The sequence below is a fragment of the Rhodococcus sp. 21391 genome (genome assembly GCF_016772255.1).
Lineage (GTDB): Bacteria > Actinomycetota > Actinomycetes > Mycobacteriales > Mycobacteriaceae > Rhodococcus_F > Rhodococcus_F opacus.
On record NZ_CP063782.1, the window covers coordinates 1150792 to 1266134 of the forward strand.

The 115343-nt window shown below is 65.7% G+C and carries 82 protein-coding genes and 6 pseudogenes (1 of these 88 running past the window's edge); 35 read left to right on the top strand and 53 right to left on the bottom strand.

Annotated elements, in window-relative coordinates; all coding sequences use genetic code 11:
- The 12 genes from GO592_RS40235 to GO592_RS40290 form a co-directional block, all read left to right on the top strand.
- Positions 1 to 3366 carry the 3' portion of a non-ribosomal peptide synthetase gene (locus GO592_RS40235; protein ID WP_007299326.1) on the top strand. Its footprint begins 6375 nt before the window's first position, so 3366 of the gene's 9741 nt are visible here — the last part of the coding sequence; the start codon falls outside the window, past its left edge; it ends in the stop codon at positions 3364 to 3366.
- Positions 3363 to 4973 (top strand): AMP-binding protein, encoded by a 1611-nt coding sequence (locus GO592_RS40240; RefSeq protein ID WP_082324985.1) that lies wholly within the window; start codon positions 3363 to 3365, stop codon positions 4971 to 4973. The genes GO592_RS40235 and GO592_RS40240 overlap by 4 nt, the downstream gene beginning before the upstream one ends.
- A gap of 169 nt (positions 4974 to 5142) precedes the next feature.
- The gene (locus tag GO592_RS40245; RefSeq protein WP_082324984.1) at positions 5143 to 6198 is read left to right on the top strand and encodes an acyltransferase; all 1056 of its coding nucleotides are present in this window, start codon (positions 5143 to 5145) and stop codon (positions 6196 to 6198) included.
- Positions 6195 to 7418 carry a hypothetical protein gene (locus GO592_RS40250; RefSeq protein ID WP_007299323.1) on the top strand — a complete coding sequence of 408 codons (1224 nt, stop codon included), beginning with the start codon at positions 6195 to 6197 and terminating at the stop codon, positions 7416 to 7418. Before GO592_RS40245 ends, GO592_RS40250 begins: the two co-directional genes overlap by 4 nt.
- The gene (locus tag GO592_RS40255) at positions 7415 to 9652 is read left to right on the top strand and encodes a prenyltransferase/squalene oxidase repeat-containing protein (protein WP_082324983.1); all 2238 of its coding nucleotides are present in this window, start codon (positions 7415 to 7417) and stop codon (positions 9650 to 9652) included. Before GO592_RS40250 ends, GO592_RS40255 begins: the two co-directional genes overlap by 4 nt.
- A 15-nt stretch (positions 9653 to 9667) precedes the next feature.
- Positions 9668 to 10099, top strand: a complete 432-nt coding sequence (locus GO592_RS40260) for an Ohr family peroxiredoxin (RefSeq protein WP_007299321.1) — start codon at positions 9668 to 9670, stop codon at positions 10097 to 10099.
- A 44-nt stretch (positions 10100 to 10143) separates the two neighbouring features.
- Positions 10144 to 11250 (top strand): LLM class flavin-dependent oxidoreductase, encoded by a 1107-nt coding sequence (locus GO592_RS40265; protein WP_039952279.1) that lies wholly within the window; start codon positions 10144 to 10146, stop codon positions 11248 to 11250.
- A gap of 128 nt (positions 11251 to 11378) precedes the next feature.
- Positions 11379 to 12908 carry an FAD-binding oxidoreductase gene (locus GO592_RS40270; RefSeq protein WP_202800418.1) on the top strand — a complete coding sequence of 510 codons (1530 nt, stop codon included), beginning with the start codon at positions 11379 to 11381 and terminating at the stop codon, positions 12906 to 12908.
- 586 nt (positions 12909 to 13494) lie between these two features.
- The gene (locus GO592_RS40275; protein ID WP_082324982.1) at positions 13495 to 14223 is read left to right on the top strand and encodes an SDR family oxidoreductase; all 729 of its coding nucleotides are present in this window, start codon (positions 13495 to 13497) and stop codon (positions 14221 to 14223) included.
- Positions 14220 to 15248 carry an aldo/keto reductase gene (locus GO592_RS40280; RefSeq protein WP_007299316.1) on the top strand — a complete coding sequence of 343 codons (1029 nt, stop codon included), beginning with the start codon at positions 14220 to 14222 and terminating at the stop codon, positions 15246 to 15248. Before GO592_RS40275 ends, GO592_RS40280 begins: the two co-directional genes overlap by 4 nt.
- A 315-nt stretch (positions 15249 to 15563) precedes the next feature.
- Positions 15564 to 16073 (top strand): hypothetical protein, encoded by a 510-nt coding sequence (locus tag GO592_RS40285; RefSeq protein ID WP_007299315.1) that lies wholly within the window; start codon positions 15564 to 15566, stop codon positions 16071 to 16073.
- Positions 16074 to 16431: 358 nt separating this feature from the next.
- Positions 16432 to 17085, top strand: coding sequence for a ScbR family autoregulator-binding transcription factor (locus GO592_RS40290; RefSeq protein ID WP_007299314.1), 654 nt, complete (start codon positions 16432 to 16434; stop codon positions 17083 to 17085).
- Positions 17086 to 17936: 851 nt separating this feature from the next.
- Here the strand turns inward: GO592_RS40290 and GO592_RS40295 are convergent.
- Complete coding sequence (locus tag GO592_RS40295) at positions 17937 to 18851, bottom strand: PGN_0703 family putative restriction endonuclease (protein ID WP_202715244.1); 915 nt, start codon at positions 18849 to 18851, stop codon at positions 17937 to 17939.
- Between the two features lie 238 nt (positions 18852 to 19089).
- Positions 19090 to 19353, bottom strand: a complete 264-nt coding sequence (locus GO592_RS40300; protein WP_157234302.1) for a hypothetical protein — start codon at positions 19351 to 19353, stop codon at positions 19090 to 19092.
- A gap of 104 nt (positions 19354 to 19457) precedes the next feature.
- Between GO592_RS40300 and GO592_RS40305 the strand changes: the two genes are divergently transcribed.
- Complete coding sequence (locus GO592_RS40305) at positions 19458 to 20366, top strand: DNA-methyltransferase (RefSeq protein WP_157234301.1); 909 nt, start codon at positions 19458 to 19460, stop codon at positions 20364 to 20366.
- A gap of 23 nt (positions 20367 to 20389) precedes the next feature.
- Entirely contained in the window at positions 20390 to 22150 is a 1761-nt protein-coding gene (locus GO592_RS40310) for an AAA family ATPase (protein ID WP_007299310.1), read from the top strand.
- Here GO592_RS40310 and GO592_RS40315 read toward each other — a convergent pair.
- A complete protein-coding gene (locus GO592_RS40315; protein WP_007299309.1) occupies positions 22147 to 23571 on the bottom strand; it encodes a hypothetical protein in 1425 nt (474 codons plus the stop codon). The genes GO592_RS40310 and GO592_RS40315 overlap by 4 nt on opposite strands.
- Positions 23572 to 23641: 70 nt before the next feature.
- On the opposite strand from GO592_RS40315, the gene GO592_RS40320 reads away from it, so the two are divergent.
- Entirely contained in the window at positions 23642 to 25459 is a 1818-nt protein-coding gene (locus tag GO592_RS40320) for an SIR2 family protein (RefSeq protein WP_007299308.1), read from the top strand.
- A gap of 185 nt (positions 25460 to 25644) precedes the next feature.
- Here the strand turns inward: GO592_RS40320 and GO592_RS40325 are convergent, their stop codons facing one another.
- Complete coding sequence (locus GO592_RS40325; RefSeq protein WP_202715245.1) at positions 25645 to 26541, bottom strand: hypothetical protein; 897 nt, start codon at positions 26539 to 26541, stop codon at positions 25645 to 25647.
- Positions 26542 to 26921: 380 nt separating this feature from the next.
- Between GO592_RS40325 and GO592_RS40330 the strand changes: the two genes are divergently transcribed.
- From GO592_RS40330 to GO592_RS40345, 4 genes and pseudogenes are all read left to right on the top strand, one after another.
- Positions 26922 to 27278 carry a PIN domain-containing protein gene (locus GO592_RS40330; protein ID WP_007299306.1) on the top strand — a complete coding sequence of 119 codons (357 nt, stop codon included), beginning with the start codon at positions 26922 to 26924 and terminating at the stop codon, positions 27276 to 27278.
- A gap of 13 nt (positions 27279 to 27291) precedes the next feature.
- Positions 27292 to 27465: pseudogene (locus GO592_RS40335) on the top strand (SDR family oxidoreductase); the annotation flags it as partial.
- A 28-nt stretch (positions 27466 to 27493) separates the two neighbouring features.
- Entirely contained in the window at positions 27494 to 27730 is a 237-nt protein-coding gene (locus GO592_RS40340; RefSeq protein WP_237720536.1) for a type II toxin-antitoxin system Phd/YefM family antitoxin, read from the top strand.
- Positions 27730 to 27948, top strand: coding sequence for a type II toxin-antitoxin system RelE family toxin (locus GO592_RS40345; RefSeq protein WP_007299304.1), 219 nt, complete (start codon positions 27730 to 27732; stop codon positions 27946 to 27948). The genes GO592_RS40340 and GO592_RS40345 overlap by 1 nt, the downstream gene beginning before the upstream one ends.
- Positions 27949 to 28130: 182 nt before the next feature.
- Here the strand turns inward: GO592_RS40345 and GO592_RS40350 are convergent, their stop codons facing one another.
- From GO592_RS40350 to GO592_RS40360, 3 genes are read right to left on the bottom strand one after another with little or no spacing between them, the layout of a single operon-like run.
- Complete coding sequence (locus GO592_RS40350; protein WP_007299303.1) at positions 28131 to 28343, bottom strand: hypothetical protein; 213 nt, start codon at positions 28341 to 28343, stop codon at positions 28131 to 28133.
- Between the two features lie 12 nt (positions 28344 to 28355).
- Entirely contained in the window at positions 28356 to 29453 is a 1098-nt protein-coding gene (locus GO592_RS40355; protein ID WP_007299302.1) for a hypothetical protein, read from the bottom strand.
- The gene (locus tag GO592_RS40360) at positions 29450 to 29701 is read right to left on the bottom strand and encodes a hypothetical protein (RefSeq protein WP_007299301.1); all 252 of its coding nucleotides are present in this window, start codon (positions 29699 to 29701) and stop codon (positions 29450 to 29452) included. The genes GO592_RS40355 and GO592_RS40360 overlap by 4 nt, the downstream gene beginning before the upstream one ends.
- A gap of 136 nt (positions 29702 to 29837) precedes the next feature.
- Between GO592_RS40360 and GO592_RS46780 the strand changes: the two are divergent.
- The 5 genes and pseudogenes from GO592_RS46780 to GO592_RS40385 all read left to right on the top strand — a co-directional run.
- Positions 29838 to 30784: pseudogene (locus GO592_RS46780) on the top strand (transposase); the annotation flags it as partial.
- A gap of 338 nt (positions 30785 to 31122) precedes the next feature.
- Positions 31123 to 33435 (top strand): hypothetical protein, encoded by a 2313-nt coding sequence (locus tag GO592_RS40370; RefSeq protein WP_063709738.1) that lies wholly within the window; start codon positions 31123 to 31125, stop codon positions 33433 to 33435.
- The gene (locus GO592_RS40375; protein WP_007299299.1) at positions 33419 to 34417 is read left to right on the top strand and encodes an NAD(P)/FAD-dependent oxidoreductase; all 999 of its coding nucleotides are present in this window, start codon (positions 33419 to 33421) and stop codon (positions 34415 to 34417) included. The genes GO592_RS40370 and GO592_RS40375 overlap by 17 nt, the downstream gene beginning before the upstream one ends.
- An 8-nt stretch (positions 34418 to 34425) precedes the next feature.
- On the top strand, positions 34426 to 35511 hold the full coding sequence (locus tag GO592_RS40380) for a cupredoxin domain-containing protein (protein ID WP_157234299.1): 1086 nt from the start codon (positions 34426 to 34428) through the stop codon (positions 35509 to 35511).
- A 521-nt stretch (positions 35512 to 36032) separates the two neighbouring features.
- Entirely contained in the window at positions 36033 to 36275 is a 243-nt protein-coding gene (locus GO592_RS40385) for a DUF6308 family protein (RefSeq protein WP_202715292.1), read from the top strand.
- A gap of 31 nt (positions 36276 to 36306) precedes the next feature.
- On the opposite strand, the gene GO592_RS40390 is transcribed toward GO592_RS40385, so the two are convergent.
- The 25 genes from GO592_RS40390 to GO592_RS40510 all read right to left on the bottom strand — a co-directional run bounded on the left by GO592_RS40390 (position 36307) and on the right by GO592_RS40510 (position 75421).
- Complete coding sequence (locus GO592_RS40390) at positions 36307 to 36831, bottom strand: ester cyclase (RefSeq protein ID WP_202715246.1); 525 nt, start codon at positions 36829 to 36831, stop codon at positions 36307 to 36309.
- An 826-nt stretch (positions 36832 to 37657) separates the two neighbouring features.
- Complete coding sequence (locus GO592_RS40395; RefSeq protein ID WP_157234257.1) at positions 37658 to 37795, bottom strand: hypothetical protein; 138 nt, start codon at positions 37793 to 37795, stop codon at positions 37658 to 37660.
- Positions 37796 to 39224: 1429 nt separating this feature from the next.
- Entirely contained in the window at positions 39225 to 41942 is a 2718-nt protein-coding gene (locus GO592_RS40400; RefSeq protein ID WP_007297904.1) for a P-loop NTPase fold protein, read from the bottom strand.
- 1863 nt (positions 41943 to 43805) lie between these two features.
- Complete coding sequence (locus GO592_RS40405; RefSeq protein WP_039951512.1) at positions 43806 to 44273, bottom strand: hypothetical protein; 468 nt, start codon at positions 44271 to 44273, stop codon at positions 43806 to 43808.
- 8 nt (positions 44274 to 44281) lie between these two features.
- Entirely contained in the window at positions 44282 to 51133 is a 6852-nt protein-coding gene (locus GO592_RS40410) for a hypothetical protein (protein ID WP_202715248.1), read from the bottom strand.
- Positions 51130 to 53154, bottom strand: a complete 2025-nt coding sequence (locus GO592_RS40415; protein ID WP_157234336.1) for an AAA family ATPase — start codon at positions 53152 to 53154, stop codon at positions 51130 to 51132. Before GO592_RS40415 ends, GO592_RS40410 begins: the two co-directional genes overlap by 4 nt.
- Positions 53112 to 54614, bottom strand: coding sequence for a hypothetical protein (locus GO592_RS40420; protein ID WP_007300276.1), 1503 nt, complete (start codon positions 54612 to 54614; stop codon positions 53112 to 53114). Before GO592_RS40420 ends, GO592_RS40415 begins: the two co-directional genes overlap by 43 nt.
- Positions 54615 to 54617: 3 nt before the next feature.
- Positions 54618 to 54821 (bottom strand): hypothetical protein, encoded by a 204-nt coding sequence (locus GO592_RS40425; protein WP_007300277.1) that lies wholly within the window; start codon positions 54819 to 54821, stop codon positions 54618 to 54620.
- Positions 54818 to 56857: a hypothetical protein gene (locus GO592_RS40430; protein WP_007300278.1), complete on the bottom strand. Its 2040-nt coding sequence runs from the start codon at positions 56855 to 56857 to the stop codon at positions 54818 to 54820. The genes GO592_RS40425 and GO592_RS40430 overlap by 4 nt, the downstream gene beginning before the upstream one ends.
- A complete protein-coding gene (locus GO592_RS40435; RefSeq protein WP_007300279.1) occupies positions 56854 to 58713 on the bottom strand; it encodes a hypothetical protein in 1860 nt (619 codons plus the stop codon). Before GO592_RS40435 ends, GO592_RS40430 begins: the two co-directional genes overlap by 4 nt.
- The gene (locus GO592_RS40440) at positions 58710 to 61121 is read right to left on the bottom strand and encodes a YncE family protein (RefSeq protein ID WP_007300280.1); all 2412 of its coding nucleotides are present in this window, start codon (positions 61119 to 61121) and stop codon (positions 58710 to 58712) included. Before GO592_RS40440 ends, GO592_RS40435 begins: the two co-directional genes overlap by 4 nt.
- Before the next feature lie 10 nt (positions 61122 to 61131).
- Positions 61132 to 62838: a phage tail protein gene (locus GO592_RS40445; RefSeq protein WP_007300281.1), complete on the bottom strand. Its 1707-nt coding sequence runs from the start codon at positions 62836 to 62838 to the stop codon at positions 61132 to 61134.
- Positions 62835 to 64826 (bottom strand): putative baseplate assembly protein, encoded by a 1992-nt coding sequence (locus GO592_RS40450; protein WP_007300282.1) that lies wholly within the window; start codon positions 64824 to 64826, stop codon positions 62835 to 62837. Before GO592_RS40450 ends, GO592_RS40445 begins: the two co-directional genes overlap by 4 nt.
- Positions 64823 to 65239: a GPW/gp25 family protein gene (locus GO592_RS40455; protein WP_007300283.1), complete on the bottom strand. Its 417-nt coding sequence runs from the start codon at positions 65237 to 65239 to the stop codon at positions 64823 to 64825. Before GO592_RS40455 ends, GO592_RS40450 begins: the two co-directional genes overlap by 4 nt.
- Complete coding sequence (locus GO592_RS40460) at positions 65232 to 65984, bottom strand: hypothetical protein (protein WP_007300284.1); 753 nt, start codon at positions 65982 to 65984, stop codon at positions 65232 to 65234. Before GO592_RS40460 ends, GO592_RS40455 begins: the two co-directional genes overlap by 8 nt.
- Positions 65985 to 65994: 10 nt before the next feature.
- Positions 65995 to 66558, bottom strand: coding sequence for a phage baseplate assembly protein V (locus GO592_RS40465; RefSeq protein WP_007300285.1), 564 nt, complete (start codon positions 66556 to 66558; stop codon positions 65995 to 65997).
- On the bottom strand, positions 66555 to 67742 hold the full coding sequence (locus GO592_RS40470; protein ID WP_007300286.1) for a phage late control D family protein: 1188 nt from the start codon (positions 67740 to 67742) through the stop codon (positions 66555 to 66557). Before GO592_RS40470 ends, GO592_RS40465 begins: the two co-directional genes overlap by 4 nt.
- Entirely contained in the window at positions 67742 to 68422 is a 681-nt protein-coding gene (locus GO592_RS40475; protein ID WP_007300287.1) for a CIS tube protein, read from the bottom strand. Before GO592_RS40475 ends, GO592_RS40470 begins: the two co-directional genes overlap by 1 nt.
- Positions 68422 to 68610 (bottom strand): hypothetical protein, encoded by a 189-nt coding sequence (locus tag GO592_RS40480; protein WP_007300288.1) that lies wholly within the window; start codon positions 68608 to 68610, stop codon positions 68422 to 68424. The genes GO592_RS40475 and GO592_RS40480 overlap by 1 nt, the downstream gene beginning before the upstream one ends.
- Positions 68610 to 69128, bottom strand: a complete 519-nt coding sequence (locus tag GO592_RS40485; RefSeq protein WP_007300289.1) for a phage tail protein — start codon at positions 69126 to 69128, stop codon at positions 68610 to 68612. The genes GO592_RS40480 and GO592_RS40485 overlap by 1 nt, the downstream gene beginning before the upstream one ends.
- Positions 69125 to 71191 (bottom strand): phage tail sheath family protein, encoded by a 2067-nt coding sequence (locus tag GO592_RS40490; protein WP_007300290.1) that lies wholly within the window; start codon positions 71189 to 71191, stop codon positions 69125 to 69127. Before GO592_RS40490 ends, GO592_RS40485 begins: the two co-directional genes overlap by 4 nt.
- A 3-nt stretch (positions 71192 to 71194) precedes the next feature.
- Entirely contained in the window at positions 71195 to 71638 is a 444-nt protein-coding gene (locus tag GO592_RS40495; RefSeq protein ID WP_007300291.1) for a phage tail protein, read from the bottom strand.
- Between the two features lie 40 nt (positions 71639 to 71678).
- On the bottom strand, positions 71679 to 73769 hold the full coding sequence (locus GO592_RS40500) for a phage tail sheath family protein (RefSeq protein WP_007300292.1): 2091 nt from the start codon (positions 73767 to 73769) through the stop codon (positions 71679 to 71681).
- 45 nt (positions 73770 to 73814) lie between these two features.
- Complete coding sequence (locus GO592_RS40505; RefSeq protein ID WP_007300293.1) at positions 73815 to 74825, bottom strand: hypothetical protein; 1011 nt, start codon at positions 74823 to 74825, stop codon at positions 73815 to 73817.
- Positions 74822 to 75421: a Pvc16 family protein gene (locus GO592_RS40510; RefSeq protein ID WP_007300294.1), complete on the bottom strand. Its 600-nt coding sequence runs from the start codon at positions 75419 to 75421 to the stop codon at positions 74822 to 74824. Before GO592_RS40510 ends, GO592_RS40505 begins: the two co-directional genes overlap by 4 nt.
- 573 nt (positions 75422 to 75994) lie before the next feature.
- On the opposite strand from GO592_RS40510, the gene GO592_RS40515 reads away from it, so the two are divergent.
- The 4 genes from GO592_RS40515 to GO592_RS40530 all read left to right on the top strand — a co-directional run bounded on the left by GO592_RS40515 (position 75995) and on the right by GO592_RS40530 (position 80759).
- On the top strand, positions 75995 to 76711 hold the full coding sequence (locus GO592_RS40515) for an AfsR/SARP family transcriptional regulator (RefSeq protein WP_007300295.1): 717 nt from the start codon (positions 75995 to 75997) through the stop codon (positions 76709 to 76711).
- Between the two features lie 1343 nt (positions 76712 to 78054).
- Positions 78055 to 78972, top strand: coding sequence for a 50S ribosomal protein L30 (rpmD, locus tag GO592_RS40520; protein ID WP_237720596.1), 918 nt, complete (start codon positions 78055 to 78057; stop codon positions 78970 to 78972).
- Between the two features lie 469 nt (positions 78973 to 79441).
- Positions 79442 to 79942 carry a hypothetical protein gene (locus GO592_RS40525; protein ID WP_157234337.1) on the top strand — a complete coding sequence of 167 codons (501 nt, stop codon included), beginning with the start codon at positions 79442 to 79444 and terminating at the stop codon, positions 79940 to 79942.
- Positions 79943 to 80147: 205 nt separating this feature from the next.
- Positions 80148 to 80759: a hypothetical protein gene (locus GO592_RS40530; protein WP_007300296.1), complete on the top strand. Its 612-nt coding sequence runs from the start codon at positions 80148 to 80150 to the stop codon at positions 80757 to 80759.
- 14 nt (positions 80760 to 80773) lie between these two features.
- Here the strand turns inward: GO592_RS40530 and GO592_RS40535 are convergent, their stop codons facing one another.
- Both GO592_RS40535 and GO592_RS40540 read right to left on the bottom strand, forming a co-directional pair.
- Positions 80774 to 81598: a hypothetical protein gene (locus GO592_RS40535; protein ID WP_157234338.1), complete on the bottom strand. Its 825-nt coding sequence runs from the start codon at positions 81596 to 81598 to the stop codon at positions 80774 to 80776.
- Between the two features lie 91 nt (positions 81599 to 81689).
- Entirely contained in the window at positions 81690 to 82847 is a 1158-nt protein-coding gene (locus GO592_RS40540) for an IS30 family transposase (protein WP_011596741.1), read from the bottom strand.
- 518 nt (positions 82848 to 83365) lie between these two features.
- Between GO592_RS40540 and GO592_RS40545 the strand changes: the two genes are divergently transcribed.
- The gene (locus GO592_RS40545; RefSeq protein ID WP_039951215.1) at positions 83366 to 83989 is read left to right on the top strand and encodes an Rv1733c family protein; all 624 of its coding nucleotides are present in this window, start codon (positions 83366 to 83368) and stop codon (positions 83987 to 83989) included.
- Between the two features lie 194 nt (positions 83990 to 84183).
- On the opposite strand, the pseudogene GO592_RS40550 reads toward GO592_RS40545, so the two are convergent.
- The 8 genes and pseudogenes from GO592_RS40550 to GO592_RS40585 form a co-directional block, all read right to left on the bottom strand.
- A pseudogene (locus tag GO592_RS40550) lies at positions 84184 to 86723 on the bottom strand (polynucleotide kinase-phosphatase).
- Positions 86716 to 88147, bottom strand: a pseudogene (locus GO592_RS40555) (3' terminal RNA ribose 2'-O-methyltransferase Hen1). Before GO592_RS40555 ends, GO592_RS40550 begins: the two co-directional pseudogenes overlap by 8 nt.
- Before the next feature lie 176 nt (positions 88148 to 88323).
- A complete protein-coding gene (locus tag GO592_RS40560; RefSeq protein WP_202715249.1) occupies positions 88324 to 88485 on the bottom strand; it encodes a hypothetical protein in 162 nt (53 codons plus the stop codon).
- A 32-nt stretch (positions 88486 to 88517) separates the two neighbouring features.
- The gene (locus GO592_RS40565; protein WP_039951203.1) at positions 88518 to 89834 is read right to left on the bottom strand and encodes a VWA domain-containing protein; all 1317 of its coding nucleotides are present in this window, start codon (positions 89832 to 89834) and stop codon (positions 88518 to 88520) included.
- Positions 89835 to 90022: 188 nt separating this feature from the next.
- Entirely contained in the window at positions 90023 to 90193 is a 171-nt protein-coding gene (locus GO592_RS40570; protein ID WP_007297266.1) for a hypothetical protein, read from the bottom strand.
- Positions 90194 to 90806: 613 nt separating this feature from the next.
- A complete protein-coding gene (locus GO592_RS40575) occupies positions 90807 to 91508 on the bottom strand; it encodes an RES family NAD+ phosphorylase (RefSeq protein ID WP_039951207.1) in 702 nt (233 codons plus the stop codon).
- Positions 91502 to 92116 (bottom strand): helix-turn-helix domain-containing protein, encoded by a 615-nt coding sequence (locus GO592_RS40580; RefSeq protein ID WP_039951209.1) that lies wholly within the window; start codon positions 92114 to 92116, stop codon positions 91502 to 91504. Before GO592_RS40580 ends, GO592_RS40575 begins: the two co-directional genes overlap by 7 nt.
- Before the next feature lie 598 nt (positions 92117 to 92714).
- Complete coding sequence (locus GO592_RS40585) at positions 92715 to 93353, bottom strand: isochorismatase family protein (protein ID WP_007297269.1); 639 nt, start codon at positions 93351 to 93353, stop codon at positions 92715 to 92717.
- A gap of 137 nt (positions 93354 to 93490) precedes the next feature.
- Between GO592_RS40585 and GO592_RS40590 the strand changes: the two genes are divergently transcribed.
- Positions 93491 to 94477, top strand: coding sequence for a GlxA family transcriptional regulator (locus GO592_RS40590; RefSeq protein WP_039951212.1), 987 nt, complete (start codon positions 93491 to 93493; stop codon positions 94475 to 94477).
- Positions 94478 to 95130: 653 nt separating this feature from the next.
- Positions 95131 to 95373 (top strand): hypothetical protein, encoded by a 243-nt coding sequence (locus tag GO592_RS40595; RefSeq protein ID WP_007297271.1) that lies wholly within the window; start codon positions 95131 to 95133, stop codon positions 95371 to 95373.
- Positions 95374 to 95485: 112 nt separating this feature from the next.
- On the opposite strand, the gene GO592_RS40600 is transcribed toward GO592_RS40595, so the two are convergent.
- The gene (locus GO592_RS40600) at positions 95486 to 95731 is read right to left on the bottom strand and encodes a hypothetical protein (protein ID WP_050998610.1); all 246 of its coding nucleotides are present in this window, start codon (positions 95729 to 95731) and stop codon (positions 95486 to 95488) included.
- A 349-nt stretch (positions 95732 to 96080) separates the two neighbouring features.
- Between GO592_RS40600 and GO592_RS40605 the strand changes: the two genes are divergently transcribed.
- Positions 96081 to 96824, top strand: coding sequence for a helix-turn-helix domain-containing protein (locus GO592_RS40605; RefSeq protein WP_007297273.1), 744 nt, complete (start codon positions 96081 to 96083; stop codon positions 96822 to 96824).
- Between the two features lie 214 nt (positions 96825 to 97038).
- Positions 97039 to 97527, top strand: a complete 489-nt coding sequence (locus tag GO592_RS40610) for an RES family NAD+ phosphorylase (protein WP_007297274.1) — start codon at positions 97039 to 97041, stop codon at positions 97525 to 97527.
- 291 nt (positions 97528 to 97818) lie between these two features.
- Here the strand turns inward: GO592_RS40610 and GO592_RS40615 are convergent, their stop codons facing one another.
- From GO592_RS40615 to GO592_RS45410, 4 genes are all read right to left on the bottom strand, one after another.
- Positions 97819 to 98514 (bottom strand): hypothetical protein, encoded by a 696-nt coding sequence (locus GO592_RS40615; protein ID WP_157234221.1) that lies wholly within the window; start codon positions 98512 to 98514, stop codon positions 97819 to 97821.
- A gap of 248 nt (positions 98515 to 98762) precedes the next feature.
- Positions 98763 to 99932, bottom strand: a complete 1170-nt coding sequence (locus GO592_RS40620; protein WP_007297277.1) for an Lsr2 family DNA-binding protein — start codon at positions 99930 to 99932, stop codon at positions 98763 to 98765.
- Positions 99933 to 100604: 672 nt separating this feature from the next.
- The gene (locus GO592_RS40625; RefSeq protein ID WP_007297278.1) at positions 100605 to 101129 is read right to left on the bottom strand and encodes an RES family NAD+ phosphorylase; all 525 of its coding nucleotides are present in this window, start codon (positions 101127 to 101129) and stop codon (positions 100605 to 100607) included.
- Between the two features lie 5 nt (positions 101130 to 101134).
- Complete coding sequence (locus GO592_RS45410) at positions 101135 to 102643, bottom strand: hypothetical protein (protein WP_237737264.1); 1509 nt, start codon at positions 102641 to 102643, stop codon at positions 101135 to 101137.
- 316 nt (positions 102644 to 102959) lie between these two features.
- On the opposite strand from GO592_RS45410, the pseudogene GO592_RS40640 reads away from it, so the two are divergent.
- A pseudogene (locus GO592_RS40640) lies at positions 102960 to 103604 on the top strand (IS1380 family transposase); the annotation flags it as partial.
- Between the two features lie 1034 nt (positions 103605 to 104638).
- Here GO592_RS40640 and GO592_RS40645 read toward each other — a convergent pair.
- Both GO592_RS40645 and GO592_RS40650 read right to left on the bottom strand, forming a co-directional pair.
- Entirely contained in the window at positions 104639 to 106060 is a 1422-nt protein-coding gene (locus tag GO592_RS40645) for an amidase (protein WP_105421023.1), read from the bottom strand.
- Between the two features lie 211 nt (positions 106061 to 106271).
- Entirely contained in the window at positions 106272 to 107735 is a 1464-nt protein-coding gene (locus GO592_RS40650; protein ID WP_202715250.1) for a purine-cytosine permease family protein, read from the bottom strand.
- Positions 107736 to 108090: 355 nt separating this feature from the next.
- On the opposite strand from GO592_RS40650, the gene GO592_RS46785 reads away from it, so the two are divergent.
- The gene (locus GO592_RS46785; protein ID WP_202715251.1) at positions 108091 to 108372 is read left to right on the top strand and encodes a hypothetical protein; all 282 of its coding nucleotides are present in this window, start codon (positions 108091 to 108093) and stop codon (positions 108370 to 108372) included.
- A 563-nt stretch (positions 108373 to 108935) separates the two neighbouring features.
- Here the strand turns inward: GO592_RS46785 and GO592_RS40660 are convergent.
- From GO592_RS40660 to GO592_RS40675, 4 genes and pseudogenes are all read right to left on the bottom strand, one after another.
- Entirely contained in the window at positions 108936 to 110282 is a 1347-nt protein-coding gene (locus tag GO592_RS40660) for an MFS transporter (protein ID WP_105421019.1), read from the bottom strand.
- Between the two features lie 23 nt (positions 110283 to 110305).
- A pseudogene (locus GO592_RS40665) lies at positions 110306 to 112034 on the bottom strand (dihydroxy-acid dehydratase domain-containing protein).
- Positions 112035 to 112405: 371 nt separating this feature from the next.
- Positions 112406 to 113797, bottom strand: coding sequence for an MFS transporter (locus tag GO592_RS40670; protein ID WP_105421015.1), 1392 nt, complete (start codon positions 113795 to 113797; stop codon positions 112406 to 112408).
- 377 nt (positions 113798 to 114174) lie between these two features.
- The gene (locus tag GO592_RS40675) at positions 114175 to 115194 is read right to left on the bottom strand and encodes a LacI family DNA-binding transcriptional regulator (protein WP_337952690.1); all 1020 of its coding nucleotides are present in this window, start codon (positions 115192 to 115194) and stop codon (positions 114175 to 114177) included.
- Positions 115195 to 115343 lie beyond the last annotated feature (149 nt).

Below are 115343 nucleotides of genomic sequence, written 5' to 3' on the forward strand. Positions count from 1 at the left end.
AACACCGTTCCCATCAGGGTGCAATGGACGCAGACGGACACCGTGTCAGATCTGCTGGCCCGACTTCAAGAGCACCAAGCTGAGCTCATGGAGCACCAGCACATGGGGCTCTCGGAAATTCAACGCGAACTCGGTGTCGCGGAACTGTTCGACGTCTGCACGGTGTTCGAGAACTATCCGACGGGAGCCAATGACGAGAACTCGCCGGTGGTAGGGGTGTCGATCCACGACCGCACTCACTATCCGCTGAGCCTGGCTGTCGTACCTGGGGATGAACTCATAATTCGACTTGACTACCGGGCCGACTGCTTCACCGAGGAGCAAGCCCACACTCTGGTGGAGAGATTCCGGCTACTCCTCAAGGAGCTGATAATCAGTCCCGCCGCCCGAGTGGGCAGTCTGCCCGCCCTACTCCCCGAAGAGCGCGCACTGACCGCAGGCCGGGAGCGCGGACACGCACTTCCGCGTACCTTGTTGGACCTATTTGCCGACCGTGCGGCCGCAGCCCCCGATAACGTGGCTGTACTCACCCGCGGCGAAGAGATGACCTACAAGTCGTTGGACAAGGCATCGAACAAATTTGCCCGCAAGCTCATCTCTCTCGGTGTCGGGCCGGAATCGTTCGTGGGATTGTGCCTGGGTCGGTCCGCCGAGCAGCTGATAGCACTCCTAGGAGTTCTCAAGGCCGGTGCTGCGTATCTGCCCATCGACCCCTCCTATCCGGACGAGCGCATACAGCTAATGCTTGCAGACGCAGCGCCGGCGGGCGTGGTAGCGGATGCAGACACCATGCACCGGGTGTCCGGCAATGTGTGGACGATTGACGACGTCGATCGCTACTCGGATAGCCACGTGACAGATACCGAGCGCATAGTGCCGCTGCGCGCAGATCACGCGGCCTATCTCATATACACATCCGGCTCGACCGGTGCGCCGAAAGGTGTCATCGTCACGCATACGGGCATGACCAATCTGGCAGCAAGTCAGCGCGCACACTTGCAATTGGGACCTGACAGTCGGGTGGCCCGCTTCGCGTCGCCCAGCTTCGACGCCTCGGTATGGGAAATTGTCATGGCACTCTGCGCAGCTGGCGGTACGTTGGTTGTGCCATCGGAGAAGGAGCTCGTAGGAACTGGACTCTCCGAGTTTGCTCGCCTGCACAAGATCACTCATCTGACCATCCCGCCATCAGTGCTCTCGTCACTACCCGACGATGGGCTCCCCAAGCGCACTGTCCTGGTCACTGCGGGGGAGAGCTTGTCGGGTGCCCTTGCTGAGCGTTGGGCGCCTGGGCGCCTGATGGTCAATGCGTACGGGCCGACGGAATTCACTGTCTGCGCGTCGATCAGCGACCCGCTGACCGGTCACGAACAGCCGACGATCGGCCGTGCCATCGGTGACGCCCGACTATACGTCTTGGACGTGGGTTTACAGCCAACACCGCTCGGTGTCGTGGGAGAGCTCTACCTGTCGGGAATGCAGTTAGCCCGCGGCTACCACGGCAAGGGTGCGATCACAGCTGAGCGCTTTGTGGCAGATCCGTTCGGACCTGCTGGTGCGCGCCTCTACCGCACGGGGGACCTGGTGCGCTGGAACGAGAGTGGCAATCTTGCCTTCGTCGGACGAGTCGATGATCAGATGAAGGTACGTGGCTTCCGGATCGAACCTGCGGAAATCGAGGCGGCGCTGAATGCGATGCAGGACGTACGATCAGCAGTCGTCGTTGCGCGCGAGGACGAGGTCACCGGTCGCAGTCTCGTAGCCTATGTGGTTCCGGAACCCGGTGCATCGATCGATGGTAAGAACCTGCGGACCAAACTCTACGACTCGCTACCTGCACATCTGGTTCCCTCGGCGGTCGTGGCTCTTGACGACCTGCCAGTCACAGCGAACGGCAAGCTCGACCGCGCTTCACTGCCTGCCCCCGCGTATGTTGAGGAGATACGCGCGCCGCGCACACCCCTGGAAGAAGGATTGTGCCGAGCATTCGCCAACGTACTAGGACTGACCGAGGTGGGAGTCGACACTTCGTTCTTCGATGCGGGCGGTCACTCGCTACTGATTACCCAACTCATCGCCCGAATCCGATCCGAAACTGATTACGAAGTACCGCTTTCCGGAGTGTTCTCCTATCCCACACCCGCTACGCTCGCCAGGGCGCTGGACGAATCGCGCACCGTCCTAACTCCATCGATCGACGTGGCGTCCGAATCTAGTTTGGCGCCCGACATCAGCATTGCCGAGGTCGCCGCTCCAATTTGCGGCGATGCACGGACCGTACTGCTCACCGGCGCGACTGGGTTTCTTGGGGCATTCCTGCTTCGCGAGCTGCTCGACGGGACCGCCGCACGAGTGTGGTGTCTGGTCCGTGCAGAAGGCGAAGAGGCGTCGCGGCTACGGATCATCCAGGCAATGATCCGATACGGAATCTGGGACCAGAAATATGCTGATCGAATCTGTCCGCTGGCCGGTGACCTGACAAAGCCCAAGCTGGGCTTATCAACCGAAGGGTGGTCACGCCTCGCCGGCGAAGTCGATACTATCTATCACAACGGGGCCATGGTGAACCACATCGCGCACTATGCCGCACTGCGTACGGCCAATGTGGCAGGTACCCAGGAGATCCTGCGCCTCGCGTGCACCGTGCGGGTGAAGCCAGTCCATTTCGTCTCGACCGCAGGCGTCCCGGTCGATCCACACGCTGATCCTGCTGTAAGAACAAGTGCCTTGGACGACGATCACCCGATGTCAGGATACCTGGCCAGTAAGTGGATTGCCGAGTGCCTGATACACCGGGCAGGGGAGCGAGGACTGCCGGTACGGGTCTATCGACCTGGTTTGGTCAGTGGAAGTTCTTCGACCGGAGCTCACCAGGAGAGCGATGGAGTTTGGAACTTGATACGCGCCGTCGCTGTACTTGGCCTGGCACCGGACATCACCAAGACCACAGTGTCTTTCGCCCCGGTAGACCACGTGGCCCGCGCAATCGTCACACTTTCCAAACTGGATACTGACACGCAGGTGCATTACCTGGTGAACCAGACCCCGACACCTTTGCGCGAGCTGTTCGAGCGAGTTCGCGAACGGTACCCCTTGAAATACGTACCTATCGAGCAATGGCTGGCCGTGCTCGACGATGACGTCGAGCACGATGCGCTCGTGCACGCCAAACTCCTATTGCCATCCATCCGTTTGATGCTTGAGGCATCGGTCCCTGAACCTCAGTGGGATGGAGATTCGACGCGACGTGCATTGGAGGCCGAGAGCGTCGCCGCCCCGTCAGTCGACGGACGCATCCTGACCATGTACCTCGACCACTTCGAGGGTACTGGGTTCCTACCCAAACGAGAGGAGCGCAGGCTGTGAACAGGCTTCGCGGCTGGCTAACCAATTTGGTGGACGTGGCAGCTGGGCTTCGGGCGATGCAGCGGGCCGGGATCGCACGTCACTCACCGGGTTCACTGCTATGTGCCGCCAAAGCGCTGCACGCCTTCGGTATGAGCCCTGTTGGGCTCGCCGTTGCCAATTCGATACTGCATGGCGAACGCGACTTCCTACACGACGAACTCGGTTCCGTCACGTACGGTGAATTCCACCGGCGTACCGATGCGCTGGGTTGGGCACTCCGTGAACACGGACTCCTTGAGGGCGACCGCGTCGGCGTAATGTGCCGCAACCACCGGTACTTTCTCGAAGCCATCGTGGCATTCGCAAAGATCGGAGTGGACACAGTACTACTCAACACCGACTTTGCCGGGCGCCGCACAATCGAAGTCGCCCATAACGAGAAACTTCGCGCGATAGTGGCAGACGACGAGTTCATCGAAGCACTGTCGGGAATGAGCACACCATGCCAGCTCATCGAGGCGTGGCCAGGACGGCGGCTAGAAGAATTCATTGCGAACGGACGTGGTCAGAGGCTCTCCGCCCCTACACGCCGGGCGGTCCATGTAATCCTCACTTCGGGTACTACGGGCGAGGCAGTCGCTCTACCCAGGGTGGCACTAGAGCGCCAGGTCGGAACTGTGGCGGCAATTCTCGAACGGGTTCCGATGCACGCCGGCCACCCGTACTACATCGCAGCCCCGCTATTTCACGCCTGGGGCTTCGGCAACCTAACGCTCGCATGGATACTCGGTGCCACCGTCGTAGTTCGTAGCAAATTTGACCCATCAGAGGCTCTTTCGCTCATCGATGAAGACCGAGTGCGATCGGTAGCAATCGTGCCAGTGATGGCGCAACGCTTGCTTGATCTCCCGTCAGAAGTCCGACGTGCCCACGACACCTCGTCAGTGACCAATGTGCAGCTCAGTGGTTCGGTTATGACCGCAGGTCTCGCCAACCGATTTCAGGAAGAGTTCGGTGAGATCCTCTTTAACGTCTACGGATCGACCGAGGTCGGTGGAATCGCATACGCTGTTCCCGCCGATCTATACGACGAGCCGGCCACAGCAGGTATGCCACTCAGAGGAACTGAAGTCGTCGTTCTTGACTCAACAGGGCGACGGCTGGCGGCCGGCGCAACTGGGAACGTCTTCGTTCGGAGACGATGGCGGATATATGGGCGGACTCGGAATGGTGGTATAACCTCGACCGGGGACGTGGGGTATCTCGACAGCCACGGCAGGCTGTTCATTACCGGACGCAGCGACGAAATGATTGTTTCCGGCGGCGAGAACGTCTACCCAAGCGAGGTGGAGAAACTCATCGCACGCCACCCCGAGGTGATCGAGGCTGCAGTTTCGGGCGTGTCAGATCCTGAATTCGGTCAGCGACTGAACGCCTGGGTTGTTCGGCGTGAGGACTCCTCGCTTACGGCGGCCGAAGTGCAAATGTACGTAAGGGCCAACTTAGCTCGGTATAAGGTCCCGCGTGACATCGCATTCGTGAATTCGCTTCCCCGCAATTCGGCAGGAAAAGTTGTCAAACGCTTGCTACCGACCCCAGAATATGCGCTCGACCCGCCACCATAGCCCTTTCAGGATTGGAATAAGTCTCCTCCCTTTCTCCTCTGGGATTTACTCCGGAACAATTTGTGCGCGCAAGTGCGCCTCGTTCGGCCCCACGTCAGTGGTCGGCATCCGTCCTCAAATTCAGGTCACAAGCGACGCCGATAACGGTAATCGGAGTTAGGAATACTGCATGTCCGCAATTGCCGACTACATGCGCTCTCTGTTTGCACCCACCCACCGGGCAATCGTCGAATACGAGGCTGAGGTCGATGCAGCATCGCACATCGGAGAGAACAGCTGGATCAGGGTGGGGGCTCGCCTACGAGGCGCACATGTTGGAGCCGATGTCTTCGTGGGCTTCCGCTCGTCGCTCGCAGAATGCGATGTTGCTGATGGAACGCTGATCGCTTCCGGCGTCCGAGTAGGACGGCCACGCGAGCCTCGGTGCCATGTCGGGAGCGGCGTGTGGATTGGTGCGGGTGCAGAAGTCGCGCCAGGTGTCGCCATTGCCGATGGTGCAGTAGTCGCGGCCGGGTCGTTGGTTGAAACAGACGTCGCCGCGAACACAATCGCTGCAGGAAGTCCTGCACGTCAAATCAAACAACGCGTCGCAGTCGAGGACGGACTGCCTTCATTCCGCGAGTTGCTGAACGTTGTCGCCCGCCGGCAACGCAGCGCTCACCTGTTGGGCTTTGCGCTCGCACGTTCGGTCGGTCATTCCGATGTAACGAGCCTCATGGCGCGTTCCCTCATCGACGGTGCCGAACCAGCGACATCGAATTGGAGTATCGGCGCCGCTACCCTCATCGATGCAGATATCTCCGGCGGCCCCGGCGTCGTTCTCTGTGACGATGTCATTCTGATCGGCCGCGGCAAGCGTTCGCCCGGACTGTGGCCGTCTGGCGGAATCTACCTCGGTGAGGCGACCACGGTTGGTCGGGGTGCCATCCTAGAGGGCGCCGGAGGTATCACGACCGGACCGTCCGTCCACATGGGACCCGGCGTCCAGGTCCTCTCAAGCAGCCATGACTATCGGCGGTCGACGTTGCCGCTCACTCCGGCCCCGGTCCACATCGGATCAGGTGTCTCTGTGGGCGCGAACGCGGTGCTCGTTGGCCCGCTCCAAGTACCCGATGGCGAAGTAATCCCTCCCGGGTCGATAGTTCTCCGTGACAGCACTCAGCCCGACGCGATCAAGATCGTTGACGTGCGCACCGAGCGCCCGGCAGAAGGAGTCGTCTCATGACCATCGTCTACGCGCCGAACCCAACCGGGACCGGACACAATATGCGAGCGTTGGCGATAGCTGCGCAAGTGCGGGAACTGAAACCGGAGGTCGAGCAGACCGTCTTGCTGGGCTCCATGCAGGACACCTTCAGGCCGATGTTTGCCGAGGCGAAGGTGGAGGTCGTCGACATCGCGCCCAAGGCCACCAATACCGCCCTACACAGCCACCTCAGCGACCGGCTCGACTGGGAAAACATGGTCAGTAACTACCTGGTGCCGACCTTCTTGAATGGCGACAGAATTCTCCGCATGCTCGGACACTTTCGCGATGTGGACACCGAAATCGTTGTCAGCGACTACAACCCGGTGGCAGGCATCGCCGCTCACATAGCCGGTCTGCCGCATGTGCTGGTAACCGAGAGGTTCAACTTCTCTTTGGTTAACGTTACGAACGATCAGCTCGTCAAGGGTGGAGCTGAGGTTGACAGCGTGGAGCTCGACCGAGCTCGTGCGGCGCTCGATCAAGTCTTCAGGTTGATCACATCGACCGCCGCAGCGGTCGTTACCGATAAGCCGTCACTTCCAAATTACGTACTTGACAAAGAATTCCGATCACTCGAGGAAAATGGGAAGGCTCAGTTCGTTGGGCCGATAATTCGTCCACTGCCAAGCGGTGACGCCCGCGCCGAGGGTAAAGCTATACGAGAAAAGCTTGGCCTCGGCGAGGGCCCAGTCATTGTGGCCACAGTCGGCGGCACGACGATGCACCTCAAGAACAAGCAGGCGCTCATCGACTGCTATCTCGATGTCTATGAGCGTCTACGGGGGAGGTATCCCGCTCTCGAAATGGTTCTTATCGGACGCGAGAAGATCGATGTGCCACCTGGCGTACACAGCCTGGACTACCTACCGGACTGGATGCCGCTGATCCGGGATGCAGCATTACTGCTGGTGCCGCCAGGATGGATCACGGTCACAGAGATTTGCGCTCTGGGAATTCCCGCTGTCTTTGTCCTCAGCTCCTACAGTGAGTACCACGAGATCGAGCCGTTCGAGCGGCTGACTGCCTTCGGATTCGTGACCCACCTCGGTACCGATGCAGTGGACCTCGCTGTCAAAGCTGAAGGACTGATCAACTCCCCCAATGCGGTCGCAATCCTTCGAGAGAAATACCGCGTGGTAGCGCCTGACCCGTACGGGGCCCAGCGCGTCGCACAGATTGTCCTGTCACTCCGATGAATCGAGGAACCTTGTCACCCTCCCTCTCTCCTCAGATCAGGGATTTCCTGGACGACGCATTCACCGCGTCACGGGGAGGCGACTACGCCTCTGCGGTGGACCACGCAGGCAACGAGGTGCTTACCTCCGAACGCACGCTGTATGCCCACGCGCTGATCGCACTCGCAGATCTTGCGGCACAACCGGACCGCGCAGCAGCGTCCCTCGAGCTCATGGTGGGTTTCGCCGATCAGTCCCACGGTGGTTTCATCGAGGTTCGAGAGGTCTCGGGAATTCCGCACGAACTGGGAAACGTCAAGACAGCCGAAGCACAGCTCGCCGCCGTGGTGGCCGTCCTCATCGCCGATCCCGCCAACTATGGCGACCGACCTGCCGCACTTGGAGCCGCAGCACTCGACTGGCTCGACCGCACGATGCTCAGCGGCAGCGGAGACTACCTGGCAACCGTGTCACGCGACGGTTCGAAGGTAATCGACGACTCGATCACCGCACTGGCCCAGGCATTCGGTTTGTGGGCCCACGCCTGCGCTGTGCGCCGGGAGCTTCGCTCTGAAGAGTCCTTGCGCCGTCGCGCCGAGCGGATCCGAGACGTGCTCTGCTCACCCCAGGGGGTGGTGGCCAGCAAACTCAGGCCGGATGGAATGCCCGCTGTCGACGCCAAGGTTGACGGCACAGCCTCAGCAGTAATGGCGATTGCACTTGCGCAGGCGGGGAATATTCTGTCCGACGAATCGTTCGCCGAACGGGCCCGGACCGTGCTGGAGTTCATCGACGAGAATCTCTGGGACAAAAGGTTTGCCGGATATTGGGACCATTGCGATCTCGACGGAAAGATCACCGTGCATCGCGAATTCATCACCCTGCTCAACGCCGCCATCCCGGTAAAAACGAGCCGAACGAACGCATGGCTCGTCCTCGCTGCATCGATTGTTCACGGTCCGAAGCACGAGGCAGTCGCACGCGGCGCAGGGTACCTCCGGAAGTTGCACGACGACGTCCACGGGGGAGTGTTCATCGGAGAGGGTTACTTCTGGACACCACCAGGCACTCCAGTCGGCCCATTCGAACGACTGATGTTGCCCACGCGGCGTACAGCTGGCATTTCCTACTTCGGAGCCAGTAGTTTTCTTCGGCTGTACAACAAGTTCCCGGAGTCGCAGGCGCTCGCAGCGTGGGCATTCAACGTTGCGGAAGACCTTCCCGCCGAGCCACTATCGCAGCTGCCCCCAGCCGGTTCATTGCCTATCCCACTGTCGGCAGTGCCCCGCTCGGACCTCCAAGTGGCAACGATCGCAGACCTGGCGCCGGTTGACCTGTCTGCCTTGATGGACCAGGAACGGCACATCGCGGTCATCGACGCCGCATACACTCCGCACCTCGGGTTCGGGTGGACACACCGACGCTCCCCGCTGGGCAGCCAACCCGACCGCACACCGTCTGTCTTCGGTACCCACCACTCAATTGCCAACCTGAAGGTACTTGGCGGCGCGGTGCGCAACCCACAAGGCGTCGCGGGATGGCTTCGTTCTACACAGGCCGCCAATGGTGCTTTCGGTGAATACCCGGGTGGACCTGCCGATGTACTCAACACTTATCTGGCAGTCAATGCCTTGGACCTTCTGGGAGACAATGATTTCGGCGACCGCGACGCGTGCGTGCAATACCTGCGAGCCTGCCAGAATGACGACGGCGGCTTCGGTGTAGTGCCGGGGTTCATCAGTGATCTGTTCCACACCAACCTCGCGGCAGTCGCACTGCACACCCTTAAGGCAGACCCCCGCTCCACCGATGCCTGCGTGGACTATCTATTGCGTTCGCGCACCGGCGACGGCGGCTACGGGCAGCGTGTGGGCACACCCGCTGATGTGTACTCCATCTATCGCGCCGCCGGAACGCTTGCGCTCTTCGGTCTGGACCTGCCTGACCGTGACCGCGCAATCGACTGGCTGCGCGGCACTCAAGGCCCGAACGGCGGCTTCCGCCACGACACCGCTAGCAGAGAAAGCCTGATCGCGACCTACCACGCCGTGGCAGCGCTGTTCCTACTCGGTGGTGAGCCAGTCGAACCGAAGGCAGTCGTCCAGTGGCTACAGACATGCCAGACGGATGAAGGCACGTTCTCGAACATCCCGGGGGTCTCCTCGGGAACCATTGATGAGGCGTTCGCTGCCGTGCAATCTCTGGCGATCCTGGCCGGCGGTCTCGACCGATACTTCGCGATCCTCGTTTCCTGAAAAGGCGGTTAAACCATGCAAATCCTCGACCAAATCATGTACACCGGCGTCGCGACAACCGACAACGCACGGGTTGGGCGCGTCCGATCGGAGGACGGGAATTTCGACTTGCCCTATATTCCGCCGGTGCCAGGCCCGTGGGAAGGGCAGGAGGGCACTAATCCCGAACAACTTCTCGCGGCAGCGTGGTCCATTTGCTTCCATGGCTTGCTCGGCGCAGGCCTCCGTGAACGCGACGCCGACCCAGACGGCAGCCGAGTCCGCGTGTCCATCGACTTAGGACAGAACGGCACCGGCACGCTGGGCCTGGCAGCAGGTATCGCAGTAACTGCTCCGGCCATCGACCGCGACGTACTTTCCGCGGCACTGGAAGAAGCCTACAAGCGCTGTCCGTTCTGCCAGGCGATGGACGGCAACATCGGTGTCGATCTGCGCATCATCGAGTGATAGCAGACAAAGCCCGCGACAACTCCAAGACGGAGGACCAAAGTATGGTAACCAAATTCGGTGGCTTCCTGCCGCCATTCCACCGCCCCGGCCAGGACCCCGCCGATACCTTCCGGCGAGACCTGGAGCTGATCTCGCTACTCGATGACATCGGTTTCGATGAAGCATGGGTGGGCGAGCACCACTCCGCCGGATGGGCCAATATCAGTTCACCCGAGCTGCTCATCGCTGCTGCGGCCGAGCGAACCAAACGCATCGCTCTGGGAACGGGAGTGGTCAGCTTGCCCTACCACAACCCGCTGATGGTGGCCAACAGGATCGTCCAACTCGACCATCAAAGCCGTGGCAGGGTGCTGTTCGGTGTAGGCGCAGGTGTCTTGGCATCCGACGCGCACATGCTAGGCATCGAAACCACAGATAGACACCGCATGATGTCAGAGTCACTCGATGCGGTCTTGCACCTGCTCCGCACCGAGGAACCGCTGACCCGCTCCACCGACTGGTTTACATTGAGGGAAGCGCAGTTGCATCTACGTCCCCGGAACCCTGCTGGCCTTCCAATGGCGATGGCCGGATCAGGATCTGAGCGCAGCATGACCCTCGCGGGACGCCACGGAATCGCGCCGCTCACCTTCGCCACAAACGGGCCCGACTCGCCGCCCTTGGCGACGCTCTGGACCCTGGCCGAAAATGAGGCCCACCAGCATGGCCACCGCCTCGACCGGCGCGATTGGCGTCTGGTCATCTCGGCACACGTCGCGGAGACCAGGAAAGCGGCAATCGCGCAGGCCCGCGAGGGCGTGATTCGCTGGCAGCACGAATACTTCCGCGACACGATCGGGGTGCCGGTTACCCTCCCAGAGGGACGCGAAGTGGAGGCGCTCGTCGAACGCGGAAGCATCATCGTCGGATCGGTCGATGACGCCATTGAATCGATCGAGAAACTCCAAGCCAGCACCGGCGGGTTCGGCACCCTGCTGCTCACGTCCCAGGAATGGGCTTCCTGGGAACAAGCCAAGCACAGCTATGAACTCATGGCGCGGTACGTGGCGCCATACTTCACGGGGGCTGCTCGCGGGTCCGTCACGTCACAGCGTTGGGTTGCAGAGAACCGCCACAACTTCGCCATCGCGCAGAAAGCGAAGTTGTGAACCAACCCGAGGGCGGGGTGGGCCGGCGGGCCTTCATGTTAGGCAGCTTGCTTACTACCCTCGGCACGGGAGCCGTGGTCGGAGGGGGCCCCGCGCAGGCCGAGGACACAAGCTCAGACGCTCTCGTTTTGACGGATGACTCAGCGCGCTATCCGGATTTCGTACGCGGCAATAACCAACGCTGGGTTGGTAGGCCGGAGACAGTGGTGCTGCCGCAATCGACTCCCCAGGTAGTGAAGGCTGTGCAACAGGCTGTTTCGAACGGCAAACGCATCTCCGTGCGTAGTGGAGGTCACTGCTACGAGGATTTTGTGTATAACGCCGAGACGCAGGTAGTTATCGATCTGTCCGGAATGGAGTCGGTCGGCTTCGACGAGAAGCGAGACGCCTTTTACGTAGAGCCCGGAGCGACTGTCCTAAATGTCGTGGAGACCCTATACCGGAAGTGGGGGGTCACGATCCCGGCCGGAATGTGCTACTCGGTCGGAATGGGTGGTCACATCAGTGGCGGCGGCTGGGGACTATTGTGCCGCGAATTCGGTCTCACAGTTGACCACCTCTGCGCAGTCGAAGTTGTTACCGTAGGCGCCGACCAAGTAGCGCGCGCCATCGTCTCGACCAACGCTCCCCGAGACCCCACCCGTGATTTATGGTGGGCACACACTGGGGGCGGCGGCGGAAGCTTCGGCGTGGTAACGAAGTACTGGTTTCGCGCGCCGGGCTCCCATGGGACCCCGGACACCTTGCTCCCGAAACCGCCCGCCGAGGTCTACCTCCATGTTCTTGCGTTGCCCTGGGCACAGATGAGTCAGCCCGACTTCACCGCGCTGGTTCGCAACTACGGCCGCTGGCATGAGGCGAACAGTGCTCACGGTGGTAAGTACGACTCGCTGATGTCGTTCTTGGCGCTGGGGCACCAATCGAATGGCCAGCTCAGCCTAATGACGCAAATGGATGCCACCCTACCCGGCGCACTCGATTTGCTACAGCGCTTTGTCGCGGAGGTGACGGGAGAGGTGAGTGCTGTGGCGCGTCCAATGGACCGGCCGATGGGCGAATTCGCACCAATGCAAGATCATTTTACCGCGCAACGGATTCCGTGGTTGCAGGCCACACGGCTTCTCGGCGTCACCAATCCGACGCTGACCAATCCCGCGATGCGGGGCGACTTCAAGTCCGCGTATCTCAGAAAGGGCTTCCCCGATACCCACATCGAAGCGCTGTTCCGCCACCTAACCCGCACCGACTTCGTGAACCCAAATGCGATGGTGGTCGCCAGCTCCTACGGAGGAAAGGTGAACACAATAGAGTCGGCGGATACAGCGACACCACACCGCGACTCCATCATCAAGCTGCTTTATCAAGCGTACTGGTCCGACCCCGGTCAGGACACGGCAAACATCAAGTGGCTGCGGGACATGTATCAGGATGTATACGCCGCCACCGGCGGAGTTCCAGTCTCGAACGAAGTCACCGATGGGTGCTACATCAACTACGCAGACATTGACCTCAATTCTCCGGAGTTCAACCGATCCAGCAGCCCATGGTGGGAGCTGTACTTTGGTGCCAACTATCCGCGCCTGCAGCAGGCAAAAGCGAGGTGGGATCCATTAAACATCTTTAGGCATGGGCAGTCGGTTCGACTGCCAGGATCGTGACTCACATGGATAGCCGCGACATCGACGACGCCCAGGACCTAGACCAGGCGGTCCGGACAATCTCCTTATGGGCACGTGACACCGACAATTTCACACAGATAGTGTCACGCTGGCTGCAGTGTCCAGTGGAGTATGTCCTGCTCTCTCAGAGTCGCAGAACAGTGACGGAAGAACACGCGACGGCGTTGGACATCCCAATCGATAGTGTTGCCCTCCATCGGCATGGACTCCTGCAGGTGACGTCGCCGGGTTCTCCAATCGTGGTTGCTGACGTACGAGCCACTGTGGTGGAGCGTAGATTGAGCCCGAGCGCACAGGAGGCGTTGCGTCAGGGAAAGATACCGCTGGGGGTTGTGCTAGGCGAGTACCGACTGCGTCGTCACACCCGGGCCGTTACGCCGACAGCAGAAGAAGATTGTCAAGGGCAGCAGGCGCTTCGGGTGAAGGCAACGCTTACCACCGCGGGTGAGTTGGTTGCCGTGGTCGACGAGACAATTTACCGTCGGCTGTTGAACTATTGGGGCACCCCACCCGGGCATCAAATCGAAGAAAGGAAAGAGGCTTGACTGCAGCAGAAGGTGTTGCGATGGAGAATAAGTCGACTCTAGCGCTTGTTACGGGCGGAAACAGGGGCATCGGCAGAGAGACCGCTCGGCAGTTCGCCGCTATGGGAATGACGGTACTGCTCGGTGCCCGCGAGGAAAGCCGGGGAAGAGAGGCGGCGGAAGAACTGGCTGCTTACGGCGACGTTCGCTTCATTCAGTTGGACGTGACGGATGACGACCAGATTTCAGCGGCGACGCGCACGGTCGACGAGACGTTCGGCAGCCTGGACATCCTGGTCAACAACGCTGGTGTCATCGCCGAACGTAACATCACTGCAGCGACGGCGGTCGTCGACGAAGTGCGAACGACATACGAAACCAACGTATTCGGAGCGCTACGGGTGACCAACGGATTCCTGCCTCTCTTGCTGCGATCCTCAGCGGGACGAGTAGTGAATGTCTCAAGCTTTCTAGGATCGCTCGAACTCAGTGGCAGGAATTCACCCAACCTAGGTATACCAACTCTGCTGGGCTACAACACTTCGAAAACCGCACTGAATGCGTTGACGGCACAGTATGCGGCCGAACTTCGCAACCACCCCATCAAGATTAACTCTGCTGACCCGGGTTATGTATCGACTGACCTCAATGGGCATACGGGAACAAGAAGTGTAGAGCAGGGCGCTGCCGTAGTGGTGTCACTCGCGACGCTTGGTGAAGACGGTCCGACCGGCGGGTTCTTTGGTGAGGAAGGTCCAGTACCGTGGTGACCGCCAACCGTCGGCAATCCCCCCTGTCATCGAATCGTGTCTTGGGGGCGGAAGGCCTGCAGGTTTCCACACTCGGCCTCGGCTGCATGGGACTTAGTGGATGCTACGGCCCAGTCGACGAGCGTGAGGCTGTGGCCACGATCCGGCAAGCTATCGACTGGGGAGTTACCTTCTTAGACACGTCTGACGTGTATGGCCCATTTACGAATGAACAGGCAGTAGGAACTGCAATTGCCGGCCGACGAGACGAGGTCGTTGTTGCGACGAAATTTGGCCTCCGGACTTCGGCCGAAGGTGACTTCGTTATCGACGGCCGTCCGGAGTACGTTCACGAGGCCTGTAACGCTTCTCTACGTCGTCTTGGAGTCGATTACGTGGATGTCTATTACCAGCACCGGCCTGACCCGCGCGTACCGATCGAGGAAACAGTTGGAGCCATGGCTGAGCTGGTCGCTGCCGGAAAGGTCCGATTCCTTGGCTTGTCGGAGGCGGGACCGAATACGCTCAGACGGGCTTCGGTCGTCCATCCCATCAGTGTGTTGCAGACGGAGTGGTCCTTGTGGGCACGCGACATCGAAACCGTCGTTCTGCCAGTTGCTCGGGAACTGGGGATTGGCATCGTCGCTTATAGTCCGCTTGGTCGGGGGTTCCTCACCGGTGCTGTCAGTCCAGTGGAAAGGCTTGCCAGCGGGGACTTCCGCAAGAATCATCCCAGATTCGCTGGCGCTAACGGTCGCCAGAATGCAGCGCTTCTACGCGCCTTGCAGGATTTCGCGGCAGAGGTAGGCAGTCGTCCCGCACAACTCGCGTTGGCGTGGGTTATGTCCCGAGGCAGCGACACCGTTCCGATCCCAGGCACTACCAGTAGTAAGCACTTGCTGGAAAACGTCGCGGCGAGTCAGCTTGAGCTGAGCGCAGGTGATCTCGCCCGATTGGAGGCCGCCATTCCTGTCGAGATGGTTGCCGGAGAACGATCACCGGGGGGCGCGATCCATATGGAAACGCCATTTGAAAACGCCAATTAGCTAAGCCCATCTGGCTCTGTCAACTCGAACGTCAGACTGACAGTACCAATCTGTGCGAGCACCGTTTCGATGCCGCGGCGGCAAGTCGCTAGACGACGTCGATTCTGGCCCGGATCAACGGGTGGGTCGTCGACGGCGTGTGCTGGTGCCCGATGTGCGCGGCCACCCACAGCACTCAGATATCTCGGAGCACCTAAACACGGCAGTACAGCGCTCGTACACAAAGGTCGTGGACGTAACACCGTGTCCAGTCCGCGGTATCGGGCGTTGTGGCGAGATACTCCAGGATCGCAGAACGGAAGTAGGGGGGCGGGGATGAACACGACAGGGGAGACTAGATCGGCGAGCCAGGTACTGATCATTGTCTCGTTCTGGTGGAGCCGGCGCGATGATCTCGCCAACTACCAGCTCGAGCAGATTCTGAACCGGGCCGGCGGGCCGGGCGGTGCGATCACCGACCCGGACGCGGTCGACCGGGCACCGCGTATCGCGGCCGAGGCCCCTGCGGTACTGGCCGAGTTGGATCAGTGGTGGCAGATGGCCGCGGCCCGCAGAGGAGAGAACACCACCCGCAACCCGAAGGCGGGTCTCGCCTCGTCGATTCGGTATCTGATCGACAGGCTCGAGGCGGACCCGCTCACCGACGAGGTGATCGGGTCACTGCGGCAGCCGGTGAGCATGATCGACGATCACATCGTGAAGGCGAAGGACCTGCCCGAGATGGTCCACCCGGACGCGGAGCTGCTCGACCTGATCGGCGACTACCTGGCCGCCCGATCCCGGGTGCTGGCGCTGAGACCGGTGGGGAACGCTGTGATCTGCTGAAGGGCAGCGTGCACCTTCCCCGGACGCCCGTAGTGCCGCCTCCCTCCCGACGTGGAGACCGCGCCGGAGATACCTCAGCCGAATCGGCTGGGGCATCTCTCGGATGGGGACCACCACTGGAGAACGCGGTGGTGACCGCCGTGATCGTGGCCTGCGCGGTCACCCAGTTCGGGCTGTCCGAGACGCAGTCTGGACGGTGCACCTCGCCGGAACCCGCGCTCGACCGTCTCGAGCAGATCCTGCTCTGACCACCCAAGCTTCATGAGCTGCCCGGACAGGCCGGCCGGGTATTGTTTCCGGCATTCATGGTCGGGTGCGGCTCCTCGGTTCACCTGGCCAAGGCGGGGAAGGAGATGCCATGGCTCAGCAGCCACGCGCTCTCGCAACGCGGGCGCAGATCGTCCGTGGGGCGGCGGAGGTTTTCGACCGGTTCGGGTACGAAGGCGCGAGGCTTTCGGAGATCACCGATGCGGCGGGGATGACGAAGGGTGCGTTGTACTTCCACTTCAGCTCGAAGGAGGACCTGGCCCGGTTCGTGATCGCGGAGCAGCATCGGATCTCGATTTCTGCGGTGGAGGCGATCGGCGGTGAACCGGTGTCGGCGCTCGAGCAGATCGTGATGTTGTGTCATGAGATGGCCCGGCAGATCGTGGAGGATCCGATTGTGCGGGCGGGGATCCGGATCACCCTCGAACTCAGCGCCGACGACAGGGGACCGGCGGGGCCGTATCTGGATTGGATCGCCGCCTGCCAGGGGTTGGCGGTGCGTGCGGTGTCGGAGGGGGATCTGCGGCCGGACCTCGATCCGTCGGTGTTCGCGCGGTTCGTGATCGGGGCGTTCACCGGGGTGCAGACGGTTTCGCAGGTGTTGGCGCACCGGGCCGATCTCGAGCAGCGGGTCGACGAGATGTGGATGATGGTGCTGCCCGGGGTGATGCCCGCAGACCGGCACCACCGCATCGGTGAGGTGCGGGCGGCGCGCAGCAGAGCCGCGGTTTCCGGCGCCGTCTAGCGGTTCGTCCGTTTCTGGGCCTCGGGAGGGTGGGCGTCGTGGCAGTCCGGTTAAGGGTCGACGCCGTCACAGAACCGGTGGGACGATGAGTCCCGGTGCGGTGTCCGGTCGGCGTACCCGCACACTGACGAGTGTCTTCGCACGTGGTCGGGGGCGTGCGAAGACCACCACAGGGTCCTTCGCGGCCGCGTGGGTGACCCGGGTGAAACAACTTGGGGGACCCCGATGAAGGACGCACGAACGCCACGAAGTCGTAGCTACTGGGACCACAACGTGGCCGCGGGGCAACGTGACCGCGGCAAGACCGGATCGCCTCCTCCTACGGCGGACGCCGGCGAGGAGGGTCTCTTCGAGCACTACCGACCCACACATACCACCGGCCTGACGGCCCCAACGGGTGCGCCGACGACGACCCGGACTGTGGGTGCGTCGACTGACACCAGCGGGCGGTATCGCGCCAGGGGTGCGGGGTCGGGGTTCCCGGATTACGACCGCCTGGTCGGTAGATCGGCCAGCAGTCCGAATCGGATGAGGAGTGTTGCGCCGGTGTTGTGAACGGGCCGAGGAGCAGCGCCGGATCGCCAAGGAGCAGGTGGGGTGTCGGCGTGAACGAGGCGACGACGAGCCTGGCGTGTGACCCCGATCACGATGCGGGTCGCAGATTCGGTGTAGGTGCCCGGATTTCACAAGTCGACTGAGGTGGCATGTTCCTTCCAGGTCCGAATGCCTGCCCCTCAACGTCGACTTGGGGTGTCAGTTTCGGTGACTTTCGGGGGTGTGGTCATCTGAAATGGTCTCAGTTGGGTTGATCTTCCCTCTGTCGATCATCGGGGACAAACACTTGACGAAACTCACTGCCTGGTGTTTGACAGTTGCCAGCTCGCTTCACTCAGGTCGTGTTTGACGTAGCGGTCGAACAGCAGGTGGGCTGTGATGCGTTGATCAGTCGTCTCGGCGCAATCGAGCATGACGTCGAACAGGGTGTTGATCGTAGTGCGGAGGACGGAGCTGTGCGGCTTGGTAGCTGTGACGTACTCGTCAACGACCTTCTGCGCGGACTGGTCGTCGGGATGATGGAGCACGAGAAGGTGAGCTGGTGGAGCGTCCGCAGAGGGACTCAGGAACACCGAGAGTGCGTGGCACCGAAGTAGCTGGTTGATCGTCCGGCTCCGTGTGACCGGTTCGGTGAAGTCCCAGTACGCCCCCTTTTCTTCGAGAAGTCGTTGATATCGGGTATTCGTCCAAACCGGTAGGTACCGGCTGTTGAATCGGTCGACGTACTTGACTTCGACTGCTAGAGAAAGTGTTCCGATGTCGGTTTGTAGCAGCATCCACAGGTCGAGCCGGGTTTTGTCGCCGAGGGCGAGCGATGGCCGGGCGGGTGCGTACTCGATCTCAGCGCGATCGATTCCGTGCACGTCCATGTCGAGAACGGTGCTGAGTACCCGGCAGAACCAGGCAGAATTCGAGAGGAGAGGGCCGAAGACATTGAAGGTGAGCGTTTGGCTCGACGTCATGAATGACGTGCAACGTACTGGATCCACTCCCCACCCTTGCGCCCGGCGTGCGAGGTAGGTGTCGAAGACATTCTTCGATATGAAATTCTTACCGGCCTGCGCGTCAGCTACAGGCAGGACGCTTCCTCGGGCGATCGGTCCCTTCGGTGACGGCGATGAGCCGTATGACTCGATCCTCAGTACCGCCGCGCGGTACCACGCTTGATGAAATCTGACGCGCGAGGCCAGGGAGCTCTCGGCGAAGACCACCGGACCGATCACGGCAGGATCGAGGGGCGCGCTTGCGCTCTGATCATTCACGGTCTGCGGCCAGGGGCTGCAGACGAGTGGACAGTGCGTCTCGCATGCCTGAGGTGTGGAGGGAGTCCGGGGCGGGCCCCCAGATCGGCAGCTCGCGCAGCAGTGTCGTGTCGGGTGTCCTTAACTGAAAATTCTCTGGTCGGGGCGCACGGCGTCGATCTGGTCGTCATTGCCCGCGGAACTCTACCTACTGGCTCGGTGCTCCCCGTACGGCATGGTGCTCGAGGGATTTCGACGCCGGCCGGCCGGTAGCGGCGGCCCACGCTGCGATCTCGCGAACATCCCACAGATCCCCGGAGCGCAGACGCTTCACGGGTTTGGGGAATTCTGCATGCCGGACTTTCCACACGTTGACGGTGTTGGCCTCCACGTTGAGCAATGCGGAGATCTCGGCCGGCCCGACAAGGTATCGGGCGAGCTCGCGCAAGCTGCCGCGGTCCTCGTCGTTCACATTCACTAGGTTATTGCGGACGGCGCAGAAGCGGTGAAGCGTCCCCCGGGACACGCCGGGGGTGCCTCCCACGGCACCGTCGGAGATGTCTTACACTTTGGCTTATGTCGGTGCCTTCTGCGAGCATTCCAGACCTGATGACAACCTTGAGTGATGAAACAGTGAGCGAGCCGTTCGCAGCTGGTGAGCGTCCCAACGGAACCAGCTGGCAGGTGCTGCAAGGGGACTGTCGAGTCGCTCTTCAGGATCTGACACCGGCGTCGGTGGATTGTGTGGTGACCTCGCCGCCGTACTACTGGCAGCGCGACTACGAGGTCGCCGGCCAATTCGGGCTTGAGCCCAGCATCGACGGTTTTGTGGACAATCTGCGCGAAGCTTTTGCCGCCCTCCGCCCCGCGCTCAAGGACAGCGGAACGGTGTTCCTCAACCTGGGCGACACCTACTACAGCGCAAAAGGCCGTCCCCACGGCCAGGACAGCAAGCACCGTAGTCGTCGCCTTCCAGGACTCAGGGCGGTCGACGGTCCCGGTCTCGGGTTGCCGCGGAAGTCTCTGATCGGCATCCCATGGCGTGTGGCGCTGGCTCTGCAGGAAGACGGCTGGACGCTGCGGAGCACCATCATCTGGGTCCGTAAGAGTGCTATCCCCGAGCCGACCAGCAAGGATCGGCCGTGGCGTAAGTACGAGCACATCTTCCTGTTCTCGAAGTCTCCGCGGTATTTCTTCAACCGAGAGGGCCTCGAGGGGGAAGAGGACGTGTGGTTCATCGAACCGGACCGCCGATCACTGGCCCGGGGGACGCATTATGCGCCCTACCCGCGCAAGCTCGTCGAGCGGTGCATCAATTCCGGCTGCCCCGAGGGGGGAGTGGTGCTCGATCCGTTCCTCGGCGGCGGTACCACGATGTATGTGGCCGACGACATGGGCCGATCGTCGATCGGTGTCGAACTCAACCCGGACTTCTGCTCACTTGTCGCAGACAACATGGAGAACGCCCAGCCCCGTCTGGTCTAGACGGCCACCGGTAGGGTCGGCGGGTGCCCTATGCGCCCGCCGCCCTCGTGCTCAGCGCCGTCGACGCTCTCGACGGCGCCTATCCGTTCGCCGTCGTGACATTTCCTGCCCTGCTGCGCGCCGCCCGCGTCGCTGGACGAGATCCGGTCACCGAGGGAGTCGAGTTCGGGTCCAGCGACGAGTCTGCCCTGCTCGAGGAGTACTTCGTGCTGCCCCGCCCACCCGAGCCGGACAGGCCCTATCGCGCCCCCTGGTCGTCAAAAGCTGCCTGGCAAAAGAAGAAGTACCCGGGTGGCGGACTGCAACGGTTGCGGACCGACTGGAACGGCAGGGGCCGGGTCCTGCTGCAGGAGAAGTCGGCGAGTGCGGGTACCCGACGTGACATCTGGCGGATTACCGCTGACGCCGGTCACATCTTGACCACCGAAGCCGGCCAGTCACAGGTCCGTCTGGTCGATCTGGCCCTCTGGTTCGGCCGCGACCTCGACGTCGGCAACCTCGGTGCAGAGGTCACCGCCGGCCTCGATGATTCCGCCGAGGACATCGACCGACTCCTAGCCTGGTTCCGACACGAGTTCCGAGCGGATACCGGCGACCTGGTTGGCACTCTCTACTCCGCCGACATCCCGGACGACTACCGCCAGCACCCCTTCGAGTCCGAGCCGATTGGCGAAGACACCCTGGAGGTACTGGGCAGCCTTCCCCCCGCGCCCACAGTCGGTATGGGACTCCCCGAACTCGTATCCCAGCTGGAAGTCCGTCTCGTCACCGGTGGCTACCAACTCCCGCCCGGCTTGGTGCGGCGGGTGCTCACCGCCTGGCTTCGGGGAGACCTCGTGATCCTCGTCGGCCAGCCGGGTACCGGGAAGACACTGTTCGCGACCCTGCTGGGTCTCGCGATGTCCGACGTGCTGGGATTGGACACTCCGATCACGGTAGCTGTGCGCGCCGATTTCGACGAAACCGAGTTCATCGGCTACGAGCGACTGGACGGGACGCCGGAACTGCGCCAGTTCGCGCAAGAGGTCCTCATGACGGAGAACCCACTGGAGGCCAGGGTCGTCGTACTCGAAGAGTTCAACCTGGCGGCTATCGAGACCTACCTGGCATCGGTGTTGGTGGCCACCCAAGAGCAGACACGGCAGGTCCAACTCCCTGGTGGCACCCTCGGGAAGCTGCCGGTGGACACTTTCGTCCTCGCCACCTGCAACTCCTACCGAGACGAGCCCGAAACACGCACTCGGGTCAGCTCACCGACGAAACGACGGTCGACCATCGTCACCATGCCCAACGTGCTGGGAGACCGATTCGACGAAGATCCCGACAACGCCGTGCTGAGCCTGGTCGAGAATCTGGTCGCGGTCGAAGCCGCCCGGGTCGACAGCAGACGCGCGCAATCGCGCCCGTCACAGTTCGACAGCCTGCGCGGCGCTGCACTCGGCACCGTGACCACGCTCGCCGACATCTCGGATCACGCCAAGGACATGCTGGTCGCGGTCAGCGGTGCGCTTCTTCGCACGTCGGCAGGGCGCTCCTGGTTCACGATGGGCCTTCTGCGTGACGTCGTTCTGTCGATCGCGCACGCCGAACGCGACGCCGACGCCGAACTGCTCGCGCTCGGTGAAGCCGTTGCCGACAAGCTCATTCATCAGGTTCGGGGGACCCACGCCGACATCGAGGAACTGCGTGAAGTCTGCGCGCAGTTGCCCAATGCCGCTGAGATCGCGAGCATGATCGATCGTATGATGGATGGTCCCTCCGATGAGCTGCTCCCGCTGCTCTAGTACGGCGGGTGACTCAGTGAGTCGATGATCAACGGGATCGCTTCCTGCAGTTCAGAACCGGGCCGGAGCGGGATCTCGTGAATCGACAGACCGTGCCCGTTGACCGTGGTCGGGCTGCCGCCGCCTGGAAACAAGATGGAGATCGCCGGCACCCCGTACAAACCCAGGTACGAGGTCACCTCTTTGCGGCTGTCCTCGGATGCACCCCCGTCTCGGGCCACCCGGTACTTCGCATCGAGAATGGCCACCCGGCCCGAGGCCCTCTCGTGGAGTACGAGATCGGGCCTCGAATCGTCCGGACGCTCGCTGGAGGCCCGCCATGACCGCAGGACAGATCCCGGAGGTACCACGTCGTAGTACAGGTCGAAGTCCTCACCGGTGAAGGCAAGAGGTTCCATCCCGAGGATGGGATGAGTCTGGCGGAGCCCCAACTCCCTCGCGAGACGCGACGCCGAGTATGCCTGGTAGATCTGATCCGATCGATCGACGTAGCTGTAGCGAGGGAGCGGTTGAGTGGATGCGGACCAGCCGAACAGCCGGCGTATGTCCGATGCGAGGGAGTACGTTTTCCGATAGGCCGCTTCGGTCGATTCCTCCGCCTGGCGTGGTTGTCCAGGACCCTGCCTGTTCGTCCGAAGCGCCTGAGCGAGCGGCCTCCGGGCAAGAGTTTCGGCTTGATTGAGCCACAGGCGGCATCGGGTCTTCGCCCCCTCGGAAGGACCGCTGTCGAGTACTTCCCTGGTCAGGCGAATCAGCCACGGCAACAGTGAGACCGCGCGTCGGTTCGCGATCGTGTCGAGGGTGCTCGATCTCTTCTGCACGACGACACGAAGCGGGTCGTAGCGGGACCCGTCCGACATCGTCAATGCACCTTCAGGATTCGGCGACAGATACTGGCGCGGCGCTGATCTCAACAACCGCAGTGTCGGCGCCCGGAGCACGCCCGCGCCGCCGCGCCGACTCAACGCGGTCGAACGCGTACTTCGCGGCCGGGGGGAGGCGAGGACCTCGGCAATCGCCGTGAGCGCAAACTCCGCCCATTCGTCGAGCCATCCGTAGACGACATGTGCATCTCGGAGCCCCTGCCCGTCAGAAAACAGGACCTGACCGCCCCACCCGGTTCCCAGGCTGCCGAGCTCGTTGAGCATGCTTTCGATCCCGGCCAAGCGCAGCTTGGCGTCCTGCGTCCCGAACCAGAAGGTCCGCCCGTCGACGTCCAGCCGGTGATACCCGGTGGACCGAGTGAGGTCCACACTGAGCAATCCCCCGGACAGCCGCATCCGTTTGCCATCGAGCGAGACCGTCTTCGCGCCGGACCCCGCCACCGCGAGGATCACCTGACCAGCCGGAACGATCCGCGGATCGTCGTCGAGGACCCACTCGCGCACACCCGTCACCAACCGGACGATGAGTTCTCCCACCCGCACAGCTTCGCAGATGGTCGCCGCGACGCCACACACACGTGGGCGCAACGACATAGTCTCAGGAACTATGAGCGCACCCACCCCGTCGCCGCCGTTCGATCCCCGCACCATGTTGGCGATGTCGATGCATGCCAGTCCTGGTGTCTATGCACTGCTCGTGGGCTCAGGAATATCCATGGGCGCCGGAGTCTTGACCGGGTGGGGTGTCATCGTCGAACTGGTTCGACGGATGGCTGCGACAGATACTCGCGAGGAGCCGGGCGCCGATTTCGACGTCGAGGAGTGGTGGAAGGCGAAGTATCCCGGAGTCGATCTCGGTTACGGCTCGGTCCTCGAGGCCAGCGGCATGTCCCCCTCCGATCGCCGGCGGTTGCTCGCACCGTTCTTCATCCCCGCCGACGACCAAGAACGTGAAGAAGGAAAGAAGGTGCCCGCCCCCGCGCACGACGCGATCGCCCAACTGGTCAAGCGGGGAACCGTCCGGGTCATCGTCACGACCAACTTCGACGACCTGATCGAGCAGGCGCTTCTTCGACTCAACATCGCCCCGCAGGTGATCGCTGCACCGGACATGATCGCAGGATGCGAGCCACTGCGACACAGCGCGTGCACGATCATCAAAGTGCACGGAGACTACAAGCGGATCGACCTTCTCAACACCGACGCCGAACTCGAAGCCTACGAGCATGACCTCGACGACCTCCTCGACTGCATCTTCGACGAGTACGGTCTCCTCACCAGCGGCTGGTCCGCGGACTGGGACAAAGCGCTGGTCGCCGCCGTACGGCGTGCGAAATCCCGCCGCTATCCGCTGTACTGGTCGACGGTCGGTGCGCTCGGCGACAACGCCCACTCGATAGTCGACGCCCGACGAGGCGGGGTGATCGAGAACGCGGCCGCCGACGAATTCTTCCCGGACCTGGTGACCAGGCTCGAGCTACTGGACCGGATGGCAACACCACCACTCACCCGCGATCTCGCTATCGCCAGACTCAAGCGCTGCCTCCCTGACCCGGTGCGGCGACTGGAACTACGCGACCTCCTCGACGGCGAGGTCGAGCGAGTGCGCGCCTACCTCGACACCCGATCCCGGACCCCGACCCCCGGGAAGCCCGTCGACTGGCAGGATGAGATCGATACGGCCCTACGCGAGGTCGACACGCTACTGCACCTCGTCGCGACGGGGATCGCCCTCGACACGCAACGGGCGCACGACGATCTGTGGATCTGGACCGTCGAACAACTCATGCGCGGCTATCCTAGACGCCTGTCCGGCGGCTCAGTCCACATCGAGTGGGGCAAGTTCACACTCTTCCCGGCCTATATGGTGCTGAAGGCTGCGAGCTTCGCAACGACGCAGGCACGTCGGGACGACCTGCTCATCCGCCTGCATCGTGATGCGACCAAGCCGGCGCCACCCGACACCTTCAACTCTGCCGGGCATATTCAGGTCGAAGTGACTGCGGCCCAGGAACTGTACGACGTGTACGTCTTGACAGACGGAGTCTACGAAGCACTCAAGTCGAAGTACGGTCCGTTCACCTACACAGTTCCGGTCCGACGAATTCTCGAACCGATACTGCTTCCCTTCGTCGGTGACCCAAGCTCATTCGAGCTGCTCGCTCTGCGAACGGAGTACAGGATCTCACTCCTACACCGGTTCCTCCTCCCGTTCGAAGCGCAGGCCCACGGCCTCTACGCAGACGCGCTTCGCTCTTACGAACACTTCGACCGCGCGGACGGGTGGATGCCCGACGAGGACTTTGCTGCCGCAGGCGTCCATAAGGTGTGGATAGATACCCTTGGTCTGAAGGGTGAAGAGCCCATACGTGAAGCAGCGCAGGCACTCGCGGAGGTAGCCAAAGCCACCAAGAAGTGGCGGTGAGTAGAATTCGCGGCAGCCCTGCCAGCTCGAGGCAGTCCGTGCCGATCGCTGATCCCTGATACCTCGGCGGGGTTGTCCGGCCTGGGTCCTCAATCGGGGTTCGAGACCGCCGAGCAGAAAGGCGATCCGCATCGCGGCAGGCAGGGGAGGTTCCGACTGCTCACCTGCTCGGGCCTTGCGTCGGGCTACCCGGTTGGTGTTTCTCCCGACGATGCTGACAGGTCGGCCGGGGCGGTTGCGTAGCTCTCCATGAGTGCGGCCTGCGAGACTTCGGCCATCCGCAGGTGTGCTGGCGTCGAGCCCCCGAATCGTATCCGCTCGGAGATGGTCTGGCCCGTGTCTCCGAGGTCGATGTGGGGGGGAAGTGTGTTGGGGAGCGCGAAGCCCGTCACCAGTGTCGGGAGGACGATGTCTGCGATGTGTCGGTGGATTTGGTCCAGCTCGGAAGCTGGTGAAACCCAGGTGTCACTATCCGGGCGTTGTACGAGTATTGCAGTGTGGCAACTAATTTCGACCAGATTGCCGCGGCGGGTGGAGGCGAGCACGTCGCCAACGGTGATTGGGCGCATGGTGCGGTCGCTGGTGGAGAACGGTTCGTCGGAGCGCTGGACGATGGAGCGTGCGCCGGCTGTTCGGATGGTCCGGTGTTTGTCGGTATTCGAGTATTTCTGCAGAAGGACCAGGGGGTGGGCGTACTCGGCCGGCACGTCCATGAGGCGTGCGAGCAGGGGAGAGAGCGTCGCCCCGCGTGCCGTGGTGTCGGCGTAGGGCTGAAGACTTTCGATGCGGTCTCCGAGCGCAGTGCCTCGACCCAGCTCGACCAGGCCCTTGCTGTGCTTCTGGCTCTGCCAGTTCGTGAATTTCTCTGGATCTTCGTGAATGGGCATCGCGATCTCGCGGGCCTGTTTCTCCGGAACCATCTCGTCACGCGCCGACTCGACAAGATGGAACAGCGTGTTGTCCACTGCGGCGCGGAGATGGTTGATGGCCTCACTGAACAGCATCGAAGCAAGGGGTGGGATCGGCCGAACGCCTGAGACGACGACGTCGAGTTGTCCGTTCCCCCGATCGGCCTGCTGCATCTGGAGGGCTTCCCGTGACCAGGTGAGGGAGAGTTCGCCGAGTTGGTACGTGGCGTGGTCGGCGCGCGCAAGGCGTAACGCCACCGACTGCAATTCCTGCGGCAACCAGGCCGTCTCGTGTTCCATGAGCAGCAGACTACGGGCAGCCTCCGACTGCAATCTCGTGCATCGAGGACTCGGAAAGCGTGCCATTGTCCTCCGAGAGTGCGGTTCCCGTGCGAACGACGTTTCGTGTTCCGCCCATCGCGTGTTCTTCACGGTGATCTCACGCATCAATTGGCAGGCCGCGATCTGCGTCGTCGTCGGTTTGCGGTGTCACGCGGGTGCGGGGTCGGTTGGAGCCAGCGCAGCGAATTCTTGCACCCAGTGATTACTGGTCGGTGGAGGCCTGGGCGGCGTCGGTGCCGGTGGCCGACCAGTTCGTGACGGCCATGACCATTGCCGAGATCGAGCGGGGCGTGGTCGCCAAGGAGCGATCCGACCCGGCGCAGGGAGGGGTCCTGCGCCGGTGGCTCGATGAGCGGGTGCTGCCGGCCTTCGCCGACCGTGTGTTGCCGTTCGATCTGCCGGCCGCACGGGTGCTGGCCACCTACCGGGTGCCCGAGCATGCGCCGTTCGACGACGCTCTCATCGCCGCCGTCGCGCAGGCCGCCGAGATGACGGTGGCGACGCGTAACACCAAGCACTTCGAGCCGCTCGGCGTCCGCTGCTTCAACCCGTGGGAGCCGACTGTCTGATCGCGCTGGTCGCGCCCGTGAGCTTTCCCATCTGGGAGTGGCCTGTACCGCGATCAATCCCGGACCGACCGATACCGGGTGGATGACCGAACAGCAGAAGGCGCACATGATCGACTTCACACCTCTGGGACGCCTCGGTGTGCCGCAGGACTGCGCGAAGCTGGTGACGTTCCTCGCTGGTCGATGAGGGCGAGCGCACGCATGAGCGGTTCGAGATCACCCGTAATGGGCACCGCGCCGCGGTCCTGCTGGGCGCCGACGATTACGACGCGCTGCGGGAGACGATCGCGGTGTTGTCGGATACCGATCTGTTGGCTGCGCATCTCGTAGGCCGGGTCGAGGTCGAGGTCGAGGGTGGGGATGTCGTCGATGCGCAGGGGCTGGCGCGGCTGATGCGTGATGCTCGGTCGTCCGGGGAGTGCGCGAGCCAGGCGAGGGGTATCGGTTGGTGATGGCGCGGTCGGCTGCGCGGTCGTTGGCGACGTCGTTGCCGGAGAAGGTCGCGACCGCGGTGTTCGAGTTCGTCACCGGTCCGCTGCTGGAGAATCCGCGGCGGGTTGGGAAACCTGTGGATCCACCGCTCGCGCCGGCTTGCAGCGCCCGCCGAGGTACGTACCGGGTGCTGTATCTGATCAACGAGGAGAACCGCGCCGACGCCTATCGCACCTAGGCCCCGATGGGGACGTGACGCTCGGTCACATACGGCGATTGCGTGCCGCTGGTTCGACGTGGTGTGGGGCCGGTTTGGGCCGCCCAACTCTGAGTGCAGAGCAGCAAGTCTAGGGGTGAGTCCGAAGCGGACGTGTCGATTCGCAACAGTTCGAGGGCCCTAATCGGGGGCACCGGAGCTGGTTAGCTCCGGGCGGAGATCTTTCCCACTACCCGGACGGTGACCGGCACACCGTCGATTTCGTCGGGCAGGTCGGATTCCGGCTCGGTTACATTGACGCGTAGGCCGAATTCGTCTCCGACCTTCGCGATACCGATGGCGGCGACGTTGTCATCGCCGGAAAACAGCCGCCAGGCAACCTCCTGTGCGGCCTCGCTTTGTCGGTAAGTCGCCATCCGTTGCCTACTTTACGGTGCTAGTTGAACATCAAGTGTAGCAAGCAGGGGTGCCAGAGGGCTGGCGTAGGTGACGTCCGCAGCGCCACCTCCGGCGAAAAGCAGCCCAAGCCCGCGCGCAGAGCCGCCCGACACCTGATAGACCAGGCTGCCGGAGTCGCCCAGGCCGCTGAACGGGGCACCGCCCACGCCTTCGACCTCGAATTGACCGGCGAACTCCAAACGCTTCCTGCCATACCAGACCCGCGGCCTCATATTGACCGCGCTCACTGTGCCACGCGTGGTTCCGGTCGACCGCCCAGTCTTACCCACGTCGGCGCCCAGTAACTCGTCCGGAGGCACGGACGCCACCCCTTCCAGGCGGACACCATCCGGTAATCCCGCGGAATCGACGGGTATATCGCTCTGGAGCTCACACAGTGCGCAGTCGGCGAGGTTGATGCCGTCCCGCTGCAGAGGCATGAACTGGTACAGGGTTCCGATCAGGTCTGTTTTTGCGTTCCCGCTATCGCTGCGTGCTGGTTGGAGGATAGGGTCACCGATTCTGGCCTTGTTGACGTTAGCGAGCACGTGGTTGTTCGACATCAACAACGAGGTGGGTCCTCCGGGGCGTTGCACAAAAAGGCCGGCTGTTCCGGCCGTCGTGGCGAGATGTGCGACGGAAGCTCCCATTCGCAGGGGCCGACACCGGCCGCGCAGCTGGGCGATGGGCCCAACAAGCGGCCGAATGCGTCCCGAGACGCGCACCTCGACCTCACCCCGCGCCTTCTGCATAATTCGCTCGACCTGGGACGACCGTATCTCCTGGTCAGTTTCGAGCCGGATCGCTAGCCGGTAGTCGCTGCGGTGGCGGCCCTGTGCGACGCCAAGCATCGGCGGGGTGCTTATTGGGGCCGGAGCAACGAAAACCCTCCGTAGTGTGTCCGAGAATGATCCGGCGGCCAGGAAGCTTTGCCCGAGAAGGGCGTTACCGAATCCGGCAAGCTCGTCGCGGACGGCCGAACCGAGCCAATATTTTCCGGGGCGCTCGTGCCACGCCTCCGCTCGGGATTCGACGGCGAGGCCGCGCTCGAGCTCTGTTTGAAGTCCGAGTACGGAGTCGTACTTCATGAGTTGGTGAAAACGTCAGCGCCCGTGAGGACGAGGCCGATCGCGATCAGAAGTAGGCCGCCCCCGAAGAACATCTTGAATGTCGGGGCTTCGACGATCTTGCCGATGACTTTGACAACCTCGGTGGGCAAGGCCGCTTGCGCCCCGGGTTCGTTCTGCCGACGGAACATGTCTCGCGCTCCGCCGATCATGCCTAACAACACGCACACAATTCCGATCACGGTCAGGATCCAGCCGACGATACCCATGCTCAGTCCCTTCGAGGAGGCCGCAATGGTGGACAATATGAGGCTAGCCGCACGATCTTCTGGTCTTGCCCATTTCGAGATGCGGGATGGCGCACACCGGCATTACGTGCACCGGATCGATGACAGCGCCGAATGATTCGGCAAGCTGCTCGGACTACTGGCGGAGTCCGGCGACACGCCCGAAGTACCGATTCCCGTGGCGATCGAGACCTCACGCGGCCTGCTGGTCGCTGCATTGTGCGGATCTCGCCTGCGCCGCGCAGGACGCGATCTGGCGGCGCAGCAAGGCCACCCAGGAGCTGCTGGCACTGCTGCGCGAGTATTACCCGGGATTCCTCGACGCATTCGCCGGCGCCGGCCACACAAACCTTGCGATGCCAGACGCCCGCGCGATACTCGCGATCGCGCCGACACCGGCACTGGGTGCACGATTGATCAAGACCCGCATCATCTCCACATTACGCAAGGGTGGTCGGCAACCTCGGCTCGAGGACACCGCGATCCGTATGTTGGACGCACTTCGCCGCCCACAACTGCGACAACCGCTGCTGTGGAGACGGCGTTGGGTCGTCAGGCAAGCGCGTTGCTGGCAACTCTGAATATCGAGTGCGTCAATGCCGATAACCTCAATGAGGCAGCCACCGAGGCATTCCGGCAGCACCCCGACCACCGAATCGTCACCAGCTTTCCCGGCCTGGGGGGCCACCGCGCCCGGGTCTTGGCAGAGATCGGCGACGACCGCGGCCGGTTTGCCGACGCTCGCGGGCTCAAGGCATTCGCCGGCTCCGCACCCGTCACAAGGGCGTCCGGGCGCAGCACCTGCGTTACCCACCGTCACGTGAAGAACAATCGACTTGCCGCAGTAGGCTTCGTCTGGGTCTTCGCCGCCATCCCGCGACCTGTCCGATCAAGGACCACTATGACCGGCGCCGAACACACGGCGACCGGCACGCCGGCGCACTCCGTAACGTCTTCAACCGACTCCTGGGCCAGCTCTATCACTGTCTTCAAGCCAACCAAACCTACGACGAATCGAAGGCTTTTCCCGGCTCCGTCCATGGTGCGGAACCAGCAGTGACTTGACGACTTACGTTGATCGGAGGTCTATCAGCGGTCCGTCGACGCCACCACACCCGGCGAGACCACCCCCCGGATCATGCGAGAGACAGGGGCAAGGAGTCATACCGGGTCTAGCGACCGTAGCCCTTCTGCGAAGGACCGTGAATAAGGTAACGGGGTTGTTGAAAGCGCAAGCCGCCCGCTTGCTTCACACATTCGAGAGGCTAACGATCAGTGACATCTGTCCCTGGGGGCGAGGACGATGGAGATGAAACAGACTGGTCTCAATGTGCCCGGAAGTCGGCGAGGTAGCCCCTTCCAGCGTGCCATCCATCGGAGGGCGCGCATCCTTGGAGGTGTAGATGTCACGCACAACCGTTCGTGCCACAGATCGCTTCCTCGTCGACGCGGTGCGCTCGGCTTGCGGGCGCCTCGCGCGCGGGGGCTGGCTGGAGTTACTGCGGGAGCGCCATGGGCTCGACCTCGCCGCGGACGATCTCGCTGGTGAACTCAGTCGTCCGCTTGATCGCATCGATCGTTCGGTGCCGGGCTTCGAGGATTTTGCGGCCGAGGGTGTGCGCGGCATCGAGCCGGGGAGCCCAGCCCGCAGCCTGATGTTTCACGCGCTTGCATCACCGCGAGTACGCGGTTTGGATGTCTATCCGACACCGGCGGAGATCGAAGCGGTCGAGAACTATGTCTACGGGGTGCGGCCTCCGTCAGTCGAGGATCTACGCGAGCAGGCCGGAGGAGCCCCACTGGCGATCGTCGTGTACGCCAGGGAATATCGCCCGGCCGACGGCACAGCCCACCGGCGTCACGCGGATATGTGCTTCTCGCGTACGGGCGTCGCACGCATCGGCACGTCCCCAGTCCTCTACGGGGCTGAGGCGCGCGGGTACCTTCCGTTCGTCGAGGGCGACGGGCATGCGGTTCGAGTGCTGCCGTGCCGGTACGCGGCCTACATCGCCGCCCGGGTGCCAGGACATGCGAACGCACACGGGCCGATGCGGTTCATCGAGCCGGGCGATTCCGAGCGCCGGTTCTGGATACCGCTGCACAAGCTCTTCTCCGGCGACGAATGTCTGCGCGGGCACAGCCTCACCCTGCGCCTCACCGAGTCCCACGTAAACGAGAAGCTGCGGCGCGTCCACCTGTTCTTCCTGTCGCACGGTCACGACGCCGGTTGGGGGGAGCCCGACATCAGCCGTGCTCCGTTTGTCATCACGAGCGGCATCGCAAAGTTCTCGAACGATGTGGACGACGGCGCCGGGCTGCTGGTTCCGCAGCCGCGCGCCTCGCTCGTGGAGCGTGCGATCTACAACGGCGCTCCACTGACTTTCGAGGTACCCGAGACGACCGACCCCCCCGGGGCGTGGCGGCTCTACCCAGTTATGGGCGGCTCAAGCCTGAACCTGCTGAGCAAGCCAACAGGCGGTCGCGCGGCGCCCGAGTATGTCCATGTCCGCCACATGTGGCAGGACGGTCAGGAGATTGATCTCAACCAGCAGCCCGACATGTCGGAGGTCATCCGGCGAGGCGGGTACCGCGCGCAGCACTACACCGACCCGACTGGCGACGGCTGGGTCACCGCCGAGTGCCCCGAACTAGCACTCGTCCTGCCACGCATGCTGCCGGCGTACTCGCTGGTGGCGACGCCGGACTACCTCCCGCGGGTGATTCAAAGCGATCTCATGCGCTGGACGGACGATTCTGCGCCGCCGACGCTCACCGAGACGATCTGGCCGGAGTATCCGGGCCGCCCGGAGGCACTGTCGGACCAGCGCCTTGCGGCCAACCTCGAACTCACAGGCGCCGGATTCGAGCGCGACGACGACACCATGACCGCGATTGTCGGCCCGCTCGGGTCTGCTGGCGAACCCACCCAGATTGATTGCATGCCCGCCGACCGCGTCTCGACGCTCCCCGACGCCGCGTCCGGCATTTTCGCCCCGGGATGGGACGTCGGCGTCGACCGCTCCTCGGAGGAGGCGACAAACGGCGTGGAGGTCCTGCCGGGCGTTGACTTCCTCGCCACCTACGGGCTCGGCTCGCCCTTCCCGGAGGACGCCAAACTGTGCGCGGCGCTCAGCTCGTTTTGGCCAGCCGTGGCCCCGGACATCACGCGCACGTTCGAGCCTTCGCCCCGCTACCCCACCACCACCCCACTGACGGACAAGCTGATCGGCCACGGCGGTCAGACCGGCTGGGATGGCGTGCGCGGGCCGATTGTCGAGGACGGCAGTGTCGACTATCCGGCGCTCACCTACGCGGACTATGTCGTCGCCGCACGGGAGAACCAGTTCGACATCGCAGGCATCGGCACGATGGACATTGACGAGTACATTGCCCGGACGCTCACGACTGCGCGGGCCTACGCGATCCTGGGAGCGTCGACAACCACGGACAAGGGGCAGTGGGTGGTGCTCTCGTTTAGGCCCGCCGACTGCGCCGACTCAGACCTCGCCCTGGCCCGCGACAGCACGGGCATTGAGTTGTGGCTGCCGTACACGTACCGCTTCGAGATTGCGCGCCACACCGGCCTCCTCAAGCATGACGACTTCAGCCGCAGGCGCGTGGGCATCGAGATGCCCATCGTCATCTTCGCTGATCCTTCGCGGGCACTTCGCCGGCGCGCCGGCGGGTCGTGGACGTCGGATGTCCTCCGCCGTTGACCTGCTGATCGTAGGCGCAGGTCCGGCGGGCACCGCCGCCGCGATCTCGGCTGCCACTGCCGGGCTCCGGGTGCGGGTCCTGGAGCGCTCCACGTTCCCTCGTCACCGACCAGGGGAGACGCTGCATCCTGGCGTCGGGCCGGTCCTCGCGCAGCTGGGCGTCGCCGAGCAGGTTGCCGCGGCGGCCGGAGCGCGGCACAACGAGCAAGCCGTCGACTGGCGTGGGCACAGCACAGTGACGGCGTTCGGTGTGGACGCCGATGGGCCGTGGCGCGGGTACCAGGTCGACCGGGCGGCGCTCGACGAGCTGCTGCTCGACCGTGCGAGGGTGCTCGGTGTCGAGGTCTGCCAGCCTGAGCGCGCCGGGGCACCGAGGATAGACGCAGGCCGCGTCGTCGGCGCAGGCCGGCACGCCGCGCGCTTCGTCGTCGATGCGGGTGGAGGGCGCGGCTGGTTGCGGAGGCATCTGCAACTCCCGCTGCACGTCGCGTCGCCGCCGCTGCGCGCCTACTACGGCTACTGCCAGGGTTCTGTGGGCCCCGTTCCCTGCCTGGTTGGGGACCGCGACGGCTGGACCTGGACGGCTCAGGTTGCATCGGAGCAGGTGCACTGGACGAGGCTCGCGTTCCCCGGCACTCCGAAGCCCGACTGCCCGCCGCCGTGCCTGGCGGCGCGACCGGCAATTGGCCGGGTGCGCGGGGCCGACGTGACCTGGCGGCACGTACCCGCCAGCGCCGGTCCCGGCTACTTCCTCGCGGGTGACGCCGCAGCGGTCCTCGATCCAGCGGCCCACGGGGTCCTGCGGGCGCTCCTAAGCGGGATCGCGGTCGCCCACACCGCCGTTGGCGTGCACAGCGCCCAGCTCGGTGAGGAACTCGCGGCCCGCCTGTACCGCGACTGGCTCGCCAGCTGGTTCGCGCACGACGTCAAGCGATTGTCAGACCTGTACCGCCAACTCCAGCCGACAGAGGGAACACCATGACCGATCCAGTGATCGCCGAGATCGAGCACAACACCTTCCCGCTGGTGTCAGTGCCCAAGGGCACGTTCGTCGTGTGGCGCAACAAAGACTCCGTAGTCCACTCGGCGGAGATGAACCCCGACGCCGAGCCTTACTTCACCGCTGGGGCGCTGCATCCCGGCGAGGACTCGACCCCGGTGTACTTCGGCACCCCGGGGACCTACGACTACGTCTGCCGTTACCACCACGGGATGCGCGGGCGGATTACAGTGACGGACGACGGCGAACCCAATGTTACGACGGGGCACCCCGGTCACCATGACGGCCACATGACGCACTATCACGGCTTCGTCACCGGGGGCCAGTCCGCTAGCCGCCTGTTCATGTCGCATACACCCGTGATGGCCGACGCCCGCCACCGCTTCCAGGTGATCCTCCAGGGAAGCATCGTCGAGCCTGAGCACGTGCGGGCATACGAGGAGGCGCGCAAAGGAGAGTTCGGATGTGCCCGTTGGCAAGTCTTCCACGCCCACCAGGACATGGAAAAGATCGGCCTCGGCGAGGTCTCGCTGCTGCCGAAGTCGGCCATCACCTACAGCCCGGACGGCGTCCGGGAGATCGACGTTCCCGGGCTTCCCACCTTCGAGACACCGGTGCGGATCGACAGGGTGCTGCACTTCCATCGCTTCGAACCCGAGGACAAGTACCCGAGTGACGGCCTCACGTACATCCTCTACGGCGACGCCAAGGAGGTCTTTATGGACCACCACATCACTCGCGCGCCAAACTTCCACTCGGTGGTCAAGCTCGGCTCGCCGCCGAGCTTCTGGAAAGGCGAGGGGACCATGAACATTACGATTCCGTCGAAACGCATCCAGGAAGTTTCGAAGCAGCTCCCGCGGGTCGCATACCTTGACAACGCGTTCCACCTGGCGTGGCTGCCTCCAGCGGGGCTGACCAAGCCAGCCGATCCACTGATCCGGCGCGACGAATCAGCCCCGGTCTACGAGGTCCAACTCGGGGACGGCAGCCCAGGCGAGATCGAGATCGGCGCCTTCCTGCACTTCGACGTCCGGCTGCTCAACGGCGGTGTCTTCCTTCCCAATGAGGACTAAAGGACTGATGGCCCTTTGTGGGGTGGGGTGCGGGCGGATGCCGATTCCCTGGCGGCCTCCCCGCCCGGGGGCGGTGTGGAGTGGCCGGTCGGCGTTTCGGTACTTTCTGACCAGGGGCCGATCCAGGTGTCCTTGTCGGCGTCAGGAACAATCACAAACGCAGGCAATGACCATCGTCTCCGTCGCTTGAGCCGGGCCGATGGTCGTGGCACGCGATGTCGGCACTCGGCCGACCGTCCCAGCCGGATAGTTGAATTTGCCGTTGCGTCAGCCTTCTACCGTGTGAATCTGTCTTGCAGAGAGGGGTTTAGCGCTGGTTTAGCGCCGCTCGAATTGGTCGATAGAGCAGGACGCCCGGGTGTCGGGTCGGAGGGCAGCGAAAGCGCAAGTTGTCGGACACCTCTGCAACGATGGCCCTCATGGTCGCGAAGAAGCGAAGCTATCCCACCGCGCTGGCCGCGGGCCCGGAGGGCGGGTATCTATTGGTTGTCGGCACGTAGCTGGGGACCGGTTCACCGCGGATGATCTGGTGGCGGCGGGTGTTCCTGCCGGTGCAGGTCCCACCGAGGGCGGCGCGGGCGATCCTGGACACGGAGGCGGAGGCGCTGCGCGCCGACGACGGGGCATTGCACCACCGACTGGTGTCGATTCGGGAGGAGGCCGGCCTCCCCGAGGAGATCTCGGCGCTCCGCGTGTTCGATGTGATCGCCTGGATGGACGGCAAGAACCGCCGCCTGGGCGAGCCCTCTGACCTGGAAAGATGACACGTCCCGGACTGAGGGGATGTGCCGCGGCTCAGGAGCGGGTGAAGCGGGATCTGAGTTTTTGCATGCCGACCATGATCTTTTCGGCGGTGCTTCCGGGTCCGGGGACCATGCCCAGCTGTATGGCGATGTCGTTCATGTTGACGATGATCCGCAGTTTGGCGATTTTGCCGTCGCGGTATTCGTGGATGTCGACGCCGTCGAATTCGAGCTGTTTGCCGGTGGCGGGGATGCCGGGTGGGTCGATGGGGCCCTGGTGGGTGGCGGTTGCCTTCCACCAGTAGGCGGCGCGGGGGCCGTCACCGGCGATATGTGGGCCGGCGATCAGCTCGAAGGTCAGGTCGGGGAACGCGCGCCAGCCGTGGTCGAGGAATTCGCGTACGTCGGCTTTGCCGCGCATGGTCTTGGGCCAGGCGGAGTCGTCGTAGACGATGTCGTCGGTGAGTAGCTCGAGGACCTGGGCGGGGTCGTGGGCGTTCCAGGCGTTGCCCCAGCGCTCGGCGAACTCGTCCACCCATGCGGGGTCGAGTTTCTGTGCCGATGTCTGCTCTCCCATGCTTTCCAGGCTAGGGGGTGACGGGTCGGTTTTGCCGGGTGTGATGGTGCTGTGACCGGGTGTGATGGCATGTCCCCGGTTTGTGATGTGGGGTTTCGGCGACGTGTCGGGTGAGTGCCGGCGCCGGGGTGTCGGCGGGCGCGCGGGTGTCTGTTTCGTCCGTTTTGGAGCCGTTTTTGAAAGGTGTTGATTGACAACATGTTTAGGTAATCAGTTGATGAGTAAGGTTTTACGTGTGTTGTGCACGAATGTCAGGTTGTAAGCTTTGGAAGCTGTTGCTGAGTAACAAGTGTGGGTGTTTCGAGATTTTCTACTGTTTTGGGTTGTGTAGGGGTGGGGTGGTATGCTGTGAGTATGACATGGAGCGGTGCAGAAGGCGAGTGGGAGGCGGGTCGGGCGCACCTTCCCGCCACCCCAGCATCGTTGGGGTGTGGGGGACCGGATCGAACGGTACGAGTAAAAACACAGTTAAGGAACCTAATCTCGGAAACTCAGAGGAGCGAAGCGACTCGATCGACGGCAACGGGAATCCGCCCACTGCGAGCCGCGCAGCGGCTCCCTGGCGGGGAGCGAAGCGACTCGCTCCGTCTTCCGGCGCGGAGCGCCGGGAGCAGCGCCGCGGTGGTTGTCGGCGGCGTTCGTCATCGAGGAGGGTTTCCCGATCGCCGAACTGCGGGAGATCGTCGCCGACATCCGAAAACGCGCCTGACCCCACCAGTGGGGCCGCAATTCATGCCGATCAACGGGGCCAGACCACTTGACGAAACTCATGCAGGCACTCGTGTAACCCCTTGCAACCCTCCGGGGCGCAAGCTGGCTCAGCGCGTCAGAAAGGTCGGCTACCCAGCAGTGCGGGCACGGCGCTGCGTGCCCGCACCCAGCTTGCGATGCTCGGGTCGATCCTGGACAGCAGTTCGAGGAGCTCTCGGTGCAGACCGGCGATGTCCTTCCCGGTGCTGGCCACCTGTGGCTCTGGGACTGTCCTCGCCATCGCCGGATACGACACTCTCGCAGGAATGGACCGGCGCACCGCCGGCATAGTTCTCGACATCTTCGCGGTCCAAGCGTGTGTAGCCGCTCTCTACGCGCACCCGATGCTCTGTCTGGTCGAATCCACGGTCACCGACTATCCCGAGGTCGGTGGCCGCCCGGTCTACTTCGGCAGCGTCTGGGATCTCGGGCCGGATCCGCCGGCGCCGTTTCACGACGGGGATCTTGTCGAAAACGTGTCAAAGATCTATGCGGACGAAGCCACCGCCTCCCAGTACGTCGCCGCACTGCACCAGTCCTTGCCGACACCCTCGCAGCCCTCGGCCGCTGGCAGATCCTCAATCCCGTGCTGGCCTCCGAGCGCACCGCAGCGTTTCACGCCAAGCATCGACCGACACCACCTCCGCCGGGAACTCGACTGTGGGAGATCTTCATTGGTCTCCGAGGTACCGGGGACCACACCATCCTCGGCGACCAACTCGTGCACGTCCTCTCGGACGCCGGAATGCATTTCGATCAACTGATAACCAGGTTCTACCCGGCCGGAACCGAGGAACGAAGGCAAGCTCTGAGTCACTATCCCGACCTCCGAAATCCAGACGATCCGATAGATGAACGATGATCGGCACGTTCCGAAAGCGGCGCCATTACCGGAAGCTGCTGACCTGCCCTTGTCCAGTAGAGGTAGTTCGTTGACCATTTCCGCGGGCGGGACGGTAAGTGGGACATCGCCAATCCGGATCCTGGTCGTCCAGGAGGCTGGTCCGTGTCACTCATGATCTGTGCGGGGTGACTGCTGTAAAACATTTGCGCAGCATCTCCGACGGAATGGCAGGACAGCACACCTTTATGTTGCAACGGGGCCAACGGGCGGCGAGCTTTGCTCATGCTTCGATGTTGAGCTTGCCCGCCTCTCGCATAGCCAAAAGCCTTCCCTTGACGGCCCGTGTCAGGAGCATTGCGTCCTTGGCAGCGGATATTCCGTAACCGCTGGTGGAGGGCGATTCTTTGGTTCTCGCTACGGGGCATGTTTGGTGCTTGGTTTTGGGCGCCGAGGAGGTTGGTCGGCGTTCCGGAGGGGTCGGGTTCGTGGCTACGCGGTTGTTCGCGGACGAGGAGTTGGCGTGTCTGCGAGAGCTCCCGGAGATCAGTCGCGAGGAGTTGTTCCGGTATTTCACGCTCACCCCGCAGTTGTCCCTCGGAGGAGTAATGGATGCCGGTCGAGCCCGGTTACGACGCGACCAGCGGGGAAAGACAACCGTCCCACGGGTGCAACCCATTCAGCCCAGCCTGAAATCGATTCGGGAAGCTCCAGGCCGGCATCGTTTGCGTTCTCAGTGACCTTGACAAGGGCAGAGGCAAGGGCTTGCCACGACTGGGCCTCAAGGGGGGATTGACGGGCATCAGCGGCATTCCACCATCTGTGCCCGCTGCATTTCGGCATGAGCTCGCCCAGAAATGCGTGCCAGGTCGATGTGGGGACATTTGCTGCCTTGTGGTGAAGATGAGTCAACAGTGCGGGACCAAGACCGGGGAACCCAATCAGCGCGGCGAGCAAAGACCATTGCAGGCCTTCGAGCAAGATCCGCGTCAGTCTGCGAAGCGGCCTCAGGGACTGCGCCGCTTTGGAGTCGGCTGATCGCCGAGAGCAGTCCATAGCTATTGGCCAAGCGCTTAACCGAGCGGGGAGTAGTAATCAGCGGCGGACCAAGCAAACGGATCAGCGTGAGCTCGTCATCGGTGAACGCCAGCGGGTCGATACGCTCGACAATTCGTGCGGCAGGAAGATCGACCGCGCTGTCACCGTCGTCGACGATGACGTCGTCGACGTCTGCGTTATTCAGCGCCTCCACAAAATTTGGAGGGATCGGACGGCCCTCTCGGTGAAGGCCCTGGACTGCAGAAGTGATACTGGATTGAACGGCACCAGGGCCGAGGAGGTCATCCAGCATGCTGGTATAGCCAGATGTCGACAGCGGGGGCAGAGTGAATACCACCTGAAAGATCTTCTCTAGGTATTGAGCGGGGGTGGACGCCCAATGCCCTTCGTCATCCGGGTCGACCTCTGGACCGCCCTCCTCGAGGATTTCTGCCATGGCTTGCGAAGGATCCGGGAGGGTCAGCAAATCCTGATAGTGCACGGCAATAGAGCGGAGTAGCCAGCGAGGATCAACGGCGACCACGACGACGAACAATCGGACCGCGAGGAGCAGGTGAACCGCCTCGAACAGTCCCACCACACGCTCCGGCGGGCACCTGTCAAGGTCGTCGACGTAGAGCACGATCCGGTCAATACGAGGTAAGTTGTCGCCAGCAGCGTCTGCAACGTCACGGGCGTCTTTTTCTTGATCGGTTTCTTGATCAGTCGATTCGAGGTGGGCCCGTGTGAGTAGGTCCGCCATTCGCTCGAAATCTTCCCGAATCTGGGTCATCAAGCCCAGCGTGTGACGGTAGCCGCCTTCGGCGACCCTGTCTGTGACCAAACCTGCTAGCTGTCCGGCAGCAGTCAGGTCCTGTTGCTGGCGCAAGAGAGCGGCGCGTCTTGCGTGGCTGTGGGCGATCATCTCCTTTAGTTGACGTACCTTCTTATTGGTGGAGTCTCCCACTGCCTTCCGGGCTTTTTTGATCGAAACTGCAACCTTATCGATCGCCCGGTGGACGGCTACGATGCCAGTCACGAATCCAACGAGCCCGATGCCGCTCGCGAGACTCCGGAATAGAGGCAGCGCTAGCCAGAAGCCGCCGGCCACGCCCACCACCACAGCCACAGCCGGTACCCAGAACCACCACGGCAGAACCCGCTGTAACATGCCGATTTGTATCCCCTTCATGCGGAACCATGCAAGGTGGGTGGTAACTGCCTCGTATACCTCATCAGTGAGTTCGGGATCTAGATCTTCGAGAGCCTGGTGTATCTCAGATTTCTCGACACGGGCAAGAGCCTGCTCCAATCGCTTCCCTCTAGCACCTTCGGCGGCTATTTGTTCTGGGAGTTTGCGCTTGGCGATCAAGTCGGCTTCAAGCCTGGAGTGCTGGCGTTCTACCGTGTCGATGTCCTCGCCTACTTGGGGTTTGGCGAGTTGGCTGAAGATCTCGGCGACGAGGCTGGCCCAGAGGTCGGTCTCGGCGTAGTGCCACGCGTTGAACCGCACCTGCCGAACATTGTGGTGAGCGAACGCGTCTCCACCCTTTGCGCTGACCTTTACCCTGTCCTCGAGTAAACCGAGGAAGTGGCTTTTGCCTTCGCCCCAGTCCCCGAACAAGCCCACCGCGAGCGGCGGCTTGGCGGACCTCGAGGTAATCAGCTCGGCTAGCGCGGTCGCCTCCTTAATGCGGTCAAGTCGGTCCTGATCGCTGACCTCGTCGGATCGGTAGGACGGCCTTCCGTGGGACTGCTCTTCGTATACCTCCCACAGATCCACCGCGTCGGCGTTGTCGCTGCCGGTGGCCAGCACCGGCCGGTCGTCGACGCGCGCCCACGCCCCCCACAACACTTGACTTGTTGCGGATGCCCTGAGCAAAGTTTCGGTGCTCGTGCTCGAATCCCACAGGCGCACCTCGCCGTCTTTGTCGCTGCCGGTGGCCAGCACCGGCCGGCCGTCGACGCGCGCCCACGCTCCCCACAACACCGGGCCGGGGTGCACGATCATCGAGTCACCGACCTCGGTTCCGGTGCTCGGATCCCATAAGCGCACAGAGCCGTCGTCGCTGCCGGTGGCCAGCACCGGCCGACCGTCAACTTGAGCCCACGCCCCCCACAACAGCTTGCCGGTCTGTCTCGTCGGGTTACCGGTCTGAGCTCTGGTGGTCGGATCCCATAGGCGCACCGTGCCCTCGCTGCCGGTGGCCAGCACCGGCCGACCGTCAACTTGAGCCCACGCCCCCCACAACACCGGGGCTGGGTGCCCTTGCAATGGGTAGAACGTATGTCGGGTGCTCAGATCCCACAGGCGCACCGCGGCGTCGTCGCTGCCGGTGGCCAGCATCGGCCGGCCGTTAACTTGAGCCCACGCCCCCCACAACACCGAGCCGGTGTGCGCGCTCAGCGAGCCGCCGACCTCGGCACCGGCGCTCGGATCCCACACGAACACCCCGCCGTGGTCACACCCGGTGGCCAGCATGTGTCGGTCGCCGACGCGCCTCCACGCTCCCCACAACACTTGGCCTGTATGTCTGTCCAACGGGTCACGGAACGGACGTCCAGCGCTCAGATCCCACAGGCGCACCGTATGGTCGCCGCCACCGCCGGTGGCTAGCACCGGCCGGCCGTGGACTTGAGCCCACGCTCCCCACAACACCTGGCCTGTATGCCCTTCCAACGGGTCACGGAACGGACGTCCAGCGCTCAGATCCCACAGGCGCACCGTATGATCGCCGCCACCGCCGGTGGCTAGCACCGGCCGGCCGTGGACTTGAGCCCACGCTCCCCACAACACCGGGCCGGGGTGCCCGGTAGGCACGGCGGCGAGGGCATTCAACTGCAACGTGGATGAGACCGTCGTCGATCGATCAATGCCACCAGAACTGCCCGACCCGCTCGACTCCGACGTCGTCACGCTCTCTATTCAAATAGACCAAGAGCGCGATGAGAAGAGACCGGGGAGTCCATAAACTTTTTCCCGGCGCGATCGATCTGCGGCAGAGCCGAGGCGCTCGCGAAAGTAGCCGAAGCGGAACGGTTGCGGGGCGAGGAGGAACGTCGCCGCCGGGACGCCGTGTCCCGGGCGCGTGAAATAGCAGGCCCGGGCGGAGGCCGACGCCGCCGCGGAGGACGCGTACGCGGAACTGGCGCGGATTCAGGCCGAGGCCGCTGCCGCCGTGGAGGCCGCGGCGAACCGTGAACGTGAGGCCCGCGCGGAACTCGAGCGCGTCCAGGCTGAGGCTGAGGCTGAGGCTGAGGCTGAGGCTGAGGCTGAGGAGAGGATTGCGGCCCGCAGTTCGATGTTCGTTCCGGTCCGCGCCGGCACGGTAACAACATGCGGGTCCGTCGACGGGTCCAGCGTGGTCAGTGGCGGCAGCACCGGAGGATGCTCGGCGGGGAGGTCGCAGGGGGGAGCGGGCACCAGGAAAGGCTACAGGGCCCACCTGGGGCACCGACTCGAGAGATACAGGCCGCCACACACCAATCCACGGAACCCCGCAGATCAGGACGGGTGACGGATCGCCGGTCTGGGCAGTGAGTGGCGACCTGTTGCTCGTCGCGAGAGTCACAGTAGATCGTCCCTCCGACATTTCGCCTCGGAGGGCAGAAACCGGCTTCAGGTACGGTTTGTTTACCGCGGTAAACAACGGACAAAACAGACATTGGCGTCGTCCCGGCTGCGGCAACTAATGCGGTTCGAGAAGGTGAGATTGCTATGACTGCCACTCCCGGCTCACTGCCCGACTCTGCAGTGGAACCGCCGCGGCAGCCGTCACTGTCGCCGCGCGAGCCGGAAATCCTTCGGCTGTTGGAATCAGCCTGGGCACGATCAACACCCACCTGATCCGGATCTGAGCGAAGTGCGCCGCCGTCGGCCGCCCAGTGAAGGACGAGACCAGCCTGCTGATCCAGGCTCACCGAAGCTCGCAGCCGCGTCGTCGAGGCGAACGACGGACGGAGTGAACGTTGACCGATCGGCTGACCATGGTCGCGAGCCGCGCTTCGCCGCAGGACCTATGACACGGATCTTGAGCTCAACGAGAGCGCATGGACCCGACCTCGATTTTGGCACCCGGCTACGCGGGAGCGAGGAGCTCGGTCGATCCCACCGGGTCGTGGCCGTGCGGCGGGCGTGACCCGGTGGGCGAAGGGGCCCCATGGCGATGACCCAGCAATCTCCGACCGTACGGATCGAACTCCTCGGGCGGTTCCGGTGCGCGGTAGCTCGACCAGTGGCGCTTCCGGTGACGCGCGTGCTGCCAGCGCTCCGATCAACCCGGCGTCATTGGGTTCCCTCCTGAACTAGATGACCCGACTATGGCGTCGGCCCGTCACGCGCCCGTCACAGACGCCGCTCGGATCCCCTCCGCTGGCGGGTGATGCGGCTCAGCGACGCGTCCACCGCGTCGGTCACGACTGGCGGGAGACGGCGGTGCCTAATGACGTGCAGCCGTGGCACGGCCTTGACCACTCGCAATTCTCCTGCGGCCAGCACGGCGCGCAGCAGGCCCTCGGATGGATCTGTGGATGCAGTCTGGTCCAGCATTGCCAACACCTCAGCCGCGTGGATTAGCGGCAGCCCGACAGGTGGCGCGGCCCGCGCCCGCCACACCCGCAGCATCGCCACCGGGTTCATCTCATACGTCGCCCGCTCGTCGTCGCGGCGGAAGCGCGCCAGCTCCGGCTCGTCGCGGATCAGCGGCGGGGTCAGGGTCACCGGCCCCCCCGCCCAGCCGGCGCCGACGGCGGCGTTGTGTACCGCGGCGTACGGCACCTCCGGTCGGATCAGCCACGTCCCAATCTCCTGCACGGTGGGTCTCACTTCGGGTCCACTTTCGCCTTCTCGGGCACACCCATCTGCACCACCCGCTGGTAGGCGGCGCGGTCGGCGCTGGACTTCGTGGCCAGCCGGGCCAGCGCCTCTTGCAGGTCGATCTGCTGCTGTGGGGTCAGGGACCCGAGGTCGAGCAGCACGCGCATCGGGACGGTGGCGCCAGAGCCCTTGACCGGCACGCTCCGCTGGGCCGTCGCCAGCACCTGGCGGGCGGTGGCGTCGGGGTCGAAGGTGGTCTGCTGTGGGAGGACCTCCACGTGCAAGGGCTGCCCCTTCGCGTCGAGCATGAAGCGCCCGCCCGGCTCCCACCGGACGTTCCCGGCATCGAGCAGCTTCGCCTTCCGCGCGAAGATCACCGCCTCGGCCACCTCGATCGACGCGGGGCTGATCCCGTTGGGTCGCTGGGCGAGCGAGCGGAAGAGCTCGCCGTCGGCGATGTCGCCGCCCTTGCGCCGCTCGAGGCGGTAGCGCTCCATCGTCATGAACCACGACTCGGCCTCGGCGATGTCGCGGGCCGGGATGGGGTCGCCGGGCTTTACGGTCACCTGCTTGCCGAACTTCTTCTGCAGCCGCTTCTCGATCTCGTCAAGCTTGCCGGCCGCGATCCGCGTGGCCTCGCTGGTGCGCACCTCGACCCGCACGCGGTTGGCGTCGACCGCGTCGATCGCGGCCTTTACCTCCTGCTCGGTCATCCCTGCAGCGACCCACTTGCCGTCCTTGGACAGCTCGACCAGCTTCTCGCGGAAGCGCTGCAGGTTCTTCTCGAAGTTGGTGTCGATGGCGCTGAAGTCGTTGACCGCGCTGCTGGTGTAGCTCTTGCCCTCGCCGACGACGATGACGGCCTCGACGCCCTTGCCCTTCTTGCGGAACTCGGGCATCACGTCGTCGAATCCCTGCCCGCCGGCGGTCTGGGCGTCGAGCTGCACCCGCTTGACCCCGCCCCCGGTGGCGTAGTCGGTGACCCGCCGCGCGTTGTCGATCTTCATCCGCTTGACCCCGCCCCCGGTGGCGTAGTCGGTGACCCGCCGCGCGTTGTCGATCTTCATCGCGATCTCGGCGACGCCGCCACCCCAGCGACCGACCTGCCCCGACTTCTGCCAGGTGTTCGTCGAGACCATCCGCTCGAGGACCTTGTCGACGAGCTGCCCGGAGGAGTCGTAGATGCTCACCCACCGCGACCAGCGCGACCCCTCCTTGAAGGGGACGTCGTCGACCCGCATGTTGCCGTCGGGGAGCTTGGTCTCCACCGGGTCGGCGTCCATCCAGGCCAGGAGCTTCGGCTCGGCTCTGCCCTTGCCCTTCTTGGCGAACAGCCGCGGCTCCTCCGCGAGGAAGTCGGGGGGCTCGAGCGAGCCCGACCTGATGCGCTCGAGCCCGCCCCCGTCGAGGTCGAGCAGCGTCGACCGCCGCTGCGACAGCACCTCGAAGGCGCTCTGGGCGTCGTCGAAGCGCTCGGCGAGCTCGGCCGCCCGCTGGGGGCTGAGGTCGGGCTTGGCCAGCTCGTCGTCGAGGTCCTTCATGAGCTTGGCCTGAGCCTCTAGCTCGAGGTCGAGCTTGGCGTGCCACGCCTTGACCCGGTCCTCCAGGGAGGTCGAGGCCCACTCGGCGAGCCTGCGCTCGTCGAGCAGCGCGACCCGTTCGGCGTTGACCGCGTCCTTGATCTGGCGCGCGTGGAGGCCCTCCTCGCGCAACGCCGACAGCGGCGCGCCCTCGCGGATGACGACGATCGGCTCCCCGTCGACGACGAGGGTGACCGCGTGCCCCTTCTCGGCACTTCCGGTCCGGGCGGTGAACTCGGCGTCGGGCATCACGATGATTGGAGTGCTGGCGTACTTGCCCCGCTCCGCGGCCGGGATGCCGTCCAGGAAGTGCTTGGTCATCTCCCGCCGTGCTTCGCGGACCGCCTCGGCACTCGCCACCGCCTCGGCGGTGCCCTCGGCGAGCGCCTTGTCGAAGTCAGCCACGGTCTTGCCGGGGAATTGCTTGAGGTACTCCCGCCGCGCGGCTAGCCGCTCCATTGGCGACCCGCGGTGGGCCAGTGCGTCACCGGCGATCTCTCCGGACGTGAGCGACTCGGCGGTCGAGCGCAGGAGCACACGGTCCGCCGCGATCTCGGCCCCCGAGCCCGACCGGAGCATCCGGAGGTGGTCGACGGCGGCGCCGAGCACCTTGGGGCCGTACGCCGACACCCCGTGCACCGCGGCGCCCACGCCGATCCCGATCGCGGCGGCCATGCCTGCCGAGGTCGCGACGTTCTTGAGCGGATCGCCGCGCCAGGTGCTCCGCTCCAGCATCGCGCCGGTCACCGCCGACGGGACCGATTGGGCCATCTGCTCCGCGGCGAAGGCGGCGGCCCGGTGGAGAAGGGGCTTGGCCATCTGCTGCTTTTCGATCGCCTTCACCGACGCGGCGAGGGCCGCCTCGGTCGCGCCCGTCGGCTTCGGCAGCTTCAGCAGGATGTTGCCCAGCCGCGCCGTCAAGACCGTCACCACCGCGTCGACGACGCCGACGATCAGGTCGTTGGTCAGCGCGTGCCGGCTGTAGGCCGCGCCTAAGATGCTCTGCTTGTTGGCGATGGTGGCCGCGGTGCCGGCCAGCGAGGCGGCGAGGCCGATGATGACCGGTCCAGCCGTGCCGCCGGTCGCGACCGTGATCAGCACCGCGACGGTGACGGCTGCGGCGACAGCCGCGATCTGGGCCGTCCGGTCGACGTAGGCGTCGACCGCTTCTCGGTAGTGGTCGGCGACGATGTTGGTGGCGGCCCGAGCGTCCCCCACCGCGGCCTCCGCCCGGCGGATTGCCGCCTGGTCGCCGCTCCCGACGGCGCTCTGGTAGGCAGCGTACTTCTGGTTCGCCCGGTCGTAGGCCTCCTGCAGGATGGCCAGCTCCGGGCCGACGGCCTGCTTCCGCTCGGCGGGGTTGTTCTTGAAGTAGACGTCGCGCTCGTACTCGAAGCGCCGGGTTATCGCGGCGTGCTCCTCCTCCGCCGTGGTCGGGACGCCGCGCAAGGCCTCCCGGATGTCGAAGCCGTCGCGCTCGAGGCTGGTGTCCTTGTCCTTCCAGCTCCAGTCGCCGGTCTCGGACTGGAGCCGGCTCACCATGTCCTCGCCGCCGGTGTTCGTCTTGTAGTCCGCGCTGATCCGGGCCAGTTGCTGCTTGGTCCGGCCCGAGAGCGCCCCGACGATCGGGTCGCGCTCGATGCCCCGGCCGGCCACCCCGTACTGCACCGCTTGCGCCGCCGTCAACCCACCGCCGTTGGCGAGCCGGGCCAAGGCCTCTCTCTCGCCGCTGAACTGGGTCGTGTCCTTCACCATGTAGCGCAGCGCGTCCTCGGCTTTGCCGCCCCAACGCCACGCGTAGCGGTCGCCGAAGGTTTTCGACACGTCCTTCATCCACTCGGCCGCCAGCTCGCGGGCGATCTCCTCGGTCGCCTCGCGGCGATAGGCCTCGATCTCCGTCGGCGCCGGGCGCCGGCCACCCGCGGTGATGCCGTCCTTCTGCATCAGCTCCTGGGCACGCTTCTCGACCTGCTCGCGACAGGAGTCGGCGCGACGCACCTCCGCCAGCGCGTCGTTGTAGGTGCGCTCGAGCTCGGCGTTCATCTCCGAGTCGGAGGTGTAGAGGCCCTCGGTCGTGCGCTGCAGCCTCGTCGCCCGCTCCCCCGCGCGGTTGACGGTGAGCAGGTCGATGGCCAGCTCGCGGCGGGTTCCCCAGAGGTTGCGGGCCATCGCGGTGTGTAACGCGCTCTCACCGCCACCGGGCAGCTCGGCGCCGAACTCCTTCTCGTAGGCGTTCTCCATGGCGGCGGTCCGGCGGCGCACCTCGTTGTCGACCTCCTCCGCCGACCAGGCCGAGGTGGCCGGGTCGGCCAGGACTTGGGCGCGGATCCTCGCGAAGATCTGGTCGAGACCCGGGGCGTCACCATCCGTGCCCCGCCGGATCCAGCGGTCGAACTCGATCGCGTCGATCCGCGCCTGCAGGTCGCGCACCTGCGGGGGCGCCGGCTCGCCCGGCTTGCGCTGGACCCGGTTGATGTCCAGGAGGATCTGCAGCTCCCGCTCGCCCCGGTCGTCGGCGACGGATCCCTTCTTGTCCAGCCAGCGCCGCCCGCCGAGCACCGTCGTCAGGTGCTCGCGGACGTCCTTGTCCTTGACAACGTCGTCCGCCTCGCCGGGCGGCAGGTTGCGGATCGCGTCGAGCGCCCGGTTGGGGTCGTTGGAGAAGATGCCGTCGGAGTCGGCGATGACCCCGCGTGCGTGCTGCTTGCGAGCCTCGGCCGCGCGCGGACCACCGTCGTTGCCCGCCAGCCCGGCCGCCTGGTCGTAGTCGGAGCCGGACATCTTGGCGCCGATGCGCCACTGCAGCGACTCGTTGTACGTCAGCTGGTAGGTCTGGTTGAGCAGCTTCATGGCCGGCCCGTCGACACCGGTCAGCGCGGAGATGACGTCGCTTTCCGCGGTGCCGTGCCAGACCTCGAAGGCAGCCCGGAGCTTGAGGACGCGCTTCGAGAGCGCGCCCGAGCCGTCGGGGAAGTAGAGTTCGGCCAGGTCGGAGGCGACGGCCTTCGTCGTCGGCACGATCTTGAGCACCTGCTCGCGCAGGGAGGCGACCCGCTCCTTCTCGTGCTTCTGCTGATAGCGGCCGACCAGCATTGCCGCGACGGCCGACATGGGGTCGTCCTTGTCGCCCGCGGCGAGGAACACCCGCGCGACCGCCATCTGCCGTGCGTCGAGCTGGGCGGCCCGGTCGGCGCACACCTTGTTGTCCTCGTCCTTGACCCGGAGGTACGCCGCCGAGGCGAAGCGGATGTCGCCCAGCAGACGGTTGCGCACGCCGTCCTGCTCGGCCTGCGTGCGCGCCGCGACGATCTCGCCCTCCTGGGTGCTGGCATCGGCGGCCGCGCGCCGCTGCGTTTCGTCCGCGGACACGTCGCGGCGCAGCCGCCTGTCGGCCCACTCGCGAAGCGCCGTCCGCGCTGCCAGGCCTGCCTTCTGCAGCTCGTCGACTAGACCCTTCGCGTCGAACGCGACTTGCTCGTTGCGCTGTTTCATCGCGACGGCCAGTTCGTCGACCGCCACGTCGTACCAGAGCTTGGAGCCGAGGTTGGCGGGTCGGCGCTGACCGATCGGCTTCCTCTCCTGGAACGCGTCGTCGGCCTTGCGATAGGCCTTGAGGTAGGCCGCCTGGTAGATCTTCAGCAGCTCGACCCGGCGGTCCCGGGCCGCCTCGATCGCCACCACGCCCTTGCCGATGTCGTCGCGGATGTAGCCAAAGCGCTTCTCGACCAGCTCCTCGACCAGCTCGGGCTTGCGACTGTGCAGGGCCAGCCGCAGCCGCTGCACCTTCTCGGCCTCTTCGCGACGCTTGGCGGCCTCGATCCGGGCGATCTCCTTCTGCGCCTTCGCATCGAGCGTGGCCGCCGTCTTCTGCAGCACCAGCTCTGCCTCGGCCGCGACGTGCTTCTGGTGGGCCTTGAGCTCGCGGTCGCGCTCCTCGACGGCCGCGGTGAGGTCATCCTGGGCGACGTTGGCGGCCGCGAACAGCACCTCCATCTCGGCGCCGAGCTCCTTCTTGATCTCGCCGCGCATCGCCTCGGTGATGTCGGCGCAGTATATGCGCATCCCCTTGGGCGGGAAGGCCATCTCGCCGTAGGCCTGGGTGACACTGTCGGCCTTCTCGGGCACCGAGGAGAGCACGATCGCCCGCACTCGCGCCACCTGCTTGCCCTCGAGGGCGGAGTGCGCCTGCAGCAGGGGCGGCGGCGGGTCGCGCCGTACGTCGAGGATGACGGGTGGGACGACCGGCGCGGCCTCCGGCTCGGGCACGGGAGTCTTCACCGCCGCCTTCGCCGTGGCCGCCTTCGCGCGCGCTGCCTCAGTCGCGTTCACCTTCCCTGTGTCGGCCCTGCCGGCGTCCGGCTGGGTGACCGGCACTTCGACCTGGAGCTCCTCCTTACCAACTCCCTCGACCGGCCCGAGCACCGGCACGGAGTCGTCGGGCATCGGCTTGATCGCGGGCATCGGTACCTCGGGCAGCCGCTTGTTCAGGGCCACAGTGATCGCCTCGGTCGCCTTGGGTACCGGGTCGATCTCGATCGGGTCGATCGGCCGGGGCGGGGGGATCCGCCCGCCCCCGCCGATCGATCGGGCCCGCATCGCGCGGGCCGTTGCCGCACTCAGCCGCGGCTCGAACACCGCGGACAGCGGGGCGGGCTCGGGAGCGCCGTACGGCAGCGCCTCGGCTGCGGCCCGGAGCCCCGAGACCAACTCCTCGGGTGTCGTCACCGATCCCGGCGTCGGGGCCGTCACCGCCGCCCCCGTAGCCGCGGCGGCGTCCGGCGCGCCTGCAGTCGGGGCCTCCGCGGCCGCGACCTCTTGCCGAGGCGCCGGCGGGGCGCCGGCATGAGCCACCTCGGCCTCGTCCTGCGCGGTCCGCTCGTAGGCGAATCCGCCGAAGTCGAACGCTTCCGGCGCCTCGGCCGCCGCCTTGGCGCGGCGCGCGGCGGCGTCCGCGCCGAGACGTTCGGGCACCTCCGGGCCGGCGGCAGCACCGGCCGACTCCACCAGCTCTTCGCCTGGTACCGCGGCCGCGACCTCTTGCCGAGGCGCCGGCGGGGCGCCGGCATGAGCCACCTCGGCCTCGTCCTGCGCGGTCCGCTCGTAGGCGAATCCGCCGAAGTCGAACGCTTCCGGCGCCTCGGCCGCCGCCTTGGCGCGGCGCGCGGCAGCGTTGGTCAGGCCCGGAACCGGGCTCGACTCCGAGGTCTCGGGGTCGCGGGACGACTCGCGCCGACCCCGCAACCGGACCGGAGCGACTACGGGGGTCGGACCGGTCACGCCGTCCCCCACACGGGTGTCACCAGCGGGGCGAGGTCCGCCAGCTCGTCGCGGGTGGGCGCCCGGCCGGCCTTGGCGAGCTCCTGCACCGACGCCCGCACCAGGTGACCCAGCGTGATCTGCCCGCCCTCGGCCGCGGCAGCGTACGCCGCGTTCAGGGCCGCCGTCCGGATCGCCCCGCCAGCCAGCTCGAACCGGTCGGCCACGGTGTGTAGGGCACCGTCGTCGGCGACCGGCGCCGAGCCCGGCACCGACATCCGCCACAGCCGGCGACGCAGGCCCGCGTCCGGCACCGCGAAGTCGACCCGTCGGCTCATCCGCCGCGAGAAGGCCTCGTCCAGGTTGTGGCTGAGGTTGGTCGTCAGCACGGTGACACCGTCGTGCTCTTCGATGCGCTGCAAAAGGTAGGCCACCTCGACGTTGGCCCAGCGGTCGCGGGCCTCGCGCACGTCGCCGCGCCGACCGAACAGCGCATCGGCCTCGTCGAAGAGCAGCATCGCCCCGCTCGCCTGTCCAGCCTCGAGCACCCGGTCCAGTGCCTTCTCGGTCTCGCCGAGGTACTTGTCGACGACCCTGGCCAGGTCGACGACCCACAGCTCGAGGTCGGCCGCTCCGGCGATCACGGCCGCGCCCAGCGTCTTGCCGGTGCCCGGCGGGCCGGCGAACAGCAAGTGATAGCCGCGACCACCCGGACGACCGCCGAAGCCCCACCCGTCCAGCACCCTGGCCCGGTTGCCGAGCGCGCCAGCGATCTCACTCAGCTGGCGCTGGGTCGCTGGCGACACCACCAGGTCCGCCCAGACCACGCCCGACAGCCCGGGCCGGGCCACCGAGGTCAGGTCGCGCCACACCGTGCGACGAGCGGCCCGGCGCAGCGCGGCCCGGTCGACCTTGCGTCGTCGCGCCGCGACCCGCGCCCGGGTCGCGGCGTCGTCGATGGCGCCCGCCCCGAGTATGAACTCGACGCCGACCGCCTCAAGCACCTCCGGCGACGCCTCAAGTCCGACCTTGGTCAGGGCGGTGCCCCAGCGCACCGTCCGCGCACCGCAGTCCAGGGGCTCCACCACGACGTCGCGCCAGCCCGGCGGCGGGACCCAGCGCGCGCGCCGGTTGTTGCTGAGAGCGACGGTAGCGCCGAAGGCCGCGGCCCGCTCCGCCGCGTCGAGCACCCAGCGCTCGGGGACCTGGTCACAGCGCAGCACCACCGGCGCCCCTGCCAGGACCGCACTCCGCGCGAGCCGCCCGACCGAGACCGGGTCGGCCGGGACGCCGGCCAGCGCCGCCAGCTCGGCACCGTGCCCCGCCGCCACGGTCTCGGCGTTCTGGCGGTGGTCGGCTCCAAAGACCGCCGACGGCACGCCCGGGGATCGCCGGCTCGCGGCCCGCAGCCGCCCGCCGGCCCGCGGACGCACCCACTGCACCGGCAGGTCCTTCGCGGTGGTGTCGCCGGCCCCGACCAGCCAGGCCGAGGCCACGATCCGGTCATCTAGCGACGAGGCGCGTCCACTCACCGGCAGGACCCGCACCACGTCGTACCAGGTCAGACGCCCGTCGGAGGCGCAGACCGCTCGAACGTCGCCGGGCTGCAGCCCCACACACCCGGCGAGCTCGGCCGCGAGCCCGACGCTCGGCAGCCGGTGAGTGGGGTCGTCGCCGAGCGCGGCCACAAGCGGCCGCAGCCGCGGCTCCAGCTCCACGGCCACGGCCAGCGCGGCGACCAGGCGATCTGCCCGGGTGAGCCCGAGCCGGTCCGCGGCGGGCCAGTCGGCGCTCCACTCATCGAACCAGGTGCCGAGCTCGGGCCGCCAGGGCGTCGCGGGCAGGGTCGCCGCTCGCCAGCTCGCCAGCGCGTCGTCGGGGTCAATGGCGAGAGCCCGGAATTCGTCAGCGCCGCGGTAGCGGCCCTCGAACTCCTGCCGCTCCCACGCCGCGAGGAGGACCGAGGCGACCCAGTCGACACATCCGGACGGGGCGGTCATCAGTCGGCCTCGTGGACGACGACCACGGGGACGGCCATCCATCGGCACCGATACGTGAAGGCGTCCAGGCAGGCGAGGGCCAGCAGCACGTGCAGCTGCGGGCGGGGCAGCTCGACGACCACGGCGTCTTCGTCGAGCCGGACCGAGCCGCCGAGGGGCAGCAATCGCTCGGCCAGGTACGCCGCCCCCGACCGCCCGAAGCCGGGAAGGTGCGCGGCGAACCTGCGCAGGAGCGCCCGGCCCACGAGTGCGAGGCGGGCGTCGACCGCGGCGAGCGGCGCGAACCACTCGTCGTCACCGGAATGCCGCCAGCCGAGGATCTCGTCGGCGCCGAGCTCGTCGAGCCACCGCGTCAGGGGGTCGAGGAGGGCACACACGTCGTCGGTGTCCTGCTCGCGCCGGCGCGGCTCGGCCCCGGCTGCCAGCCGGACGGCGGGGTCGTCGGCGGTGGTCTCCCGCCCGAGCACCGCTGCGAGCAGCAGCGCACGCGCGTCGCCGGCGGCGCGGGTGGCGCCGGCGAGGGCGTCGCCGGGGCCGTCCTCCGGGAACAGGTCGTCGAGGTCCGGCGCGAGCAGGAAAGCGACGGAGCCGACGGCAGACAGCCGGTCGCCCATCGAGATCATCTCAACTTCCGCCGCGGGGGCGTGCTCGTCGAGTGCTTGCGAGTCACCGACCGCGGTGTCTGCCGCTGGGCCGGGCTCGGCCGCGCCTTCGAACGTCCGAATCTCCTCGAGGGCCTTGGCGGACGCCGCCGGCTCGACCGCCCAGACCGCGGCCACCGCCTGGCAGGGATCCATGCCTGCGGAGACAACCTCCCCCAGCAGCCGGAGTCGGCGCTCGACCGCGTGTGTCGGGGTCACCGAGCCGCCAACGGGCGACCAGGCAGAGCGCCGAGCCCAAGCCTCGGCGAGAGCAGCCGCGTTGGCAGAGGTCGCGTGCAGCCGACCGACGGCGGCGGAGAGCCGCACAGCCTCGGAGGGGGTGGCTCGATCCAGGAGGCGACCCCAGCGCCCGGCCGCCACCAGCGCCGCGACCACGTCGAGCAGCCCGGCGCCGGTGGACCGCGCGGCCGCGACCAGTGCGTCGCTCGCCCGCAACCCATCCAGCGCGCGGAACCCGTCGAAGACCCAGCTCGCCGTGTGCCCGTCGAGCACGGCGCCAACATACGCCGCGACGTACGCCGGTCGGCCGGCGAAGCGCACGGCATCGGCCGACGGCCCGTCGTGGACGACCCGCTCGACGGCGGCGGCCATCGCCCGGGCGATGGCCGCCGCGTGGCGAGCGGGGTCCGGTTCCGACGCGGGAACCCGCACGTCCAGGTGCACCGAGCGCAGCAGCCAGCACGCGCCGGGGTCGATCTCCTCGAGCAGGGCGAACGCGTCGGGGACGGCCTCGGCCAGCGGGCGGCCGACCGCGGCGCGCACCCGCTCGACCGCCGGCCCGTCCAGGCCGCGGGGCACGAGAGCCTGCACGTCGACGCGACCGACCGATGCGACGGCCATCGCTCAGTCCTGCTGGACGGCGCCGACCAGGTCCCGCTCGACGTCCGCCGGTTGCCCGGTGAGCTCCTCCAGGATCTGCACCGCGCCGGAGATCCGCAGCATGCTGGTTATGAGCTGCTCGCGGCGCTGATCGAGCTCGGCCAGCGCCTGCTCCCCGGCGTCCAGCTCCGCGCGCAGCTCGGCGAGCCGCTCGTCGATTGACGTCATGTGAACTTCCTCCCGATGGCGACCACGGTGATGGCCGTGTGGTTGTCCTGCTCGTACTGCGCGTGTGACTCCGAGCAAAAGGCGGTGCCGAAGGCGCCGTTCGGGTTGAAACCGCCCAGCTGTGCCCAGACGTGCTGCGGGATGGCCCCGGTGCTCTCGGCGTGGAAGGGGCTGCTCAGGAAGAGGTCGAAGCCGAGGCTGAAGCCGCGCATCACCACGAACGCGGTGTAGACCTCGTCGAACTCCCCCGCCCACGAGACGTTCCAGCTGCCCGGGGCTCCGACCGCACCCGACGAGCCGTTGCGCACCGTCGCGTCCCGGGTGACGACCTTGACGACCGACTGCACGGATACGAGCCCGCCCTGCCGCACCTGGAGGGGGCCGAAGACCTCGACCGCCGAGGGCGTCCCCGAGACGCCGACGACAACGTTCCTGCCGGTGCCGTAGTTGAGGTAGAGATGATCAGCGCCGTCGCTGCCGACCTGCTTGCCATTGACGTGCCTCGCGACCAGCACGCCGTTGCCCCCGGACCCGACCGTGAGATTCGAGGCGGTGGTGGCCGCACCGTAGACGTGGAAGGTGTTGTCCTCGTCGAGCTTCATCATCAACCGGCCGCTGCCGCCGGGGCCTCCCCGCACGTCGACGTGCGTGCCGCCCTGGAACCACGCCATGTCGTGGTGGGTACGGAAGTACAGCGTGTAGGGCTGGACGCCGATGCCGTAGGCCCCGCTGGTGCTGCCCCAGAGCTTGAGCATCTGGTGCGTGACCGACCCGAAGTCGAGCGAGCCCTCCTCGTCGAGCACCAGGCGCCGCGCGCCGCCCGCGCCCGGCGCCAGCTCAGCGGGGTCGTGCTTGCCGCCGGTGAACCACGCGAAGCGCTGCGGGCTGCGGAAGTAGAGCGTCCCGGACGCCGTGCCCGAGGCGGGCCGCTGAGTCCCGAGCCCGTACGCCGCCGACGTGAGCTCGACCTCCTGCAGCGCCGCCGGACCGATCTCCAGCGGACCGACGGGAAGCCGAACCCGGCCGTCGGCGCGCACCTCGACCGACGTCGTGCTCGCGTCGCCGGCGCTGATGGACAGCCGGGTGGTCGCCTCGACGGCCGTCCCCAGCTGCAGCCGCAGCCGGTGCCCGCCGCCGACGCTGTCGCGCACCAGGGTCATCGGCACCCCGTCGTCGGCGCCGGCAGCCTTGGTGAACCGCAGCGCATGCCCTTCCATCCACAGCTCGCGCTCGGCGTTGACCCGGCCCTGGATCCGCAGCCGGCCCTCGACCCGGGCGAACTCGGCAGCGTCCGGATCCGCCGCCGGCATGCGCCGGGCCACCCGCAGGGTGTCGTCGGGCGAGAGCACCACGGCCGCTATCGAACCCGCATAGCGGCGGCCCTGCTCGAGCCGCCCTGCCGCGGCCTGGCGCAGCCGGCGCACCGTGCCGTCCCACCGGACGTCTCCCAGTCGCACCAGCCAGCGACTGCGCCGCGGCTCGATCGGCACCTCCTGGTAGGGCACCGATGTGTCGGCCGGGATCGCGGTCGTCCCGGACGGGGCCGGGCGGGGCGCGGTGACCGCGCCCTCCACGATCACGTCGGTCGTCTCATCGACGGGGTCGACGACGAGCCGGAAGTTCTCGACGGTGCGCGTCGGCTGTCCGTCCAGACAGTCAGCCCAGCCGTCCTCCGCGGGTCTCGACGGAGTCTCGTCGAACTCGATCCAGACGCTGCGGTGGGCGTCGTCGACGAAGGCGTCGAAGAGCGCGGCGTCCACCGGTGTGCGCGCCATCACCACGATCTGGCGCCCGTAGCCGTCGACGGCCATCCCCGGCGTGAGGTGGACGTCGACGAGGGTCGGATCCCCTGTGTCGGGCGTCTCGACCAGGTCGAGTCCGACGACGATGCCCCAGGTGTGCCCGCCGAGCTCGTGACGCGCCTGGGTGCGGCGGTGGTAGTCCTGCTCGACCTGGAAGTCGCTGGTCGTGAGGTATTGGTTCTCCGAGTAGCGGGTGCGGGTGACGTCCAGCGCGGTGGTGGGAAGAGTGGTCACGACCCGCCTCCCGGCATGCCGACCGTAGCCCGGGCGCCGCTCACCCCAACGATCGTGCCCCCGAGAGTGAAGAGGGTGGCGGTGTCACCCTTCGCGGCGCGTGGCACCAGGTCCCTCCCGAGCGCTTCGGCGCGGTCCTGCACCTCGACGACCTCGACCTTGATGCCCTTGCGCTTCAGGGACGCCCGCGCCTTGGCCACGTCGGTGTGCAGCAGCGGCGCCAGCAGGGTGGTGTCCTTCTCCCCGGCCAGCCGCTCCTCCGCCCGCATCAGGCCGGCCCACGGCTGCAGACGTCGTACGGCGGCGGCGGCGCGGGCCTTCCAGAGACCGGCCAGGGCGAAGTTGTCAGCCCTGAGCGAGCTGAGCACCGAGTCGAAAACTCCTGAGTTTAGCGATCCGAGGAGGCTGCTGTTGTAGGACCGCTTGTATGCCTTGGGCTTGTCGCCGTCCTCGGGCACGACGAAGCGGCGCGTCGGGATCGGGAAGCAGCAGACGAGCGCGGCGAGCCAGCTGAGCACCGGCCCGATCGGCATCCAGTACTCATGGGTGACGAACGACCCGGCGTACCGGCGGCATGACAGGTTGCAGATCCGCGTCACCCGGCCGTCCTTGACCGTGACGCAGGCCAGCATCACGCGGTCGTCGCAGGTGTCGGGCGGGCAGGGCGGGAGCAGGCTGAAGCAGATGCAGTCGCGAAGATAGACCAGTACCAGGATGATCAGCGCCTCCAGCGCACCGAACAATCGCTGGCGGTATTCCTCCAGCGTCTCCTTCTCCCGGTCGTACGGCGAGCAGTCGATCTCGAAGAGCGCCTGCGGCAGCGCGCACTCGGTGTGCAGTGGATCCCTTCGGTAGAGCTCGACGACGTTCTGGTAGAGCGTGCAGATCGCTGTCCGGTCGGTGTCGTGGCTCGCGCTGACCCGGGAGCCGAAGGCGAGGGCGAGCGCGCTGGTCTGCATGTTTTTGGTCAGCCCCCGGCTGAGCAGCGGCCGCATGCACTTAATGCACTCGACGACCTTCAGCGGGAACGTGCCCGCCATTCGGTCGGCGAGCTCCTCGTCGCAGCAGCCACCGTCGCGACCGGCGACGCCGAACTCGTAGAGCTCGCTGACCCGGCTCGGCTCGCAGTCGGCGGGCGCCCGCCGCGCGGGCCGCCCTGCCTCGTTGCACGAGCAGGAGCTGCGGCCCGACGTGCCCGAAGACCCGCCACACCCGCACCCGCTCGTGCGACTGGTTTGCGAGACCGAGGGCGCTCCGGCTCCGCCGCAGCCGCCCTTCGCCGAGCTGCCGGAGCCGCAGCCAGCGGAGCATGAGCACCCGCCCGACGAGCGGTCGCAGCCGCACGAGCCGGCCGCCGACCCGCCGAGCGGCACCACGACGCGCCCCTGCTTCTCGACGTAACGGACCCACAGGCACCAGGACTGCTCATCCTCCTCGCACCCCTTGGCCTCGGGGATGCGGGGCGGATCGCAGTCCGCGGCCCGCTGCTGCCGTGTGCACGCGTTGACGAGGTCGACGACGTCGACCGTCACGCCGCCGGGCAGCACGATGTCGGCGCCCTGCGGGTCGATGGCGTACCCGGGGCGGACCACTACGCCGGGCCCGCAGTCGTCACACTCGACCTGGAGGCCGCAGACCACTCCGGTCCCGTGGAGGAACCGGTTGTGCAGCCGGTCCTTGTCGATCATGTACGTCGTCAGCGCGGTCAGCTCGGTGTCGGTGAGCAGCTGACCCGCGAAGAACCGGGGCCGCACGAACGTGTGCAGTCCCGCGCACGACGAGCAGCCGCAACCGCTGCCGTGCCCGTGGTCTGGGGACACCCGCGATGTGGGGCGGGCGATATCGAAGATGCTCACGGATCCTCACTTCCCAGAACGAACCAACTCTCGAAGCGACCACCTTCGATGTGGTCGCCGGTGGGACAGCGCCTCGCCAGGCCCGGACCCAGGTGGTTGCCGTCCAGCGCGAGCTGCCCCTCACTGCCGTCGAGCCTCTTGCCGACCCGGGCGGAGAGGATCGCATCACCGTCGAGCACGACCCAGTAGACACCCCTCGCCACCTCGCCACCGAGCCGGATTCTCACACCGGTCACGTCGTCGGGCGCCGGGTCGGAGCCGAAGTCGGTGATCAGGTCACCGCAGCCCGCGTCGACGCGCACAGGCTCGGGCTGCCGGTCCAGCGCGACCCAGTGCCAGCCCTGCTCGGTGGCCGTGTCGGCACGGGTGCGGACGTAGACCGCGACCGACATGAAGTCGAGCGTCGAGGGGTCGATCGGCTCGGTGAAGCCGACGATCAGGCCGAGCTCCTGCAGCCGATACTGCGCGTCCCTCCGCACCGTGCCCTTGTGCTCCCATGAGAGCGCGTGGATGCGGGGCAACTCGACCAGCAGGAACTCGCCCTTCTCGCCCTTCTCGCCCTTCTCGCCCTTCTCGCCCTTCTCGCCAGGCTCGCCCTTCTCGCCAGGCTCGCCCTTCTCGCCAGGCTCGCCCTTCTCGCCCGGCGGCCCTTCGGGTCCCCTCGGGCCAGCCGGCCCGACGGGGCCCGGCTCCCCGGTCGCGGCCGGGCGCTTCAGCAGGCACTCGACCGCCACGGCCAGCTGGCTGACGCTGGGCAGCAGCACCCGACCCGAACCGGTGAGGGTGTCGCCGGTGAAGGGGTCGCCGGGCTCCCACGACTCCACCGTCGTGAGCACCAGACAGTCGGCGGTGCCGCAGTCGGGACAGTCCCGCTCGCCGAGCGAGGCGCCGCAGTCGCTGACGGACAGGTCGAGCAACGCGATGCCCGAGCCCACGGGTGCGTCCGCACCGCCCGCCGAGCCCACCAGGACGCGCGACCGCACCGGGTCGATGATGAGTCCGAAGGGGCCGTCGCCAACGAGCTCGGCGTCACCGGCCGTGGTGTCGCCGGCGCCGAGTGTCACGAGGTCGAGCACCCGCACGGTCCCGGCGTCGTCGGTGTCGCGGGTGCCCGCGACGGCCGCCCACGCGCCGCTCCCGGCCACGGCCAGGGCGACAGGCTCGTCGACCAGGCCGCCGTCGCCCCCGACCTGCGTCAGGGTGCCGGCCGCGAGGTCAGCCGTGTAGAGCCGGGCCACCTTCGCCGACGCGTCGGCGACCAGGAGTCGCTGCTCGCCCGTCGCCGGCACCGCTGCCACCAGCAGCGACCCCGTCAGCGTCACTGACTGGCCGCTCGCGGCATCCGTAGGGTCGACGAGCATCACCGTGCCGTCCCCACAGCCGACCGCCCAGCCCGCGTCGTCGGCGAACGCGGCGACAGACGTGGGATCAGCCCCGGTCGAGACGCTGCCCTCCAGCGAGGTCGACGACCCCGCGCCCGTGTCGGCGTCGGCCGACCAGGCGTGGACCGTCGCGTCGTCGACGTCGAGCGCCACCAGCCCGCCACCGGGCCGGGCAGCCAGCCTCACCGCACCCGACGGAGCCGCGGGCAGGGCGAGGGAGACCACCGTGCTCAGGTCGGCGGAGTCGAGCACGAGGACGGCGTCGGCGTCGGCCACCGCGACGTACACCCGGCCACCGGTGCGTGAGACCGCTACGTCGAGGCCGTCGGCGGGCAGGGGCAGCACCGACAGCACCGCGCCAGTGCTCGCCGTGAAGGCGAGCAGGGATCCCTCGGTCAGAACGTAGGCCTTGTCGCCGGCGGCGTCCAGCGCGAACCCGAGGGTTCCGGCCACGGCGAGGCTGGAGGTCCATTCCAAGGTCGCCGGCATGACAGGCGCAGGCAACGGTGCGTCGATGACCACGCCGAAGCGGTAGGAGTCCAGGACCCGGCTGGGCCGGCAGGAGTCGTGGTCGCAGATCGCGTCACCACAGCCGCAGGCGTCGAGGATCGTCTCGACCTCCTCCGCGAGGCATTCCCGGTAGGACAGACACAGCTGCACCCGATGCGGGCCGGTCATGGGGTCGTCGCCGTGGTCGGCGGTCCACTGGTCGAGCACGAGCTGGCGCAGCGGCACGACCTCCTCGTGGGTCAGCAGGACCTCGTTGCCGCAGCAGTCGACGGCGGCGCCGAGCGCGACCACCACATAGTCGGGGCGGCAGGCCGGATTGGGGTGCTCGCCCACGTCGAGCCCGCAGACGATCCCGGAGCCGTGGAGGTACTGGTTGTGGCGGGTGAGCTTTCCCAGCAGATAGCGCTGCTCGTCGGTGAGGTCCCGCTCGGTCATCAGCTTGCCGACCCACCACAGGTTCCGGGAGAGCTGCGGGCTCTGGCAGGTCTCGCAGCACCGGGTGCTGGAGGCGTTCATCTCGTTCTCCTCATCCGATGACCGCCCGGGTCCCCACCCGGGCGTCGATGCCGATGGCGGGACGGTCGCCGCGACCGGGGTCGCGGGCGAGGGTGGTGGCGAGACCGAGCCTCTGACCTGGCCCGGTGCCCAAGCGGTCGCCGAGCCGGAGGGACGGAAGTGGTCCGGCGACGACCGCGTCGATGCCCAGCGACGCCTGCGTGGTCACCCGCGCGGTGGGGGTAACCAAGGCGACGGACGAGACCGTGTGCGCGGGCTGGACGGCCTGGAGGACCGCGGCGGCGGTCGCCGCCAGATCGTCGAGATCCTCGGGCCGGTCGCACGGCTCGGCGTGCACGAAGACCGTGAACCGGTGCGCGTAGACGGCGAACGGGTCCTGCCGCGGGGAGGGCGTGCTGACCAGGCGGAAGGCGCCGATCGCCGAGCTCCCGTCGAGCTGAAGACGGCCCACGATCTCGCGCCCGAAGAGCTTGGTGGCGTCTCCCAGGTGCCCGTGGTCGAGGACGGCCCAGCGGCGCAGCCGGTAGTGCTCCAGGACCTGGGTACGCCGGCCCAGCCACAGGCCGACGTGGCGCGCGACGCCATCGGGTGTGCCGCGGCGTCGGTAGAGTTCGCCGGCCGCGCCGACCAGCCGGCGGCGACGCTCCTCCGGCAGCGCCCCCATCCCGGTCATGCCCACCCAGGTGCCGAGCCAGGCAAGCAGATCGCGGCCGGGGCTCGTGTCGGCGCTACGGGGGTCGAGGTCCCGCGGCACGTCGTCGAGCAGCTGCGTGACGCTGGCGCGCACGGTGTCGGTCAGCGCCAGGAAGCGCTCGAGGGCATCGGACTCACCGGCGGCGTACACCGCGGGAAGCTGGCGCAGTGAGGTCTCCCGTGGAAAGTGCACCTCGACGTCGTCGACGACCGGCGTGGCCGTCCCGTCGCCGCGCAGGGTCAGCCGCAGCCACAGGTATCGGCCTCGTGGGGCCTGCACCAGCGCGTCCCACGACGTCAGAGCCGGGTCTCCGAAGACCCCAACGTCCGCCCACCGGTCCGCGTCCAGGACGGCGACCTCGCCCTCGCCGAGGTCTGCGTCGGTGACGAGCGCCTCGACCTCGACGCGCGCGCCTTGCGGTACCTGGCCGTTGAGGACGACTCGGTGCCAGCGGCAGCCCGGTGCCCCGGAGTCGAGAGCGATTGTCGTGGCCGATCCACTGGTGGGGTAGCGCGGCTGCGGTCCGGGGCGGCAGCCGGGCACCTCGGCAGCCTGACGCGCCTCCCGCCAGCGACCGCGCTCGTCTAGGACGTGCACGAGACCGGCCACCCGGTCGAGCACGCCGACTCCACCGTCCTCGAGGCAGACGAGTCCGTCCGGCGCCCAGGTGCCCTCCGGCCACTCGCGCACGAGCGCGCAGCCGTCGTCGGGGACCCGCCAGCCCGCGCTCACGTCGGTCATCGTGATGCCGTCCACGTCGACCGACTGCACCCGCCAGGGCCCCGCGAGCGCACGCACCTGGCCGGTTCCCGCGACCAGCGCGACGGTCCGGTCGGGCGGGCGGAGCACGGCGCGCTCGCAGCACGGCAGGTCGACGTACGCCTCCGGTGGGCAGTCGAGGACGGTCGGCGGCGCGGTCTCGGCGAGCCGCAGCGAGCCGCCGTCCGTGGTCGTCCCGGATCCGAGCACGGCGCTGAGCCGCCACCCGGGGCGGTCGGCGAGCAGGAACCAGTGGCCAGTCATGCGTAGCTCACCCGCACGTCGGGGTCGAGTGGCTCCACGAGCTCGCCGGGCTGCAGCTCGACGTCGCGGCAGAACGGCTGTCGCTCGTCGTCGAGCTCGACGGTCAGCTGATTGTCGCGCACCCGGAAGACGCCGGGCACGCCCAACACGACCCGGAACAGGTCGGAGGAGTAGATGGTGCCGCCGAACGGCCACCCTTGGTCGTCGTCGCCGCCGCGCAGCGGGTGCAGGAAGGTAGTCAAGGCCTCGACGACCCGTCGGCGTACCAGCGCGCTGTCGGCATCGGGCGCGGCGACGATGTCGGCCACCACCCGCACCTGGCGGTACGCCGGGCAGGTGGCGAAGACTTCGGTGGTCACGAGCCGGTGCCGGTCCAGCCAGGCGCAGACGGTCATCAGCGTCGCCTGGGTGGCGCGCGGCGCGGTGCCGGGCGCGTCCGGGACGACCAACACCGTGACGGCTCCTGGGACCTTCACGCCCGGGTAGCGCGGGTGCACGAGAGCTAAGGCGTGGGCGCGGGCGACGTTGGCCGGGGCGGTCTGGGCGAGCAGCTCGAAGTCGCCGGCGGTGACCGCGCGGCCCTTGGCTTTGAGCTCGGCGGGCGCGCGCAGCTTGGCGGCGTCGACGGTCTCGTCGTCGGTGCCACCGACGGCCGGCAGGTCGTTGCGCACGGCCCGGACCCCGTGGACGACGGTGGCCAGTGTGGTGACCGTGCCGGCTCCGACGTTGCTGCCCGCCCCGCCGCCGCTGAGCCAGCGCCGCGCGACCACGTTGGAGACCGGCGCCAGCACGTTGGCCGTCGGGATCGCGCCGTGCCGCCCGTCGCCGAATCGCACTTCACCGGTCGTGCGGTCGAGGAGGTAGTGCGGATCGTCCGGTCCGGAGCCGGCGAGGTCGTCGACCTCCTGCCACGGCTGGAAGCCGCTGCCCTCGTCGATCTCGAGGAGCAGGCTGTCGACGGTGATCGTCCGGCCGTCGTGGCGGTGGACCCGCAGCGGCCGGTCGAGGGCGACGACGGGAGGGCGCGACAGCGTGAACGGCCCTTGCTCCGGCATACCGTCGGAGCCACCGAGGACCTCGTCGCGCAGGGTGACGGCCGCGCGCGCCGGAATGGTGTTGGGGGTGACGCGCTCCAGCGACGGCCCCCGCTCGTAGGCGCCGGTCACCATCCGGACCCGTAGCCAGTAGAGGGCGGTGGTCACCTGCCCGATCGCCTCGCGCCGCGCGGAGCTGCCGGGCCCAAAGAGCACCAACCGGCCGCTGCTGGTGAACGCCGCGGTCTCGTCCCGCTCCACGGCCAGCGGCTCCCAGCCGACCCCGTCCCAGTATTCGTAAGCGAACCGCGCGGGTGGAGGGACAGCCAGCGCGCCGGCCTGCGCTACCGGTGTGGTCCGGCCCGCGGACACGTAGACCATCAGAGTGATCGGGCTGTCGGTGCACGGCCCGATTCCGCCCGGCCCCGCCCCGGGCAAGCCGAGCATGAGCGCGGACCCGACATGTGCGTACGGACCGAGCGGGGCGAAGCTCTGGTCGGCCGTCGCGTTCGCGGTCGTCACGTCGCGATAGGCGAAGCCGTCGAAGGTCTGCACGGCAGTAAGCGGCGCGCCGACCGCGGTGAAGCCCTCGACGATCTCGAAGACCACCGGCTGGCCGTCGGCCCCCGGCGCCGAGGCCTGGGTCCCCGCGGGGACGTCGACGTCGGCGTTGGTGGCGGTCGTGAAGGTCAGGTCGACCCGGGCCGGCTGCGCGGGCATGGTTTGGATCCCTAGCATCCGGAGGAACTTCACGTAGTTCAGGTCGGGCACCTGGTTGACCCGGTAGATCAGCTGGTCGGTGAACCAGGCGAACAGCTGGAGCAGCGTGATGCCGGGGTCGGCGTCGTTGTGGTTGGTCCACTCGGGCAGGTAGCGCGGGATCAGCGACCGCGCCTGCACCAGCAGGTCGTCGTACCGGCGATCGTCGAGGTTCGGCGGCACCAGCCCGGTCATCGCAGCTCCCCTTCACCGATGTAGAAGGGGTAGACCAGGTTGTTCATCGCGTTGTTGTCCTTGAGGCGGTAGTCGATCGCCACGAGAAGCAGGTTGGCGAGATCGCCCTCCTGCGTGACCCGAACATCGAGCACGTCGATGCGCGGCTCCCACGTCGTGAGCGACTCGCGCACGTGGTGGGCTACGGTCGCGTACGTCGCATCATTGACCGGGGCAAACACCTGGTCGTGCGCGCCGCACCCGAACGTCGGGTTCATCTGGCGCTCGCCCAGGGCGGTCGACAGCACCAGCCAGAGCGACTCGGCGACCGAGCGCTCGCCGTATGACATGCCGAACCCACCGTCGGGACCGATCACCATCGGGAACCGGAGCCCGCCGCCGAGGAACGACCTGGTGTCCGCCACGTCACTCACCCACGATCACGTCGATGGCCGTCACCGCGGTCTCGAGCACCGTGATGATCGCGTCGAGCGCCTCGGTACTGTCCGGCGGCGCGCCGCCGGTCTCCAGCGTGATGTTCAGCTCCATGCCGGCGATGCTCGCGACGGTCGTGACGAGCATCAGGACTCCGGCGATCGGCTCGATCGAGCTGGTCATCGCCTCCGCCTGGGTAGCGAGGTTCTTCTGTGCGCACTCCAGCTGCGAACGGAGCTCCGGCCGCCCCTCGGCCTCGCCCATCCGCAGCGCCAGCCCGTTCATCGCGTTGCGCACCGTGCGCAGCTGGCTCAGCAGGCAGTTGAGCACCGAGCGAATGAGCTTGAGCAAATCCATGATCATGATCGGGACCTTCGCGAAGGCCACGAAGCAGGTCGCCACCTCTTTCGCCGCCTCGATGAACTCCGGCATCGCCTCCCCGATCTTGATCATGTCGAGGTTCGGCACCGCCTTGATGATGTCGATCAGCGGCTTGAGCAGCTTGAGGATCTTCATCGGGCACTCGATCGCCGCCAGCAGGGGCGCCATCTGCAGCATCAGGTTGTAGTTCATCGAGCAGTCGTTGGGGATGCCCTTCGACATGTCCACGAGCGCATTGATCGAGCCGCCGAACGGCAGGTCGACCTTCATCGGCTTGGGCATCGGCAGGGCTAGGTCGGCGCAGGACAGCGGCTCGAGCGCCTTCTGCAGCGGCTCGCTCAGCGGGATGTCGTAGGTCGGCACGGGTTCGTCCTCAGATCGGGTTTGAGTTCGGAGTGATCACGCGGCGGTTGCCGAGGCTGGTCAGGACGATGGAGGCGGCGTCGAGCTCGAGCTGGCCGACCGCGTGGATGACGACCTTGCCGTTGCTCATCACGATCGAGTTGCCTGACGAGTCCTCGATCGCGATGCCGCCGTCGTTGCCGTTGTCGGGAGTGGGGTCGAGGAACCGGATCGTGTGCTTGTTGACCGAGCGGATCATCCGCTCCTTAGTCGAGGTCGACGGCGGGTCGTCGATGCCGTTCCACAGGAAGCCGAGGACGATGGGCCAGCTCGGGTCGTTCCGGTCGAAGCCCAGCACCGCCTCGTCGCCGACCTCCGGCACGAACCAGCAGCCGCGGTCGTGGCCTGCCATCGGGGCGGCGATCGGCGCCCATGCGCTCCGGGTCTGCGCGCCGAGGTAGGGGTAGGCCACGCGAACCCGACCGCGGTCCTGGGGGTCCTCGGTGTCGACCACCAGCCCGAGGACCAGCCCCTGCTGGTTGGCCATCGGGCTGCCGGCCCCGAGGACGTCCGTGGATCTCGAGGAACCGGTCATGAGCGGGCCTTCTGGTCGCCTTCGAGCCGCGCCTTGAACGTGGTGCGGTATCCCGTGTCATTGACGACGTGCTTCGTCGACGTCACGAAGTAGTTGCCGGTGAGGTGCGGACCGACGCGCTCGATCCGCACCCGCCGACCCGCACGCAGATCAGGCAGGCCGACGACGACGCCCTCGATCTCGACCATCCGGGCGGCGATGGTGTTGAGGAGCTCGGCCGCCTTGTTCTTGGCCGCCTTCTCGGTGGCGACCACGTGGTCGGTGACGACCTCCTCGCGGCCGTTGGCCCGGGCCAGCGCGCGGGTGGTCGCGGGCAGTTTGGCGCCGTCGGCCTCAATCGTCGCCTCGCCCTTCACTGCCTGCTTCTTCACCCGGTCCCAGCCGAGTACGGTGACCTTCTTGACCTGCCGCACGGTCGACACCGAAGCCTTGAGCGAGGTCAGCGTCTTGCCCCACTCGAGAAGGTACGTCCGGTCGCGCACGTGCCCCGACGGGCCGAAGTACAGCTCGTCCTTCTTGTCCGGACACTGCTTGAGGTAGACGTCGTAGCCGTTGCGCCGCGCGAGCTGGAGCAGGAAGACGATGGGGTACTGGTTGTTCATGAAGACGTGGTCGAGCTCGGGCTCGTCCTTCAGTGCCTCGTCGCTGATCCGGACCCTCTCGATCCCGGTGAGGACGGGCTTGCCGGCGGCCCCGCCCTTGGCGTCGCCGATGTCCTTGGCGACCAGGCTGTCCTTCGTGGTGCCATTGCCGGTCTCGGGCCACGACCACGTGTATTGGCGGTCGCGCAGCTTGTCGAGGACGCTGAGGCCGCGCACCGTCAGCCGGGTGCTGCCCGCGTCCGGCAGGTCGAGATCCAGCGCCGACAGGAATCCGCGGGTCATCATGCGCAGGTCCGTGCGCTCGCCGCGGTAGCCGAGGGAGAGGTTGACTCCGTTGCCGGGCTGCACGAGTCCCCAGAACTCTTTGTCCGCACCCTCGCCGATGAACTGCGGCCGGAGCCTGTCGGTGTCCCAGTTGTTGACGACGAAGGAGAAGGAGTCCATCGTGTCGACGCTGTCCTCGAAGGTGACCTCGAGGATGTCGCGGACCACGTTGCGGGGTAGGGGGTAGCCGTTGACCTCGATCTCGAAGGCCGGCACGTAGAACGACTGGTTCGCGTTGTAGAGAGGCATCACTGTCATCAGCTCGCCCCCTTCGGCACGCGCAGCACCGTTCCGGCGCGGAGCGCGAGCGGATCGGCGATCTTGTTCTCGACCGCGATCCGCCGCCACTCGCGCACGTCGCCGTACTCCCGATAGGCGATGGCGGCGAGCGTGTCGCCGTCGCGCGCGACCGTCGCCTTGGTGTGGTCGGCCGAGAGGAAGCCGAGCTCCTGCAGGTGCAGCCGGAGCGGCTTGTACTCCTTGAGGTCCACGGTCAGCTTCGCCCGCAGTGGTACGCCGTTCGGCGCGAACATCGTGTACTGCTGGCGGACGCTGGTGACCACGCATCGGAAGGCATCCCGGTTCGTGCCGGGGAACGCCGTCCCGCCCCAGGTGAAGAGCAGCACCGGCGGCGCGTGCGTCGGCTTCTCGGCCTTGATCAGGTCGTAGAACTTGTCGGTCCTCTTCGTCACCGGCGTGGCCTCGGCCCCGGTGCCCTCCTCGGTCGAGTCGAAGAAGAGCTCGATCGAGAGCGTCTCGGCCTGGCCGCGGACGTACTGTAGGAGCGGGGTGTCGAGTCCGGGCACCGGGATCTCGGCGACCTGGGCGGCCTTGGTGAAGGTCAGCTCACTTGGGTTGAACTGCACGTCGAGGGTCTGTCCCTGTGAGTCGGACGGCGTCGCGAGCCGGTGGAAGCGCGCCTTGGCGAGGACGGCCATCAGCAGCCTCCCGATCGCACCGACGCCCAGGGCGTCGCGTCGTCGTGGCGGCGCGCCTCGTCCGCACGCCGCTGGTCCAGCCGCTGGAGCACCGCCTGTGTGACGGCGTCGATCACGTCGGGGCTGAGGAGCGAGCGGTCGTCGACGGCCCGCACCGTCGCGTCCATCTCTCCGATGTGGACGTCCATCACGGCCCTCCGAAGATCGAGGTGGCGGTGTTGAGTAGCTCGCCGAGCGCGCCGCCGGTCTGCACGAACAGCCCTTCGTGGACGATCTCGAGCTCCTCCACGGCCACCGCGCTCGACATCGCCATCAGGGCCGGGCCCGCCCAGCGCACCGGCAGACCGCGCCGGAACCGCCAGGTGCGGACGGCCTCTCCGGTGTCGTCGAGCAGCTCGATGACACCGTCGCGGCGCCGGCCGCGGCCCTGGAGGAAGGTCTCGTGCCAGGTCCACAGCTCCTTGCTGACCGCCAGGCCTCGGCGCAGCTTGATCGCCGGGTGCGTGACCCGGCCCGGGAACCGCAGCACCGCGTCGTTTCGGCCGCCCTCGCGCCACTCGTCGACCGCCATCGTGGCTTCCAGCCCCGACACCTCGGAGAAGCCACCGGCCACCGGCGGAACGAAGGAGCCGATCATGGCTGACGCCGGCTTGGCCGTCTCGACGAGCCGCACCGTGAAATTGAAGCCGCCGACCAACCCGCTCACGACGCCACCCCCGCACGGACGACGACCTCGGGCATCTCGGCGACCTCGAGCCGGTTGTCGGTGCGCGAGACGCGCGCGGTCACGAACTCGGCGGGCCGGGCCAGTGCTACCCCGACCACCAGCACGAAGTGACCGGTCGCCGCGCGGCTCTGGTCGACCTGGAGGGCGTAGGCGTCCTCGGCCTTCGCTCCGACCAGGCCGCCCTCCTCCCAGGTCTGCTCCAGGAGCGTCGCGACGGCCGACTCGACGGTGCGCGCCAGCTGCGGCCCGTTGGGCTCGAAGACCGTCCACGCGAGGTGCAGGCGCAGCGCCCGGCGCAGGTAGATCATGGTCCGCCGTACCGCGAGGAAGACCCAGAGCGCGTCGGCCGACAGTGTGCGGCCGCCCATCGGCACCAGGCCGCGGCCCGGCAGGGCGCGCACCACGAGGATCCCGTCTTCGTTGGCGATCGCGTGCTCCTCCGCCGTGAAATCGACGTCGACGCCGTGCGCCCACGTCAGGCTGCGATTGGCGGGGGTGCGCCAGGGGCCGTCGAGCGCGTCGGTCTGCGCGATCATCCCGGCGAGGTGCCCCGAGGCCGGCAGCCGCCGGACCCGGCCGACCGCGCGCGGGTCGACGACGGTGAGCCACGGTGCGACAGCGACGGCGTACGACGAGGAGAACCGCGCGGCCCAGGCGCGGAGCGCCGCCAGGCTGGGCGGCCGCTCGGCACACGGCGGGTCGAGCAGCACGATGCGCTCGGTGTGCCGTTCACAGGACTCGACCAGCGCGCGCTGGGCCCGCACCACGTCCTCGGTCTCGAACCGTGCGCCGGCGTCGACCACGACCGCCTCGAGCCGGTCGGGCACCGACTCCGCGACCGCGCACGGGCCGCACGGGTCCGGCGGGGGCGGGGGTGCGTGCACGACGGGCGGGGTCGGACAGCCGACGAGGTCGGGGACGGCGAGTACGGCCAGCTCGTCGGTGCCGGCGAGCGACGCGGCGCCCCGCCGCTGGCCGAGTACTTCGTCCCCCACCAGGTCGTCGACCGTGAGTGCCGCCGTGCCGTCGCGGCCACCCGTGAGCCGCACCCGCGCGGGCACCGGTGCGGCGGTGCCGACGGCCACGACGCGGATCCGTGTGCTCGCGGCCACGACGCCGGGGGCGTAGCGCGGGTGCGCGGGCTGGAAGGACAGATCCGGCCACATCTCGACCACGCTGCCGCGCTCGAGCACGGTCAGCGACGTCGAGCTGGTCTCCAGCGCGAGCGGGAGGGTCAGGTCCAGTACGGCGGGCAGCAGCGAGTCCCACCAGACCACCCGGTCGACATGGTCCACACGGGCGACGACGGCGGTGGCGACCGTGACCGTGCCCGCGCCCTCCTGGCTGACCCGCACCTCGTCGCCCACGACGAGGCCGGCCGTCGCGTGCACCGGCGTGGCCGCGCGGCTGCCAACATCCCCCGTCCGGCTCACCGTCGCGAAGCGCGCTCCTGGTGAGCTGACCAGCTCGACGCCGTCGCCCCAGACCCCCTGGCTCGCTGCCTCGACATCCAGTCCGGGTACGCCGCCGGGCCCGCGCAGCCGCGCGCCGGCCTGGCCCGCGCCGGTGGCCACGTCCATGCCGAGGCCGGTGTCGAGGGCGGGATGGAGCGGCCGGTCCCAGGTGACGAGGGACGTGCTCGGGTCGACGGCGTTGACTAGGTACGTGTGTGTCTCGTCGCCCTGGCGGACCGTGGCGGCAGCACCCACGACGAACCCCGCCACCGAGCCCAGCCGGCTGGTGGTGCGGTCGACGGGCTGGGGGGCCAGCGCGTCGGTCAGGACCTCGGGGGCGACCACTCGCACCACCCAGCAGACCCGCCCGCCCTGGTCGAAGAACGCCTTGACGGCGTACGCCCCCAGGCCGTTCGGCATGAACCCGCCGAACACCAGCCCGAACTGCGGCCACGAGCCGATCCGCACAGGCTCGTCGACCGGCCCGCGTTCGCAGACGCAGACGAAGGCGGGCACGTCGACGCGCACCGGCTCGACCGCCGGCGGCGGGTCGACCAGCTGGACGAGGAGGCCCGGTGCGCGTGTCATGGGTCAGACCAGCTCTAGTTTCTCGACGCACAGCTCGAGCGAGACGATGGCGACCTCGTTCGTCGTCGCGTTGAACGTCGGGAAGTCGAGCTTGCAGGGCCACGCCTCGTAGAAGTTCCAGCGCAGCTTGTCCTGGTGCTCCTCGTCAAGCAGCACGATCGAGCCGTTGCGCCGGTCGGCGATGCCGTTGACGATCTGGCGGTACCACAGCCAGATCTCGTTGTTGTCGGTGATGCCCTTCTTGAAGACGAGGTTGGAGTACTTCCGCAGCCCGAACAACTTCTTCGGGTGCAGGTCGCGCGAGTTGCCGTCGCGGTACTCGGTGACATCGGTGTTGGCGGTGAGGCCGCTGACCTCGCGGAAGGCGGCGACCGCCTCCGACATCGTGGTGACCTCGACCCGGAAGCCGAACCCGCGATAGGGGTCGACCCGATCGCCTGTAGCCATGACGTGTCCCTTCCTGGACTATGTGTGGGGCGGGCGGTTCTCAGAGCTCGGCGACGCTGGAGCCACCCAGCCACTGGCCGATGCGCAGGATCACGAACTCGGCGGGCCGGGTCGGGCAGATGCCGATCTCGACCACGAGGCGACCGCCGAGGATGTCGTCGTCGGTCATGGTGGTGCGGTCGCAGGTGACGAAGAACGCCTCCTCCTTCTTCTCCCCCATCAGCGCGCCGTCGCGCCAGACGCCCTCGAGGAAGATCGAGATGGAGTCCTTGACGCGCTGCCACAGCCGGTGGTCGTTGGGCTCGAAGACAACCCACTGGGAGCCCTCGTCGAGGCTCTCCTCGATGAAGATGAAGAGGCGACGGACGTTGACATAGACCCAGTCCTGCTCGCTGGTCAGGCAGCGGGCGCCGTACACCCGGAAGCCGCGCCGGTCGGTCCGCAGGTCGCGCAGCACGTTGATCCCGCGCGGGTTCAAGATCTCCTGCTGGCCCTTGGTGATCGACTGCTCGAGGCCGGTGATGCCGAGGATCACCTCGTTGGCCGGAGCCTTGTGCACGCCACGGGTGTTGTCGACACGGGCGTAGACGCCCAGCACGTGGCCGGACGGAGCGAGTGTGCGCTCGAGGCCGGACACCGGGTCGAGGACCCGCAGGCGTGGGTAGTACAGCGCGGCGTACCTGGTGTCGAAGTTGGTCGCGCGCTGCTGAACGTCGTCCATCGACGCGGGGCCGCCCGAACCAGACGTCGGCGGGTCGAGCACGGCGAACCTGTCCATCAGCCGCGTCGCCTGCTCGATCAGGGCTCCCTGGACGGCTATGTCGTCGGTGACACCAGGCGCGGCCAGGAGGGCGATCTCATCCACCTTCTCCAGCGCCAGCAGGCCCGTCGCCTGGTTGGGCGCCACCTCGGTGCCTCTATAGTCTGCGGCGGTGGGCACCGCGGTGCCGTCGAGGCCGGGCGTGGTAAGGGTGTCGGCCAGCCCGTCGGCAGGACTCGGGAAGAAGAAGGGGTGCGTGGCCCCCGGTGCTGCCACGGTCGCGTCGGCGCGGAGCAGCGACGAGCCCGCGAGCTGGTCGATGTAGTAGCGTCCCGGGATGTTCTCCAGCGTGAGGCCGGTGAGCCGCTCGGTCACCGCAGTGCCCTCGACCGGGTCGGTCCACGACAGCTCGAGATCGAACTCGCAGGAGACGATGCGGGTCTCGGTGACCGGTGCTACCGGGTCCCAGGCGTTGGCGGCCACCGCGGTGCCGTCGAGCACGAGGGCCTGGCCGACGATCTGCGTCACCTGGCGATAGACCTTTTCGCCCGCTGCGACGCCGAAGGTCACCTCGACCCAGGCGCCCGGGTAGAAGCCGGCCGTCGAAGTCACCGGGATGGCGTTCGACGCCGTGGTCATTAGGGTGTGGCGTACGACGGCGCGGCCAGCCGAGCGGTAAGCGACGCCGATCCGCACGTCGCCGCCCCACGAGCCCTTGTTTGAGGCGATCACGCCGAACGTCGCAGGCTTGGCCGACTTCGGCCCCCCGAGGGACGTGACGGTGCCCGTGTTGGAGACGCCAGCGACGTTGGTGAGCACCCGGGTGTAGCGCGCCTCGAAGGTCGGCCCCGCGGACAGCGCCGGCGTGAACGTCACGGTGTCGGTGGCCCGGTCGTAGGTGCTGACCGTGAGGTTGGCCGACTCGGTGGTGACGCCGTTCTTCTCCATCACCAGCCGCAGCACGCTGGTCGCGCGCAGGCCGCGCGTGGTGGCCAGCGCCAGCGTGGTGGCCAGCGCCAGCGCGTCGGTGCGCAGCCGGGTCACCACGCCACCGCTCAGCGTCGCCTTGGCCGCGGTGGCCGAGGCCGGCACCACCCGGCTGACGTAGAGCCGCCGGCCGCCGTTGGCGAAGAACCCGCGCGCCGCGTCGGGCAGGTCCCGGTGCCGGGCGAAGGTCGGCCCGAAGTCGAAGGAGCCGCCGAAGGCACGGACGAACTCGGGATAGCTTGTCACCAGCGTCGGCGGGCCCTCGGTCGGGCCCCGGCGGGTCATACCGATCATCCCGGTGGTGGTGGTCCCGACGGCCGCGATCGGCGGCGGTCCGGAGCTGACCTCCTCGACGTAGACGCCGGGGGCGAGGTACTCGGGCATCTGCGGCTCCTTCGGTCGGGTGGGTGGACGGTTTCGCTTGCTCGTTCAGACCGACATCTCGACGTCAAGCACGTTTGGGTCCGACGTGCCGAGAAGCGGGTGGTTCACCGGCCCGTACGTCGCCAGGCCGGTGGCGTTCACAGTCAGCTCGATCCGGGAGATACCGCGGGCGCCGTCGAGGCGCCAGCCGCCGTCGCCATCGGTGCGCAGGTTCGTCGACCGGAGCTCGGTGCGCCCGCCGTCGCTCACCTCGACGACCGGGGCGTTGGAGTTGGCGACGGTGACGAGCAGGCCGTCGCCCGGCAGTGCGGCGCGCACGAGTGACGTCGCGCCGGTGAGGGCGCCGGTCGTGTGCCGGCGTACGGGGGCGCCGTCGGGGACACTGCGCACCAGCGGCAACCTCAGCACGACCACGTTTCCCGGCTCCAGCCCCTGGACGGTCACGTGCTCCTCGCGGCGGCGCTCCCCGAACGCGAGGACGGTGCCGCCGCCGATGCCAGTCGGGGACGCAACGACGACGCGGTCCGAGCCCGCGGGCGTGGCCGAGGCGGTGGTGGTGCCGGTCTCGGTGAGCGCCCGGCCACCGACGGTCACCCCGGCGTCGTGGGCCAGGGCGAGCGGCGCCCGCAACGCCACCAGGCGTCGGGGCGCCACCCCCCGGACCTCGACCGTCGCGTCCGCCACCGGCGAGTGCGGGTGGTCCTTCTCGCGCACCCGCCCGGCCACTGCCACGGCCGTGGCGGCGAGCGGAACGGCAGGCCCGCGCCAGGGCAGGGCGGAGCCCGCGGGCACGACGAGCTCGACCCGCTGGGGCGCCCGGCCGGGTCGATCGAGGACGACCTCGAGAGTGCGGGCGGTGGTGTCCAGTGACGGCAGTGCCCTGGCGGGGCGCCCGGTGACCACCAGCTGACCGTCGGCGACGTGGGCGAAGGCGCCCGGCGACAGCGACCGCGCCCGTACCGACTCGGGGGCGGATCCGGTCCACTCGTCGACGATCGGTACGACGACCAGTGCCTGGGTGGTCAGCCGGTCGCCAGCGATGACGGTCATGGTCATGCTGGGACCCCGGCTCCGGCGATCTGGTCCACCTGCGTCTCGGCCTTGAGCACGCGGCTGCTGTCGCGCGGTGCGAGGTGCGTGTCGATTACGAGGCCGTTGACCCGCAGCGCGACGCCAGCCCGCTGGTGGGTGTGTAGGGCTCCCCAGAGCAGCGACAGGTCGTACTGCGTGAGCGTGTCCATGCTGAGCAGCAGCGGAGTGCTCGAACCGGCGAGTCCGCCCAGCAGGGCGGCACCGGCCAGCCGCCGGTGGTCGGCAAGCACCTGCACGACCCGGCCGAGCAGGGCGGCCCGGGTCGGGCCGTCGGGGTCCAGCGGCGTCACGTACAGGAGCAGCTCGACGGGCGTGGGTCGGTGGAGCTCCCGCTCCGACTCCGGCCGGGGGGCGGGGCTGTTGAGCAGGTCGGGCTGCAAGTCGACGCGGTGCAGCCACACCGACACGGCGGTCTGCACGCTGTTAATCTCTAGCTCGCGCGGCGACACCGCCGTCACAGGCACCGTCGCCAGCAGCGTCTCCGACGACTGGGTGATGTGCCGGTCCAGCAGCGCGACGACGGAGCGTACGGCGTCGTAGATCGCAGTGAACGTGGCCACCCGCCCATTCAAGCGACCGGGTGTCACCCACCTGTAGCGGCGGTGTGCCTGACTGCGTCACTCGGGTGTCACCGCGCCGTGAGTGCCCAACTCGTAGCCGGGCCTGTCGGTCATCGCGCAACTCCTCGTGTGTGAAATTAGCAGTCAGTGCTGCGGGTGCCGCCTCCTGGTCGGATTCGGTGTCGACGGTGTGGTCACCCGCAGTCATCATTCCGACCAGCAGGACGGGCTCGGTGTCACGACATCCCGTATATGTGACGGATAGGTGACGGCTCAGTCGTACTTTTGCCACGGAGGTGGAGACGATGATGCACCCGAGCCTCGAAAGCCGGTCCGGTTCCTCCGCCATCCATCCAGTCCGAGATGAAACCCAGTGCGCAGTTTCCGGTGGCTAACGAATGCTGACAAGCAGTGACCCGCGAGAGCAAAATAGACAGACCGGTCTTGTTGCAATCCTGTAGAAGCGGCGACGGACCATTACTTCCGAGTACACAGCATGCTCCCGGGTTGAACTGGTGCCGTGCGTTGGGTGCGGAGCCGGGGCGCGACGAGACCGTACGGTGGGGAGGCGTGGTGAGTCAGACAGATCTCACTATGCGGCTTTTCGGTGGATTCGACTTGCGGGATGGTCAGAGCATCATTGAGGTTCCGGTGTCTCTTCACCGAGTGCTCGCGTTCCTCGCTCTACACGATCGCCGGCTGCCACGGTGCTATGTAGCCGATACGCTGTGGCCTGACACCGGCGAGGAGAAGGCGCACGCGAACCTTCGGACTGCTCTCTGGCGGCTACACCGGTTGCATTGCGACATCGTCTACGCGACTCCAATGGAGCTCGCACTTGACCCTGCCGTTCGCGTCGATGCCAGAACATTGCATGAGGCCGCGCGCAACTATCGCAGAACTGGCACCCTGCCAGATCCCGATACCTTGCTGGAACTTCGCGGCGAACTACTACCAGGGTGCTGGGACTGCTGGCTTGTGTTCGAACGTGAACGACTTCGCTACGAGGCAGTTGAACTCCTGGAATCGACGAGCCGTGCCTGTCTGGCCAAGGGGGAAATGCACCTTGCCGCGATGCTCGGTTTATGCGCGGTCGAGTGCGACCCGCTGAGAGAATCAGCTCATCAATTAGTCGTCCGTGTGAGCCTGGCTGCAGGTGATCGGATCGTCGCCAGTCGGCACGCCCGACGTTATGCGGACCTGCTTAAGACGGAGCTTGGTCTCCCCCCTCCCCCAATGGTTTCTGATCTACTCCGGATGTGCCCCAAGCAGGACATCTCCACATCCTGATGCAATCGCTCCTCAGCGCGCTATCAGCAACGCCTAGGTGACGGCGTCACTGACAGACTCCATCCATGTTTCGAAAGAGATCTGCAGCCGTGAGGTCGGAAATTGGAGTCTTTTATCTAGCAGCGGTTGCCAGACCCGAATCCGATGTTTCGATACTTCCTGTGCGACTTGTAATGACACTCGATGTCGAATCGGGGCAAGCAATCACACGTAATGTTCAAGGTATTACTGCCATCTGTGATGAGCTGCAGATGTGGATGAGCGCGCTATGTGCTGATTCCGGCCAGGAGTAAGGGGTTCCAACCCTTCCGCAATGCGCGGTCTCAAAGACGGCGCGGTCGACGGTTCGGCCATGGCGTCGAGGAGTGGGCGGTCGAGGTCGATTCGCGATCGGTCTCGAACGGCGCAAGGCGTTTGTTCGCTGCCGGGAGCGCAAGGACGCGCGACCGCGGATTGACGGCATGACCAAGGTTTGTCCTTCTCAGGACCCAGGGCATCGGGGATTGAGACTTCGAGGGTTAGCGGAACTTGTTGTCGTTGCGGCGGACCGAAGTGGTAGTCATAGTCTCGGCGACCGTGGAGGCTTCCGGGGTGGACGAGCGCGTCATGGGAGGGGCAGGTAGCGGAAGTAGCGTTAAGGCCGATCCGACAGTCGTCGGCGCTAGGGAGCTTGTCGCCGCGCCCCGCTTCGGAATTCGTTCACCGGACGGGGCTATCGGGACCCTGCAGCCCAGCTCGTTCCGGACATGGCCGGCTTTCGGGACGTGCCGGTCAAGGTTCCTGTTCCGACACTCACCGTGCGGGGGCACAGCTTCGGCCGCAGTTCGATGACGAACGCGGCTTCGATTCCACGCCGGCATCGTTGACGGACCGGTGATCACCAGGAGACCGTGACCACCCCCGTATCGCGAGAGTCATGCGGTTAACGACGTGTCCCGCATGGGCGATGAACTTGTATGGACCCCGAGGCCGAGACCCGATGGTCGGCGTGCTGGTGCGAGCGGCCAGCGACGTCCTCACCGGACATGGGACCGACACTCTGCGTGTCGTCGCGACTCGCCGTGCAAAGGCGGGGAAGATTGTCTACATCGCGCGAGAACCACGCCGGTTGGATACCCTCCATTATCCCTGGATCACAGGTTCGGAGCCACGGAGGGTTTACGTAAAGTAAACTTGAGAATTCAGTGAGGTTAACATTTGATTGCAAATGTTCATAAATCCAGTATCGGCCAAATCGCGCCGCCTGGACGGGTGATCGCGTTCGCCGATCAAGGGCAGAATCTGCCGCCGCAGACTGCGCATACGACGTGGTCGCGAAATACCCGCAGGAAGCAGGAGGGAAAGTGGTCGCCGAACTCTTCACCGGGACTGAATTCCAACGGGCTCGCGAATTCTGCACCAGGCGCGGCCTCGGAATACCGCCCGAATCGATCGATCTCGACAGATTCGCCCATCGGCCGGTTTGCATCAGAGTCGGTAGCCATGGCGGCAATATCGTCGTCACGCAACGGCGATCGACGATCGGAACCAAAGAGTATCAACGCGATGCGCTCCGCAGTCTCGGCCTCCGCAAAATCGGACGGTCGTGCGTTGTCGAGGCCGATACGGACACCTCATTCTGGGGGAACGTCAGGAAAGTCGGCCATCTCGTCCGCATATCGCCGATCCCAGATAATCTGCCCCCAGGACGCTTCACGTACACCGTGGGAAGTGATGGCATGAGTTTTTTGCGAGAGCAAAGACAGCTTGGCGGGTACCTAGGTGAACTGATCTCAGTTGGCGATGGAGAGTATCTTCAGACGGATCGAGATGCCAAATTCAGGGCGGCCTTTTGGTCTTCCGAGTCGGGGCCTGATGAAACGTTGCAGGTAATCAAAGATACCGCGTCCAGCTATTACAGAATAGCCCCGAATAATATTAGCGTTTATTTAGCCCTGGACCCCGAAACCACAAATGGAAATTCGGGAACCGGAAACTTGCAAGACGTCTTAGATTACATAAAAAGGGAGCATCCCGCTGTTGCCGCAATTTCCGCCAATCTAGGTAACGACGTCAAGTTATTATGGAGTCTACCGACAATAAGACTCCGCACTGCTAATTTCGCTTACTCCGAAATTGGTGCCCAAATCCCCGCCGCCACGAGTCGTGGACTGAACGAAACACACACGGCTGCAGTGATGAAGATGTTTCGCCTGACCGCATCTGGAATCCTTCGCAAGAATCAGGATCGAGTTGTTTCCCAACTCAAGAGGCCTCTGTAGCGTTGAATCTCTCTCCCTGAGGATTTCTCTTCGCCAACAGAAAGCGGCAAAACATGTCTGGGTTTCACCCTCAGGACCCACCAGCTCCTGGAGAAATAATCATACCTCAGATGCGATTGCTGAAGATTAAAACAGCAGTCACGAACAAGGACGATCAAACTTCAAGCGACCCCCCTCGGACTGCTCACAGCCTATCCGTCGAGTGCGAATACCCTTGCGGAGCCATACTGGCAGTCGAGAGCACGCTGGGGAGCAATCCTCCCGACAGGTACTCAGATGTGAGTGCGGGCAAGAAAACACGCAATTCCAGGCGATGGAAGCTTAAGTTGTACACCGCCGCTTCGACGCCCCGAACCGCGACCGGACTCTTGAAACCAGATTCGACACAAAGCGGGAAACTAAATATAAATATCAATGTTAATACCGGATTTAGCCAAAGGCTAAGGTACAGCAAATCTCATACACTTCTATGGTAACTCAGTCCTCGCTCGGCTTGATGGCGCAAGATGAACCAATCAAGCTGGCTGATGTCACAGCATGGGCACCTCTCCCGCTTATTGTCGCCATTTGCGTGCTATTGGTGGGCAGCTTGGCTGGCGCTCACATTCAAGGACTGTGGAAACGGGATCTTCACAACATTATCCATGATGGATCCGGTAACGATTACCTTCCAATAGACTACCCCGAAGAATATTTCATAAAAAGATGGGAACTTGACATAGACAGAGCGCAAATTCCGATTAGCGCGGCAGCCGCATCGACCAGTGCGCTCTCGCTCATGGAATTCAATAGCGGATTCTTTTATGTCGCTGTTGCGATTTTTATATTCACACCTTATGTAACGCATCTCATACTTTCTGCAGTAGAGCCACTCGACTACAATAAGAAGAATTGGAAAATAACACCATTATGCCGGGCCCTATTATTGATATACGCGGCCTTGGCGGTAGCCGCATTCGCGCTGACATGATAGATCCAGTTAATATACGCTGGTGTTCGGCCGCCAGCAGGCCGGATTCTTTGGGATCTGCCGACGCCCCTTGCGGTCACCGGTGCAGTAAGGGGTGTCTCACAGCTCGGTGCCTCAGTATTGACCGTTATCGGGAGCCGCCTCATGAGACACCGCAAGGGGGAGCGCCGCCGATTCGGATCGTAGGGTCCTGGATAGGTAGGGTGTGCCGGTGATTGTCGCGGTCGAAGGGCCCAGTGCCGCCGGGAAAACCACGTGGTGCCGCGCAACCGGTGGTCAGTTCGTCGCCGAATACAGACCGACAGGGCAGGAACCGGACGGGTCCGATTTGGCGGAGCAGGCGACCTACTGGGCGCAGGTCAATGCGCAGCGGTGGACACAGGCGCTGACTTTGGAGGGCGCCACCGGTGTGGCGGTGTGCGACAGTGATCCGCTGAAATTGCATTACAGCTGGTGCTTGGCAGCAGTGGGTGCGGAACCGGTCACGCGGTTCGAGGACGAACTGGCCGCTGTCCGGCAGATGTTCGCTCAGCGGCGACTCGGATTCGCCGATGCGGTCCTGTTGTCGATCCCCGATCCGCAGCAACTGGTGGCGCAACGCAATGGCGACCGCACTCGCCGGCGCGGTCATTTCGATCTGCATGCCCGACTCTCCGATCCGCTGGCCGAGTGGTACGCGGTCCTGGATGGACTCGACCCGGGCCGCGTAGTCGCCGGTTACCCGTCTGAGCTCGACATAGCGTCGCGCCGACCGCGGCCCGACCGCCACGACATCGAGTTGCTTGAGGGTTTGGTCGCCGAGCTGCCCGCACTGTGACGCACTAACACCCTCTAAGCCCTTTGGATCGATCGCGGTTCTGCGAGGGGGAGTTCACCGATAGACGATCGGCTAGCGGCGCGGCGGGCGGAGATTGGCGGCGTAGAACTCGATGCTGGTCGTTTTGAGTCCAAACTCGGGTAAGCCACCGTGACCTGGACGATGCTCTTTGTGGGTACCGGACTGAGGAAGTAGTGCGCCCGCGTTTCAATCACACCCAGGTCGCGGACACGGCCGCGGGAGTCGCCGCCACCAGATAGCCAGGGTTCGTTCGGATCATCGGGAAAGTCATCCTGTCGGAACGAGTTGGAAAGCACTGCGCCGCCGAAGTAGCCGTGCTCGCCAAGAGTTGGTGATACCGCGAGGACCAGCCGGATCCTGGTCCTGTGAGCCTTGTCCGGCCTGATCCTGTAACCGAGATTGATTGTCTCGGTGTCGAACGAGATGCCGGCGGTGGGGTCGGGGTCCGGTTCGCGGGCCACCAGATCAAAGCCCACCCCGTTCTCGTACACCTTCACTCTGGTGAACCGGAGGTCGAGGCCGTTGTTGGTTCTGAATGGGATGGACAACTTCGGTTCGTGAAGGACTGGATCGTCGTCCTCTGTTGTCAGGAACGCGTCGGGTCGTTTCCGAATTTCGGGTACTTCGCGGCGACCGGGCGGCCGCTGCGCACGCTTCTCGCGTTGTTCCTGTTCCTCGCGTTCCAGTTCACGCTCGAGTTCTTTGTCCGGGATGGATTCGCCGGCCAATCGCAAGATCCGGGCACTCCACTTCAAGTGGGCAGTCCACCCCGGTGGAGGGTCGCCGACATACGCAAAGTTGAATCGCTTCTCGGACATGCCACCGATACTTGCATGCGCTAACCGGTGAACGCCGCAGATGCCGCCAACGTCCGGGGTGCCCCACTAGCCGAACGGCGGATTCTGGCGGTCATCGCAACAGCAGTCGTTCCATCTCTTCGATGGGTGTGCGAAATTCTAGCCGTTTCCGGGGGCGCTCATTGAGTTGCCGTGAGACCCACTCCAGGTCTGCTTTCGAGTGCACACTCAGGTCCGAACCTTTGGGGAAGTACTGACGGAGAATGCCGTTCGTATTCTCGTTGGTCCCGCGCTGCCAGGGTGCGTGTGGATCACAGAAGTAGATGTCGATCCCGGTGGCCGCGCTGACGCTCTTCCAGTCCCGCATCTCCGAACCCTGGTCCCACGTCAGGGTCCGGCGCAGGCTCGTGGGCAGCGTCTCGAGCTGTTCGGTCAACGCGGGCGCGGTCTGCTCGGGCTTGTATCCGTCGGGCAGATGAACGAGCATGACGGTGCCGGTCGAACGTTCGACGAGTGTGCCGATCGCGCTCAGATTCCGTTTGCCGACAATGAGATCACCCTCCCAATGTCCCGGTACTGCACGGTCTTTCACGTCTTTGGGGCGGTCCGCGATGTTGGCCATATCGGGGATCCGATTCTTGCGCTGGCCGGCCTTCCGACTGGGTCGGCGCAGCCCACGTCCGGTCCGCAACGATCGAGTGAGGGTGTGTTCGAGTCCGCCGCGGGAGGGTTGGTAGAGCGATTGGTAGATGGTCTCGGTGCTCACCCGCATCTGTGGATCGTCGGGGAAATCGAGTCGGAGGCGGCCCGCGATCTGCTCGGGTGAGTGGCGCTCGGTCAGGGATTTCTCGACCGTCTCGCGCAGCGACGGATTGATGGCGAGCTTGGACGGCTTGGGCCGCGAGGCCCGATGGTAGGCGGCTGCGTGAGCCGATCTGGCTCGGTACCGCCCGGACGGCTCACAATTGCGGGCGATCTCGCGTGAGATCGTCGACGGACTCCGGTTCAAGGCTTTCGCGATCTCACGAAGCGTGTGACCTGCGGCGATGCCGATGGCGATCTCTTCCCGCTCCGCGAACGTCAAACACCGGCCCTTGAGGTTGCGGCCACGCCGGGGACGCACCCCACCACAGGCCGCAAGCCACCGAGCACCCTGTTTGCGATACGAGCCGGCCGCCTCGGCCGCGCCCGTGATGAACTCACCCGCCGCCATCCCCGACCAGAACGTCTGAAAGATCTCCGGAACCATCCGATGAGAATATTTCGCCATGTGCAACACCCTTTGATCAGTGGTGTTGCGATCACCGCACGAACCCAAGGAACCCTGACCGGCACCGTCCCAGAAGGGGGCCTTCACCGGCATCGGTCTGAGCTGGCGGATCGCCGTTTGACCCGTCCGGTGAAGATCGCCGGTTAGGTGCGCTAAACGGTGCAGAAAGCTGGAGATCGGCGAAACTCGCGTCCCCGGTCACACGAAGCCTTGGCTGTTCATCGGTCCCGCGGAAACTGGGTGGGCCGTCCCTGGCGAAGCATGCGTGCATCAGCGGCGCCTCCCCCAAACGGCCAGTTCGGCTTCAACTGCCGCTGAATAACAAGCTCGATGTACTCGCGCAGCGCCAGCACCGCAAGCCCAGCGAACTCATGCACGAGGCAGCCAAGGACTACACCCACAATGCACCCCTGAAACGCACCGTGTGAGTCTTTTCGACGCTCGCGGAGCAGCGTGCCGCCTCGGATTCCGTCGCACAATCGAAGGAAGAGGAAGCGGAGAACCTGCTGGAGGTGACCATGCGTCGGGAGGAACCGGTACCGGTCCCGGTGGCCAGGCCGGTCCGGTGGTGGCGGATGCGCCCGTGGAGCCGTAACCACCTGATGCGCCCCAGCGACCGCGTCGAGGCTGCCATCGTGCTGCTCACCGCGATCCTGGTCCTGCTGTTGATCCCCGTCGCCGCCGCATTCGGCACCACCACGCATACCCGGCTCGAGCAACAAGCCCAGGCGCTGCGCGCCGGCGTGCACCACGTCCCCGCAGTGTTGCTCGAGGACACCTACCTCGCCCCCGACTCCCCCGAGTACGCGATCCGCCCCGTCGGCAGCCAGAACACCGCCCGGGCCCGCTGGACCACACCGCACGGGGAGCGCACCGCTGCCGTGCCCACCGACGCGCCCGTGAAGGCCGGTCAGACCATCACCATCGACGTGGACGCGGACGGCAACCTCACCGGCCCCATCCCCGATACCCGGGAAAACACCGTCCTGGCGGTGACCGCCGCCTGCGGGGTGTGGGCACTGGTGGCCGGCGGCGTCCTGCTCTCCACGGCCCTCGCACACCGACTGTTTCACCGAAACCGGTTGCGGCGCTGGGCGCAGGAGTGGACACAGTTCGACATACCACCGAGAGAACCCCGGTAGCGCCGGGTCGCGTACCCCCGCCCGCAAGCCCACGGCGAGGACGCCCGTGAGTGGGTCGTGGATGGTCCGCACTCGCCGCTGTTTGCGGAGCCACAACGCCTTCTTGCTCTCCCCGGCGCGGCGTCAGTGCCACCTAGCGGAAGCGCCATCTCGAGGACGGATGGTGAACGTGCCCGACCGATGGAGCCATCACCCTACAACCGTGGGTCGACCGGCTCGGACTCGAGCGCAAGGACCGCGAACACCGGCTCGTGCACCCGCCACAACGGGTCCCCGTCCGCGAACCGGGTCAAAGCTTCCAGCCCGAGTGCATGCTCGCGCAGGGCCATCGATCGTTTGCGGCCCAGGGACCGGTCACGCAGCACGGCGAGATGCTCGGTGTAGTCGGGACCGTAGATGATCCGCAGGTACTCCTGCCCCCGCACCTTGATCCCGGGCTGAATCCTCCTGTGCGCCAGTTCCGCGGGTGTCGATCCGAGCGGCTTGACGACCATGCCCTCACCGCCGGCGTCGGTCAGTTGCGACCACCAGGCGGTAGCCGCGCCCCGGGATGTATCCGAGGTGAGGTCGACGAACTGGTGTCTGGTTTCGGCGATGAGAGGGTCGTCGAGCAACGCCAGCGTGGCCAGGTGCCAGGAGTGCGGTTCGGTGACTGCGGGCGCCCCGCCTTCGCAGGCGAGGATCTGGAACGGTGCCAGTCGCACCCCCTCGAGGCCGTCGACCGGCCAACAGTATCGGGCGTATGCCTCCCGGAACCGACGGGCGTTGTCCGCGCGGGCTCGCGTGTGGGTCAGCAGGTCGCCGACGTCCAACCCCCGTGCCGCGGCGCGCTCGAGCGCGGTGATCGCCTCCGGAAGCGCGGCACCCGCCGCGGCGGCGACCGACGCGTACTGGTCGCGGATCAGCTCGCCCGCCTTCGCCGACCACGGCAGCAGTTCGCAATCGAGTACCAGCCACGGCGACCCGAGGTCGTCCATCAGCGGCCCGCACGCGGTGCGGAGCCGGGCGACGAGTTCGCTCATCCGGGTCGGATCGTCGAAGAACGGCCGGCCGGTGCGGGTGTAGACGATGCCCGAGCTGCCGTCGGTGACGCCCAATCGCGTCGCCGCGGCGGCGGCGTCGCGGGCCAGCACGACGATCGCCCGGGAACCCATGTGCTTCTCCTCGCACACGATCTCCGTCACCCCCGCCGCCGCGAACTCGGCCAGGGCCTGGGCGGGATGCTCGAGGTAGCCGTCGAGAGTCGATGTCGCCGGTGGAGCCATCGTCGGCGGCAGGTACACCAACCAGCGCGGGTCGACGGCGAATCGGCTCATGATCTCGAGCGCGGCGGCGGCGTTCTCCTCGCGCACCCTTCATGCGCCCCTTGGTGTACCGGACCTCGATGTGCCGTGTTCCGGCCACGTCGTCGATGGACAACAGGGTCGGATCGCGCTGCGCCGGGGTGAGCTGGCGCAGCCGAGCCGGTGCCGAGTGGGCGCACCGGTTCGAACCACACCTGCTCTGCGGGAACGGACACGATGTCCTTGCTGGGGTAGCGCAGGGCGGTCAGCCTGCCGCCGAACACGACGCCGGTGTCGAGGCAGATGGTGTTGTTGATCCACTCGGTTTCCGGGACCGGGGTGTGCCCGTAGACGATCATGGCGCGCCCTCGGTACTCGTGGGCCCACGGGTAGCGCACCGGCAGTCCGTACTCGTCGGTCTCGCCGGTGGTGTCTCCGTACAGCGCGAACGAGCGCACCCGCGCCGACGCGCGGCCGTGATAGGCCTGCTTCAGCCCGGCGTGTGCGACCACCAGGTTGCCGCCGTCGAGTTCGTAGTGGCTGATCAGGCCGTCGATGAAGGTGTGCGCGGACCTGCGGAAGTCGTCGGACTCCGCGGCGAGCTGATCGAGCGACTGCTGCAGCCCGTGCGAGGTGGCGACCTTCCGGCCGTGCAGGGCCCGGGCAAGCTTCTGTTCGTGATTGCCCGAGACGCACAGCGCGGTTCCGGCCGCCACCATGCCCATCACCAGGCGCAGCACCCCGGGGGTGTCGGGTCCGCGGTCGACGAGGTCGCCGACGAACACCGCGATCCGGCCCTCGGGATGGTGGGCGCCCCCGCCGTCGGGTTCGAGCGTCCAGCCGAGCTCACGCAGCAGCGCCTGAAGTTCGCTCCGGCAGCCGTGGACGTCGCCGATGATGTCGAACGGGCCGGTCAACTCCCGTTTGTCGGTCCACGCCTTCTCGATTGATACTGTCGCCGCAGCGATCTCGTCGACACCGGTGAGCAGGTGCACCCGGCGGAAGCCTTCGCGGCCGAGCTTCGGCAGCGACCGTCGAAGGTCCTTGTGCTGGCGACGAATCACATGCGAACCGAAACCGCGGTCCGGTCGGGCCGCGTTGCGTACGATCGCGACCTCGTCGGGAACGTCGACCACGATCGCATCGACCAAGACGTCGTGCGCCTTGGCCAGATCGATCAGCGCCTTGCGGGACTCACGCTGCACATTGGTGGCATCAACCACGGTGAGCAGGCCGCGCCGCAACCGGGTCCCGGCAATGTAGAGCAGCACGTCGAAGGCGTCCCTGGTGGCGGACTGATCGTTTTCGTCATCGGCGACCAGCCCACGGCAGAAGTCGGACGACAGCACCTGTGTCGGCGCGAAATGGTGTGCGGCGAAGGTGGATTTGCCGCTGCCCGACACTCCCACGAGCACCACCAGCGACAGCGCCGGCACCGCGATGTCAGTCATCGCCGCCTCCCACCCGTGTGAAGACCGCCATCTGAGTCGGTGACCCGACCTCGAGGTCGTCATCACCCACCGGACGGAAGTCGACGCTGTAGCCGTGGACATCGCAGACCGCGGCCGCCCAGGAACGAAATTCCGGCCGCGACCATTCGAAGCGATGGTCTCGGTGACGCCTACCGTGCAGGTCGGCGTAGCGCACGTTGTACTCGGCGTTGGGCGTCGTCACGAGCACGTGCCCGGGCCGGGCGGTACCGAACACCACCTGTTCGAGTGCGGTCAGCCGGGGCGGGTCGATGTGCTCGATGACCTCCATCAACACGGCCGCGTCGTAGCCGGCGAACCGCCGGTCGGTGTGGGTCAGCGCCGCCTGGAACAGCTGCAGTCGCTCCCGTCGCCACTCCGGCATCCGATCCAACCGCAACCGCCGTGCCGTGAGCGTCAGCGCTCGGGTCGACACATCCACACCCACGATCTCGGTGAAACCGGGATCGTCCAACAACGCGGAAACGAGTTGCCCGGAACCGCATCCGAGGTCGATGACCCTGCGCACGTCCAACTCGCCGAGGACCCCGAGGACCGCGTCGCGCCGAAGCACATTCAGCGGTGTCGTCACCGCGGTGTCCGCCGCGGGCACCGTGTCGGTCTCGGACTCCTCGTCGACTGGCGGTGCCAGCTGCTCCTCGATGTCGTCGCCGAGTTCGGTGAGCCGCTCGAAGGCCGAGCGCGTGAGAGCGGACTGGTGCCGCAGGTAGCGGTCGGTGATCAGGGCTCTGTCCGGGTGCTCCGCGAGCCAGGAGGCACCGGCCCGGATCAGCTTGTCGACCTCGTCGGAGGCGACCCAATAGTGTTTTGGCGTCGTCGAGCACCGGAAGCAGCACGTAGAGGTGATTCAGTGCGTCGGCAAGGCGGATGTCACCCCGCAGGGTGAGCCGCACGTAGCGGGAATCGCCCCATTCCGGGAACGCGTCGTCCAGCGGTACGGCGTCCGCTTCGACGGCCCACTCCAACGGGCGGAAGAGGCGTTCGGCCAACTCCGGACCGCCGCGGCACGGCAGTGCGGGCAGCGAGATCTCCAGGGGTAGCGGTGTGGCGGCAAGCTCGGGGCGCATGGCGCACCGTCCGGCGCGGGCGGTGCGGAAGACGTCCGCCAACGCCACCGACAGCAGCGACGACACCACGTACGGGCGGTCGTTGACGTACTGGCCGAGCGCGTAGTCCGGTGTCGAGCCGCGGGAGGTGCGGGCGAGCCGAATCGCATCGACATCCAACAACAGCGCCGCCGTGCAGCGATCCTCGTTCGCCTCCGGGTAGAACACCCGGGCGACACCGCAGGATTGGGTGAACTCCTGGACCCGGTCGGGGTGCTTGTGCAGCAGATAGCCGAGGTCGGTCGCCGGTCGTGCCGTCGTGGAAATCGTCAGGATCACCAGGCACAGTCTGCCGCAGGCACGACGTCCACCGCAGCCGCATTTCCGGCATCGTGCGTTCCGACGCCCAAGCCGCAGGTGGGCGCTTGTTTGCGGCGACGGATGTTATGGGCAGTTGCTGCAGCCGAATTCGCTGACCTCGAGGTCCGACCCCGACTCTTCGGAGATGGAGGAGCTCACTCCGGGGCGGCGTATCGCAGGTGCCGCGACCACGACGACGGCCCGCCGAGCAGGCAGGTGAAGACAGTGCAGTGGTGGGCCGTGTCGGCCGAATCCTGAGTTTCGGTGAGCGTTGACTCGCTGAGGGCCCCCCAGGTGAACCCGCGGAGCATGATCACGCAACGGCTCCCCAGGCGGCGGGTCTTGGTCTTCAGCTGAGAACGCGGACCTTCCGTGCGGCGCGCAACCAGTCCGGATACTCGCTGAGCAGCAGCTTGTACAGCGCCGCGTCGCTGAGCGTATCGACGTTCTCGACCGCGAAGAACCCGGCGTTGTCGACCAGGCGGCCGGTCAGGTTGTCGAGCTTTTCGAGGACACCGAAGCTGGACTTGCCGATTCCGATAAACTGCCAGAACGCCGGCAACGCCGACGCGGTCCGCATCAGGGTGGTGATCTGCGCTTTTGCATGGAATCCGCCGTCGGTGAAGAACAGCACCAATGTCGGGACCGCGGCGGTCTTGTCGAGGGTGCCGATGATCTCTTCCATGATCGGGATCTCGTTGTTGGTGCCGCCGATCGCGTCGAAGTCGATGTCCCCGTGGCGGCCGTGCAGGTGGACATAGGTGTTCACCCACGTGTCGGCGTCGGCGACGGTGACGTCGGGCAGCTTCACGAACCGCTGGGCATAGGCGAAGGCCTCGAGGTTCCCGTCGGAATCGAGCTGGGTCGCCACGGGCACCATCCGCTCGATGATGCGTTTGACCTCGCCGGACCTGTACCGCTTGGACATCGACCCGGTGTTGTCCATGACCAGGACGACACGGCCGACCGGGTTCGAGGCACCCTTGTGCAGAAGAACTTTCGCGACCGCACGTTTCTGCAGGTTCAGCTTCTCCCGCTTGACCAGGGAAAGTGTGGCTTCGCCGGGCACCGTCCGGACACCGTCCCCGTCGACGGTCGCCGAAGTCTCCGCCGCGACAGCGGTCCGGACGAGTTCGGGTGCCTGTGCGGGTGTGGGTGTCTGCGCGGGGGTTTCGTCGACACTCACGCCGTGCTCGGCGACCAGGGCATCCAGTCCCCCGCTCCAGCCGGCCGAGCGGTTACGCACCTTCCAGGACCCGTTGCGCCGATACACCTCGAGCAACACCGCCGACCGCTCGGTGGTCAGGCCCTCCGCCGGGATCGCGAACGAGACACCGCCTGGCTGGGTGACCGTCACGGCCAGGCCGGGTACCTGGGCCAGGCTGCCGAGCACGTTCTCATCCAGCGCCACGGCCACAGCCAGCGTGCCGATCATCTCGGGGATGGTTTCGAGGTTCAGCGTCACCTGCCCGCCGGCGAGAGTGACCGCACCCTCCGGGGTGCTGGGGTTGTTGAAGAACACCAGATCGGCGTCCGCCCGCACCTGCAAATCGGCATCGAGCTGGAAGACGAACAGATCGACCGTTCCCTGCTGGGCGCCGGTCACCTCCACCGTCGTCGTTGCCGTGTCGATCGGGCTGTTCGCTCCGCGAGTCAGAGAGGTCATGGTGTGTGCCGGCCCCCGAGGTGGGGCCGAGTCCTTTCCTTCGTCAACTGGTGTGGCGCAGACCGGCTGTCGCACCGGGGCGAATTCACGCCCGGCCCTCAATACTCCATCGTGGAGGCCACCAGCCGGCCCCACTCCGGCCGGCCCGAAACACCCGTGCCCGATGCCGGACTCTGCACGAACGGAAATCAGTTCGGATCCCACGGCGATCGTTCGAGGCTGTTGAGCTCATCGAGAACCTGGTCGACGGCCGGGGTCGGGATACGGAAGTCTTCGCCCTCCAAAGCCCGGAGACGGTCGCGTACGTAGGCGAGCATGGCGAGTTCACGTTCGAGGTCTGCTGCGGTTCGGTCGCTCACGATCTCATCCTGCCCTGAGTGGGCGGCAATCCGAATTGTTGCCGCCCGGTGACGGCGGTACAAATGGCTGGCGGTGTGAGTGTGCGGCCAATACTTCTTTCGGGGGGACATGCTGTCTCCGCTGGTAAATGGACGGTTCAGATGGCGCACCTCGCGGCCACAACATCCTGGACGTGGTCGTCACAGCCTCCGGAGACCGCGACCTGGTAGGCGCGGGTACCGATTGTTTCGGTGAGGTCGGTGACCGTGGTCGCGATGGCCGCCGCGACGATGTGGGCGTGGGCCAGACGATCGATGGAGCTGAGGACGCCTCGAGGCCGGCCACGGTCGTCCTCGGCGCAGCGAGTTCGGCGGACCGGGTCGGCCCCAGTGCCCGCTGCCCTCAGGCATCTCCCGCACGGCGTCTTCGATCTGGGTTCACGCTCGCCCGACCGCCAACCGGAGTTCCAAACCCTGAACCCCGTTGCCACCCGTACTCGAGATGAGAGGAACCGCCCCTCATCTCGAGTGTCGGTACCCCTGGAAACCTCGCCCTGCCACGTCCCGCCCACCGGCGCCCGATCAACCAGTCCGGCGGCCCGACGCCCGAACGACAGGCCCCCTACGCTCCGAGCTACGGGCAGATGTGACAGTCGGGCACCAGATCCGCGCGCATACCCAGGCTGACCGCGGCATCGACGATGCGCGGCCACATCCTCGGATCCGCCAGCGCGAAGTCCTGGACCTCCCCGCGGCCACTGCGGACCACCTCGATCCGAGACTCGGTGTTCCACAACGCCAAAGCGGGACCGTTCGAATGCGCAGCATTGTAGTAAACGCCGCGGATCCGCTGCCGAGTCACCGGCTGATCCTCATAGATCGCCCGCGCCCAGGCCTGGGTACGCGGACGCGGATAGTCGCCGGTGGCCAACGACGGCAACGCACCGATCCGCATCGCCGCTCCCTGACCCCGCAGATCCAGCGCAGCCAGCGGCGCCGTCGGTCGCAGCAACGCCACTCGGTAGCGCGGGCACACCGCGGCAGCCGGGTAGTCGCCGAACACCTCACCGACTGCCGTGGCCACGTTGCCGGCGACATACAGCACGGACCGGCGTTCCGGGCACTCATGCGGGGCGCCGCCCGGGCCCGGCAGGTGCGGGTCCAGCCGGTGCAACGGCCCGAAGGTGCGGTGCGTGATCCCGTCCGGGGTGTGCGGGGACGGGTGATAGATGCGGCACCATCGCCACGGGTGCCCGGCGCTGGGGTCGCGCCACCGCCACATCCAGCCCTGTCCGCCGCGTAGCGGCCGTGTCGGTGCGGCGAGGGCGGCTACCACGCGGCCGCGGTACCCACCTGGGCCACCCGCACCACGTCGTCGACGTGCCCGGCGGTCAGGGCCTCGGCCGGAGTTGCGTCGTCCAGGTCTCCGTTCGGGGTTTGGGCCCATTCGGTCAACGACACTGCTCCTCCGGCGAACACCGCACCCACCCGCGCGAGTCCGGGCACAAATCCGAGCTCCGAGTCCGCGTGGAATTGCCAGGACGGCAACCTCCACTCCCGCCCCTTCTTCAACCCGACCAGATCGCCGGCCTTGAGGCGGTCGAGGACCGCCTGTTCGGAGACGTCGAGCAGTTCCGCTGCCTCCGGGCGGGTCAGCGACGCCTCCACCACCGTCCGGCGCGCTTGGTACTGCCGGCGCAGGTTCGCCAGAGCGGCCCGTTTACGCTCGGGCGACGACGGTCCCGGGCCCCACAACGCGGGATCCAGTCCGTCGCCGTCGTCGCCGACCACCCCGAGGACGAAACCCTCCCGTTCGCTCTCCGGCACACTGGCGAGCGCATCCTCGAGGACTGTCGGAAACCCCGCCGCCCGACCGCCGGCGCGCCCTTTCCGCCCGGCAGCCGTACGAGGGTTGGTGCGTCCAGCGTGCGCCTTGGTGCTCATACCCCCATGCTACGCCGTTAAACAAGATAAACAAGTTACGCAACCTGCGGTCTCCGGAGGATACCCGGGGTGCCCGGAGGATAAGAGCCTCCCCGTCGACCACGAGCATCCCGCTGCCCTCTCGCTTCACGAGCACCGCAACCAACCGGATCAGCCGAGATGCTTTCTGCGCCTCTTTCCGACGAAAGAGGAGCCGGCAAACGTCACAGGGAAGCGTTGCACTGCTTCAAGAGTGGCCTGCCCGACTTCGTCCACGGGCAGCTTCTCCGCGATGTGGCAACGGCACCAGTTCATCACCCCGGCCGGGGGCCGCAAGCGCGAATCTCAGCAGCAAACCCGTCTGCGGCGAGGCCGTTCACCCAGCGGGTCACAGTGCGCATTGTGGACCGTATCTCGTTCTCCATATGGGCGAATGGCGGCATCGGTGCACCTCCGCGCAGCGCCAACGATTCGGCTCTCGAAATCCCAGCGTTCGCTCATCCCTGCCACTGTCGGAGACGCAATGGGCCCCGTCTCGCTGGCGCGGCGTGATCGTCGGATCCGTGAAAGTCGGTCAATACCGGTACGGATCCGACGATCGCCTCCCGTGTTGCTTCGGTCAGGCGAGGGCGGCCGCCGAGCGTCCGTCGAGGGCGGATTGCACCAGGTTGCTCTTGGGCAGCGTCGAGCCCGACCTCACTGCCTCGATCCACTGCGCGGTCGTCGACACCGCAGCGAAGTTCGACTGCAGCAGCACCATCAGTGCCGTGTGCAGGGACTCAGCGGAGATCGTGCCGGCCTCGTTGGCGAGGCCGATCGCACCCGTGGCGTCGGAGAGGATTTCGGTGGCGAACCCGAGCCCCTCGGCCTCCACGGCCGTGGCGAGGTCGCAATTGTTGGTCATGTAACCGACGATCGTGATGGTGTCGACGTCGTGCGCGTGGAGCCATTGCGCTGCATCCGTTCCGGCGAACACACTCCCGTACTGCTTGTGCACCCGCTTGGTGGCGGGATCGATGCACTGTTCGATCTCTGGATGCAGCGACCACCCCGCGGTGCCCTCGACGAACACGGGTGCGCCCTGCGGCATCTGATGCTGGACCACGAGAACCGGGAGGTCACCCGCGGTGGCAGCCTCCACCGCGTTGACGATGTTGACCAGGGACTCCGCACGCGGCGGGTACTGGATCTCGAGTGGTCCCTCGAAGTACTCCTGCTGGACATCGACGACGACAAGGGCGCGGCGGGGTGCGGTCATCAGGTATCTCCTTCAACGGTGGTGGCGCCGCGCCACAGTGCGGACGCGGGCCCGTCCCAGTGTTCGGCACATCGGCTTCGCCCACGAGTGGCATGGATGCATACTTTCGATGGAATCAGGCCAACCTTGGAGGCATCATGAGGATCGCGGTCTACGCGTTCGACGACATCACCATGTTTCACCTGGCGGCACCGTTGATGGTGTTCGGCGAGGTGGGCCGCCTCGGCCTCGCCCCGGACTGGCAGACGCGGCTGTGGTCCGATCGGGAAGGCACCATCCACACCATCGAGGGATACTCGATCGGCAAGGTCGCGGGGCCGGACACCGTCGACTGGGCCGACATCATCGTCTTCCCCTCCTGGCCGCAGTCGCTGGTACCGGTCAACGACGGGTTGAAGAACATGATTACGGCCGCGCATGCCCGCGGTGCCGTCATTGCCGGTCTGTGCCTGGGCGCCTTCGCTCTCGCCGACGCCGGCCTGCTCGCAGGACGCTCCGCGGTCACGCACTGGGAGGCGATGCCCTTACTTGCCGAACGCAGCATCGGCAGCGAGGTCGACTCCTCGGTGCTCTACATCGATCACGGTGACGTCCTTACCTCCGCGGGGACGGCCTCGGCGATCGACGCCTGCCTCCATCTGGTGCGCACACACCTCGGGTCAGCCATCGCTACCCGGATCGCCCGCAGCCTGGTCGTCGCCCCGCACCGGGACGGAGGACAGGCGCAATACATCGACCGCCCCCTGGCTCAGCCGGCATCCGACACCACGATGGCCGAAGTCCAGGAATGGGCCCTCACACATCTCGACGAGCCGCTGACCGTGGACCGGCTCGCCGATCAGGCACGGATGAGCAGACGCAGCTTCGTCCGCCACTTTCACCAATCCACCGGCACCACCCCGGCCCGCTGGATCCTCGAACACCGCCTGCAAGAAGCGCGGGCACTCCTCGAAACAACCGACTGGGGAATCGACACCATCGCCGCGAAATGCGGCTTCGGGAGCAGCGTCACCCTCCGGCAGCGGTTTACGGCAGCCTTCGCCACCTCCCCCACCGCGTACCGGCGGCAATTCGCCGACACGCGCGGCACCATCGCCGCCCCGACCCCGATAAGGCAGAGATGACCGCTGCTCGATGCTGCCACCGTGTTGCGAAGTCCGCGGACACATGGCCATGCCCTCGCGACAGGTCAACGACCCGTAATTAGTTCGGTGTCAGGAACCGTTGACCACTAGATCGATAAGCCAGACGAGCCACGGTATCCCGCCTTCAACCGGCAACTCCCCCATCGTTTCCTCCCCATATCCTTCGGCGCGGTGTGACCGCCATTGTTCCCCACCCACAACAACCAGACCAGGCACACCTCCCCGCGAGTCCCGAGCCGATCCCTGTGACGAACACAGACACCGATCGAAGGCGTCGACCGCGCACCTACTGCTCGGCAATTCGAGGATGCAGAAATTTGTGCAATGGCGTGGATCACAGTCTCTGGACTTCCCGATGCCGGCTCACGAAAATCAGTGATGCGCTGCTCGTCACTTACGTGCAGGTTGTCCGTGTAGCGCCCCTGCCAGCTGATATCCATCGTTGGAGGGGGCTGCGCTTGGCTGCCCCACAAGAAAAACCGACGTCGTCGCCACCCCTCCCGGATACCCCCGCGGGGCGTTACCGCCGACCGTGCCCAGCAACCGAAACCGAGTGGGCAAGTTCGGTCACCGCTGATCGATCAGAACCGGGCGGGATCCTATGTATTCCTCGTGCAACCGATCGGCGTTCGATGTTCGGATCAGAGGTTCAGGTGACCGGCGAGACGGCTGATCGGATGCGGTTCGATGGTCAGGTCCCCATCCCCAGCACCCGGGACAACACCATGGTCGCGGTGACCGCCGCATTCGGGATTTGGGCACTCGCCGCCGGCCCGGCCGTCCTACCCACCGCTCTCGCACACACCCTGTTCAAACGAAACCGACTGCGGCGCTGGGCACACGAGTGGAAACAACTCGACAAGCCACCGAGATAGCCCCGAGCACTTGGTCGGCACCCGCCCTGGTAGCGGCGCACCGCCCCACACCGCCCACGGTGGTCATCGTGTCGAAGCGATAGCCAAGTGCCGTACCGGACCGATCCTCGTCTCAGCTTTCCTCTGCTTGGGCAGCCTCGATGGCACCATCGTCGACGAAAACCAAAGTGCCGTCATCCGTCGCGACGGCCCACCGGCGCACCGGCGCCCACTCGTGACCGGCACTCACGCCCGCCTCGGTGGCGTAGTCGTCGACCACCACACCGGACACCCACGCCAAACGGGCGCCGCCCGCCCGGACCCGGACCCGTGCTCCCGGCACGATCGGGCCACGGTTCTCCTTCGGCGTTTCGGGCATGGACATGATTGTGGCATCCCCCCTCTGGAGCGTCGGCCGAGCAACCCCCCGCCGGATGGTGAGTGGACACGACGAAGCCCAAGCCCACGAAGACGGCAGTGCGTACCGCAGTCCCCTCCCTGTTGCCACCGCGCCGCGTCTGCGATGCGGCGCCCCCAGTGACCGCGCCGTGCCCGGCGCACCCACGGAACCACCCTTACCTTCGCCCCACGAACCCAGACGACCGCAGCCGTCACCTCCGGTAGTGCGGGCTCTCAGGCAGCGCCCGCGGCACTCTTCCGCACACTACTACCGCACTTCCCGCATATCCCGCATTACCCGTACAATGAGGCCCAAGAGGAGGTACACCATGCCCGGGACACGACGACACACCCCGCACACCACCCCCTATGTGCGGGCACCACGCCACCTCGCCGGTCGCCGCCACCGCGCCGGCGGCTGGAAGGTGACCGTCGCCGAGGACCGCGGCACCCTCGCGTGGTCACGGGTCACCGAACTCACCATCACCACCCCGACACCGCGCTCACCGGCACGGATCGTCCAAACCAAGGTCGAGGCCCTCGAGGTCGCCGCGCAGATCCTGCGGGAAGAACAGTCCGCCCCGAACACCCCCACCGGTCCTTTGCCGGTGCCCGCCCCCGGCCGTCGCCTCACGAGCGTCCCCGACGACGAATGGGGGCCGGCCCCGACTCCCGCGCAGACCGCGACGCTGGAGGAGGAGAACCTGCAGTTGCAGGTCGATCAGCGGCGCGAGCAACTCGCCGCCTCGTTCACCCGCACCCAGGTCGCGGACATCCTCGGCGTCTCCCGGCAGACGGTGTCCGACATGGCCGCCGACGGGCGGCTCATCGGGCTCAAGGACGGCCGGGAGTGGCGGTTCCCGACCTGGCAGTTCACCCCCGACCGGGCCGATCCGGTCCTGCCCGACCTCGACCGCCTCACCCGCGCGTTCCCCGGCGGTGAAGTCAGCCTCTCGCGGTGGATGACCCGCCCCAACACCACCTTCGCCGGCCGCACCCCCGCCCAGGAAATGGCCCGCGACAGCGACCACGTCATCACCGTCGTCACCGGCCTGACCGCCGCCGGATGGTAAAGCCCCTCCCCGCCCCGACACGGCCACTGCCGTCGGCGGATCACCGCTGGACCTGGACACCCACCGACCCCACCACCGCGGCGTCGTGGTTTCGGATCTATCACCGGGATCGGTTCACCCCCAACGGGATCACCTTCCGCCGATTCGGGCCACTCTCCCGCTTCGACCACCACACCCCCAGCCCGCCCGCCATCGACCCGGACGGGCGCGCGCCGTGCTGTATCTGGCGGTGGACCTCGCCACCAGCGCCTGCGAGGTGTTCGGGGAGGCCGGGGTCGCCGCCCTGTGCCCGCACTGGCGGATCACCCAAGTCCGGCCGGTCCGCGACATCGTCACCTACGACCTCACCACCCCCGGGGCAGCGCTGGCGATCGGGGCACTTCCCGCCCTCGCCGCCGGCAACGAACACCACGGCCTCACCCAGCAATGGACGAGGGCGATCTACGAAGACCAACCGGCCGCAACGAAAGTCGACGGCCTCCGCTACCGCACCGCCTACAACGACGACCACGCCCTCGCGCTCTGGGACTGCGACAACGCGATCACCGTCGCCCACGACCGCACCGGGCAACCGCTGGATCTCCCCCTGACCCATCCCCGCATCCACCCGCGACTCCTCGCCGCCCTGACACCCCGGCACATCACCGTCACCCACACCGACGAAACCCACTGCCCCAACTGCCAACGCGCCGCCGCACCCTAACCACGGGCAACGACGCCACCAGCAGCACCGCCACGACGGCGCACGCAGATCGGCGGATTCGGTGAGTTCCTGACCGCGGCGGCGGTGCGAGGTCTCAGGCGTCGCAGATGCCGCGTCGGCGCAACGTCGTGCCCCCAGGTGCAGATTGTTTCAGGCGGACCTGCGCCTCGGTGGTCCACCACTTGACCAAGAAGCTTAACCAGAGGCCGCCGCCTTCGACGTCGGTGCCGAAGAGGCGAAGGAATGAGATCCGGGGGTCGAGGGGTTGCTCTGTGTGTTGGGCGGGCACGGTCACCCGGTGCCGGTACCTGCGGCCGGGGCCCGGGTCAGCACCCGAGCCAACGCAACCGTAGCCGTCAGCACGGCGGCCACCACCGTGACGACGCACACGAACGTCGCAGGGACGGTGGAATACCCGAACAGCCCGGCCGCGCCCACACCGGCGGCCGTGGCCGTCAGCGCACCCACCGGGAGCAGCACCGCAAGCATCCGCATGGTCGCCGCGCGCCGATCATCGGCCGCCGCGGCCAACACCCACCACACACCCAGCAGTGCGCACCCGTACGCCAGCACCGCGCTGCCGGCGTAGAGCACCAGCACCACCGCCCATTCCACCGCGATGCCCACCGTGGCCGTGAACGCGGCATATAACAACACCAGCATCGGTAACAACCCCACCGTGATACCGCCCAGGGCCGCGGCGACGGTCCGGCCCAACAGGAACGTACGCCGACGGCGCCGTTCGTCCGCACTCGCCGCGTCCCGCACCACCCGCCACCCGGACAACCACAGCACCGCCCCGCAACCGGCCCCGGCCACCGCGGCGCCCCCAAGCACGATCACCGACACAATCGATGGATCCGTCAACCCCGGCTGGAACGACGCCGCCACCATGTACGGCCGCGACGTCAACGCGGCGAACACCACCACCGCCACCAGTCCGACGACCACACCCACAACCCCGAAGATCCCACTCTGTCTCCCCACCCACCCATCGTGTCACCGGTAGGTGCTCAGAGATACCGGCAACCGCGGCCACCGACGGTTCCCAACGCATATGCAGCCCTCCCAATACACTCCGCGGGAATCATCACGTCAGGTTCACCGAGATACCTCGCACCCCTCCCCGTTCACCGCTGCGCGGACAACCGCCCACCGCCGGGGATCATGATCCCCACCGGGTCATAGCCTTCGCGGCAGGATGGTCACGCTGTGCGTCAGGGCAAGGCCGCAACTCACGCGACCGGCATCTCGGCCTGAGCATCGTGGAAGGCTCGCTCGATCTCGACCGAAATCCGGCCGCGGGAGGACACCTCATGACCCGCCCCGATCGCCCACTCCCGAATCTCCCTCGAAGACTTCTTCGCCGGAGCCTTACTCACCCAGTCCCTCTTCGCCGGCGCCTTCGCCGCGAACGTCTTCTTCACGGCCGTTTTCTCCGAAGTTGCCTTCGCCGTGACTGTCTTCTTCCCCGCCGTCTTCGTCGCGGCCGTCTTCGTCGCGACTACCTTCTTCTCCGCCGAAGTCTTACTCGCCGCTACCTTCTTGACCGGAGCCGCCGCAGCCGCCTTCTTGGCAGCTATCTTCTTCGCGTCCGTCTTCTTCGCGGCCGTCTTCTTCGCCGGCGCCGTTTTGGCCGGAACCTTCTTCGCCTGAGCGTCGTGGAAGGCTTGCTCGATCTCGGCCGGAATCCTTCCGCGGAAGGACACCTGGCGGCCATCTGCGATCGCCCACGCACGAATCTCCTTGTTCGTCGTCTTCGCCGGGGCTTTACTCTCCACTGCCTTAGTCACTGGAATCTTGGCCGTGACCGGCTTCTTCACGGCCGCCTTCTTCCCGGCCGGCTTCTCCGCAGCCGCCTTCGCCGCGCCTATCTTTTTCTCCGCCGGAGCTTTGCTCTCCGCTATCCTCTTGACCGGAGCTGCAGCGGCGGTCTTCTTGGCGGCTGTCTTCTTCGCTGCCGTCTTCTTTGCCGGCGCTGATTTGACCGGAGCCTTCTTCGCCTGAGCGTCGTCGAAGGCTTGCTCGATCTCGGCCGGGATCCTGCCACGGGAGGACACTTCCAAGCCCTCCCCGATCGCCCATTCACGAATCTCCTTGGTCGTTTTCTTCGCCGGATCCTTGCTCGCCGCCCGCTTTGCAGGGGCTTTTTCCCCGGGTACCTTCCTTACGGCCTTCTTCTTCACAGCTGTCGTCTCCGCGATTGCCTTCTTCGAGGCCGTCTTCTTCACCGGCTCCGGTTCAGCCTGAGCCATCTTCGCTCGAGCGTCATGGAAGGCTTGCTCGATTTCGACCGAAATCCGGCCGCGGGACGACACCGTGAAGCCCGCCCCGGTCGCCCACTCACGAATCTCTTTGGTCGTCCTTTTCGCCGAATCTGCAGAACGCCTCGGTGGTACCGCCATATTGTTCTCCTTCTCGTCAGGCAATCGTCGAACGCAACAGTAGCGGCGTTTCGGCCGTCTCACTGCCAGCGGATCGAAACGGCTACCGATCACACGCGGGTCGCATTGATTTCCGAGGACCCGCCCCTCACCTTTTTCGCCCAGCAGGACGTACAGAGCACCATCTGTCGACGGTGCCGAGTCCTGCAGGACCACTGCGGCCAAGGCCAGGAATCTCTTCCGCCGCGAGGATGACGAATGCGAATAGTGTTGCACCGCAATTGATTATAACGACTAGCGGTCAGCCCGGCGGGACCTTCGCACATGCACCGAAGTCCTCGAGACTGCCATGACGTGAAACGTGGCCCAGCACAAAATAACGGTGGGAAGGTGTTCGAGCCCACTATCACGGCCGCGAGGAGACCGAGAGAGCCCCCACACCGGAACCCACACTCCCCCCAACGGATCTCCGATCCCAACGCGGGTTGCGGATACTGCGTCATGGACGCGGGATGCGCATCCAACCGTTCGTGACCGTTCTCGAGGACGGGGCTACGGAATTCGGGCGCTGCCCGCACCCACGTATTTCAGGTGGTCGACCTCGCCTGGGACCTTGACCACCTCGTCGCAGGTGCCCGGGTCGGTCAGCACGTCGTGGGATTCGGCGATGGTGAGTTCGCTCGAGTCGAGGGCTTAGCGGCCGGGCAGCATCAGGGCGAGTTCGGCGGGGTTGTTGCGGCAGCGGTAGATCACCCCGTCGGTATGCGGGTCGGCGCCCAGGATCTGATGGCAGGTAGTGCGGGACCAGGTGTAGGCGCCACGGTCACAGCCCACCAGCGTCCCGGACAGGTTCAGCGATCGCAGGTCGCCGTCCAGCAGGGAGGCAACGGTGATGTCCCGGCCGAGGACCATCCGGGTGTGCGTCTTGCCCGCGAGCCGTGTCCGGCGCACGATCCCCGACCGGGGAATGGGGATGTCGCGCAGGATGCCTTCCGCGACGGCCCCGGCGAGGGACAAAGCGACGTACAGGTATCCGCCGTGAGAGTCGTCGATCGGCTCGAACCGCCCTTGCAGCGGGTCCCCGAGTGCACGAATACCGCTGCTGTTGAACGAGTTCGGTGTGTATGGCGACCCGGTGCCGGAGATCCGGTGCAGTGCGGTGCCCGCGGGGATCACCCGGGTCTGCGGGGGCCGGCCGTTGTAGCGTTCACTGCTCACCGGTGTCAGTCCATGCCCATCTGCTCGGCCGCCACCATCAGCTCCACCTCGGCCTCCGTCAGCGCGTGCGCGATCAGGCGGTCCACCGGCCGCCGGTCACCGATCAGGGGATTCTCAGTGAACCACCAATCCAGGGTCCCCCACGGGTCCAGGTCACATTCCATCAGCCGATTCGCGTGCTCGGCGACCGGGCGGATCTGTTTGCGCTCGCGATCGAACTGGAACAACGGATACCGGTACTGATTGCCGACCCTCAGCCCGAGGAGTTGATGAGCTTTCCGCTTGGCGTTGGCCAGGGCCCGATTCACATTCCCCGACGGGGAGAGGATCTCCGAGACCTCCGTCGAGGAGATCGTGTCACCCGACAGCGACAGCGGGAACGCGTAGGTGAAGTTGCCGGTCGCGGTCTCCAATTCGACACTGCCACGCCCGGGCCGGACTGTGCCCGCTGTGACGGTCGCGGCCGGATCGGCGACACCCCGCTCGGTGGGCGGTGCCCGATCACAACCGGCACCCTCGGTCACAGCGCCGCCGGTGGCACGGGGCAGCCGCTGCAACTGGATGGTGACCACATCGGTATCGGCGGTGTCGAACAACGCCCGCATCACCACACCGCCGGTGTCGGCGAGATCGGCGGCATCCAATGCGGTGCGGAACGCGTCGCTGAGCCACGACAGAGCCAGCCCCGTCGCCCGGAGATCGAACCGGAGCTCGAAGTCGACCTCGATGCCGCCGGCCGGACGCCGAGACGCACCCTCGAACGAGGACACCACACGGGCGATCTCCCGCTGCCACTCCAGCGCACTCCTCGGATGCTCCCGAACCTGCGTCCCGCCCGCCCGCCCCCCGGCGATCCGCGTCTCCGCCGCGACGCGGTTCCCGCCACGAACAGCCGGTGAGATCGACGGCCAGCAACGCGGACGGCGAGTTTTCGGCGTCCGCGCGCCGACGAGCCCCAATCCGGGTTCCGGCCGGCGAACCGACTCAGTCCACCCCCTGTGCCACCGAGCCGCGCCTGTGGTGCGGCGCCGCACCACGGTGACCGCGACGTCCAGGTCGGGGCACCCCAGGACCGGTGCCCCTTCCCCGTGTGTCCCGTCGGTCAGCGTCGCTCGCACTTCCCGCACCCCGAGTCCGCGCAACTCGCCGAAGGAGTGTGCGCGCACACCGCGACACCGCAGGGTAGTCACGGACTCCGGCTCGTCATCGACGAACGCCGACAACCACGACCCGACGGCCCGACAGTGACCGGCCTTGACGTCGACGGCAGCACGGTGATCGCCGCTAGAGCGGCACAGCAACGCCCGCCCCGGCGGAAAACCGTTCTCGCTCAGCCATAACCGGGTCTGGCCCGTGTACGAGACCGGCCGGGTCGTCGGAGACACCACCACGAACCCCAACCCGGCCACCGCCTCCACCACATCGCGGCCCGATTCGATGACCGCCGCCTCCCCGACACGGTCGAAGAACCGCTGCCACGCCTGCCGGCGGCTCCCGTCGGAATGTTCGGTCAACAGGTGAGTGAATGCGGACAGGTCCGCCACACCGCTTACCTATCTCACGAGTTCAGCATCTTTCGACGACTTCTTTGCCGTCCGCAATGAGAAGTTTGCGGAATGGCCCCTTGGCGACAAGGACTATCCCGGTAGCACGCTGCTCATCGTCAGCGCCCCTTGTCTCTCCCCAATACCTGGAGGTCAGCGCAGACGCCCCATCATCGGTCAAAGTGCTCGCACGGTTTCAGCGATGGAGTCTCCTCCGAGTTTGGCCAGGACTAGTGCGACCATGCCTGCCCGACCGCACCCGCCGCTGGAACAGCGCACACGTCCGGCATTGGCGCAGGCCAGCGGCCTGCTCACCCTCGCCGACGCGCATCTGAGCGTGCCGACCGACAAAGGTGCCAACCCCGGCCGCAAGGTCGGGTCGCTGGTCGGAGGAATGGTCGCCGGCGCGGACAGCATCGCCGACATGGCGGTATTGCGGCACGGGGCGATGGGGACGGTCTTCGACCGCCCGTACGCACCGTCGACGTTAAGATCGTTCCTCCGAGAATTCACATTCGGGCACGCCCGGCAACTCGACGCCGTCGCGACGCGGTTCCTGTGCGCCCTCGCTGCTTGCACTCTGGTGGTCGCGGGTATCGATACCGGACGGGTACTGGTCGATATCGACGAATTCATCATCGAAATCCCTGGTCGCGGCAAGCAGGGCTCCAGATAGGACTACTTCGGGGTCCGCGGGCTCAATGCATTGATCGCGACGGTCACCACCGACACCTGCGCGCGGACGATCGTGGGACAGCGACAGCGACAGCGACTGCGCCGCGGCGCGTGCGGCTCGCCGCGCGGGGCCGCCCGCATGGTCGCCGACATCTCGGCCACCGTCGACCGGCTGCGGACACAGACTGGCGGGGCGCGCGGTGGCGGTGCGCCGAAGGCCTTGTTGCGTGCCGATTCGGAGTTCTACGGGCATCCCGATCCTTCGCCAGAGGGTGGTCCGGTCGATTCGGCAGCGAAGCCGAGCCGCCGAACGTTCACCGTGGAGTACCGCAACAAGATCATCGACGATTACAGTCAGGACTCACACGGGCAGAAGTCTGCGGTCCTGCGCCGCGAGGGCCTGTACCAATCCCAGCTTCGCGAGTGGACGCAAGCCCGCGACGCAGCGGGCTCCGATACGCGTAAGTCCCGTTCCCCACAAGTCGAACAGTGAGACCTCCACGCTCGGGAGAACGAACGCCTGGCACGTGAGAACGCCCGATTGACCCCGCAGTTAGCGCAGACGGCGGCCGCGCTCGAGATCATGGGAAAACTACCCGTGCTCTGGGAGTCGATCTCCACGAGCACGGGCACGCCGCCGTCGCCGAAGAAGCCCTGAACACCACGATGGCCGTGCTGACCGCCGCCGCTGTGCCCGTAACCCGCTCCTGCGCCCTCTCGGGGCTCTCGAGGGCGAGCCACTACCGTCGCCGGCGACCGCCGATGATCGGACCGGTCAGACCGCGCCAGCCCGCGGGGAACGGGCAGGCACTCACGGACGCGGAACGGGCCGAGGTCCTAAAAGTCATCAACACCGACGACTACGCCGACCTGGCGATCTGCCCCACGGAATTGACCACCAGGTTCGCTGAATCGACGCCCAGACGTCGGTCGAGTCGGTCGGGCAGGCCCGCGGTCTCGGCCAGCTGCATCACCGGAACAGGCGTGCGGCCGAGACGAGGTTCGGATCATCGAAAACGGCGTGACGGTGCGAGCAGCTTTCCCCTGCGAGATTCTCCTGTCCTGGTGCCGGAATCTATTGTGTGGCAACTCAGAGCTTCCTGACCTACAGGGGCCCTCGTGTACGATCCGCTCACATAGTCACGCTGACGGTGGATCATGGCTGAAGCAGGCCGAAGCTCGGTTCGAGCGACCTGCCACATCCGAGGATGGACAGCTCAGTGCCCGCCGATATCGCCCGACGACCGGGCACCGCCGTCAACCATCGGTTCGGCAACGTGACGCGGAGGCCTACGCCCTGCCCGACGTGTCTGAAACGGCCAACAAGGGTGCAGTCTTGCCGAACTGGCCGAATGCCTTTTCGTATGCGTTGCCGGCGCGCAGGACCGTCCTATCCTCGAGCGGACGACCAACTATCTGCATCCCGATGGGAAGACCGATTTCCGTCATTCCGATGGGCACGGACAGGGCAGGTAGACCCAACAGATTTGCTGGCGCGGACAATCGCATGTAGCTCTCAGTCAGCGCCTCCGATGACCCGTCTGGCCATGTCACGTGTGTGTGATCGTGACGAGCGGGTGACGAACTCAGCGTCGGGGCCGCCAGGACATCAATCTGCCCAAACATCGAACGCCACGCGTTCTGCATGAGCGCCCGTCCTCTGAGCGCCTGAATGTAGTCCTTGGCGAATACGAACTCGCCGGCTTCCAACATCGTGCGTACCTCCGGGGAGTAGAGATCGCCTGAGCTGCGGAGCATTTCGGAATGATATGCGTTGGCCTCTGGAAGAAGAATTGCCCACTCCAGCGCTTCTACATAGTCAGTCATCGGGACTTCGATTTCGACGAGACGCGCCCCGAGCTGCTCGAATTGGCCGAGAGCAACCTCTACACGACGGACGACTTCACTGTCCACTCGGTCGAAGTAGAAGTTGCTGGGAACACCGATACGCAATCCGGAGACGCCACCATCGAGATCGGCTGAGTAGTCGCGTGCCTCGAGTTTCAGACTTCCCGGATCCTGGTCGTCATACCCTGCCATTACGGTCAAAGCGAGTGCGGCGTCTGCCACGTTACGAGTGATGGGTCCGGCGTGGTCGAGTGACCACGACAAGGGTGTGACGCCGCGCCGGGAGACTAGACCGTACGTCGGTTTGAGCCCAACCATTCCGCAGAACGCGGCTGGGATGCGGATTGAGCCTCCGGTGTCGCTTCCGGTGGCCAATAGACACGAACCTGCAGCCACCGCCGCAGCTGACCCGCCGCTGGACCCGCCAGCGATAAATTGAGTGTTCCAAGGGTTGCTAGTGCCGGGTGTTACTCCACCGAAGGCGAACTCGTGTGTATGTGTTTTCCCAACGATCACCGCGCCTGCCGCAGTGAGTTTTTCCACCACAGCGCTGTCCTGAGTAGGCACGAATGCGTCACGGACGCGTGAACTAGCAGTGGTGGGAAGACCTCGCATATTGTACAGATCTTTGATGCCGATGGGAATGCCGTGAAACGGACCCCTGTAATGGCCCGACGAAATCTCGTGCTCGGCCACTTCTGCGGCTGCCCGCGCATTCTCGGCGAGTGTCAACGCGTAAGCGTTCACAAGCGGTTCTGTGGCTTCCATTCGATCGAGCACAGAAGCAGTCAGTTCTACTGGAGACAGTGCTCGAGACTTGATCAGGTCGGATGCTGCAGAAACTGACAGCTCATATGGTTGCATGCTCGTCTACTTCCAACGGGGGTCGAATGAGGTGGCAGGCGCTGTCTCTCCGCACGGTATGTGTGAGACTTTGCAGATGAACGAATCGGCATGGTTCGCGGCCTCACACAGCTCAGAAAGTCGATGGTTCTCGACCACCAGATTGACTGCGGCGCTGAGCCGACGGATGTCGTCTACGTTATGGCGGGGTGTGGTCACTGCGTCCCTTTCCTCAGACAGACAGCGGGTCGTGGTCATCGTCAGCCTCATCCAATGCGTTCACTTCGGTTTGGGTTGCAGTACGTTTCGGTTTGTAATACCGCCCGCCGGTCGCCCTGGTCAGCGCAATGTGAATAAGGGGACCGACGATCATTGCAACAAAAGAGGCGAAGTAGATCGGATAGATCCCAATGATTCCCATGGCACCGATAGTGACCGCAACTCCAAGCGACGTCAGGCCGCATGGGTTCCATTTCGGGACTTCGTTTTCGTGAAATTCGACGTTCTCGGGCTTACCGAGTTTCATCCAGCGCCGACACACGAAGTAGTCCGCGAGGATGATGAGCACCCAGGTATTGGTGAGAACGCCGGCAATCGCGAGGAAAGTACCGAGATGGTTCAAAACGTTGGTGACATAGAACAGAACCCCCACACCCCAAATGAGGAACATCCACCAGGGGCGGCCCGGCTTGATCTTCGCTGCCACCTCGAATCCGCTAGCCAAAGCAATCGAACCTGAATAGAGATTCATAACGTTGACGCGGATCTGGGTGACTACAACCAGAATAACGCCCAGCAGCCCAATTACGTTGACGAATAGGTAGCCGGGGTCCTGAGCGTACGACTGGGCGTCGGGACCGCTGAGCTCGCCGTACAGGTTGATGCCAAAGAAGCAGCCGAGTCCGATGACGATCAGCATGGGAATGAGTTCGAGAATCATGATCGAGGCGGTTCCACGGTATCGGATGCGCTGAGATGCGAACCTTCCGTAGTCGGTTGCCATCAGCCCCTGGAAGATGACCTGTCCGTTCGCGAGGCTGAGCGCGCTCATCATCGCGGCGAATGTGAGAGGTTGAGTCGCGGTCCAATCTCCAATGCCGACCAGATCGCGATCCCTGGAAAATATGTATACCGCCCAACCTACTGTGATGACGAAGAAGGGGAATCCCCATTTTTGCAGGAAGGACATTGCATGCATGCCGCGCCAGGCGAATGCAATTGTGACAAGTCCGAAGGCGGCGTAGATGAGGGTTCCGCTGAAGGAGTCGATCGGGATATCGAAGTATATGGCAATTGCATGTGAAACGATGGTGCCTTCGAAGAGGAAATAGTAGACGTAGTTTATTCCATATATGAATGACGTGACCGCAGCGCCCCTACTCCCGAATCCGAGGCCGCGGCTAAGTAGGTTGGGAGACAAACCCTCTCTGGATGCTACGCGCATCGTCAACATGCCCGTCAGTACTGCGCCGACGACGAAATAGCCGATTGGTATCAGGATCAGGGGGAATCCCACCAGGAACAGGTGTTGAGCGCCGTAGGTGAACCAGAACATTGCGGTCGCGCCACCGAGGAGGACGACGCTGATTGCAGGGATTGGCCATCGTTGATTCGTTGGAACTCTCTCGGTGGCAAAGCTTTCCACTTGATCGTCGATCGAGGTCGCGGGGCCGCGGAACTTCGCTTTCAGGGACATGGATGACTCCCGGGTTAGGATGCACGCTGCTGCGGACGGACATGGAACCGCCGCAGCGGAGGTTTATTCACGATGTTGCGAGGGCGCCGACCGTGAGGATCGGCATGGCGAAGAGGCTCGTCATCGGGTATGTCAGGGGACAAGTACAGCATGCGAGGCAGGAATGCGCAACCGGTTGTTCTCTTAGTTTTGGTAACATGAAGCGCGAGCAGTCCGCGCGACGGTGGTCAGTCACAGTTGGTATGAACCACACCTCGGATGATCCGAATTATCTCGAATTCGAGATAATTCGGAGGCCCAGTTCAAGACCCTTAAGTGACTCCATGATTTCCCGAGTCCTTTGCATTCCTTGCTGATGCGCGAGTATTCCTGGAAGGATTCTTCAACGAATACAATTACGTTCATCGCCACAGCGGCATCGCCTGGCACACGCACCTCGGTGCATTTCGGCACCGTCGACGCGATCGACGAAGCTCGTCAGATCACCTTGACGACGCCTACGCCGCGCACCCCGCTGGTTCTCCAGCCGGCCGACACCGCCCTCAATCCCGAGCACTTTCTACATCAACGAACCCGTCCACGCGCCCCAGAAAAAACTGAGTGCGCGCCGTCGCAGTCCCGCCGATTACTGCCATGAACCGTCGGCTGTGACCCACTCCCTGTCTCATATGATTTGACACCGACTTCGGGGAACAACTGCGAGGGTTGCAACGCGACCACGGCTTCGTCCAGCTCGTGAAGGCGTAGCAGGGATCCGTCCGGGCAGGGGTTGCCGCCCAAGTTTCTTGTCGGGTCAGTTTCGGCTCCGCTGACGGGAGCCACACCTGGCGGTTCGGAGCGACCCGCGACGGATTTACCTGCTCGCGGTTTCTGGCTGTTCGGGAAGGATCTCTATCATTCCAGGGCGTCTGTACGCTGATTCCCCAGTCGCGACGGCACCCACCTCAAGGGAGACGAGCGCCTTCACCGCCTTGCCACGGTACGTGACCGAGCCGAAATCGGCGGGATCCCAATCGAGGCGGGCGACCATGTGTCGCGCCGGTCCTTCTTCAGCGTTCCTATTGACCAAGACCACGGGGCAACCGAATGGATCATGCGGGACATCCGAGGAGCCGAACAAGCGTCCTCTGCTGCCACGCGTACCCTACCGCGGCATCGAAGCCGCCCGACGCGTAATACCGAAGTCGCTGGACTTGTGTGTCATTGCCGACCTGAGTCAGACGCTGCAAAGCGTGTCGTCTCGTCGCCTCCAGGGTTGGCATCAGTCGCGTCCATCTCCCGGCGCAACGTCTCCGGCCCCATCCACAATGCCACCAATGCAATCACCGCCAGAGCTGTCATGTATCCCACGATCGCCCACCATGATCCGGTCCATGCGAACAGGGCGGTAGCAACGAACGGAGCCAACCCGCCGGCCAGAACGGAGCCGACTTCCCGCGAGAACGCAAAGCCGGACAACCGGAATTCTGTATCGAACAGTTCGGCGTACCAGGCGGCTTGGGGGGCAAGCATGGCGGGGTAGGCGAATCCCAACCCGATGGCGAAGGCCAAGATCACTGCACCCGTCGAGCCCGTCCCGGTCAGCATGAAGAAGGGTGCGAGCCACAGTATGGACCCGACCGCTCCTGCGATGTAGACGGGTTTCCGGCCGACTCGGTCGGACAGCGCACCATAGAACGGCACAGTAATCAGCTGTATTGCTGAAGCAATCATCACTGCCCACAATGCCACCGAGTCACCCAACTCGAGAGTCTTCGAAACGTAGGCGACACCGAAGACGGGCAGAAGGTAGGCGAAACCGTTCTCCCCCATCCGCGTACCCACGACGATGAGGAAGCTACGAGGATGCTCTCTGAGCGCAGCGAACAGCGACGGCTTCGGTGGTGCGGTGCGGTGTGATTGCATCTTTTCGAAGGCTGGCGGCTCCTCCACTCGTCGCCGGATGATGTAGCCGACTACTACGCACACCGCACCGAGGAGGAACGGAACTCGCCACCCCCACGATTCGAACTGCTTCTCGGGCATGAGTAGGAAGAGATAGAATACGGCGTTCGCCAGCAACGTGGCGACTGAGAAACCGAGTGGCGCCCATGCACCCGCAAGACCGCGCTTGCCGGGTACCGAGTGCTCGACCGAGAGTACTACTGCGCCTGCGTACTCCCCTCCCGCTCCGAATCCTTGAATCAGGCGCAGAACAACGAGCAGGATGGGGGCCGCGATACCGATGGTCGCGTACGTCGGGAGGAGGCCGATCGCCGTTGTCGCACCGCCCATGAGCAATAAGGTCGAAACCAAGACCTTCTTGCGGCCAAGACGGTCGCCCATCCGTCCGAGGATCAACCCTCCAATGGGTCGCGCCAGGAACCCGACCGCGTATGTGGCGAAGGCGGCCAAGGTCCCCACCAGCGGATTCTCGGACGGAAAAAACAGTCTGTTGAGAACTACCGCAGCGGCGGTGCCGTACACGATGAAGTCGTACCACTCGAGCACTGTTCCGACGAGGGCGGCGATGGCGGCCCTCCTCGGCTGAGTTGCTGTTTTCGACAACGTCTCGATTCCTTTCTGAACGCCTACTGCGATATCGGGCGTCTCAGGACCGCACCCTGCTGTATGGGGCCCACAAGTTGGGCATACTGGCCGAGCCAACCGCGTTCTCGGCCCGGGGTACCGGAATGTACGGGCGCTCCCTGCCGAATAGGGTCCGCATCAAGCGTGCGTGAGTCGAGGTCGATGGAGATGATGTCACCAGGTTCCACGCCGGCGAGTGGCCCCCCGTCCGCTGCTTCAGGCATGACCTGGCCGACGACTAGTCCATGGTTGAGTCCTGACAGTTCGCCGTCTGTCACCACCGCGACCTGGCCGCCGAGCCCTGCGCCGTTGAGGGCCGCCACGAAGCTTGCCGCGAACACCGTGCCCGGGCCACCGCGTGGCCCCATACCGCGAAGGACAATGACATCGCCTGACGTAATTTCCCGGTTACCGAGAGCCATGATTGCCTGGTCCTCGCCTAGGAACACCTTCGCTGAGCCCGAGAACTGACGACGTGCGTTACCGACGCCCGCGACTTTGACGATGCACCCATCAGGAGCAAGCGAACCACGAAGAATCAGCAACCCACTCTCGTTGCAAATCGGGTCCGAGAGTTCATGCAACACTTCGCCGTCCGGTTGAGGGGCTGTCTCGGCTCGCTCCATCACGGTGTCACCTGTCACTGTCAACGCTGTGCCGTGTAGTCGTGGAAGCAAAGCCTTCATTGCGGCTTGAGTGCCTCCTACCCGCTCGAGATCCCATACCTGGTCGGTCCCGTTCGGTCGTATTGCCGCGAGTTGGACGCCGGATTTTGCTCGTTCCTCGAATGTGGCGACAACATCCATATCGAGGTCGGCTTCATTGGCAACTGCTGCGAGATGACGAATACAATTGACCGACCCCCCCCAGTGCAAGGGCAACTTCGACAGCATTCTCGATGGCGTCTTTGGTCAGCACCTTTCGTGCGGTCAATCCTTCGGCAACCATTTCGACGATTCGAGTACCAGCAGCAGCAGCGCGTTCGCGCATCCTGTCTGAGTTCGCTCGAATGGGTGCCGAGCCAGGCATTGTCATTCCGAGGGCTTCGGATAGGATGTGCATGGTGTTCGCGGTGGCGAGTCCTGCGCAGACGCCCGGCCCTTGAATCGCGGCATCGGCTAGGTCGCCGAGCTGATCGACGGTCATCTCGCCGGCCTTGACGGCGCCGACAGACTCGTAGACGGTGTCGATATCCACCGAGCAGCCTGCGTATGTGCCTCCCCGTTGATACCCGCCGATGACCAGAATGGAGGGGATGTCTAGTCGTGCTGACGCCATGAGATGGGCGGGGGCCGTCTTGTCGCAGGAGGACAAGCAGACCATTCCGTCGAGTACGGCCCCTTCCACTGCGGCTTCCACATCGTTGACAATGAGGTCACGGGTGGGAAGGAGGTATCGCGCTTTTCGTCCGGCGCTGGTTACGAAATCGCTTGGTGCGACAGTTCGTATCTCGAGCGGCAAGCCGCCAGCTTCCCAGATCGCCTCAGCTACCACATCGACGATGTCGTCGAGATGGGCGAAACAGACAGAAAGCCGGGATGAGGTGTTTACGATGGCGATCTGTGGTCGCCCCTGATCCTCAACCGATCGCCCGAGCGCGGTCCATTGGGCGCGACGGACAGCCCACCGGGTTGTGCCAGGGACGAAGCGACTTCTGAGTTGGCCGGGCTGACCGCGATCATTATCTGGCAACGCGTCAGCCGTCGTGGAGATGGGTCGGTTGATGGGCATGTTTACCTCCTGTACTGCAGTCGAAATGACCGCGTGAAGAACTTTAAATAGGAAGGTCAGAGTGCACTGCCGGAACGTTGCATGCCCCTTCGCACCTCTGCGCGACCGATGTCTCGGTACGCGATGGAGTTCGGCGGCGATCGAATGGTCCGTGTGCTGCGGCGTGACCGTACTCGAAACACTGCGCGGTAAGAGGACAATATTTGATGATCGGCGCTGAGAGGTCGTCCGGCGACGATACTTCCTTCGCCGCGTCTCGGAACGAGGCTGAGGTACGGGCTCTCGCAGTAGTCGCCGATGAGCCTACTCATGGCAACCCTGCTGTCCTGCTGGACAAATGAGAGATTGGGGGTACGGTGAGCGCTGTTTTGTCAGCGCTCCCGGTTCGAACTCGGTGGAAATCGCGTCCGGTCCTGGGCGTCGACATCCTGCAATGAGATGCCGCAGGTCTCGCGCGCGGCCGAGATTGCGACCAGTGAAACACTCGCCGCGACTACCAGGTAAATGGCAATCGGGATCCACGAATGATACTCACGCAGAAGGTAAGTCGCGATGAATGGGGCAACCGACCCGGCGAAGACTGAGGTCACTTGGTAGCCGAGCGATACCCCGGAATACCGAATACGTGTCGGGAACATCTCGGACATCATCGCCGCCTGCGGCGCGTAGACCAGCGCATGAACGGCCAGTCCAAGCGTCAGCGCCACGATCACGAGCACGATGTTTCCCGTGTTCATTAAGGGGTAGGAAGTGAACGCCCACAACACCATTAGCAGCGCACCGGTCATATAGATGGGTTTGCGCCCGATCCGATCGGTAAGGCCGCCAATCACGGGAATCAGGATGAAATGCAGCAGATGCGGAATTAGCATAACCAGCAAGACATTTTCGATCTTCATTCCGACCTTGAAGGCCAGGTACGTGATCGAGAAGGTCACGACAACCTGATATAGGATATTCTCGCCGACACGTAGTCCCATCGCGATCGCAATCTGCCGCGGATACTGTCGAATCGCCTGCGACACACTGGACCGGTTCTCGCTGCGCTGTTCCTCGGCCTTCAGCGACTCCAGGAAGATCGGCGCGTCGTCGACATGCGTGCGAATGTAGTAGCCGATGATGATGATAACCGCTGAGAGCCAGAATGCCAGTCGCCATCCCCAACCAAGGAATGCCGATTCCGGCATGACAAAGGCAAGCACGGACAAGACCATGGTCGCGACAAGGTTCCCCAAAGGAAGCCCCGCCTGTGGCCAGCTCGCCCAGAAGCCGCGGCGACGATCGGAGCTGTGCTCGCTGACCAACAGAACTGCACCACCCCATTCGCCTCCGACTGCGAATCCCTGAATAAAGCGGAGAATCACGAGAAGCCCTGGCGCCCAATAGCCGATACTGCCGAAGCCGGGGAGGCAGCCCATTCCGAACGTGGAGATCCCGACCAGCAGAAGGCTGAACTGCAGCAGTTTCTTGCGGCCGAACTTGTCGCCGTAGAGACCGAAAACCACACCGCCGAGCGGACGGGCGAGAAAGCCGACCGCGTAGATGAGCAGTGCACTAAGTACGCCGTCGAGGGCGTTGTCGGTCTTCGGAAAGAACAGGGTGCCGAAGACTAACGCGGAAGCCGCGGAGTACAGAAGAAACTCGTACCACTCCGCGACAGTCCCGGCCATCGAGGCGGCGACTACCTTGCGCAGGCCGTTGTTCGACGGCTGGGACGATTCGGTCATTGGCGAAGCCATCGAGGTTCGCTCGGGAGGATTCATTGCATTCCTTCAGGAGGAGCGGGGTTGGACGCACGACTGTGGTCGCAGTCACAAGGCGGGTGAAGTAAGTAAAGCACCCACTGCCCCCGGTGCGCAACCGGTTGTGCAATTGCTTCCAGAACAGAACTCGAGATCCTCGAAACCTGACGGGACCGAATCCTGGCGAATTTACGGCCGCGCTGCCTGCTAGTCGAATGTCGCTGCGGTTCCTTTCGCCGGGGCGACATCGTGGAGCTCGCTGATCGATCGCGGGGCGGCAAGTCGCCGCCGAGTCGGACTACCCGAGCTGAAACGGTGGTGCGTCCTTGACCTCCGCGGACGCTTCCGCGGTAAGGGCAGGTCGTTCTTCGTCCGCGATCGGGCCCGCTAGTCCCGAGTCACGCCTTCGTCGGGGCAATCGAGGTGCCCCGCACCAGTAGTTCGGGGGCGGGATCGTCGATCGTCACATTGGAGAGCGCCTCCCCGTCGAGGTGCCCGAGGAGCATCTCCGCCGCCGTGCTGCCGATCTTCGACAGCGGCATTCGCACGGTGGTGATGGCCGGGAATACCGTCTCCGATACCCAGGTGGTGTGGATCCCGACGATGGACATCTCCTCGGGAACCTTCACCTGCGCTCGCTGCAGTTGGGAGAGTGCACCTACTGCAGCGTTCACACTCGCCACCACTAGTGCAGTTGGCCGATCGGGCCGGACGAGGATGGCATCGACCGCGGCCGCTCCAGAGGGAGCCTCCCATCCAAGCTCATGTACCCATTCCGGCCGAGAGGCAAGGCCGTGTGAGGCGAGTGTTTCCTCGAAACCGATTCGGCGGCGGACTGCGGTGTCGTGTGTGGGCGATCCGCCAATGAATCCGAGGTCGCGGTGACCGAGGTCTATCAGATGCTCTGTCGCGATACGGACGCCTTCGGCATCCGGCAAGATGACCGATCCTGTCCGGTCATCGAGTCGGCAGTTGACAAAGACAGTGGGGATGCCCTCGGGGACAACTTCGCGAAGCTCGTTGTCATCGAAGTCTTCGCGGCGCTGGATCAAAATACCGTCAACTCGCCCTTGCTTGAGCAGGCGCTGCACGGCATCACGGCCTTCCGGCGCGTGGTCGACGGTGCCGACGAGGACATCGATCCCCGCTGGGGTGGCAACCTGCTGGATTCCGGACAGCATCTCGGCGAAGACGTGGTTGTTCGGGTCGGGGACGATCAGTGCGATGGCGCCGGAGCGATTGAAGCGCAGTGCGATGGCGCGCCGGTTCGGGACATACCCGAGTTGCTCCGCAATCTCGAGGATTCGAGTGCGGGTGTCCTCTCGAATCCGTGCGTTGACGTCACCGTTGAGCGCCCTGGACGCAACGGATTTCGACACGCCGGCGGCGCGTGCGACGTCATTGAGGCTCACCATCATGACTCAGTATAGAGAGCAGGATATCGATCAGCACCGGCACGGTCATGGCGGCTCTCAGATGCCGCAGCGATCTTGACCCATGTCCAGGCGAGGGCGGCGACGTTGTCGAGGACCTCCGGGATTCGACAGAAGGTCTCTCTTGTTCTTCG

Excerpts from the sequence above, each read along its gene's own strand:
- GO592_RS40500 (WP_007300292.1), bottom strand. The coding sequence starts at position 73,769 with ATGCCCGAGTACCTCGCCCCCGGCGTCTACGTCGAGGAGGTCAGCTCC.
- GO592_RS46785 (WP_202715251.1), top strand. The coding sequence starts at position 108,091 with ATGCGCGAGTATTCCTGGAAGGATTCTTCAACGAATACAATTACGTTC.
- GO592_RS40305 (WP_157234301.1), top strand. The coding sequence starts at position 19,458 with ATGTCGGTGCCTTCTGCGAGCATTCCAGACCTGATGACAACCTTGAGT.
- GO592_RS40320 (WP_007299308.1), top strand. The coding sequence starts at position 23,642 with ATGAGCGCACCCACCCCGTCGCCGCCGTTCGATCCCCGCACCATGTTG.
- GO592_RS40525 (WP_157234337.1), top strand. The coding sequence starts at position 79,442 with ATGGTAACTCAGTCCTCGCTCGGCTTGATGGCGCAAGATGAACCAATC.
- GO592_RS40590 (WP_039951212.1), top strand. The coding sequence starts at position 93,491 with ATGAGGATCGCGGTCTACGCGTTCGACGACATCACCATGTTTCACCTG.
- GO592_RS40290 (WP_007299314.1), top strand. The coding sequence starts at position 16,432 with ATGGCTCAGCAGCCACGCGCTCTCGCAACGCGGGCGCAGATCGTCCGT.
- GO592_RS40250 (WP_007299323.1), top strand. The coding sequence starts at position 6,195 with ATGACCATCGTCTACGCGCCGAACCCAACCGGGACCGGACACAATATG.
- GO592_RS40245 (WP_082324984.1), top strand. The coding sequence starts at position 5,143 with ATGTCCGCAATTGCCGACTACATGCGCTCTCTGTTTGCACCCACCCAC.
- GO592_RS40265 (WP_039952279.1), top strand. The coding sequence starts at position 10,144 with ATGGTAACCAAATTCGGTGGCTTCCTGCCGCCATTCCACCGCCCCGGC.
- GO592_RS40585 (WP_007297269.1), bottom strand. The coding sequence starts at position 93,353 with ATGACCGCACCCCGCCGCGCCCTTGTCGTCGTCGATGTCCAGCAGGAG.
- GO592_RS40465 (WP_007300285.1), bottom strand. The coding sequence starts at position 66,558 with ATGACCGGTTCCTCGAGATCCACGGACGTCCTCGGGGCCGGCAGCCCG.
- GO592_RS40370 (WP_063709738.1), top strand. The coding sequence starts at position 31,123 with ATGTCACGCACAACCGTTCGTGCCACAGATCGCTTCCTCGTCGACGCG.
- GO592_RS40375 (WP_007299299.1), top strand. The coding sequence starts at position 33,419 with ATGTCCTCCGCCGTTGACCTGCTGATCGTAGGCGCAGGTCCGGCGGGC.
- GO592_RS40400 (WP_007297904.1), bottom strand. The coding sequence starts at position 41,942 with ATGCTGGCCACCGGGTGTGACCACGGCGGGGTGTTCGTGTGGGATCCG.
- GO592_RS40260 (WP_007299321.1), top strand. The coding sequence starts at position 9,668 with ATGCAAATCCTCGACCAAATCATGTACACCGGCGTCGCGACAACCGAC.
- GO592_RS40545 (WP_039951215.1), top strand. The coding sequence starts at position 83,366 with ATGCGTCGGGAGGAACCGGTACCGGTCCCGGTGGCCAGGCCGGTCCGG.
- GO592_RS40505 (WP_007300293.1), bottom strand. The coding sequence starts at position 74,825 with ATGACCATGACCGTCATCGCTGGCGACCGGCTGACCACCCAGGCACTG.
- GO592_RS40620 (WP_007297277.1), bottom strand. The coding sequence starts at position 99,932 with ATGGCGGTACCACCGAGGCGTTCTGCAGATTCGGCGAAAAGGACGACC.
- GO592_RS40350 (WP_007299303.1), bottom strand. The coding sequence starts at position 28,343 with ATGGCGACTTACCGACAAAGCGAGGCCGCACAGGAGGTTGCCTGGCGG.
- GO592_RS40445 (WP_007300281.1), bottom strand. The coding sequence starts at position 62,838 with ATGACTGGCCACTGGTTCCTGCTCGCCGACCGCCCCGGGTGGCGGCTC.
- GO592_RS40255 (WP_082324983.1), top strand. The coding sequence starts at position 7,415 with ATGAATCGAGGAACCTTGTCACCCTCCCTCTCTCCTCAGATCAGGGAT.
- GO592_RS40420 (WP_007300276.1), bottom strand. The coding sequence starts at position 54,614 with ATGGCCGTCGCATCGGTCGGTCGCGTCGACGTGCAGGCTCTCGTGCCC.
- GO592_RS40600 (WP_050998610.1), bottom strand. The coding sequence starts at position 95,731 with ATGCCCGAAACGCCGAAGGAGAACCGTGGCCCGATCGTGCCGGGAGCA.
- GO592_RS40345 (WP_007299304.1), top strand. The coding sequence starts at position 27,730 with ATGGCGCGGTCGGCTGCGCGGTCGTTGGCGACGTCGTTGCCGGAGAAG.
- GO592_RS40495 (WP_007300291.1), bottom strand. The coding sequence starts at position 71,638 with ATGGCTACAGGCGATCGGGTCGACCCCTATCGCGGGTTCGGCTTCCGG.
- GO592_RS40645 (WP_105421023.1), bottom strand. The coding sequence starts at position 106,060 with ATGCAACCATATGAGCTGTCAGTTTCTGCAGCATCCGACCTGATCAAG.
- GO592_RS40415 (WP_157234336.1), bottom strand. The coding sequence starts at position 53,154 with ATGGATGGCCGTCCCCGTGGTCGTCGTCCACGAGGCCGACTGATGACC.
- GO592_RS40360 (WP_007299301.1), bottom strand. The coding sequence starts at position 29,701 with ATGGGTATCGTCGGCTGGATCCTGACCGTGATCGGAATTGTGTGCGTG.
- GO592_RS40540 (WP_011596741.1), bottom strand. The coding sequence starts at position 82,847 with ATGGCGAAATATTCTCATCGGATGGTTCCGGAGATCTTTCAGACGTTC.
- GO592_RS40480 (WP_007300288.1), bottom strand. The coding sequence starts at position 68,610 with ATGGACGTCCACATCGGAGAGATGGACGCGACGGTGCGGGCCGTCGAC.
- GO592_RS40450 (WP_007300282.1), bottom strand. The coding sequence starts at position 64,826 with ATGACCGGGCTGGTGCCGCCGAACCTCGACGATCGCCGGTACGACGAC.
- GO592_RS40285 (WP_007299315.1), top strand. The coding sequence starts at position 15,564 with ATGAACACGACAGGGGAGACTAGATCGGCGAGCCAGGTACTGATCATT.
- GO592_RS40490 (WP_007300290.1), bottom strand. The coding sequence starts at position 71,191 with ATGACACGCGCACCGGGCCTCCTCGTCCAGCTGGTCGACCCGCCGCCG.
- GO592_RS40355 (WP_007299302.1), bottom strand. The coding sequence starts at position 29,453 with ATGAAGTACGACTCCGTACTCGGACTTCAAACAGAGCTCGAGCGCGGC.
- GO592_RS40275 (WP_082324982.1), top strand. The coding sequence starts at position 13,495 with ATGGAGAATAAGTCGACTCTAGCGCTTGTTACGGGCGGAAACAGGGGC.
- GO592_RS40390 (WP_202715246.1), bottom strand. The coding sequence starts at position 36,831 with ATGGGAGAGCAGACATCGGCACAGAAACTCGACCCCGCATGGGTGGAC.
- GO592_RS40470 (WP_007300286.1), bottom strand. The coding sequence starts at position 67,742 with ATGACAGTGATGCCTCTCTACAACGCGAACCAGTCGTTCTACGTGCCG.
- GO592_RS40595 (WP_007297271.1), top strand. The coding sequence starts at position 95,131 with ATGTTCGGATCAGAGGTTCAGGTGACCGGCGAGACGGCTGATCGGATG.
- GO592_RS40670 (WP_105421015.1), bottom strand. The coding sequence starts at position 113,797 with ATGAATCCTCCCGAGCGAACCTCGATGGCTTCGCCAATGACCGAATCG.
- GO592_RS40440 (WP_007300280.1), bottom strand. The coding sequence starts at position 61,121 with ATGAACGCCTCCAGCACCCGGTGCTGCGAGACCTGCCAGAGCCCGCAG.
- GO592_RS40385 (WP_202715292.1), top strand. The coding sequence starts at position 36,033 with ATGATCTGGTGGCGGCGGGTGTTCCTGCCGGTGCAGGTCCCACCGAGG.
- GO592_RS40325 (WP_202715245.1), bottom strand. The coding sequence starts at position 26,541 with ATGCAGCAGGCCGATCGGGGGAACGGACAACTCGACGTCGTCGTCTCA.
- GO592_RS40425 (WP_007300277.1), bottom strand. The coding sequence starts at position 54,821 with ATGACGTCAATCGACGAGCGGCTCGCCGAGCTGCGCGCGGAGCTGGAC.
- GO592_RS40580 (WP_039951209.1), bottom strand. The coding sequence starts at position 92,116 with ATGAGCACCAAGGCGCACGCTGGACGCACCAACCCTCGTACGGCTGCC.
- GO592_RS40565 (WP_039951203.1), bottom strand. The coding sequence starts at position 89,834 with ATGACCTCTCTGACTCGCGGAGCGAACAGCCCGATCGACACGGCAACG.
- GO592_RS40475 (WP_007300287.1), bottom strand. The coding sequence starts at position 68,422 with ATGGCCGTCCTCGCCAAGGCGCGCTTCCACCGGCTCGCGACGCCGTCC.
- GO592_RS40535 (WP_157234338.1), bottom strand. The coding sequence starts at position 81,598 with ATGTCCGAGAAGCGATTCAACTTTGCGTATGTCGGCGACCCTCCACCG.
- GO592_RS40605 (WP_007297273.1), top strand. The coding sequence starts at position 96,081 with ATGCCCGGGACACGACGACACACCCCGCACACCACCCCCTATGTGCGG.
- GO592_RS40650 (WP_202715250.1), bottom strand. The coding sequence starts at position 107,735 with ATGTCCCTGAAAGCGAAGTTCCGCGGCCCCGCGACCTCGATCGACGAT.
- GO592_RS40675 (WP_337952690.1), bottom strand. The coding sequence starts at position 115,194 with ATGATGGTGAGCCTCAATGACGTCGCACGCGCCGCCGGCGTGTCGAAA.